98 protein-coding genes and 12 pseudogenes are annotated in these 114638 nt (G+C 59.5%); 38 read left to right on the top strand and 72 right to left on the bottom strand.

Annotated features, from left to right (window positions below):
• Together NKJ93_RS26985 and NKJ93_RS26980 are read left to right on the top strand one after the other, a co-directional pair.
• Positions 1-352 (top strand): hypothetical protein (locus tag NKJ93_RS26985; protein ID WP_352592195.1); only part of this gene is annotated, 352 nt, incomplete at its 5' end.
• Positions 349-702, top strand: coding sequence for a hypothetical protein (locus tag NKJ93_RS26980; RefSeq protein WP_352496204.1), 354 nt, complete (start codon positions 349-351; stop codon positions 700-702). The genes NKJ93_RS26985 and NKJ93_RS26980, both read left to right, overlap by 4 nt.
• Before the next feature lie 563 nt (positions 703-1265).
• On the opposite strand, the gene NKJ93_RS26975 is transcribed toward NKJ93_RS26980, so the two are convergent.
• Positions 1266-1484, bottom strand: a complete 219-nt coding sequence (locus tag NKJ93_RS26975; RefSeq protein ID WP_352496205.1) for a KTSC domain-containing protein — start codon at positions 1482-1484, stop codon at positions 1266-1268.
• A gap of 531 nt (positions 1485-2015) precedes the next feature.
• Between NKJ93_RS26975 and NKJ93_RS26970 the strand changes: the two genes are divergently transcribed.
• Complete coding sequence (locus NKJ93_RS26970) at positions 2016-2525, top strand: ferritin-like domain-containing protein (RefSeq protein WP_352592192.1); 510 nt, start codon at positions 2016-2018, stop codon at positions 2523-2525.
• Positions 2526-3969: 1444 nt separating this feature from the next.
• A complete protein-coding gene (locus NKJ93_RS26965) occupies positions 3970-4608 on the top strand; it encodes a hypothetical protein (RefSeq protein ID WP_352496206.1) in 639 nt (212 codons plus the stop codon).
• Between the two features lie 21 nt (positions 4609-4629).
• On the opposite strand, the gene NKJ93_RS26960 is transcribed toward NKJ93_RS26965, so the two are convergent.
• From NKJ93_RS26960 to NKJ93_RS26935, 6 genes and pseudogenes are all read right to left on the bottom strand, one after another.
• Positions 4630-6291, bottom strand: coding sequence for a DNA polymerase/3'-5' exonuclease PolX (locus NKJ93_RS26960; RefSeq protein ID WP_352592210.1), 1662 nt, complete (start codon positions 6289-6291; stop codon positions 4630-4632).
• Positions 6292-6394: 103 nt separating this feature from the next.
• Positions 6395-8293 carry a DNA ligase D gene (gene ligD / locus NKJ93_RS26955; RefSeq protein WP_352592189.1) on the bottom strand — a complete coding sequence of 633 codons (1899 nt, stop codon included), beginning with the start codon at positions 8291-8293 and terminating at the stop codon, positions 6395-6397.
• Positions 8294-8492: 199 nt separating this feature from the next.
• A complete protein-coding gene (locus NKJ93_RS26950; RefSeq protein ID WP_352516130.1) occupies positions 8493-8894 on the bottom strand; it encodes an RES domain-containing protein in 402 nt (133 codons plus the stop codon).
• The gene (locus NKJ93_RS26945) at positions 8839-9525 is read right to left on the bottom strand and encodes an XRE family transcriptional regulator (protein WP_352496210.1); all 687 of its coding nucleotides are present in this window, start codon (positions 9523-9525) and stop codon (positions 8839-8841) included. Before NKJ93_RS26945 ends, NKJ93_RS26950 begins: the two co-directional genes overlap by 56 nt.
• A 90-nt stretch (positions 9526-9615) precedes the next feature.
• Positions 9616-10749 carry an RHE_PE00001 family protein gene (locus NKJ93_RS26940; RefSeq protein ID WP_352592186.1) on the bottom strand — a complete coding sequence of 378 codons (1134 nt, stop codon included), beginning with the start codon at positions 10747-10749 and terminating at the stop codon, positions 9616-9618.
• 320 nt (positions 10750-11069) lie between these two features.
• A pseudogene (locus NKJ93_RS26935) lies at positions 11070-11211 on the bottom strand (nucleotidyltransferase); the annotation flags it as partial.
• Positions 11212-11680: 469 nt separating this feature from the next.
• Between NKJ93_RS26935 and NKJ93_RS26930 the strand changes: the two are divergent.
• Positions 11681-11930, top strand: a pseudogene (locus NKJ93_RS26930) (RES domain-containing protein); the annotation flags it as partial.
• Here NKJ93_RS26930 and istA read toward each other — a convergent pair.
• The 7 genes and pseudogenes from istA to NKJ93_RS26895 form a co-directional block, all read right to left on the bottom strand.
• Positions 11931-12485: pseudogene (istA, locus tag NKJ93_RS26925) on the bottom strand (IS21 family transposase); the annotation flags it as partial.
• Between the two features lie 137 nt (positions 12486-12622).
• Positions 12623-12835, bottom strand: a pseudogene (locus tag NKJ93_RS33685) (integrase); the annotation flags it as partial.
• Between the two features lie 621 nt (positions 12836-13456).
• Positions 13457-13702 (bottom strand): DUF982 domain-containing protein, encoded by a 246-nt coding sequence (locus NKJ93_RS26915; RefSeq protein WP_352496211.1) that lies wholly within the window; start codon positions 13700-13702, stop codon positions 13457-13459.
• Between the two features lie 8 nt (positions 13703-13710).
• Positions 13711-13956 carry a DUF982 domain-containing protein gene (locus tag NKJ93_RS26910; protein ID WP_352496234.1) on the bottom strand — a complete coding sequence of 82 codons (246 nt, stop codon included), beginning with the start codon at positions 13954-13956 and terminating at the stop codon, positions 13711-13713.
• A gap of 198 nt (positions 13957-14154) precedes the next feature.
• Positions 14155-14406 (bottom strand): DUF982 domain-containing protein, encoded by a 252-nt coding sequence (locus NKJ93_RS26905; protein ID WP_352592183.1) that lies wholly within the window; start codon positions 14404-14406, stop codon positions 14155-14157.
• 3 nt (positions 14407-14409) lie between these two features.
• Entirely contained in the window at positions 14410-14586 is a 177-nt protein-coding gene (locus tag NKJ93_RS26900) for a hypothetical protein (RefSeq protein ID WP_352592180.1), read from the bottom strand.
• 169 nt (positions 14587-14755) lie between these two features.
• Positions 14756-14962: pseudogene (locus tag NKJ93_RS26895) on the bottom strand (hypothetical protein); the annotation flags it as partial.
• A 66-nt stretch (positions 14963-15028) separates the two neighbouring features.
• On the opposite strand from NKJ93_RS26895, the pseudogene NKJ93_RS26890 reads away from it, so the two are divergent.
• Positions 15029-15818 (top strand): annotated as a pseudogene (locus NKJ93_RS26890) (class I SAM-dependent methyltransferase).
• Between the two features lie 352 nt (positions 15819-16170).
• On the opposite strand, the gene NKJ93_RS26885 reads toward NKJ93_RS26890, so the two are convergent.
• The 15 genes and pseudogenes from NKJ93_RS26885 to NKJ93_RS26815 all read right to left on the bottom strand — a co-directional run bounded on the left by NKJ93_RS26885 (position 16171) and on the right by NKJ93_RS26815 (position 24612).
• A complete protein-coding gene (locus NKJ93_RS26885; protein ID WP_352592177.1) occupies positions 16171-16674 on the bottom strand; it encodes a cupin domain-containing protein in 504 nt (167 codons plus the stop codon).
• Between the two features lie 126 nt (positions 16675-16800).
• Positions 16801-16977, bottom strand: coding sequence for a hypothetical protein (locus tag NKJ93_RS26880; RefSeq protein ID WP_023722174.1), 177 nt, complete (start codon positions 16975-16977; stop codon positions 16801-16803).
• A gap of 193 nt (positions 16978-17170) precedes the next feature.
• Positions 17171-17305 (bottom strand): YHYH domain-containing protein, encoded by a 135-nt coding sequence (locus NKJ93_RS26875; RefSeq protein WP_156948257.1) that lies wholly within the window; start codon positions 17303-17305, stop codon positions 17171-17173.
• 125 nt (positions 17306-17430) lie between these two features.
• Positions 17431-17658, bottom strand: coding sequence for a hypothetical protein (locus tag NKJ93_RS26870; RefSeq protein WP_023722175.1), 228 nt, complete (start codon positions 17656-17658; stop codon positions 17431-17433).
• Positions 17659-18101: 443 nt separating this feature from the next.
• A pseudogene (locus tag NKJ93_RS26865) lies at positions 18102-18366 on the bottom strand (hypothetical protein); the annotation flags it as partial.
• A gap of 4 nt (positions 18367-18370) precedes the next feature.
• Positions 18371-18652 (bottom strand): divalent-cation tolerance protein CutA, encoded by a 282-nt coding sequence (gene cutA, locus NKJ93_RS26860; protein WP_023722176.1) that lies wholly within the window; start codon positions 18650-18652, stop codon positions 18371-18373.
• A 75-nt stretch (positions 18653-18727) separates the two neighbouring features.
• Positions 18728-19677: pseudogene (locus tag NKJ93_RS26855) on the bottom strand (IS481 family transposase).
• A gap of 983 nt (positions 19678-20660) precedes the next feature.
• Positions 20661-20870, bottom strand: a complete 210-nt coding sequence (locus NKJ93_RS26850) for a hypothetical protein (RefSeq protein ID WP_084643038.1) — start codon at positions 20868-20870, stop codon at positions 20661-20663.
• 271 nt (positions 20871-21141) lie between these two features.
• The gene (gene nadE / locus NKJ93_RS26845; protein WP_352548619.1) at positions 21142-21990 is read right to left on the bottom strand and encodes an NAD(+) synthase; all 849 of its coding nucleotides are present in this window, start codon (positions 21988-21990) and stop codon (positions 21142-21144) included.
• 20 nt (positions 21991-22010) lie between these two features.
• Positions 22011-22634 carry a cysteine hydrolase family protein gene (locus NKJ93_RS26840; RefSeq protein WP_352592174.1) on the bottom strand — a complete coding sequence of 208 codons (624 nt, stop codon included), beginning with the start codon at positions 22632-22634 and terminating at the stop codon, positions 22011-22013.
• A complete protein-coding gene (locus NKJ93_RS26835) occupies positions 22631-22942 on the bottom strand; it encodes a hypothetical protein (RefSeq protein ID WP_352592171.1) in 312 nt (103 codons plus the stop codon). The genes NKJ93_RS26840 and NKJ93_RS26835 overlap by 4 nt, the downstream gene beginning before the upstream one ends.
• On the bottom strand, positions 22939-23169 hold the full coding sequence (locus tag NKJ93_RS26830; RefSeq protein WP_023722182.1) for a hypothetical protein: 231 nt from the start codon (positions 23167-23169) through the stop codon (positions 22939-22941). Before NKJ93_RS26830 ends, NKJ93_RS26835 begins: the two co-directional genes overlap by 4 nt.
• Positions 23170-23185: 16 nt before the next feature.
• A complete protein-coding gene (gene xth / locus NKJ93_RS26825) occupies positions 23186-23962 on the bottom strand; it encodes an exodeoxyribonuclease III (protein WP_352592167.1) in 777 nt (258 codons plus the stop codon).
• Positions 23963-24085: 123 nt separating this feature from the next.
• Complete coding sequence (locus NKJ93_RS26820; protein ID WP_031195005.1) at positions 24086-24268, bottom strand: DUF3606 domain-containing protein; 183 nt, start codon at positions 24266-24268, stop codon at positions 24086-24088.
• A 131-nt stretch (positions 24269-24399) separates the two neighbouring features.
• Positions 24400-24612 carry a hypothetical protein gene (locus NKJ93_RS26815; RefSeq protein ID WP_352592164.1) on the bottom strand — a complete coding sequence of 71 codons (213 nt, stop codon included), beginning with the start codon at positions 24610-24612 and terminating at the stop codon, positions 24400-24402.
• 22 nt (positions 24613-24634) lie between these two features.
• Between NKJ93_RS26815 and NKJ93_RS26810 the strand changes: the two genes are divergently transcribed.
• Entirely contained in the window at positions 24635-25150 is a 516-nt protein-coding gene (locus NKJ93_RS26810; RefSeq protein WP_352592161.1) for a hypothetical protein, read from the top strand.
• A 755-nt stretch (positions 25151-25905) separates the two neighbouring features.
• On the opposite strand, the gene NKJ93_RS26805 is transcribed toward NKJ93_RS26810, so the two are convergent.
• The gene (locus tag NKJ93_RS26805) at positions 25906-26790 is read right to left on the bottom strand and encodes a hypothetical protein (RefSeq protein WP_352548626.1); all 885 of its coding nucleotides are present in this window, start codon (positions 26788-26790) and stop codon (positions 25906-25908) included.
• A 300-nt stretch (positions 26791-27090) separates the two neighbouring features.
• Between NKJ93_RS26805 and NKJ93_RS26800 the strand changes: the two genes are divergently transcribed.
• Positions 27091-27324, top strand: a complete 234-nt coding sequence (locus NKJ93_RS26800) for an exonuclease/endonuclease/phosphatase family protein (protein WP_352592158.1) — start codon at positions 27091-27093, stop codon at positions 27322-27324.
• Between the two features lie 85 nt (positions 27325-27409).
• On the opposite strand, the gene ligD (NKJ93_RS26795) is transcribed toward NKJ93_RS26800, so the two are convergent.
• Positions 27410-29188 carry a DNA ligase D gene (ligD, locus tag NKJ93_RS26795; protein ID WP_352592155.1) on the bottom strand — a complete coding sequence of 593 codons (1779 nt, stop codon included), beginning with the start codon at positions 29186-29188 and terminating at the stop codon, positions 27410-27412.
• A 157-nt stretch (positions 29189-29345) separates the two neighbouring features.
• On the opposite strand from ligD (NKJ93_RS26795), the gene NKJ93_RS26790 reads away from it, so the two are divergent.
• The 7 genes from NKJ93_RS26790 (at position 29346) to NKJ93_RS26760 (ending at position 35623) form a co-directional block, all read left to right on the top strand.
• A complete protein-coding gene (locus NKJ93_RS26790) occupies positions 29346-29588 on the top strand; it encodes a DUF982 domain-containing protein (RefSeq protein ID WP_352484268.1) in 243 nt (80 codons plus the stop codon).
• Between the two features lie 359 nt (positions 29589-29947).
• Positions 29948-30190: a type II toxin-antitoxin system Phd/YefM family antitoxin gene (locus tag NKJ93_RS26785; protein ID WP_031195006.1), complete on the top strand. Its 243-nt coding sequence runs from the start codon at positions 29948-29950 to the stop codon at positions 30188-30190.
• Positions 30190-30606 carry a type II toxin-antitoxin system VapC family toxin gene (locus tag NKJ93_RS26780; RefSeq protein ID WP_352592153.1) on the top strand — a complete coding sequence of 139 codons (417 nt, stop codon included), beginning with the start codon at positions 30190-30192 and terminating at the stop codon, positions 30604-30606. The genes NKJ93_RS26785 and NKJ93_RS26780 overlap by 1 nt, the downstream gene beginning before the upstream one ends.
• Complete coding sequence (locus NKJ93_RS26775; RefSeq protein ID WP_352592150.1) at positions 30596-31768, top strand: site-specific integrase; 1173 nt, start codon at positions 30596-30598, stop codon at positions 31766-31768. The genes NKJ93_RS26780 and NKJ93_RS26775 overlap by 11 nt, the downstream gene beginning before the upstream one ends.
• Before the next feature lie 192 nt (positions 31769-31960).
• Entirely contained in the window at positions 31961-32635 is a 675-nt protein-coding gene (locus tag NKJ93_RS26770) for a protein-L-isoaspartate(D-aspartate) O-methyltransferase (protein WP_352592147.1), read from the top strand.
• Between the two features lie 588 nt (positions 32636-33223).
• A complete protein-coding gene (locus NKJ93_RS26765) occupies positions 33224-33928 on the top strand; it encodes a Crp/Fnr family transcriptional regulator (protein ID WP_352496223.1) in 705 nt (234 codons plus the stop codon).
• Between the two features lie 927 nt (positions 33929-34855).
• Positions 34856-35623, top strand: coding sequence for a LuxR C-terminal-related transcriptional regulator (locus tag NKJ93_RS26760; protein ID WP_352592144.1), 768 nt, complete (start codon positions 34856-34858; stop codon positions 35621-35623).
• A 651-nt stretch (positions 35624-36274) separates the two neighbouring features.
• Here the strand turns inward: NKJ93_RS26760 and NKJ93_RS26755 are convergent.
• From NKJ93_RS26755 to NKJ93_RS26745, 3 genes and pseudogenes are all read right to left on the bottom strand, one after another.
• Complete coding sequence (locus NKJ93_RS26755) at positions 36275-36568, bottom strand: hypothetical protein (RefSeq protein WP_352592141.1); 294 nt, start codon at positions 36566-36568, stop codon at positions 36275-36277.
• 217 nt (positions 36569-36785) lie between these two features.
• Positions 36786-37203 (bottom strand): annotated as a pseudogene (locus NKJ93_RS26750) (PIG-L deacetylase family protein); the annotation flags it as partial.
• 321 nt (positions 37204-37524) lie between these two features.
• Entirely contained in the window at positions 37525-38358 is an 834-nt protein-coding gene (locus NKJ93_RS26745; protein ID WP_352592138.1) for a LuxR C-terminal-related transcriptional regulator, read from the bottom strand.
• Positions 38359-39824: 1466 nt separating this feature from the next.
• On the opposite strand from NKJ93_RS26745, the gene NKJ93_RS26730 reads away from it, so the two are divergent.
• The 4 genes from NKJ93_RS26730 (at position 39825) to NKJ93_RS26715 (ending at position 45913) form a co-directional block, all read left to right on the top strand.
• Positions 39825-41579, top strand: a complete 1755-nt coding sequence (locus NKJ93_RS26730) for a polysaccharide biosynthesis/export family protein (protein WP_352592135.1) — start codon at positions 39825-39827, stop codon at positions 41577-41579.
• Positions 41580-41943: 364 nt separating this feature from the next.
• A complete protein-coding gene (locus tag NKJ93_RS26725) occupies positions 41944-43233 on the top strand; it encodes a GNAT family N-acetyltransferase (protein WP_352592133.1) in 1290 nt (429 codons plus the stop codon).
• A gap of 122 nt (positions 43234-43355) precedes the next feature.
• Positions 43356-44618 carry an NAD(P)-binding domain-containing protein gene (locus NKJ93_RS26720; protein WP_352592207.1) on the top strand — a complete coding sequence of 421 codons (1263 nt, stop codon included), beginning with the start codon at positions 43356-43358 and terminating at the stop codon, positions 44616-44618.
• 446 nt (positions 44619-45064) lie between these two features.
• Positions 45065-45913: a hypothetical protein gene (locus tag NKJ93_RS26715; protein ID WP_352592130.1), complete on the top strand. Its 849-nt coding sequence runs from the start codon at positions 45065-45067 to the stop codon at positions 45911-45913.
• Positions 45914-46217: 304 nt separating this feature from the next.
• On the opposite strand, the gene NKJ93_RS26710 is transcribed toward NKJ93_RS26715, so the two are convergent.
• From NKJ93_RS26710 to NKJ93_RS26680, 7 genes are all read right to left on the bottom strand, one after another.
• Positions 46218-47183, bottom strand: a complete 966-nt coding sequence (locus NKJ93_RS26710) for a methyltransferase domain-containing protein (RefSeq protein ID WP_352592127.1) — start codon at positions 47181-47183, stop codon at positions 46218-46220.
• A 301-nt stretch (positions 47184-47484) separates the two neighbouring features.
• Positions 47485-50091 (bottom strand): glycosyltransferase, encoded by a 2607-nt coding sequence (locus NKJ93_RS26705; RefSeq protein WP_352592125.1) that lies wholly within the window; start codon positions 50089-50091, stop codon positions 47485-47487.
• A gap of 15 nt (positions 50092-50106) precedes the next feature.
• Positions 50107-50808: a hypothetical protein gene (locus NKJ93_RS26700; RefSeq protein WP_352592122.1), complete on the bottom strand. Its 702-nt coding sequence runs from the start codon at positions 50806-50808 to the stop codon at positions 50107-50109.
• 43 nt (positions 50809-50851) lie between these two features.
• A complete protein-coding gene (locus NKJ93_RS26695) occupies positions 50852-52852 on the bottom strand; it encodes a putative glycosyltransferase family protein (RefSeq protein ID WP_352592119.1) in 2001 nt (666 codons plus the stop codon).
• Positions 52828-53973 (bottom strand): glycosyltransferase family 4 protein, encoded by a 1146-nt coding sequence (locus NKJ93_RS26690; protein WP_352592116.1) that lies wholly within the window; start codon positions 53971-53973, stop codon positions 52828-52830. Before NKJ93_RS26690 ends, NKJ93_RS26695 begins: the two co-directional genes overlap by 25 nt.
• 7 nt (positions 53974-53980) lie before the next feature.
• Positions 53981-54781, bottom strand: coding sequence for a glycosyltransferase family 2 protein (locus NKJ93_RS26685; RefSeq protein ID WP_352592113.1), 801 nt, complete (start codon positions 54779-54781; stop codon positions 53981-53983).
• An 872-nt stretch (positions 54782-55653) separates the two neighbouring features.
• On the bottom strand, positions 55654-57210 hold the full coding sequence (locus NKJ93_RS26680) for a glucosamine inositolphosphorylceramide transferase family protein (protein ID WP_352592111.1): 1557 nt from the start codon (positions 57208-57210) through the stop codon (positions 55654-55656).
• 346 nt (positions 57211-57556) lie between these two features.
• Here NKJ93_RS26680 and NKJ93_RS26675 point away from each other — a divergent pair, with 346 nt between their 5' ends.
• The 13 genes and pseudogenes from NKJ93_RS26675 (at position 57557) to NKJ93_RS26615 (ending at position 74527) form a co-directional block, all read left to right on the top strand.
• Positions 57557-57943 (top strand): hypothetical protein, encoded by a 387-nt coding sequence (locus NKJ93_RS26675; RefSeq protein ID WP_352592109.1) that lies wholly within the window; start codon positions 57557-57559, stop codon positions 57941-57943.
• The gene (locus NKJ93_RS26670; protein ID WP_352549092.1) at positions 57943-58170 is read left to right on the top strand and encodes a hypothetical protein; all 228 of its coding nucleotides are present in this window, start codon (positions 57943-57945) and stop codon (positions 58168-58170) included. The genes NKJ93_RS26675 and NKJ93_RS26670 overlap by 1 nt, the downstream gene beginning before the upstream one ends.
• The gene (locus NKJ93_RS26665) at positions 58158-59336 is read left to right on the top strand and encodes a glycosyltransferase family 2 protein (protein ID WP_352592106.1); all 1179 of its coding nucleotides are present in this window, start codon (positions 58158-58160) and stop codon (positions 59334-59336) included. The genes NKJ93_RS26670 and NKJ93_RS26665 overlap by 13 nt, the downstream gene beginning before the upstream one ends.
• Positions 59337-60953 carry a Rossmann-fold NAD(P)-binding domain-containing protein gene (locus NKJ93_RS26660; RefSeq protein WP_352592103.1) on the top strand — a complete coding sequence of 539 codons (1617 nt, stop codon included), beginning with the start codon at positions 59337-59339 and terminating at the stop codon, positions 60951-60953.
• Between the two features lie 7 nt (positions 60954-60960).
• Positions 60961-61842: an NAD-dependent epimerase/dehydratase family protein gene (locus tag NKJ93_RS26655; protein WP_352592101.1), complete on the top strand. Its 882-nt coding sequence runs from the start codon at positions 60961-60963 to the stop codon at positions 61840-61842.
• A 430-nt stretch (positions 61843-62272) separates the two neighbouring features.
• Positions 62273-63517, top strand: a complete 1245-nt coding sequence (locus NKJ93_RS26650; protein WP_352592098.1) for a glycoside hydrolase 5 family protein — start codon at positions 62273-62275, stop codon at positions 63515-63517.
• Positions 63518-64463: 946 nt separating this feature from the next.
• Complete coding sequence (locus NKJ93_RS26645; RefSeq protein WP_352592095.1) at positions 64464-66011, top strand: family 16 glycosylhydrolase; 1548 nt, start codon at positions 64464-64466, stop codon at positions 66009-66011.
• An 891-nt stretch (positions 66012-66902) separates the two neighbouring features.
• Positions 66903-67814 (top strand): metallophosphoesterase, encoded by a 912-nt coding sequence (locus tag NKJ93_RS26640; RefSeq protein WP_352592204.1) that lies wholly within the window; start codon positions 66903-66905, stop codon positions 67812-67814.
• 451 nt (positions 67815-68265) lie between these two features.
• Positions 68266-69785 (top strand): annotated as a pseudogene (locus NKJ93_RS26635) (phosphomannomutase/phosphoglucomutase).
• Between the two features lie 12 nt (positions 69786-69797).
• On the top strand, positions 69798-72104 hold the full coding sequence (locus tag NKJ93_RS26630; RefSeq protein WP_352592093.1) for an AGE family epimerase/isomerase: 2307 nt from the start codon (positions 69798-69800) through the stop codon (positions 72102-72104).
• Between the two features lie 75 nt (positions 72105-72179).
• On the top strand, positions 72180-72683 hold the full coding sequence (locus tag NKJ93_RS26625) for a GYD domain-containing protein (protein WP_352592091.1): 504 nt from the start codon (positions 72180-72182) through the stop codon (positions 72681-72683).
• A gap of 244 nt (positions 72684-72927) precedes the next feature.
• The gene (locus NKJ93_RS26620; RefSeq protein ID WP_352592088.1) at positions 72928-73866 is read left to right on the top strand and encodes a PA3715 family protein; all 939 of its coding nucleotides are present in this window, start codon (positions 72928-72930) and stop codon (positions 73864-73866) included.
• Positions 73867-73990: 124 nt separating this feature from the next.
• Complete coding sequence (locus tag NKJ93_RS26615; protein WP_352592087.1) at positions 73991-74527, top strand: class I SAM-dependent methyltransferase; 537 nt, start codon at positions 73991-73993, stop codon at positions 74525-74527.
• 334 nt (positions 74528-74861) lie between these two features.
• Here NKJ93_RS26615 and NKJ93_RS26610 read toward each other — a convergent pair whose 3' ends face one another.
• Together NKJ93_RS26610 and NKJ93_RS26605 are read right to left on the bottom strand one after the other, a co-directional pair.
• On the bottom strand, positions 74862-75095 hold the full coding sequence (locus NKJ93_RS26610) for a DUF6429 family protein (RefSeq protein WP_352496292.1): 234 nt from the start codon (positions 75093-75095) through the stop codon (positions 74862-74864).
• 164 nt (positions 75096-75259) lie between these two features.
• A pseudogene (locus NKJ93_RS26605) lies at positions 75260-75448 on the bottom strand (inositol monophosphatase family protein); the annotation flags it as partial.
• A gap of 323 nt (positions 75449-75771) precedes the next feature.
• On the opposite strand from NKJ93_RS26605, the gene NKJ93_RS26600 reads away from it, so the two are divergent.
• Positions 75772-77358 (top strand): adenylate/guanylate cyclase domain-containing protein, encoded by a 1587-nt coding sequence (locus NKJ93_RS26600; RefSeq protein ID WP_352592084.1) that lies wholly within the window; start codon positions 75772-75774, stop codon positions 77356-77358.
• Between the two features lie 147 nt (positions 77359-77505).
• Here NKJ93_RS26600 and NKJ93_RS26595 read toward each other — a convergent pair whose 3' ends face one another.
• From NKJ93_RS26595 to NKJ93_RS26545, 11 genes are all read right to left on the bottom strand, one after another.
• The gene (locus NKJ93_RS26595) at positions 77506-77751 is read right to left on the bottom strand and encodes a type II toxin-antitoxin system VapB family antitoxin (protein ID WP_254820584.1); all 246 of its coding nucleotides are present in this window, start codon (positions 77749-77751) and stop codon (positions 77506-77508) included.
• A gap of 234 nt (positions 77752-77985) precedes the next feature.
• Positions 77986-78774, bottom strand: a complete 789-nt coding sequence (gene cysQ / locus NKJ93_RS26590) for a 3'(2'),5'-bisphosphate nucleotidase CysQ (protein ID WP_352592201.1) — start codon at positions 78772-78774, stop codon at positions 77986-77988.
• Positions 78775-78784: 10 nt separating this feature from the next.
• A complete protein-coding gene (cysN, locus tag NKJ93_RS26585) occupies positions 78785-80722 on the bottom strand; it encodes a sulfate adenylyltransferase subunit CysN (protein ID WP_352592081.1) in 1938 nt (645 codons plus the stop codon).
• A 2-nt stretch (positions 80723-80724) separates the two neighbouring features.
• Positions 80725-81630 carry a sulfate adenylyltransferase subunit CysD gene (gene cysD / locus NKJ93_RS26580; RefSeq protein ID WP_352592078.1) on the bottom strand — a complete coding sequence of 302 codons (906 nt, stop codon included), beginning with the start codon at positions 81628-81630 and terminating at the stop codon, positions 80725-80727.
• A 389-nt stretch (positions 81631-82019) separates the two neighbouring features.
• Positions 82020-83336 (bottom strand): O-antigen ligase family protein, encoded by a 1317-nt coding sequence (locus NKJ93_RS26575; RefSeq protein ID WP_352592076.1) that lies wholly within the window; start codon positions 83334-83336, stop codon positions 82020-82022.
• A complete protein-coding gene (locus NKJ93_RS26570) occupies positions 83333-84514 on the bottom strand; it encodes a tetratricopeptide repeat protein (RefSeq protein WP_352592073.1) in 1182 nt (393 codons plus the stop codon). Before NKJ93_RS26570 ends, NKJ93_RS26575 begins: the two co-directional genes overlap by 4 nt.
• Positions 84480-86864, bottom strand: a complete 2385-nt coding sequence (locus NKJ93_RS26565) for a GumC family protein (RefSeq protein ID WP_352592070.1) — start codon at positions 86862-86864, stop codon at positions 84480-84482. Before NKJ93_RS26565 ends, NKJ93_RS26570 begins: the two co-directional genes overlap by 35 nt.
• Positions 86865-86910: 46 nt before the next feature.
• The gene (locus NKJ93_RS26560) at positions 86911-87702 is read right to left on the bottom strand and encodes a polysaccharide biosynthesis/export family protein (protein ID WP_352592067.1); all 792 of its coding nucleotides are present in this window, start codon (positions 87700-87702) and stop codon (positions 86911-86913) included.
• Positions 87702-88511 carry a tyrosine-protein phosphatase gene (locus NKJ93_RS26555; protein ID WP_352592064.1) on the bottom strand — a complete coding sequence of 270 codons (810 nt, stop codon included), beginning with the start codon at positions 88509-88511 and terminating at the stop codon, positions 87702-87704. Before NKJ93_RS26555 ends, NKJ93_RS26560 begins: the two co-directional genes overlap by 1 nt.
• Before the next feature lie 498 nt (positions 88512-89009).
• Positions 89010-89498: a hypothetical protein gene (locus NKJ93_RS26550; RefSeq protein WP_352592061.1), complete on the bottom strand. Its 489-nt coding sequence runs from the start codon at positions 89496-89498 to the stop codon at positions 89010-89012.
• A gap of 297 nt (positions 89499-89795) precedes the next feature.
• Positions 89796-90266, bottom strand: a complete 471-nt coding sequence (locus NKJ93_RS26545; RefSeq protein WP_352592058.1) for a hypothetical protein — start codon at positions 90264-90266, stop codon at positions 89796-89798.
• Between the two features lie 359 nt (positions 90267-90625).
• Here NKJ93_RS26545 and NKJ93_RS26540 point away from each other — a divergent pair, with 359 nt between their 5' ends.
• Complete coding sequence (locus NKJ93_RS26540) at positions 90626-92746, top strand: glycoside hydrolase family protein (protein ID WP_352592056.1); 2121 nt, start codon at positions 90626-90628, stop codon at positions 92744-92746.
• Positions 92747-92882: 136 nt separating this feature from the next.
• On the opposite strand, the gene NKJ93_RS26535 is transcribed toward NKJ93_RS26540, so the two are convergent.
• The 14 genes and pseudogenes from NKJ93_RS26535 to NKJ93_RS26470 all read right to left on the bottom strand — a co-directional run bounded on the left by NKJ93_RS26535 (position 92883) and on the right by NKJ93_RS26470 (position 107331).
• Positions 92883-93155, bottom strand: a complete 273-nt coding sequence (locus NKJ93_RS26535; protein WP_352592053.1) for a hypothetical protein — start codon at positions 93153-93155, stop codon at positions 92883-92885.
• 81 nt (positions 93156-93236) lie between these two features.
• A pseudogene (gene tnpC / locus NKJ93_RS26530) lies at positions 93237-93810 on the bottom strand (IS66 family transposase); the annotation flags it as partial.
• Positions 93811-93933: 123 nt separating this feature from the next.
• Positions 93934-94800: a glycosyltransferase family 2 protein gene (locus tag NKJ93_RS26525; protein ID WP_352592050.1), complete on the bottom strand. Its 867-nt coding sequence runs from the start codon at positions 94798-94800 to the stop codon at positions 93934-93936.
• A gap of 471 nt (positions 94801-95271) precedes the next feature.
• Entirely contained in the window at positions 95272-96438 is a 1167-nt protein-coding gene (locus NKJ93_RS26520) for a glycosyltransferase family 4 protein (RefSeq protein ID WP_352592047.1), read from the bottom strand.
• An 85-nt stretch (positions 96439-96523) separates the two neighbouring features.
• Positions 96524-97357 (bottom strand): O-methyltransferase, encoded by an 834-nt coding sequence (locus NKJ93_RS26515; protein ID WP_352592044.1) that lies wholly within the window; start codon positions 97355-97357, stop codon positions 96524-96526.
• Positions 97354-98565: a polysaccharide biosynthesis protein gene (locus NKJ93_RS26510; RefSeq protein ID WP_352592042.1), complete on the bottom strand. Its 1212-nt coding sequence runs from the start codon at positions 98563-98565 to the stop codon at positions 97354-97356. Before NKJ93_RS26510 ends, NKJ93_RS26515 begins: the two co-directional genes overlap by 4 nt.
• A 50-nt stretch (positions 98566-98615) precedes the next feature.
• Positions 98616-99743: a glycosyltransferase gene (locus tag NKJ93_RS26505; protein WP_352592198.1), complete on the bottom strand. Its 1128-nt coding sequence runs from the start codon at positions 99741-99743 to the stop codon at positions 98616-98618.
• A gap of 34 nt (positions 99744-99777) precedes the next feature.
• Positions 99778-100569: a class I SAM-dependent methyltransferase gene (locus tag NKJ93_RS26500; protein ID WP_352592039.1), complete on the bottom strand. Its 792-nt coding sequence runs from the start codon at positions 100567-100569 to the stop codon at positions 99778-99780.
• 46 nt (positions 100570-100615) lie between these two features.
• On the bottom strand, positions 100616-101638 hold the full coding sequence (locus NKJ93_RS26495) for an NAD-dependent epimerase (protein WP_352592036.1): 1023 nt from the start codon (positions 101636-101638) through the stop codon (positions 100616-100618).
• The gene (locus NKJ93_RS26490) at positions 101638-102912 is read right to left on the bottom strand and encodes a nucleotide sugar dehydrogenase (RefSeq protein ID WP_352592033.1); all 1275 of its coding nucleotides are present in this window, start codon (positions 102910-102912) and stop codon (positions 101638-101640) included. Before NKJ93_RS26490 ends, NKJ93_RS26495 begins: the two co-directional genes overlap by 1 nt.
• A 64-nt stretch (positions 102913-102976) precedes the next feature.
• A complete protein-coding gene (locus NKJ93_RS26485; protein ID WP_352592030.1) occupies positions 102977-104254 on the bottom strand; it encodes a sugar transferase in 1278 nt (425 codons plus the stop codon).
• 40 nt (positions 104255-104294) lie between these two features.
• Positions 104295-105614, bottom strand: coding sequence for a UDP-glucose dehydrogenase family protein (locus NKJ93_RS26480; RefSeq protein WP_352592027.1), 1320 nt, complete (start codon positions 105612-105614; stop codon positions 104295-104297).
• Positions 105615-105760: 146 nt separating this feature from the next.
• Positions 105761-106324: a transcription termination/antitermination protein NusG gene (gene nusG, locus NKJ93_RS26475; RefSeq protein ID WP_352592024.1), complete on the bottom strand. Its 564-nt coding sequence runs from the start codon at positions 106322-106324 to the stop codon at positions 105761-105763.
• A 416-nt stretch (positions 106325-106740) separates the two neighbouring features.
• On the bottom strand, positions 106741-107331 hold the full coding sequence (locus NKJ93_RS26470; protein ID WP_352592021.1) for a biotin transporter BioY: 591 nt from the start codon (positions 107329-107331) through the stop codon (positions 106741-106743).
• 113 nt (positions 107332-107444) lie between these two features.
• Between NKJ93_RS26470 and NKJ93_RS26465 the strand changes: the two genes are divergently transcribed.
• A complete protein-coding gene (locus tag NKJ93_RS26465) occupies positions 107445-108353 on the top strand; it encodes an MBL fold metallo-hydrolase (RefSeq protein ID WP_352592018.1) in 909 nt (302 codons plus the stop codon).
• Positions 108354-108365: 12 nt separating this feature from the next.
• On the opposite strand, the gene NKJ93_RS26460 is transcribed toward NKJ93_RS26465, so the two are convergent.
• Both NKJ93_RS26460 and NKJ93_RS26455 read right to left on the bottom strand, forming a co-directional pair.
• The gene (locus NKJ93_RS26460) at positions 108366-109151 is read right to left on the bottom strand and encodes a DUF1499 domain-containing protein (protein WP_352592015.1); all 786 of its coding nucleotides are present in this window, start codon (positions 109149-109151) and stop codon (positions 108366-108368) included.
• An 83-nt stretch (positions 109152-109234) separates the two neighbouring features.
• Positions 109235-110863: a fatty-acid--CoA ligase gene (locus NKJ93_RS26455; protein ID WP_352592012.1), complete on the bottom strand. Its 1629-nt coding sequence runs from the start codon at positions 110861-110863 to the stop codon at positions 109235-109237.
• Positions 110864-111041: 178 nt separating this feature from the next.
• Here NKJ93_RS26455 and NKJ93_RS26450 point away from each other — a divergent pair, with 178 nt between their 5' ends.
• The gene (locus NKJ93_RS26450; protein WP_352592009.1) at positions 111042-111428 is read left to right on the top strand and encodes a hypothetical protein; all 387 of its coding nucleotides are present in this window, start codon (positions 111042-111044) and stop codon (positions 111426-111428) included.
• A gap of 125 nt (positions 111429-111553) precedes the next feature.
• Positions 111554-111943 (top strand): DUF427 domain-containing protein, encoded by a 390-nt coding sequence (locus NKJ93_RS26445; RefSeq protein ID WP_352592007.1) that lies wholly within the window; start codon positions 111554-111556, stop codon positions 111941-111943.
• Here NKJ93_RS26445 and NKJ93_RS26440 read toward each other — a convergent pair whose 3' ends face one another.
• Both NKJ93_RS26440 and NKJ93_RS26435 read right to left on the bottom strand, forming a co-directional pair.
• On the bottom strand, positions 111944-112681 hold the full coding sequence (locus NKJ93_RS26440) for a polysaccharide deacetylase family protein (protein ID WP_352592005.1): 738 nt from the start codon (positions 112679-112681) through the stop codon (positions 111944-111946).
• Positions 112682-112821: 140 nt separating this feature from the next.
• Entirely contained in the window at positions 112822-113925 is a 1104-nt protein-coding gene (locus NKJ93_RS26435) for a glycosyltransferase family 9 protein (RefSeq protein ID WP_352592002.1), read from the bottom strand.
• Between the two features lie 472 nt (positions 113926-114397).
• Here NKJ93_RS26435 and NKJ93_RS26430 point away from each other — a divergent pair.
• The coding region (locus NKJ93_RS26430) for a transposase (RefSeq protein ID WP_352591999.1) at positions 114398-114638 on the top strand (241 nt) is incomplete at its 3' end.

The following is a 114638-nucleotide window of genomic DNA, read 5'->3' as shown; positions in this document are numbered from 1 at the left end:
TGACCTCGCCTTTCAGGTCGATTTGCTGGCCTCGGTTCACCTTGATGTGGTCGATGATGGAATGTGGGAAGTCGTAACCTGGGATCGAGACGCTTACGCGGTCCTCTGTTATCCGCCTTCGAACCGTGGCAGTAATCGACACCTGGTCACCAATGCCTATTCTCCGAGCCATGCCATGGATTCTGGTGCGGGCAGTGTCTTCTTCAAGAGACTTCTAGTATACGCCGGCCATCCTAAGGCTGACCTACGACCAGAGTTACAAAAGTTGAACTTCATCGGGGAACACTCCTTCTGTCTGCCTGTTCGATTTGCCAGGCGCATCCCGCGCATTCAGACAGGAGAAGGAAGATGAAACGCATCCTTTTGGCTTCGGCCGTCCTGGCGCTGTCGGCCGGGCTTTCCTTTGCCCAGACGACCAGCGGAACTTCGAGCGGAACCTCGACGAGCGGAACCTCGACCACGACAACCATGCCCAGTACGACGGGTCAGGGCACCGGCACGACGAGCAGCGGGACCAACATGTCCGGCGATCAGGGCACCGACACGACCACCACCAGCGGCACCACAAATCCGAACTCGGCCAGAGACTGCGCGCCCGGCCAGCAGACTGGCAGCGCTCAGCAGGCTGCGCCAGGTCAGCAGGACACGACCGCCAACACCGCCGCGCCAGGCCAGGTGAAAAAGACGGACGAAGGTTGCTGATTGGCACATCGGCACAGGTTGGAATCACCAGCGTGTGGCTGGCCAGTCTCCCCCGACCACCGCGTGAACCAACTCGGCTGGCGAGCAAGTTGCCGCCAGCCGAGCATCAGTCTATGAACCTTTGCGCTTGCTTGTGCTTTCAGTGGGGCACGCCTCGCTTCTGTTTGCTTTCGGTCAGATAGATACGCGATCGCCTCTACTCTAGCGCTGAACAGACCTGATGGCGCGCTGATCCACAGACATTCGCCAAAAGCCCGCGTCTCTGGATTGAGGAGACGCGGGCCGGATCGGAGTCAGCCGATCGTGCAGCAATATCGTATGGAGGATGTACTGCGTGCACCGAACCTTGCCCGCACCCCGGTGTTCCACCTGGAGCGCAAAAAATCCCGCCGCACACTGCCAGGGCGGCGGGACCGATCAAGCGCCTTTGCACCAGGCAGGGACTTCGGGGGTGGGCTTTGCGAGGTGCGCGCGGACCGAAAGCGAACTTAGGGCAACAGCGGCGACGCGTCCACCAACCGCCGGTTGGAGCGACAGGACGATTGAGACACCGGCAGGTCAGGTCATCCCGGGTCGCTATGGGTCGCAACCAGATGGTAGCGGAAATTGTTGCGGATATGGTCGTTGAAATAGCGGCCCTTGGCGAATGCCGCCCGGAAAGCGGCAAAAGTTTCCGGCGGTACCCCCTCAAACTCGCACCGCTTACCGCTGGCCACGAACCAGACCGAGAGGATTCTTCTGTCGGGATCGTATTCCGTTTTGCGTATCGATATGGAGGGCATGACGGCGGCTCGATTCGAAAAGCAATCAACGAGCGGAGAGGCCGTCGCGTTCCTTGCGAACGTGATGGTGCGGTGAGGCACGAGGCTCAATGCGGAGCGCCAGCGGCCGCGATCAGCGCCTCCTCAAGAAACCGCTTCAGCTTCGCCGAGCGCTGGGAGTTTCATCTGCTTGCCGTTCTTACTTGCCCGGGACGACAGACGGCGGTCGCGGTATGCCATGCGGGGCGCTTCAATACGTCGCCGCGTGGGATGGCGAGGAGGCGGGCCAGTGCCAGTTGGACCTTGTAATGGAACGCGCAGCGGCGAGCAGGTGTGGTTGATCGGCGCGTCTCGCGTTCCATGGCCCGTTTTCCTTGCGCCGATCTTCCGCCATCTTGGCCTTCACCCGCATTGCTGAGGATCTTCGTGAGGTGAATTGAGATCCGCTACGTCGCTGATCCTCTGGGACTGTCAAGGGCCGCTCGGCGGGCTTTGCTCCGGAACAATGTCTTCTTCCGAAAGTTTTTCCTTAAGTAGCAAAGGAGATTCGAAATGTCAGAAAGTCGGGAATGGTTTGTCCAATGGCTTAGAGACGCTCATGCCATGGAAGAGCAGGCAGAGACGATGTTGAACGGGCAGTTGAGTCGTATCGAGAATTATCCCGATCTGAGCGACCGAATCCGACAGCACCTCGACGAGACTAAGCAGCAGGCTGCCCGGCTGAAGACTTGTCTCGATCAGATGGACGAGGGTTCATCCACGATGAAGGATGCTGGCGGCAAGCTGACGGCGATGGCGCAATCGCTGAGCGGCGTCTTCGCTGGAGACGAGGTGATGAAAGGATCGCTGGCGAGCTACACGTTCGAGCACATGGAAATCGCCTCCTACACGATCCTGATTGCCGCTGCTCGATCGCTCGGCGAAACCGAGGTTCTTCGGGCTTGCGAAGAGAACCTGCGAGAGGAAGTCGCGATGGCGGATTGGCTGAAAACCCATCTTGCCTCAACGACCGAGCAGTTCCTTGCGCGGGCCGAAGCGGACAGCGACAGCGCCAAGCGGTGATCGGTGGGAACGTAGCGATCTTGAAGTGAGGGATCGGCGCGGAAGCTGGTTAACACCGGCTCCGATGTCGACGAGCGAGCTCCGCGGCTTGGAACTGAATAGGAGCGGCGGCGGACGGCAACGATCGAGGATGCCCATCGATCATTGCCGCCAAGGGAACATAGCGAAAATTGCTTGTAGGCGTTGCCGTAGCATCAAAGCGCGCTCGATACCTGCTTCCGGCGTCGGCATTCTTCGAATTTACCGGAACGACGTACCTGAAGGCGAAAGATCGATTTCAGCTCCACGCTCCTCGTTTGTGGCCATCGCCGGACCGAGAGGAAGTCCGCCGCTCCGCTAACACGTGGCTGGACGGGGCGCGCCAAGGTCATCGCTGACTGTCAAACCATTTCTGCAGAATTTGACGCACACAATACCGATCCGAGGCCAACTGGGAGTGCATACCAGCTTGGAACTGTGCGGAACCGTACGAAGTCGATTGCAAACAACCAACCTGGTTGGCCGGGCATTAATTTAGCAAAGCGTCAATTAGGGAAAGCATCGGGAGGAAGACCATGCTGCACGTTAACATGCCTCGCGAATTTGAGGTTGGCGATGAGGTTTCACTAGCAGGTACCGTCATCACGATTCTCCCCAGCGGGCGCGCCAGGGTGAGCATTCCCTCGTATGACCATCCTTATACGATTGATCCGCCACCCAAAAGTCCGGGCCGGAGACCGAGTGGTTCTTGTTGGGGACGTCACCCGCATCGATCGCGGAGCAAACAAACTCACTGTGCGGATTGACTGCGGCGGGGTGATCACGGTCGACAAGTCGGCGATCACTCGGCTGAGAAAGCACCGCCGGACTTCAGCGGGTTGACACTACGGCGATACAACGGCCACGCTTGTCGGCGTAGGGAAGATGCAAGCGCACTTTGAACAGCCCAAGGGCGCGGCGCTGTCCAGCCGGATAATGGGCGGACGAACGGATAAGCCGGAGTTCGACGGCTAGCAAGTCCGATATGCGCCTATCGCGACCCCGCTTCACCTGCCGTCCAGCCGTTCGCGCATTCGCGATCGTCGCTCTCAACAGGCGGCGCGCCCGGCCAGGACGTCTCGCATGGGCGCGCTGTCGAAGGAGGCGCCCAGCAACATTTCGGGTGAAGGCCGCGGGCATCCGATCGATCGTAACCTTTCTCTGCAATGATCGCCTTGTCGCCGGCGATGGGCCTCCGGCTCTTACGTATTATGGAGATCACATGTTGGTCCCGGCACCCACAAGGAAGCCCGGAACGGGTGAAGTACAATTGTCGGTAAGCGCAAGGCGACGACAATCAGCGGCCCCGCTAACAATCGTGGTTGCGCCTTTGGGCATCATGGTTCAGACCGCTGGCGGATTAGAACTCTGCTGGCTTTGCGATCGGCTCATCGCTGCCGACAATCGGTGAGCTATATAAAGGGGCATGTCCACACGCCGAAAAATCAATGCAACAGCGAAACTGATTGGAGAGTGGCCTTTAACCCCGGCTGCAACGCTTGGATCGTCCGTCAGAGCGAGGGGTATTTTCCTTGAAATACGCGCCCGCCTTCCAACGGAGTTCAGGAAACTGCTCCATATCGAGTCCCGCGTGCTTACCCTGCGCCTGTCTGAGGGCACCGAGAATGATGTGCAGGTGGTATTCGGGATCGTATCCAATGCACTGCAGAATATCGAAGACCTGCCCGTAATCCCCCGTGAAATCGAGGACATTCTGACGATCTCGACGGCCGAACGGCACCGCTGGCTGAAAGATGGTCGCTTGCAGAGCGCCGGGACGAAAACGGTGAAACTCCGCGGGCGGGCAAGGAACATCACCTTTCACGTGTTCGACCCGCAGCACGTGGAGGATGTGCTTGACCGCGACCTGGTTACGGTCTGGCGCGAACAGGACGCAGCGACAGCTGCAGAGAATAGGCGGCGAGCCGCGGGGAAGGCCGCTATGAAACGTGCTCAAAGAAGCGGCCGCGGAACTGCAGCTTCAGTTGGCTATGGCCCCGATGAGAACTCGCACTCCAGTTTGCGCGGCTGGGAAGATTTTGAGAATGACGGACTCCTGCGCTGATAGGCCGGGCGCACAAGCAGGTTAGGACGTTTGCCTGCGCCGTGCGAGATGCGCAAGGAGGGCCGTCAAACGCATCGCGTTCAGGACCCGCTTCGCAGGGACACCGCCCTTGCGCGCCATCTCGACCCCCCAATGCATGTGGTCGAGCTCGCGGATCGAGTGAGCGTCCGGATTGATGCTGAAGATGCAGCCCTGATCGAGTGCCTTTTGATGCCAGCGCCAGTCGAGGTCGAGTCGCCAAGGATGTGCGTTGATTTCGACAGCGACGCCGTGTTTTGCACACGCTTTGAGGACTTTGTCGACGTCGAGATCATAACCGGGCCGGCGCAACAGCTGGCGACCGGTCATGTGCCCGAGGATTGTCGTCCGAGGATTTCCGATCGCCTCAATGATACGCTCCGTCTGTTCCTTCTTGGGCAACTTGAAGCGGCTGTGCACGCTCGCGACGACGAAATCGAACTGCTCCAAGATATGATTCGGGTAATCGAGCGAGCCATCCGCCAGGATGTCCGCCTCGATGCCCTTCAGTATGCGAAATTTTCCATTGTATGCCTTGTTCAGCCGGTCAGCTTCGCGGTGCTGTTCAGCAATCTCCTGCAACGAAAGGCCGCCTGCGTAGTGAGCGGACTGCGAATGATCGGCGACACCATAGTATTCGAAACCGCGCTTGCGCGTGGCTTCAGCCATTGCCTCAAGCGTTTCGGTGCCATCGGATGCGGTCGTGTGAGAATGCAGGATGCCATGCAGATCTTCATCCCGAATGAGGGCGGGTAGCTTCTGCTTTGCCGCTCGCTCAATCTCGTCCCTGCCTTCGCGCAATTCAGGTTCGATAAACTGCAAGTCTAGAGCTTGGTAGATTTCTTCTTCTGTCGCTGACGCGATCAGCTTTCTCCCGCGATGAAGCCCGTCGGCATTTAGGGTGAACCCCTTGTCGGCCGCGAACGTCTTCAGTTGCTCGAGGTGGTCTGCCGAACCGGTTGCCTCGAGCATGCGCGCGCCAAAGTGCTTCCTGTCCGTGACAACAAGCCTCAGGGTCGTATCCTCGATTCCAGTCGATTTTCTGGCCTGCGCTACCAGGGCGAAATCGGAAACGAGCTCGCAACCGCGCCGGAAGTCGCCTGCAATTTCGACGCGCGAAAACTCTGGATGCTCTTGCTTCACTGATATGACCGCATGTTCGAGAAGAGCGGCGGCCTTGTGCAGGTGAAGTTGCGTTTCGCCGCTTCGCACGATGGCCAGGTTCTGCAGGAGCTTTGTCTGAAGCGCGGCGCCGAGGCCTTTGACTGGGCGTATGCGGTCTTCTCTTGCTGCGGCCTCGAGCTCCGCCAGCGAGTTCACGCCGAGCGCCTGATGAAGCTTCAGTATCTTATCGGGACGAAGCCCGGGTATGGCAAACAGCTCCATCACGCCCGCTGGAACATCCTCGCGCAGCTTCTCAAGGCTTGGGTGCGTGCCGGTTTGGTAAAGCTTGGTCACGATGTCTGCGATCGCTTCACCGATCCCCGGGATCTTGGTGAGGGCGCCGGCGGCGATGATCCGATCAAGCGGCTGCGACAGCGCCGTCAGACTGTCTGCCGCGCGCAAGTACGCCTTTATGCGATAGGGATTGTCGCCGCGCATAGACGCCCGTTGTGCGTATTCCCTCAAAAGACTGGCGACGGTCCTCGGATTGATTTTTGCCATGGCTTCAGCCAAACGGAGGCCGATCTCCGCAGGTTCCAATCAGGCAAGGCCATGAGCGCCGCGTTGCCCTTTAAATCCCGGCTTTACTGCCTCTTCACGTACGCTACAGATTGGGCAAGGATTGGTCAGCGCGACCCCATCCAGCCAGAGCTTTGGAGGCTGCGCGTTTCTTTAATTCAGGAGCATCGCCCACGTGGAAATGAGAGGGCGCATCTATTGTCTTCATCTCCGCCCACGTGATCGGTGCCGCGACAGGAGCGCCCGGACGTGATCTCGCGCTGTAGGGCATGATCGCGGTCGCCCCGCGCTGATTGCGTAGATAGTCCACAAAGATGCGACCCTTGCGGCGCGTCTTTGACAACACGGCCGTGAAATGGGCCGGATCGCTCCGGGCGACCGCCTGCGCCAGGCGAGACGCAAAGTCCTTCACCTCTGGCCACTCGGCGCCAGGGGTGAGCGGCGCGATGACGTGCACTCCTTTGCCTCCCGTCAACATCGGGAAAGTCGTAAGCCCCAGCGATTTAAGGATAGCGCGGAACTGAAAGGCAGCGGCGCGGACGGCCTCAAAATCGAGGCCTTCATCGGGGTCGAGGTCGAAAACGAGGCGGTCAGCCTTTTCGACATCCTCGATCCGAGCCCCCCATCCATGCAGCTCGATCGTTCCCATCTGGACGCAAGTCATCAGTCCGTCGGCATCGTCGACATAGAGATATGGTTCCTCGTGCCCGTCCTTCTCCGTGATGCCGACGTGGTGGACTTTGTCGCCAAAGCTGCCGGCGTCGTGTTTTTGGAAGAAGCACTTCTTCGCGCGGCCCTGTGGGCATCGAACCAGACTGATCGGCCGGCTGCCAACCCAAGGAAGCATGATCGCCGCGACCGCTGCGTAATGGTCGGCGAGCTGTCCCTTGGTGATGTTGGACTCCGGATAGATGACGCGGTCACGGTTACTTATCGCGATGGCGGTTGTCGCAGACGCGGCGAGATCGGCTGCATGACGTTCAGTCTCGAGCACGACCGCCTCCGGCTTCTTGTCTTCGCGGAGACCAAGATAGCTCGGATGTCGTAACGTCCCTTCATTTGTCATTTCGGTGAAGGCAATCTCAGCGACCAGTTTCGGACGGAGCCAGTGTGCGCCGCGCACTTCGGCGCGTGGTGCGTCGACGGTGGCGGCCTTCTGCTCAAGCGGCGCCATGATCTTCAAGAGACGAAGAAGTTCAGCGGTATCGAAGCCGGTGCCGACTTTCCCGGCGTAACGCAGCTTGCCGCGGTCATGAACGCCAAGGATCAAGGACCGAAACGCGCGGACCTTGTCGGACGGCGTCCAGCCGACAATCACAAATTCCTGCCGCCTGATGCATTTGATCTTCAGCCAGCTTGCGCCGCGGGCCGCCACATAACTCGAATCCGCGAGCTTTGAGATGACGCCCTCAAGGCCGGCTGCGCAGAAGCGATCGAGCAGCTCTTCTCCGCGGCCGAGGATATGGTCGGAGTAACGAAGGACGGGATCTTTCGCAGGCAAGATCGCCTCCAGCTTCGCCTTGCGCTCAACAAGAGGAAGCCTTGTCAGATCTTCGCCGTCGAGCTGCAGCAGATCGAACGCATAAAAGTCGATAGTCGCCGGGGCACCCTTCAATGCATTTTGAAGCGCTTGGAAGTTAGATCTTCCTTCCGCATCGACAACCGCGGCCTCGCCGTCAATCAGGGCGGAGCGCACCTTGAGCTTGCGAGCCTCGGAGAGGATCGAGGGAAAACGGCTAGACCAGTCCAGGCCAGATCGTGTGTAGGCTCGCGCCTCGCCACCGCCGACGGCAACGAGAATACGGTAGCCGTCGTATTTCATCTCATGGATCCAACGATCGCCGGCAGGGACCGTGTCCACGAGCGTTGCGAGCTGGACCGGCCGGAAAGCGGGCGGCGCTAAAGTGAGCTCGTCACGAGCGGGCGACTTCGCTTGACTAGCGCTCGACGCATTGATTGCCTTACGCGACGTTGGCTTGACCACTCTGACCTAAACCATACTCAGAGACGAAACAGCGTTATCCGCCGTCCAACGCGCGACTACTTCTTTAGTTTCGCTTCCGACCGTGTTGAGCTTTTCGCGATCATTGCCGACCCGCTTGATTAGCGCCTCGGACTGAGGCCGTGCTTCCTGCCTCCGGCCCTTCCATTCCCGATTTTCGCGCACAGCTCACAGGCGATAATCAAGAGCAGGAACGTGCCCTCAACGCCGCCACAGCGATATCCGCATAGCGCCGTCGGGTCAGCTCCACCTCCTCTATTGGAAGATCGTCAAGGATTCCTTCGCGGCGGTCGCGGAGCACGGTCTCTAGGAAGCACACCTTCAAGGAGTCACCGAGGTAAAGAACGCCAAAACCGGTTGGCGTAAAGACGGCGTCGAGGATCGCTGAACCGGCTCGGCGACTTCCCGTACCCCAATGGATCAGGATAGGTGCTCCAGTAGATCCGACCGAACGTCCGACCCCGCGGTATGGTCTCGATTTCGAGCTTTGCGGCTGCGAAATCGGGTGGAGGTGGAACGCCGGGCATTCAGTCGAAATCGCCCCTGGCCATGCCTTCCGCCGCGGCCAACACCGAGGCGTCATCACCTTGCTGAAGGGCTCGAAGGCCCGTCCGCCCATCGAGGGTGCCATGGCGCGACGCCAGAAACCGATAGACGGCCCAGGCACTGTTGCCCAACATGGCATGCAGCGCCGGCAATGCGCCGAAGGGACGACCGTCCTTGTCGAGTTGCCAGACAGGAAAGCGGAAACCGCGTTTGGCGCCATCGATCCCGAGCACCTGCCCGCTTTGCCGCTTGGCGTTGACCGTCACCCGCGATGTGCCGAGCAGCTTGGCAAAGGCATCCGCGCTCAGCATGCCCTCGCCGGCGACAATTTCGGCAACACGCTTGCGGCCACGCGCGCGCGCTCCGGCAAGAGCCGCCTCAAGTTCGGCATCGGGCATGCCCGTGTCCTCGACGGGAAAGGTGTCGTCTGAAGCGATCGGTTGCTCTTCGACTGGCGTGATCGTCTGCGCATCAGCCGCCGGATCGACCTCTACCCGGAACGATACGCGGTGGCCGATCTTCCGGCTGCGTGCGATCGCTTCCTGATAGCGTTCGAGCAATACCTTCTTGAAGTCTGCCTGTGCCGGAAGCTTTGTGGTGAAGCTCAGGGTGGCGACTCCCGCATGCGACGCGGACCCGCTATGATTGCTTGGTTTTGGAGCGGCCATGAAGAACCTCCTGCTGTCACCAATATGGTTACAGATCGCAAGTTCGTCAAGTTGGATAACTTCGTAAGGGAGAGAACCTTGCGTTGCGGACTACACAATTCCCCACGCTCGAAACCTTCCTCTGCCCGTCATCTCGCGCAGCCCGAGCTCGCCGACCAGATTGAGCGCCCCCTGTTTTGTCACTTTTAGCCGCTCCTGGATCATGCCTGCCGAGACGAGTGGCCGCGACAGCACGAGTTCGACCTCGGACAGTTTGGAGCTGGTGCGGCGGTCGCGGAGTTTTCGCTCCATCTGGCCTTTTGCCAGCACCAGCCGATCGTGTTCCTTCAGGCCGACCAGCGCGGCGTCGTGGATAGCATAAAGGCAGGCCAGCAACCGGTCCGACCGGTTGCGCGCCCGCCGCCGCTCGCGCGGGATGTTTTTGGCACCGAGATGCAAGCAGGCCAGATGGTTGGCGGCAAGGCCTTCCTGCCGCAGCAGCGCGGCAACAAGCAGCGGCCCGAGCCAAACTCCATGCTGAAGCACCTCGATGTCCGACCAGGCTTCGAGCAGGATCGCCGCGCGCAACACCGCCGGCAACTCCCGCGTTTCCGCGATAACGTCCTGCCATTCGGCCAGCCGTTCTTCTTCATTCCAGTCAAGATCGTAGATCAGGCCGTTTTGCGGCTCCGGCCGGTGACGAAGTGACATCTCCTCTCTTCGAGCAGGCACGTCGGCGCCGCTCAGAATCTTCGACGAGCGTGCCAGGACAGCATCGATCTCGGCAAACTCCTCAGCCAGAAGCTCGTCCTCAATATCGTCCCGAACATCGGCTTCAACGACGCTGTTTCCACCCCCCTGCCCTTCCCGGTTTTTTTGTTCCGCCTCCGACATGGCGCCACCCCGGCCGGTCAGGGCCAAAAAACCGTCACGGCTGAGCGCCCAGTCCGGCTTCTGCGAAAAAATTCGCCGGCGGGTTCGCAGCACAGCATGGGCCCGGGTGAGCTCATGGGTCGGCGTCCGAATGTCCATATGGGCGTCGTGCAGGACCAGGTCCTCAAGATGGGCGAGCTCGCCCTCGATCCACAGCGCGGCGGCTGCGTCGGCGAAGTGCTGGCGCTCGACAAAACCGTCGCGGACGGGGGAACGCGCCAGTCGCTCATCAAGCCGCGCCAAAGCCTCGGTCGCCTTCGCGACGGGCGCGATGAGGGTGTCGAGGGACAAAAGACCGATGTCGTAAGCCATTGTTTTCATGATGCCTGATTCGCGTTAGTCAAGCTATCCGGCTGTTAAGTTGACTTGCAGGGGATTTTCTCTGGCGGCTGTTTCACTATCGATAATGACCTCTTATCGATACTTAATCGTTACACTCAGGCAGCCCAGTTCCAAGTTCGTTTGCTTTCTCCCTCCGAGCCCACGATGCGGCGATCCCTTCGCAGGTCAGAAGCAGCAACTGGTATACTGCTCGTTGCGCAAGCTCCGGCAAACTCGCAACCCGGGCGCCCCGCGGCGTGGTCGTTGCGCAGTTAAGATCATAGACGACCGCGCGACTTCCCCCTCGCGTGCTAGGCACCTGCGGCTTCCTTCATGCGCGCCAGATGCTCCACGGCAGATCTGTTCAGCGCACTTGTGCAGTGCCGTCCGTTCTCCCAGCCAGACGAGCGCTTCCTCACTGATCCAGTAATGTTTGGAATAGCGGGCCTTAACACAGTGAAGACGGTTGACGAGGAAAGCGAAACCGACGGGTGCGCGTAGGCCGTCTTCCATGATCGCGGAATTACCTGAATCACCAAGTTCGGTACTATCCACCGCGGCGGACCCCAACCCGCCCGGCCGGCGCCTATTCAGGCAAACTACCCCAACGCCCCCCCCAGCGGCGCCGGCCACCTTCCCCGCTAGGCGAGCGCTTCAGTTCCTCGGCAGCTTGTGGATCTCCAACCTGACCGGGCCGCCTCTGTCACAGCTCGTACAGAACAGGGCCCTTTCGACCGTGCTGAACAGCGCATCTTTGCCATAGCGCCGGACCAGGCCAGCGGCCTTCACCTCGGCATGATGTGAGCAGTTTTTGCACCAGGCGCGCAGCGTGTGCCATTCGCGCAGATCGCCAAGCGATACGAAAGCGCCACTTCGACATTGCCCCTGATGGCATTGGAGGGGCACATCCGATGCGCCGCCGATACAAGCGATCTATGCGCGACATCCGCTGTCGGGCCGCGGCGCCGAGGACGATTCGATCCAAAGGGCGTACCAGCGCTCTATTCTTCGCTATCGGGGGTGACGGCGCTGAGGGAAGCCAATCAGGCGGCAGCCTTCAGCCGACCACCCTGCTTGCCTATGACGCCGAGATTGAGGGCATATTTGATAGCCGGGATGAGGACGCCCTGAAAGCTGAAGGGATGGATCCCGCCGCCCTTGCCCACATGACTTGCAAAGGCCCTGTCATGGGCGTCGAACACCATCTCCTGCGTCTCGCGCGGATAGGCCCTGACGAACATCATGCGGCTGTGGCAGAGCCGGACATGGGCGACCTTCACGGTCACCGTCACGCCGTTGATCAGGACGATCTCGTGGCTCCAGTCGAACTGGTAGGCCTCGCCCGGCGCGAAGAACAGCGGCACATAGGCGTCCGCCGTCGCCGACCCCTGCGCCTTCGCCCAGCTCTTCGCGTAGCGGCGGACGGCGTCATAGCCACCGTCGTAGCCGAGACTGCAAAGCTCTTCGTAAATCCGGATCAGTGTCAGTTGCTCGCGCGCCGCCTTGCCACGGTTGCCATTCAAAAACCCGTCGAGCTGATCCTGCCACGGACCGATCTTCGGCTTGGGCTGCCGGTCGCGTTCGTAGGAGAACGATGTCTCATTGGATCTGAGAATCTTGCGGACGGTGTTCCGCGACACAGGCAACTCGCGGCAAATCCGCTTGAGCGACCATCCCTTCACATGGAAGGCGCGCCGAACCCGGGCAATCGTATCCACCGACTTCATCCCCACACCATCCGCTCGCCACGACGAGCCGATGGTCGCAAATCAAAGCATCAGGGGGGGGGCAAAATTGGACGCCGATTCCCCGGCTTATGGGGTCAATTTTGCACGCCGATTCTCAGCTAAAGTCTTCGACTGTCCCCCCCATGCCGCTCAAGCCCTGCGAGCAGGCTCGCTCGGGCGTCAGCCATAAACTCAAATTGAACGGGACGACCTGTCTTCTGCTGAAACACTATCGCGCGAGTCCGAATTTCGGGACCTGCGACTAACGTGCCGATCCTAAGCTTCACAAGATCACAGCCACGCAGCTTGCTGTCGATGGCTAGATCAAAAAGTGCGCGATCACGCAGCCGAGGGGCACAGGGACACGGGAGACCCCTTCCTGATGCTTAGCCAGTATGACGGATAAAGTCGCGTTGCCGTGAGCGCATCTCAGCGAGCAAGGCCGCTTCGTCAGTCATTCCGTCTTGGAACAATTGCAATAGCGTAGACGCGATTATCTCAGCGTCGCCCGAGCTTGCATCGTGGTTGCCGTCTGCGCATATCTCGTCGAACACTCGTTGGAGTAGCGCAAGATCATTCGGATAAAATGCGCTTGTGCCGACGTAACGCTTAAACATCTCACCTCACGAGGCGAGAGTACGACACCCTCTCAATCGCCGGCTGCCTAACAGTTGGCTGGCGACTTCATGACTGTAGGCTAACGCACCGAAATAGCGAATCTATTCGCCAACGTTTCGCACGAACATCCCCTCCTCCTTAGCAGCAGCCCCGAAGGCCTTACGGGCCTCCTCCGGAGTCGCCCGATCCTCGACGGCGCGTCGATGTATAGTTGTGCAGCCTTCCGCCACTTAGGTCCCATCTTGGTCCACTTCAGGAGTTCCTCGGCGGCACCCTCGACATTGTTAGACCCGTAGGTCGGTCGGTCTTGACGTACACTGGAGGGGAGAACCAATGGGTTGCCACGACACCTCCTACTCAGGGGAGAGATACATCTTGGCCTCCTTTGCGGCAGCCTCAAAGGCCTTTCGCACCACCTGAGGGTCAATCGAATCGCCCTCCAGATCTGACAGGCACAGCGTCACCGCCTTATGCCAGCAGGGTCCTCTCCGGGTCCACGTTTTGAGCTGCTCAAGGGCTGCCCTCGCATTGTTGCAGCCATGCCTGACACCGGTTTCAGTCTTCACGAACACCGGAGGGACGAACCAATGGGTTGCCATGATACCTCCTACTCAGGGGAGAGATACACGTTGGCCTCCTTGGCAGCCGCCTCGAAGGCTTCACGGACCTCTTGGGGGGAGGATTTGCCCTCGAATGCATCGACGCAGGATTGGACAGCCTTGGTCCACCTCGGGCCCTTTGTGTCCCACGCCATGAGTTCCTCGGCGGCTCCCTCGACGTGGCTGACCCCATGGCGAATGCCTGGACGTTTCGTCTTCACGTAGACCGGTGGAGAGAACCAGAAGGGACCCATGAGGATGAACTTAGAGCGGCAAGAGGCTGCTGACCAACCCAGTTGCAGCCTCCGCTGATAAGGGAACAACGCAGGCCCTCGCGGGTTTAGAACTCGCAGCGGTCGATTCTTCGTGGATGCACCCGCTGTCGGGCCCGTCGCTTTTCTCACGGGCGGCGGGCCCTCGTGGCTAGAGACTGACTTTGCAATCGAATTTAGCTATTTGCCGTTGGGGGGAAGTAACGTCCCCTCCTCCTTAGCGGCAGCCAGGAATGCCTTACGGGCCTCCTCAGCTCCCATCTCGTCGAATATCACGGCCATGCAAACGCGCACCGCGAGGTCCCAGCAAGGGCCACGCTTGGTCCACTTCATCAGCTCCTCGCCGGCTGTCTCGGCGTTGTTGACGTTGCGAATGATCCCGGTACGCTGTGTCTTGACGGGGACCGGAGGGTTGAACCAGTGGGGGGCCATACGTCACTCTTTGTCGGCCCTATCAAGTTCCTCCAGCAAATACCTTTGCTCAGCCGGCAGCTCCCGTTCTACAGGCAGATTTAGCATGTTGCGAAGGTAATTGCGGATTACCTCTGAGGTGATCCACCGCCGCACAACTTCGGCAATAACCTTCTGTTTGGCTTTATCGATTTCAGCCATGTTCGGGCCTGCATGCTTAAAAGGACCGAACTGCACCTCGAGCGGATTTGTTCCTTAAGGGGGCCAGAATGTTTGAGACAAAAATCTGGGCGGGTGATCGGATAACTGGCTCGCGCGAGGCCCCCCGCGCGCCCTGCGTTTCCCACTGGCGAGGCCCTAACAATCCCCGTCAGAGAAGTTGGAACCGCCAAGCTGCTGCCGTTTCGTCCGCGACGCCATCCACCATTACATGACCGATGCCCCGCGAGCAGCGCTCGATCCGCGCCTCGACGCGGTACACATCACGCAAGAGCGCCGGCGTGACGACATCTTCCGGCGTGCCGCAGGCGAACATCCGGCCCTCGGCGATAACGATGCATTTGTCGGCGAACCGGAGGTGTAATCAAGAATTATCTTTCAGAGCAATTCCAACGTACCGCTTTGGGGGAGAGCATTTCGGGTGATGACGGCTCACGCAAACTATTCGCTGCGCGACGAAATTCGGGACCATTGGTCCGATCGCGCCGAGACCTTCGACCTGCAGGTCGGTCACGAGATTTTTTCCGAGCAGGAGCGCGCCGCATGGGATGCGCTCATAAGCAAACACCTCGGACCCTGCGTCGGACGGGTGGCGTTGGATCTCGCCTGTGGGACGGGCGTGATTTCGCATCTGATTCACGATCTGGGGTTTGTGGTGGCGGGCCTCGACCTGCTCAGAAGCCATGCTCGCCAAGGCACGCGCCAAGGCACAAAACCGCGGCGCCGGTATACGCTTCATCATAGGGGACGCCGAGCGGACGCTCGAGGACAAGGCGAGCTACGATGTCATCGCCACTCGTCACCTAGTCTGGACGCTGGTGGAGCCAAAGGCCGCGTTTGCCGAATGGTTCTCGCTGCTGAAGCCCGGCGGCAAGCTGCTGGTCATCGACGGCGATTTTGTCAGCCGCAACTGGGCGACGAGTTTGCGGGAACTTTGGGAGAAGCTCACAACCGGCAAGTCGCGGGTCGTGGACAATGACCTCGCCTCCATGGCCAGACGCCACCAGAGCATTCTTGCCGGTGTCTATTTCTCGGGCGGCGCACGGGCGGAAGAGATAGGGCGCCTGCTGGCCGAAGCCGGGTTCGATCAGCCCGTCGTCGTCTGAAAACTGGTTGCGATCCATCACGCCCAAGCTCAACAGATGAGTTGGCCCAAGGCGCTCGAACGCGCCACCCAGCACCGCTTCGCGATCTGCGCGACAAAGCCAAAGTAAACTCCTCGGCGCTGCCGGCGTCGGTCGCTCTAGTCAGGGTGGAACTTTAGGGATTTCTAATAATTGCCTGTGACCATTAGGCACGCTCCCTCCACTGCCCGCTGCAGATCGGGCCGCAACCCGATCGGGCCCGCGCTCTCCGCCAGAGGCGCGGGCTTCTTGGTTGCCTCGCGCTTTGCTAGCGTGTGGTGAAAGCAGGCTTCGCTACTGAAGCGTGAACTGCGGGACGCGAAGTTGGCCTCAAGCCGTTTCGTGAGCATTACGATGCCATCGGCCAACTGCATCTTGACGTAAAGCGGGCGCTGAACCTGCTCAACGAACGAACATTCGCGCCACCCCGCGAAATTTCGCCTCAGTCGAACTTGGCCGGCGACGAGAACGGCCGGTCGGCGTCTAGCACGAAGATGGCCAGCTCATCGAGATCGGTTGTGCCGGCGCTGAACACTTCTATCGGCGTGTCGGCCCCGTGTCCGGTCATGGTTGTGCCGGCTTCGGCATAGGTCACGCCGTAGGGCGTTCTCTGGCCGAGCTTGCCGGCCAGCACGTAGAAGGCCTCCGGTCCCGGATGTGTATGGATTTGCGACTTGGCGCCGGGCGCTCCACCGGCGCGGTTGACGCGCAGCAAATGCTCGCTCGCGCTGATCGGAGGAAGGGGCCCGATCTCGACGACCTTGGTTCCGTCGGGCGTGGAGCCATCCTTCGGTCCGAGCGTGAACAGCCAGACCTTGCCTGCGACCTCCGCCGCAAGCGAGGTCGGGCTTGCAGCGCCCTGGGCCTGCGCAAGCGTCGGGAAACTCTCCAGCCGCCAGTCATTGGCCGTGTGAAGCATCTGCGCGGCGAGGACGACTTGCGGCACGCGTCGTTGCAGGATTTCAGGGACGAAGGAACTACGGAATGAGCACCCGCGGTACGAACTTCTTGCACAAAAGGCTGAGCACGGCCTGCCTGAGAGCCATCTGCCTGCACAAAAGGTAGCATTGTCTTAGCTCCAGATGAACGTGAGGAAGAAACCGGCAATAGCAATTGCCGAGATGACATTGGGCCACCATACGGCATCGTGGGCCGGTTTGGCTGGCTTGTACCTGTGCCCCGTGCGGGGCAGCAGGTCCGGATCGTAGCGCACGTGGCGCTTGGGGTCGTATTTGATTGGCCGTTTCATCGCGGGCCTTGACCACCAGCAAGCTTAAGAGGAGGCGCTGTGCTGGCTGACCAAAAACTTGCGCTCAAGGCAACGGAATAGCATCATTCGAACGAACACTGTTCGTCACGACGAGGAGGGAAGTGAATGCTGTCGGCGGCGCTTTCAAAGCTCTTCCGCAACAGATAGGCGGGTCATTCAGAGGGCCGCATAGTCAGTGGCAGTGGTAGTCGCCTGTCTTGTGGTTCTTGTGACAACCATTGCTGTCGGTGCCGCCGCTGTGTGCATAGGCGCTGGTCGCAAAAGCCAAGGTCAAAGCCGCCAATACGGCCAGAATTGCACATTTCATTTTAGCCCTCCCTCAATTAATCTGCACCAAAGTATCTTTGCAGGAGAGGTCCAAGCAACTTGCCGGAGGCGCGCTAGATCGGGGGCCGGCGCCAAGATCGAAGAGATCACGCCGAAGGTGAAGAGCTAGCCGGTCAGCTTAGTGAAGTCGTGGCGGCGCGCGCGAACATGTGCCAGCAAATTCGTTTCATTGACGACCCCGGATTGAAAGAGAGTCAGCGTCGTCGAGGCCAGAATCTGACCGTCTATCGAGGTGCTGTACCATTTAGCGTCGGCGGTTATTTGGTCGACCACCCGCTGGCAGATCGCCCGATCTTCAGGTCTCAGGAACTGGCTTTGCGGTGCTCGTAGCATCTCGACGCCTTTAAAAAGGGGAGTTACTGTGCCTCCCACGCGACACCCATGCTGGTCGCAGACAATGGACCGTAAACGCATTCAGACGGAAAATTGCCATTCATTTGAGCGGTGCAAGCAAGGTCTTAGCGCTTCGCCCTAACGGGGACGGCCCAGCGGCTTGGTTGCGGGGGGACTGGCAGCTGGAGGCCGCTGGGCCTGACCAGCGAGCCTTCGGGGGTGCTCGCCTGGCTGGCGAATACATGCGCTCAAGCTAATGGAATCGAAACATGCGAACGAAGTACGTGGTGGAAATTCCGCTGTGTATAGCCATAAGGTGCCCCGGAATGGGTCAATGCGTCTGGCACCGCACTTGCAAGGTCAGTATGGGGGAATGGGGCGGAGGCCCGTCGCTTCGCAAATGTAGCGGCGGGTCTTCTGCATAGAGGTCCCGTACCAGCCTGCGCACTGCCGTCCGTCTCGCTTTCCTCATCGATCGCCCGGACCGGCAGATAGGCGTTGGTTTCCAGCACGATCTGAATGCGGTCGGATCTACTAATTTTCATTTCAGCCGCGATGGAGTTGAGAGCGTCCTCCGTTGCGGGCGCCGGAGACGTTTCTAAGCATTAATGCGGCGCGGCGCAGGATGACCTGCAGATCCGCGCGTGAGATGTCCGCGATGCGGTCGGCGGCGCTTTCAAGCTCTTCAGCGATAGATTGGCGGGGCATTCGACTAGCGCTGTTCAAGTTCGCTGACTCTAATCTCCAACGCTGCAATCTGCTGCGCCAACTCGCGGAGCAATTCCTGCTGACTATTATGGTTCTCGACCTCTCTGTCGTTAATGTAGTTGACACAGGCGGCCAAGCGCTCGCTGACGCCATTGAAATGGTCAGCTAAATCGCGCGCGATTCTGCTCGCACCTTGCATGCATGTGCTCTTGTCAAAGAGGCTGCTTCCTGCCGGAACTGCGGACAGAACCAGAATTGCCAAAGAGAATATCACCCGACTGCGCATCCCAAATCTCCCGCCTTCATTTCGCGCGAGACTTTCCCTTCCGAAAGAAAAACGCAAGCTCCGCCCGCCGGTGACCTAAGGGTTTAGTCCCGGCATTTGATGGAGAGGATCGAGCCTGAATCGTTTTGGCTCTTTTGTCCAGATTTTGCAGATGAATTCGTATGGTGTGAGTCCCTTCAGGGTCTTTAGCCTGCGTCCGAAGTTGTAGGCGCTGACGAAGTCTGCGAGATGGGCTTCGAGCTGCTGGTGACTGTCCTAGTGGAAGCGTCTGACGGTGGCTTCCTTGATGGTTCGGTTCATCCTTTCGACCTGTCCGTTGGTCCAGGGATGCTTCACCTTGGTCGTGCGATGCTCGATGCCGCTGTCCCGGCAGGTGCGCCCGAAGATGTGCTCCATGGCGGTGCGGTCCTGCTCGCGGTTTTTGAACTGGATACCGTTGTCGGTGAGGATCGTGTGGATTTTGTAGGGAACCGCCGGGGTGAGATGGCGCAGGAACTCGGCCGCGATCATTTTTGTGGCCCGCTTGTGCAGCTCGACATAGGCGAACTTGCTGGTCCGATCGATGGCCACGAAGAGGTACAGCTTGCCTTCGGCCGTCTGCACCTCGGCGATGTCGACGTGGAAATAGCCGATCGGATAGGTCTTGAACTTGATCTTGGCCGGCTTGTCGCCTTCGACTTCCGGCAGGCGACTGATCCCATGTCGCTGCAGGCAGCGATGCAGGGATGAACGCGTCAGGGTCGGAATCGTTGGCTGCAGTGCGTAGAGGCAATCATCGAGCGGCAGCAAGGTGTGCCGCCGGAAGGCGACGATCATTGCCTCTTCCTCGATCGTAAGCACCGTCGAGGAGGGGTTCCTCGGCCCCGTCGGCACATCGGCGACCGACGTCCGCCCCTTCCACTTGATGACCGTCTTCTGGTTGATCCCGTAGCGCTTCGCCAGCGCTCTCAGGCTCTCTTGACTATTTTGATTGCTCGACGGACTGCCTCTGTCGTCGTGGCGCTGCCGTGAAGAACCTGGCCCATAGTGCCTCCTTCGATTCGGAAGAAAAGAATGCACCATCAAAGCTCGGGATCAAACACTTAGGCCACCTTAAAGGCGACCACCCGCTGCCGGCCCTCTCCCGGGCTTTCAAGGGGGTGAGGCATGGTCAGCATCGTAGCTATACGCCCACTCGCATTTCCGGCAATTCCCGCTTCTTGAAATGGCAAAAGGACTTCGCTCCTTTCGACAAACCTGTGCTTCGCTACAAAGTATCGCGCATAGGCGAAGCGCGTCATGGATCGCGGTGTGCACGTTGCGGCTAGCAGCAGCGTCGCCGACCCCATCAGGGCCAGCAGCTTCAAATGGCTGCATGAACAGGCACCCAACCAATGCGCCAGAACAACGAATTGCCTCTTTCAACGGGAGCCATCCACAGAACACATCGCCAGTGAGCACGCTATAGGTCGCGGTCGCCAACGGCCTTATGGCTCGCATTGGTTGATTGGACCAGACGCCAACAGGTTGCCGGACCCTTCAAGCGCCATGCCTGATCTGACCGAACCCGCAAGTGTCAGGATGCTGTGAGCCAATCGCGGAGAGTGGTGGCACTTGCCGTAAGCTTCCTCTTCTGAATGAGAGTACACGCTGCTGACATGACCGGCGATGCAGTGTCAGAAACCCGCAAACTCGGCTGCCTTCCTTCTGAAGGCGGCCGGCGCCTCTGGGGGCGTGGGGTAAGAACGCTTGGCGGCGCCGGCCTGGCGGGTTGGGGTCCGCCACGTGAATAGTAGCGAGCTTGGCGTTTCAGGTAATTCCGCGATCGCGGAAGACGCGTCTACGCGTCCCCATCCGTTTTCGTCGATCTCCCGCCTTGGCAGCTAGGCGTTAGTTTCCAGCCACTCGCGCAGCACGATCGTAATGAGACCCGATCCGCCGATTTCCATTTCGGCCGCTATGCACTACAAAGCGCCGCCCCCCGCAGGGGCGCGCTTGACGATAGCAGGACGAAGTGACTGGCGTTGATTCAATAACCGCGCGGTTTGGCCTTCGGCTCTGGCGAGCTTTCCGACGGGTTTGCAGCCAATTTTGCAGATCGCCGATCTTTTACCCACAGCGACTTTCTTCTTGCCAGTAAATCGTGGCGATCGCCTTCAGCGGTCGCTCGGCTATGCGTCGCAGCAATGGCATAGTCGGCTCTGTTGGTTCGATAGTCCTCTTCTTTTTGCACAGTCATCGTTTGCTCCCAGTTCGTGGCCCCTCTTTTGCCCTACCGGGGAAATTAACTGCCGGTGCATTCCGCGAGTCAATCGATTAAATAATGCACTCTGCAGTCGCGCCTACATCTCATTGTTTTCGATGATGCCGGCTAGCCGTCGGGCAGTTTGGGCGCGGGCGAAGGGGGACGTCTTGAGCCTCGCGCAGGCCCTACCATTCTCGCGTGGAATGGCTCTGGCTCGGCTTCGCGGTGGCTGCGGCGAGCACGTCGGCCGTGTATCGTGAGGCAGTTATTGGCGATGCGGCAATGGCGAATTAGTCATGGCAATGGCTGTGACCGGAAGCGCTCGCTTATGCGCTGTGCTGGAATGCACATGAAGTATGCGCGTGCGCGCCGCTTCGTCGATCTCTCGGCCTTCGAGGAAGTCGTCGATCTGATCGTACGAGACACCATATGCATCTTCGTCCGGCCGAAGCGGAACGAGGTTCTCCAGATCGGCGGTCGGGATCTTGTCAACAAGTTCACACGGAGCGCCCAGATGCGCTGCCAAAGCGCGAACCCTGCGCTTGTTCAACCCGGAAAGCGGAAGAATGTCGGCGGCACCATCGCCGAACTTGGTGAAGAAGCCCATCAATGCCTCAGCCGCATGGTCGGTGCCGATGACCAGCCCTCGGGTGGCGCCGGCGAGCGCGAACTGGGCGATCATGCGCTGACGCGCCTTAATGTTGCCAAGCAAGAAATCCTCGCGGCCGGCATCGCCGAGCTCGACACTGGCCAGCTTGATCGAATCCAGCATCGCGTCGGCAGCCGGCTTGATGTCGACCCGGTGCACTTCATCCGCTCCTATGGTGTCCAAAGCTCGCTGGGCGTCCTTCTCGTCCGCCTGAGTGCCGTACGGGAGACGAACCGCCACGAATCTTGCCTCGTATCCCGCCTTTCGCAGTTCCTCGACGGCCCGTTGAGCCAGAAGGGCCGCGGCGAGTGAATCCACTCCGCCGCTGATCCCCAGCACATACGCACTGAGGCCCGATGCACGAAGATAGGTGACGAGAAAGTCCACGCGCCGGCGCGCTTCCAGCGCGACATCGAAACTCGGAGTGACGCCCAACCCGTCGATGATCATTTCCTGTTCCGTCATGCGCAGTGGTGCTCCTGATGTCACAACATTCCGTCCAGCCGCGCGGCCAGGAGGTCGGCGGTGGTCACCGTCTCGACCTGCATGCCGTAGCGGCTCTCATAGATCGCGAGCATGGCATCGTGGGTCGAGTCAGCTCCGGAACATACCGCATCAGCCACGATGACCACCCGGTAGCCGAGATCGATCGCCCCCATCACAGTGGCGAGCACGCAAACCTCCGTCTCCGCGCCTGACACGATGAGTGAATCAATGCCCGCAGACCGCAGGCGAGCATGCAGTGACCCGTGCCAAGCGGACATGACGGGTTTGTCCTCCAGCAAAGCGGGCGGCACGAACCGCGCCAGTTCCGGAACAAGATCAATCAGCTGAGGATCGAGCCGATCGCGGGTCATCGTCCCCCACTTGTGATAGTACCGCCGCCAGGCGCCGACTGCGTCGTCGGGAGATTGAGGGGGAATAAACCGGGTGAAGATCGTCCGCGCCGGATCAAGTTCGACGAGGGCGACGACATTGGGCAATACACGCTCCATCCACGGCGTGTGCCATTCAGTCGCCTCGGCAAACATCCGTTGCATGTCGACGCAGAGGTGAACCCAGCGCTCACGAAGCGGTCCAAACCGCAGGGCTCGGTCCAATTTCGTCAAGGCCCGACCGCCTCCCTGACAATGCTCTGCGCCTCGGACTTGTCCTGATGACCCACGATCTTCGCTTCCTTGCCTTCGGCGACTTGGCAGCCGACGAAGTAGTCCTCGATATTCTTGAGCTTGTTCAGTGGCATGTAGGCGAACTCATATGGTGGATGCTCCTGGTGCAGCAGGAGCGGTGCCGCCAGGCGGTTGTTGCGTTTGGCGGTTCCCCGCTCGACACATCCGCCGCGATTCCTCCGAGGACGCGGCACCGCAGCAGTGAGCCCATCGGAAGATTGGGATCCGTAAGCAGCGACATTTTTCATTGGATCACCTTCGTCAGCTTGCGTCGAACCGAGAAGCCGAACGAAAAAGGCAACGCGAAACCCAAAGTGAGCAGTTTCTTGGCTCGCAACATCCTGGTCTCAGCATCGTGGGCGTTCTGCGTCCGGCCTTCTTGGGGCGTCTCAACCGCAAAGCTGTAGCCGCCGGCCGCGTAGAGAGAGATATTGTCGATTGACTCGTTCATTTCGGGATAATCCGGTTCGACCATCCGTGTTCCTCGTGGTTCAATTGAGCTCGATCCAGGCCGGCGCATGGTCGCTTGGCTTCTCCCACCCGCGAAGCTCGACATCCACGCCGGCATTACGCAGCCGGTCGGAAAGAGAGGGGCTCACCAGGAGATGGTCCATGCGCAGGCCGGAACTCCGATCGAAGCCGCCCCGGTAGGAGAAATTCCAATAGGTGTAGATGCCCTTCTCCGGATGGATGCGCCGGACGGCATCGATCCAGCCACCTCTGAGCATTTTGGCATAGGCCTGCCGGCTCTCCGGGAAATAGACCGCATCGCCCAGCCATCGCCTCGGCACCACGGCGTCGATTGGGGTTGGAACGACATTATAGTCGCCGCAGAGAACGCTTGGTGCCCCGTCGTCGAGCAAATGCTGGCCGTAGCTGATGAGACGATCGAACCAGCGCAGCTTGTAGTCGAACTTTGGGCCAGGCGCTGGATTGCCATTGGGCAGGTAGAGGCAGCCTACGACTATCCCATCTACCTCGGCCTCGATATAGCGGCTGTGGGTATCGTCTGGATCGCCCGGTAGGCCGCGTCGACGTTCCACCGGCTCGATTCGGCGAGCGAGGATTGCCACACCGTTATAGGATTTCTGGCCGTGCCAGATGGCGCCGTAACCCGCCTCTCTGATCGCATCGACAGGGAACTTGTCGTCCGACGTCTTCAATTCCTGCAGGCAAATGATGTCGTAGTCGGTTTCGCCCAACCACTTCAGGAGCACAGGCAGCCGGCCGTTGACGCCGTTCACATTGAAGGTGGCGATGCGGGTCATGTGCATGCCCCCTCATGAGATACTGGCGGCGACCGGCGCGCAGGGGGGCGTGGCCTATCCCGTTGCGCTGAACCCCCAGCTCTTGGTATCGCCAACTTCGCCGGCATCCTGTGCGGCCGAGGTTCACTTCTTGCCCAGCTCGTCTTCGACCTTCTTGCGACTGTTGCCGAGCGACTTCACCGCCGATTTGACGTCAGCTTTGCTGGCGCCGGTTTTGCCCGCCTCGTACTTCATTTCATGATCCTGCCCACCAGCGACCCTGGCACGGTCCTGATTGCGTCCACGTGTTGTTCCAGTGCTTGCCATTTCTTCCTCCGAGGATTGCCGTTCCAGTCCCAACAACGCAGCCGGACTCTTCCGGTTCAATCCTTCGACGCGCGGGCCATGGAACCGAATCCAGGCCGGGTTTGTTGAATCAGCCCATGTATTCGAGGCCCTCAGTCGACCAGGCGCTCACCGACGACGCCCCCGAGCTCGCCGCCAGCCTGCACGACTTGGCCGACCAGCTGCACACCCCCTGCCCGCCAGCCTGAGCGACCGCGTCGTGCGGCGCAGGCCACCGACCTCGGCCGGGTCGCCAGGGATACCTGGCGCGGCGCCGCCACCGGCGACGCGACAATCCCCGCTGGCCTGGCTGGCGCCCTGGTCACCGATGCATCCGGCATCGGCGACGTGCGCGACCTGATCCACGAAGGCTGCGCCTATCTCGACGGCGCCGCCTATGACCCGGTCATCCTCGGCCTCGCCGCCGTCGGGCTCACCATCGCGGTCGTCACGGTGACCATCCTCGGCGCCACCACGCCGGCACGCGTCGGGGCCACGGTTCTCAAGGCCGCCAGCAAGGGCGGCCGGCTGTCGAAGCCGCTGCGCGGCGAATTGGTGCGGCTCGCCGGCGACGCCGTCGATGGCGAGGCGCTGCGCGCCACGGTGACTCTCGCCAGGGCCGGCGATCTCGCCGCCGCCTGCGCCACGCTTACGGGCGTGCTGCGCCCTGCCCCGTTGGCCACCCTGCGCACAGCCGCCGCCGACCTCCTCGGCATCGTCGCCAAGGCGCAAGGCTACCGCGCCACGGCGGATGTTCTGAAGCTGTGGACATCCGCGGCGGACATGGGCCGGTTCACGCGCCTGTCGGCGCGGTTCGGCAGGGGTTCCGGGGCCTCCTCGCCGTGCTCGGCGCCTCGGCGCTGACGCTCGCCGGCCTGACCGTCACGCTCACCAGTTAGCTGGCTGGCCTCGGCCGTGCTGTGGGCCCTGCTCTACTTCAGCTGGCGGCTCCTGCGCCGGCTGGGGCGGTGAGCTACCCCGTGGGGGCTGTCTGCCTGGCTGTCTGCCCCCACACCCCCGAGGATATTGTAGGACGGTTAGGATCCTGTTTTCGGAGGTGTCATGGCGCGGAGACGGGCTGGCAGGCGGGCGATCAGCTCGCCGATCGGCACGCCCGGCCGGGGGTCGCTAAGACTGGCACGCTGCATGGCCTCAAGGACGGGTGTGGGTCTCCGCATCGTCGACGCTCGAGCCGCCTTCAGCGGCCGGCACCTGACCACGCGCGCTGTCAGTCGGCTTCGCCGGCATGGAACAGGGCTGCACCAGGCGTACCCCAAGCCCCCGCCCAGCCTGGCGCGACGCGTGACCGCCCGCCGCGCCTCGCGCTCGGCGGGTTTGTCATTTCCGCCGCGGTGCCCTTTCCGCCTTGTAAGGGCGGTATCCAGCGACGAACATTTTCTCCACGCTGCTAAGGAGCGATATGACAATTCTTGCGGTAACTTCCAAGCGATACCCGACTCCCCTCTCTGATCGGGGAATCACTTTACCAAATCAATGCGTTTCCACACAGGCTGGACCCAAGGCGGTCGCCATCAGTCAGCAGTAGACCTGCCCAAGCTCCGCCCGACCGAAGAATCCGTGTGTTGCGGCCGCCTTAACGCCGGATGTGAGCGCCGCATCTACCGCTCGCGACTTCGCCTACTACGCTCACTGCCGCGGGCTTTTCGACGGGCAACTCTAAGTTCGGCGAGCGTTGGCCTCCACCAGCCTCTGAAGCGTTCGGTCGGCCCGGCGGATAGCCGAGCGGGCCATGTGCTCACAAGTTCGGCCAGCGTAGCCGAACGCCACCTGCCCCAAACGAAGTCGCCGTTCGCAGGCATTGCGCGGGGGTAGAAGGCGGCTACGTCGGATAGCTCAACCAGTTCACCGGAAATTTCAGTGAAGACGACAATCCCGTACTGCTCGGTTGCGACAGCGCGGCCCAGAGTAGGTAGATCTTGAGCTGGCAGCGGATAGCGATGGCGCCGGCGTTCAGCAGCCCGCTTTTGTGCGGCTTTATATGCTTCGGTGTTCCTGGCGGCTGCTCGTCGCCGTTTCCTCTCCTCCGGTTCGGCATGCTGCGCAGCTTTTTCGATGCTTGGCCATCGGCGCCGTAGCTCTTCATATGAGCGGAACGGAACTCTCCAAGCCCGCAACTCATCGTCCCAACTCGCCCACGGAACAGCGCGCAATTCTTCAAGCACGGTCCTCGAATAGGAGGTGCGAATGCGGAGGTCGTCCGCGATCTCCAGATACTGGCTCGATATTGGGTCGAAGGCGAAGGCATCGCGTCCCTTGCTATCGTCATGGGGCGCCCGTAGCGCTGCCTCTTGCGCCAGCCAGCGGTCGATCCGCCGGGCCGCCGTCTTGCCGGGTACGAACCAGCTGCTGCGCTCGTCGCTCCATCTGGCACGCGGAAAGGTTTGCTGAAACCGCTCGATCGCCATTCGATCGAACGAAAAGCGGGCCTCGGCACCACGTGCATCCTTTTTCTGCGGCGCGGGACGAGCGTTGGATTCCGTCATTGTGCATCAACCGAGTTCGCTGCACGGAACGCAGCGCCGGCCCTAAAAGTTCACCAGCCTGACGGACTCCGCGGAATATGGCGCCTGAAGTGATCCCCGATGCTCGAGACCGGCGAAGTGAATCTTTTCCCACGCTCGGCGGTTAGGGAGAGCCGAGAGGATGACCAATGTCTAAACCAGATGGGAGAGCGGCTTGCGGCCGTGCGGCCGATAAAAGCTCGTTCGTGGCAACCGTGGTGCCGAGACGTTGGCTAGGCGGACGCAGTCACCTTTCCGGAGAGCCGGCAAGCCTACGCCGAAATGCTGGGTAACGGCTGGATTGATGCCGTCCGCCGCATCCATCCACAGAAAGGCATCTACACGTATTGGAACTTCTCCTACCGGGGCGGTTATGATCGGATGGATCATCTCCTCGTGAGCCCATCACTTTCGAACAGGTTACGTGATGCCGGCGTGGACGCTGATTTGCGAGGTTGGGAAAAGCCGAGTGATCATGCGCTCGCCTGGATAGAGCTCGACCTCTGCGGCAAATAGTTGAGTGATCCATTGTTCGGCTAGGCGTCTTCGCCGACTGCTGACAAAAATCCCTGCCGGGAATTTCGTTTCCTGCCCTTGATCCTCACGCTGCCTTTCTGACGGCCGCCCTGAACGGACGGTCGATGGTGAAGGCATCTGGACGGATGGCTGCCTCAACCTGGCTCCAGGTCACGGGATGAGCGATTGGGAAGCCAGGTCGCGCTCGTGGGGAGAAGGCGCCGACCGCCGTGTTGCCGCGCCCATTGCGGAGGTAATCAATGAAGATGCGGCCCTTTCGGGCTGCCGGTGCGGCGGAGAGCAGATAGCGATCAGGATGAGCTTCAGCGAGGCGCTTGGCGAACGACCGGGCAAGGAGCCGGGCATTGTCGTGCGTGATCTTCGTCGCAAGTGGGGCCATCAGGTGAATTCCCTTGCCGCCCGTCACCTTCGGCCAGCTCTCCAGACCTTCTGGTTCCATGATGTCGCGGAGCGCTAGCGCGGTCCGGATGACCTCATCCCACTCGACCCCCTCACCCGGGTCGAGGTCCAGAACGATGCGGTCGGCATGCTCGATGTCATCAACGGTGGCATTCCAAGGATGCAGCTCTACAGCATCCATCTCGACCAGCCCTAGCAGGCCGGCAAGGTCGTCCACCCACACGCGCACACCTTCGCCACCCTCGCGCTTCTGAACGCGCAACTGATGCACTGCTGGCGGGATCTTCGGCAGCGCGCCCTTGTGGTAAAAGGTTGCGCCGAGAGCATGGCGGACCAGCTTCAGCGGTCGGTGGCCGAGATGGACGAGTGCGTGATCGGCAACCCTCTGCCAATAGCGCGCAAGCTCTTCTTTGGACGGCGAGACCGCCTCGGGCAGCAGTTGCAGGATGTTCTCGCTGGGAACGCCATATTCCCGGGCTGGCCCACGTCGCTTTGATGGCGCAGGAGGCTTGGCCGGGATCGCCACGAGGTCTTCTCGCAGACCCTTGAACACGGCTTCACGCAGCACGCCGCGATCTGTTACGCCACTGAATTGCACCTCGGCCAGCACGTCTGGTCTGACCCATGTCGCCTTCGGTTTCAAAATGGGCTCTGACAGAGGCGACTTGCTGATGATCAGCGGGTCAAGCCGCTCTCGAACCAGTCGCGCAGCGCTCAAGGTGTAGCCGCTGCGAGCCTTCCCGGCATAGAGCAGTCGGTCGCCCTCGCGACGGCCTATGTAGAGCGATGCGATCCGGCGCGGGTGAGCGCCGAGCTTTTCCACGAAAGCGACAATGGGGAAGGTGTCGCTCTTGATGCACTTCACTTTGAGCCAACTCGTCTGGATACCCGAGCGGTACGTGGCATCGGTGCGCTTGGAGACAATCCCCTCCAAGCCCATTCGGCAGGCATGTTCAAACACGTCCGTGCCGCTCACCTCCAGATGCTCGGCATAGGTCAGTGTCGGCGCTGAGTTCTTAAGCAGCTTCTCTAGGGCTGCCTTGCGCCTCACCAGCGGCTGCTGTCGTAGATCGCGCCCGTTGAGGTGCAGCAGGTCGAACGCGTAAAAGATGAGCCTCGCCGAGTCTGGATTGCCCAACTCCCGTTCCAAGGCTTGGTAATCCGGCAGGCCGCTGTCGCCGAGAACGACAGCCTCCCCGTCGATGATCGCCGCCTTCACCGGCAAGCCCGCCGCTGTTTGAACAATTCGTCGGTATCGATGCGACCAGTCGTAGCCACGACGCGTGAAGGCCCGCGCTTTACCGCCCTTAATGATCAGCTCGGTGCGGTAGCCGTCGTATTTGATCTCGTGAAGCCATTCGCCGCCCTCGGGCGCATTCTCGACCAGCGTGGGCGACTGGAACTCAATGAAAGCGAGCTGGCCATCCCCAGCTTTGGAACTCATGGCATACTCCTGACCTTCCACCCAAACCTTGCGGCCAGTGAATAGGTTCCGCAACAGGGCTGGCCGGAGGAGTAAGGCCCCGAGCCGGTTTACCCGATCCTTGCTCGAACCGGGCGTGGTTGAGGGAACTCTTAGTTAAGCCGTCGCTTATGTACGAATGTCGCTCCATTGGTTCTCTCCGCCGGTCTCCGTAAGGACCACCCGCCCTGGCATTGCTTATCAGTGCAACAACGTCGAGGGAGCCGCCGAGCAACTGTTGCAGTGGACCAAGCGTGGCCCCAAGTGGCACAGCGCAGTGCAGCTCTGCATGGATGCCATGATCGATCAGGTGAAACCCGAAGTGGTCCGCAGGGCGTTTCTCGAAGCGGCCAAGGAAGAGGGAAACCTAGTGCCTCCTTAGCATCTGCGACCGAAAGCCCTACTCTTGGTTGGGCACGAACCTAACAAAGAGCATCGTCGGCTCTGCAGCGAGGCGGGTCGTAGAACTGGCAAGCGAGGACCATTGACTTGCCGACTACCGCTGCGCCTTCAGCGATAGTCAAGCTATCCGGCATTTAAGCTGACTTGCAGGGGATTTTCTCGGGCCTTCTCACTATCGATAATTCTCTCTTATCGATAGCGATCAGACCAAGGCTTGACCAATCTGCGGAATCGGCGCTATCGTGGTGCAGAACCGTGTTTGTCGTGCATGGCTGGGCTCAGCGCGACGCGAGTCGCATAGCGCGCTACAGCACCGCAAGCTCCTACGAGGACAAAACAATGACCATCACGGTGAAAATTGGCGAGGCCAAAACCCACCTTTCGGAACTGCTCGCTAAGGTCGAGGCCGGTGAGGAGGTGATCATTTCGCGCGGCAACGATCCCATTGCCAAGCTGTCCCGCCTTCCCCAAAACCAGGATCTGGGCGCCTTGATCGAAGAGGTCCGCGCCGCGCGGGCCCACGCAAAACCTGTCACCACCGAGGAAATTCTGGCCTGGAAGCATGAAGGCCACCGTTACTGATGCGTCTCGTCCTGGACGCGTCCATAGCCGCGGCCTGGCTGCTGCCGGAGGAGCACAGCGCGGTCGCCGAGACCCTGGTTGCCGGCCTGACGGGGCGATCGCCGGTGCCGTCGCTGTTCTGGCACGAGGCGCGCAGTGTCGTGCTGATGGCCGAGCGGCGTAGCCGCATCGCCGCAGGCGAAGCGGCCACCGCCATGGCACGGCTGCGCCGATTGCCGCTGGAGGACGCCGGCGGCGGGTCGGACGGCACGGTGCTGGCGCTAGCGGCCGCGCACGGTCTCAGTGCCTATGACGCCGCCTACCTTGCGCTGGCCATCGAAACCGAGTTGCCGCTGGCGACCCTCGATCGCAAGCTCGCCGTTGCCGCGCGCGGCAAGGGAGTCCGCATTTTCGGACCGCTCGCCAATGGCAACTGACCTCGTCGCTCGGCCACCTGGCAATGGTGTTCGACGCGCCGAGGCGCTCGACGCATTGGATTCGGTGCTGCCCTTCGACCGGCGCGATCTTTTGGCCGAAATCCTGACCGACGACGATGTCGCAACGCTGCGCCACCTGGCCAAAGAAGGCATCGGCGCAAACTCTCTCCGCGCGCTGGCCTCCGACCTTGGCTATCTCGAGGCATGGTCTTTTGCCGGCACCGGTTCTCCGCTGCCCTGGCCGGCGCCGGAAACGCTTTTGATCAAATTCGTCGCCCACCACCTGTGGGATTCTTCCCGGCGCGAGAGTGATCCGACCCATGGCATGCCGGCTGACATAGCGGCGTCGCTGGTAGCCCAGGGCCTGTTACGGGTGACAAAAAGACCGCATGCGCCGTCCACCGTGCGCCGGCGCCTGTCGAGCTGGTCCACCTTGACCAGATGGCGCGGACTTGTCGGAAACTTCAACGCGCCGGGGCTGCAGAGCGCCATCAGACTGGCGGTGCGCGCCGGCGCCCGGCCGCGGAACCGCAAGAGCAAGAAAGCGGTGACCGCTGACATTTTGACCGCCCTCCTGAAGGCCTGCGCCGGCGACCGCCTCGTCGACATGCGCGATCGCGCGCTGCTCATCACCGCCTTCGCCTCGGGCGGTCGCCGCCGCAGCGAGGTTTCTGACCTCCGCGTCGAACAGCTCATCGAAGAAGAGCCGGTGCCCGCGGATCCCAAGGATTCAGAGGGGCAAAAAATTCCCTGCCTAAAAATCCGGCTCGGCCGGACCAAGACGACACAGGCCGATGGCGACGCTTTCGTGCTGCTCGTCGGCCGGCCGGTGACGGTGCTGCGAGCGTGGCTCGAGCGCGCCGGCGTCACTGAAGGCGCCGTGTTTCGCGGCATCGACCGCTGGGGCAATCTCGAAGCGCGCGCCCTGACGCCGCAGGCCGTCAATCTGATCCTGAAGCGCCGCATCGCCGAGGCCGGGTTCGATCCGCAAGCCTTCTCCGCCCACGGCCTGCGCTCCGGCTATCTCACCGAAACCGCACGCCGCGGCATTCCGTTGCCCGAAGCCATGCAGCAGTCGCAGCATCGCTCTGTGCAGCAGGCCTCGAACTACTACAATGACGCGGAACGCACGCTCGGGCGGGCGGCGCGGATAATCGTCTGAGTCGCAGATCGATCCGACCCTTGCGGCGCGCCCAGAATCTCAAGAGTCGCCGCCGGCGATAGCCTGCCAAGACTGTGACTGTCACCCACGCTTGCCCTGGGCACCCGTAATGGAAATGATCGCGGGCGCTACCGTGACGAACAGGATATAAGGCTCTCTGGCAGCAAGCTGGTTGAGGGAAGCCCCACCGTCATGAAGCCAATGAACGAAGAGCATCTCGCGGTTCTACGCAGGCACATGGTCGAGATGATTGCAATCCATACCGACCTTGCAAGCGAAGAACTCGGCAAGGCGGCGCTCGATGAGCAGGTGATGGCAGCGATGCGGCGAGTGCCGCGGCATCTCTTCGTGCCAGCCTCGGTTGCACCTTATGCCTACCAGGACATGCCGCTGCCGATCGGCTTCGATAAAACCGTCTCGCAGCCTTTCATCGTCGCTCTCATGACCGATCTCCTCGCGCTGCAACCGCACGAGGCGGTGCTCGAGATCGGCACCGGCCTGGGCTATCAAACCGCAATTCTCGCGGAGCTCGCCGGGCAAGTTTGGAGCGTCGAAATCATCGAGGAATTCGCAAGCCATGCCGAGGCTCTGCTGCAGGGCCTCGGCTTATCCAATGTCGGCATTCGTGTCGGAGACGGGTCGCGCGGCTGGCCTGAGCACGCCCTATACGACAAGATCCTGGTCACCGTGGCGGCTGGGCGGGCGCCGCCGGCCTTGCTTGAGCAGCTCAAGCCGGGGGGACGCCTGGTTCTGCCTGTGGGACCTGAAGATGTGCAGTTGCTGACGGTCATCGACAAGGATTCGGCAGGGCAACTGAAGACTCGCAAACTCATCCCGGTTCGGTTCAGCCGGCTCGAAACGGTCTAATGAGGTGCGACAACTGGCGCGACCGCGCGTTTCCGACCGTCAATCAGATGCCAGCCTTCCGCGTTTCTTCGCCCTTGGTGAACGCGAAGAAACGGTAGAGTCGAGGTGTGGCGCAATGGCGGTAGGTTGAACATATCTGTTTGCCGCCCCTTCGTCTGGCCCTGCCTTATTGATTCAACCTTGGCTCCGTTTCCACACCCCGCTCATCGAACCGGACCTGCAGATCTCCCGCATCCGGCTCTCGGACAAGTACTCACGCCTTCACCCACGACACGCCACGTCCAAGTCGGGTCAGACGTACGAGCCCGAAGTGCTCGTAAAGATGCGAGTCTGGATAGGCTCCGCCCTTGCTTCGTGCAGGCTAGCTGCTGCTGAGCAATGATCTCACCACACTTCTGCAGGGGCGTAGATCGTCTCGCCGAAGCCGGAAGACTTGACCGCCTGATGCTTGCAACCCCTTGATCTAAACGCAGTCTACCTCATTCGAACAGACGAGGACAGTAGGCCATGCTGCCTCTACCGTGGGTCGTCGTTCTGTCAAACTCGTGCGGGAGAAATTATTGTAGGTTGTGCGGAAATTGAAGCAACATGCAAACACTGTTGCAGTTCATACACTCGCATCCCGTAGGGGGGACATTCTCGAAGGACGATTGGGGTAACAACGATTTTCTCGGTGTTACCGCAAGAATTTACAAACCCCATTCGGTGATATCCCGCCAGGATGACAACAACGATGGGATATTCATCGTAAAATCGGGTTGGGCCCTCCTTTACCGCGGACTACTGGACGGAGAACGGCAGATCATCGACACTCCTCTGCGGGGGGACATTGTCGGTTTCCGTTCCGTGGACGGACCCCGTTTAGCGTCCCTGGCGTCCATAACCGAACTAGCTGTTTATGAAATTTCCAGCAAGAAACTGATAGAGGCCATCTTGTCGGAAGGCCGCCTTGGGAAGACCATCGCCTGCTCCCTAGCCCGCCTGAACGCCATCCTTGCCGAACATCTCATGAATGCCGGGCGGCGGAACGCGATGAGCCGCACCGCCCATTTCCTGCTCGAGTTGGAGGAGAGGCTCTCGATCGTTGGCCTGTCGGCCCATGGAAGATATGAGTGTCCCCTTACCCAGCACGAATTGGCCGACATCCTCGGAATGACCACCGTTCACCTCAATCGGACGTTGAGGGAACTCCGCAAGGCCGATCTCGTCGCTTTCAAGGCAGGCCATGTAGAGGTGATCAACCGCAAGAAGCTGGTCAAGACAGCCGGATTCGACAGCGAGTACCTCAGGTAAAGGTTATTCCCTCTAGCTCGGGTTCAACCGTCTCGCGAACTTTCGCGTCGCCGCCTGCGGCGCGGTGCTGGGCGCCAGCGCGTAGGCCATCAGCAAAATTTCTGCTGGAAGACGACAGTGCGCCGTCGCTTGAGCAGTTCCAGACGATGCTTAGTGCGCGGCTTACCTGGCGGGCCCGCAATCTATCTTGACGAGGGCAGCGGCAAAGGCCCGATTATCATGACCGACGGCACCATGGCCTATCGCATGAGGAGAACGTGCTGCCGAAATGCGTGTAAGCTGCCCATAAACTGCGGCAGATACAGCCAGGTGTTCTTGGACCTAAAGCGCTTGGCCACGGATGCCACGAACTGCGCCCTGGTCATGCCAATATCCACCTTCAGGATTTCTCGTCCACAATCGCGAAGAACTACCGATCCTCCCTCGAATGGCTGCTGGGCTTGGGGTTTGGCTGAGCGGTCCCATCCTGAGAATGGCATCATCGCCTACCCGGTTAGTCAACCTCGCAGAGCTATCCCACTCCTTGGCATTCCTTAAGCGGTCGGGAAGCATTCCAACGGTTGGCACATGGCCAAAGAGATTGAACCTGACCGGACCCGCGCGTCACGATCGAACTCGCGGGAGCTTCAAGGCGGGGTGACGCGGTCTCAACACATGCCTCAGGCGACCGTCGACGCGAAATTTTCTAAAAATTAACTTATGTTAGAGAACGCTTATAAATAGACGATAGGCTGCACAAGCTGTTCTCGGCTAGGGGCGAAGAACTGCTGAAGACTGCTGGGTGAGCCTCACGCTTTCACAAGGGCTGGGTGTTCGATCACAAGCGCATTCAAACACAGGGCAGCGTATTCAAGCTTTCAGATTGCGAAGAATGAGGGGTGTTTTGGCAGCCGCAACGCGGCTTGTGCGAAAAGATTGGGGATTGACATGGGTTCCACAGCAGGACGGCGTAAACACACGGCCAATCGGTCAGGAGTGCTGTCCAGCGGAACGGAAAGTGTCCACGGCCAAGGAGGCAGGGGATGCCTCCTCATCCTGGACGGAAGGGCTCTAGGCCGCGAGTGTCTCGCATCGGCTCTCGCGGACCACGAACTCGGCATGGAGATCGCCGCCATGGGTTCGATCGATGAATGGCGCGTGAAGAAGGGCTCGGCACCTCCCCTTGCAGCCATACTCTTCAACCTTGGCGGCCGGAAGGTCACCGATCATGGCATCGCAGACGAGATTAGGCATATTTCGTCCGAATTCAAATCAGTCCCTGTGGTTATCCTGGCCGACACCGAAGACCTTGCACACATACTGACCGCTCTCGAATGCGGCGCACGCGGCTACATTCCGACCTCGGTCGAAATCGATGTCTGTGTCGAGGCTATCAACCTTGCGGCAGCGGGAGGCATCTTCGTCCCGGCGAGCAGTGTCCTTTGCATGCGCCACCTGATAGGTTCGGGCAGCCGCGACACGCAGCCTTTGACAGGCATGTTCACGCTCAGGCAGGCCGAGGTCGCCCAAGCGCTCCGGCGCGGAAAGGCGAACAAGATCATCGCCTACGAACTGAACTTGCGCGAAAGCACCGTGAAGGTCCACATCCGAAATATCATGAAGAAGCTGAAGGCGACCAACCGCACGGAAGTCGCCTACAAAGTCAACGATCTCTTCGCGAAAGGAACTCCTGCTGAAGCGTATCCCAAGCAATAAGACGGCCAGCCCTCGGGTGAATCCCGGCGGGCCGTCTTAGTGAAAGTCGGGGGATCTCCGTTGCAGTGAATGGCATCCGGGAGCGGCCCGAGATACAGCGGCCCCCCGCCCCGGTGGGTTCGTTGCCCCGAGCTTTCTGATAATATGCTGTAGGGGATTTTGGCGGGGTGCTCCGAAGCGCCCGGCTTCGTCGCGATGATCTTGTTCTGCAGGCCTCTGGAAAGCTGTTCCAAGGGGGCGGTGTCAGAGGCAGTGGTCCGCATGCGGCCGCAGAAGCTCTCGGCGCTCGACCCGACGGCAAGCCGGCGTAGACATACCGTCCCGTGTTCCTGCAGGACATTCAGGCGTGGAGTGCTCATCCCGCTCTCGTCATCAGCTGCACCCGCGACGAGGCGGCTGTCATGAAGATGATAGCGGCCGCCGACGGTGACTGGCGGTGATGAGCACGACCTCACTTCGGTTGCGGACCAATAAGGTGACGGCCGTCTGACAAAGGGGTCTAGGTGTCGCCGAAGGGCTTCGCTGGGACCCGCACAGGGCGGCACGCAAAGCCAAGAAGATTCCAGCCAACAGGAAACTGGCCTGGAGGACGACCGCTTGAAAAGGGAAATGCGCGACTTCCGCCAGCTCGGAAGCTGACCGGGATTCGGGTTAACTTCCTGCTGAATCCGCCGATCCATCTGCAGTGTCAGGGAAAGTGTGTCTGGCCACCCATCTTATGGCTTCTTCGATCGTATCGAAATTCTTGTGCTGCCCGCTCAGCAGCCCGAAGCCTGTCTCAAGGAACCATTTGCCCTTCGTGGAGTAGGCTTCCTCGTCGATCTGAGTAAGGACCGCGACCAGTTGGTCCCATTTCCACACCAGAACCCCGGATTCTCCGCCCTCGACCGTTCCGATCCGGGCTTTCTTGAACGAAAATCCATGAGCAATTTTTGCTTCGCCCACTTTGATGAATCCCTCAACTTCAAAATGGATAGTAAGAACGGTCGGCCCGAATGGCCAGTTCTGTACTGTCTTTCCTTGTAGATGTCTTTTGGCCGGACCGCTGTAGACGAATAGTTAGCAGATCGCCCGATGAGTTCAAGGCCCACTCCATTTTTCGATGGTCGGCCCGCAAGTTTTTTGCGAGAGAATGTGTGCAAACTGCTAAAGACTTTTTTGGCCTTTCGGAGCGTGAAGCCTCGGCGAAATGCTGGGGTGCCCGGCATTCCATCCAGCGCAACCTAGCAAGCCCAGCGAGTGTCTGGCGGTCGAACCAGTCCTTGGAGCGCTGCGTTCCGAAGTGCTTGTCGAGGCGCTCGATCTTGCGTTCCAGCACGTCGGCCGTGAGCGGCACGTAGGCATTGGGCTGGCAAAGGTCGCCGTCCCATTTCGGGGCGGCATTCGAGCACCAGATGATCGCGGAAGACGTTCCAGGTCAGTTGGTTGACCTCCCGCTGGTCCTGATGGGCGTCGAACCTGGCCTGGGTTAACACCACGTCGCGATGAACCCGTGATCTTACATGCGTCAGCCACTGCTTTATCGATCGGCTGTGGGCGGGGAAGTAGCTGTCTTCGAAATCCGCGACGGCAATCATAAAAGGCCGGGTCGTGGTCCCGTTGGCGGGGTCCACCTCAGCGCCCCATTGCGATCAGTCTCTACTGCACCCTCCTTACGCTACCATCGCCGGGGGTGTTCTTGATCGCGGAACCTCGTATCAGGGCGTAGCTTTGGAAAGTGCATCGTAGAAAGGTGTGGTTGCGGGGACCTGAGACCATCTCCAAATTGCGGTTTTCAGCATCGGGATCTAATGTACTGGGTAGCTGGTCGCATGGTTCGACCGGGGTCTTCTTCGTGCGGCAGCATAATGCAGCGTACAGGTCACCAGCCCGAAGGACGATATGTCAAGACGCGGAGGCGGTCACATCGGATGAGTGTTCTTGAGAAGGTGGTACTCCTTTTGTGCTTCAAGTAGCTCTTGCGGATGGGGAGAAGGCTGAGTTGCCGTCTTTTCGGTCCCTGACGGGCGATTGCCAGGAGCGGAAGTGAGCATACCATGGTTCATCGCCCAAACTGCAGCCTGGGTACGGTTGCCGACCCGAATCTTTCGAAGGATAGCCTTCACGTGCACCTTCACCGTCGCTTCGGCGATGTTAATCTTGCGCGCGATTGTTTTGTTAGACTCCCCTCCGATCAAGCAACGTATAATACACTCTTCTCGAGTTGACAACATTGATGGTTCTCGATCAGCATTCTCCATTGTAACATCCACATTTGTAAACTCATGTACCGCATCATATTTCAGACCATGTCTTATGTCCTGAATAAACGTCGAAGTTTCTGCAGGTAGAACCGTCTGACCTAGCATAACCAATTCGAGAGCTTTGATGAAGGTGTCGTGAGCGGCTACTTTTGTCAAATACGCGTCAGCCCCCGCACGAAGGGCTGAAACTATATCGTTCGGTCGACAGTGATCGGCTAGCGCAACGACATGGCTGGTCGGATAGATCCCTTTAAAATCTGCAATTTGTGCGAATCCAGCATCCGCATCAGTACCGTCGACATCCATGATGAGCAAGATGGACCGGTGCTGGGGTAGCGGCTTCTGCAGAAGGTCGTGAACACAAGCCGCAGAGAAAAGAATGCGAAACTTTGCTGCATCCAGAATTAGAACAAGGCCCTCTCGGAGTAACTCTCTTGGGCTGACAAGCACTGTTATAAAAGACTTTGTGGTCATCAAGGATTTCGTTGTCATCGTAGCCTCCCCTGACGCGATTGAGGTACACACGTCTCGCAAGGCGCTCCTCGCATAGTTTCTTTTTTGAACGTGTTACCTTACGCTAGGAAAACCCTAGATAAGAACACCCTCTTTAGGCGTAGGGTAGCTTCGTCGAGGGCTACCCCGGATTCTCGAGCTTGAGGCTTTGGTGAGGGGTGCGAGCCCTGGCTTTCAGCCGCTCCGGGCTGCGGGCCAGCACCATCGTGGCGCCGGATGCGCGGGCCGCGAGAGTTGCCGGGCTTGTCTCCCGTGGGGCGCGGGTGGTGCCGCCGGTCTGGCGCGGGGCGGCGCGGCGTGTCAGGCGGGAGAACCGCGGGCCCAGGGGGCCGCGCCGCGACCAGCCGCCATTTTGGGATGAGGGCGCAGGCCGAGGAGAAGGTGATCTTGACGCGGCGCGCGCTGATCCTGACCAGCGCCCGAGCTTCACCAGCTTGAGGAGCAACGTGCCACAGCTGGCATGGCGACTGGGTGTGGGCCAGGGCGATGCGGCGCAGCGCGCACAACAGCACGGATACCTTCCGGGCATCGAAATGGGCGATGGTCTGCCGAGCCGCTCCTTGCGTTGCACCTGCGGTGAGCAATAGAGGAGTTGCCTGGCGCGGCCCCTGGGGCGGCCCATATCGGGGCAGCGCTGCCGGGGAAGTCCCGTGGCTGAGGCCGAAATTCGAGCCTGGTGAGATCCGGCGAGAGAAATGAGTCAGGCGGGCCAGTTCTGCTATTGCTATCTCGATAGATGCCAAGATTGACGGCTTCGTCGAGATCGCCTCTTCATTCATCAGGCGAGTCAAGCCGTCGATCAGGTCATCGACATAGCAGAATGACCGGGTTTGCGACTAGGAGCCGGAGATCGTGATCGGCTCGTTCTCCAGGGCCTGGACGACGAAGTTGGAGACGGCCCAGCCATTCTGCGAACGCATGTTGGGGCCGCAGGGGGTTCGAGACGCTGCGTCGGACCACTATTTCCGGCTCTTCGTTGCGTTCGATCGCCTTTGTCCCGTTTGCCATCAAAGAGGTTCTCCTTCACCGCAGCAATCTGCTCATTGGACGAGTTCGCCTAAGGGGGTGTTTATCCGGAAGGAGTGCCTACAAAGGGATAGTTGTGCCTCTGGCGGTGAAGGGTCACGATACGGCAGAGCCTTCCTCGTCGACCGATGCTCGCCAGTTCGGGACGGGCTGGCCACCACTGAAAGTGAAAGCCACGCGCCATGGCCATGGATGCAAAATACAATTCCGAGCCCGTCACTCCCTCGTCACAGGCGGCCCGCCGCAGAGGAATGAAGGCCGTCCTGCTTGTCTTGGGGGTCTCAGGGGTCACCGTCCTGGGGGCGGGAGCGGTCAGAAACTGGGAGCCCATCGAGGCTGCCTCCGGAGCCGTGGCGCAGAAGGTCGAGGCTGCCTCCGGAACCGTGAGACGGAAGGTCGAGGATACCTCCGGAGCCGTAATGGAGAAGGTCGAAGATGCCTCCGCAGCCATGGTGCAGAAGGTAGAAGATGCCTCCGCAGCCGCGGTGCAGAAGGTCGAGGCTGTCTCCGCAGCCGTGGCGCAGAAGGTCGAGGATGTCTCCGGAACCGTGGTGCAGAAGGTCGAGGATGTCTCCGGAACCGTGGTGCAGGGGGTCCAGGATGTCTCCGGAGCCGTGGTGCAGAAGGTGTCTGCTGCTATCGATAGCTGGCAAGAACAACCGGTTCAAGCCATGGCCGAACCCTCCCGTGCGATCGTGTCGGGACCGGATGCGTCGGCCGCGACGTTCGTCGAACGGAGCGCCGTCCCTGCGGTCCCCACTAGTGCCGAGCCCCCCAAAATCCTCAGCACGGGACCGGATGCATCGGCCGCGGCGTTGGTCGAGCGGACCGTCGTCCCTGCCGTCCCCACCAGTGCCGAGCGCCCCAAAACCCTCAGCAAAGCGCGAGGCATGCCAACCGGAGCCCTGTTCGGCGTCGGCGACCGCCTCAAGGTCGCATTCTACGAGCGCGTCGACGTCGAGGAAGACAAGTGGGGGGGCGCGTCCTCGGCCTTGCACGGCATCCTGCAGCGTCCGGAACTGAGCGGCGAATATATTGTCCAAGAGGACGGCACGATTTCCCTGCCCTTGCTTGGCTCCATTCCGGTCGCCAACCGGTCAACGCAACAGGTACAGGCCGACCTGGTGGAAACCTTCGATCAACTACTGGGCCGCAAGGGGCTGGTCAACATCCTGCCGCTGGAGCGCCCGCCCATTTACGTGCTGGGGCCGGTCAAGAATCCAGGCTCGTTCAAGTACGCGCCCGGCATGACGATCCTGCACGCGATCGCGCTGGCCGGCGGACTCGACCGGACGGAGAGCGAGCCGTGGCAGAAGATCGAAGCCGTGCGTGAGACCCAGAAGCGGAGCGGGGCGATCGATGCCATGTTGAAGTTGCTCGCGCGCGCGGCGGTGCTGAAGGCCGAGCGCGACGGTACGGCACCCACTATCCCGCGCCAGTTGCTGGAACTGGCCGGCGCGACCGAAGCGGCTAACCTGGTCAACGAGCAGAACGACCGGCGCAAGGCCGTCGCCACGGCCCGCAAGGATCGCGAGCGCGCGAACCTGCGTGCGCTGGAGGCGGCCAAGCAGGATATTGTCGCTTATGGGCGCATGGAGTCGCTCGACAAACTAGTCAAGCTGCGCCAGGAGCGCGTCAACAGCATGCGCACACTCGTGGACCGCAAAGTTCTCAGCATGACGGTGATGGATCAGATCCAGAGTGAGTTGTCCGACGCGGAACAGCGTCGGCAGGACGCCCTCAACCAATACGCGAGCGCCAAGCAGCGCCTCGCTTCGCTGGAGTCTGAGGTGTTGCGGACCCGGGCCGACCTCAGGAATGATCTGGAGGTCGAGATCGAGACCATCGAGAGCCAGATCGCGGCCAATATGCGCGAGTTGAACGCCAGCGAAGGCGTCCTGTACACGTTGCCGGTGACCCGCGTCCAGTTTGCTAAGGACGCGAACAGCGCAACTTATCAAATCGTGCGGCAATCGGCAGCCGGGCCGGTCAGCATTGAGTCCGTCGGCATGACCCTGTTGCAGCCAGGCGACCTCGTCAACATCATCGTGGGCGAAAACGAGCCAAGAGAGCCGGCCGGTTCGCCCGTCCCGACCTCGTCGCCGACCAGCGAGAGCTTGCCGGCCGCGTCCAACCGCAACGATGTCGAGCTTTCCCGCGTGGTGAGGGAGTAGAGGATCGGTTTGATGCCCGGCAAGGGGATTGGTCTGCATGGCCGGTCTCCATGGATGAACTCGTCGGGACGAAGTGGGAAGCGCGAAACGACCACTCGCCGACAGCTTGAACGCTTCAGGAACGAGCATGTCCGCCTCCGCTCAGGAGTTCGGATCATTGGCAAAGGTGCAGTGAGATGACATCGAACGGGACACAGGTGCCCATCAAGCGGGATTGGTCAAAGATTTCGGAATTTTGTCACGACGGCGCGCACGCTCGAGCGGATATTTGCGCTAGCGTCTACACTTCCGGCGCTTGCAAGTCTTCACTTTCAGCGCTCGCGACATGAAGTCTTCACCAAACAGGAAAAACTCCGAGTGCTCCATGGACGAACAGCAGCTCGCAGCGAGGATACTCCTGGCATTCCCGCCGCAATGCGCAAAGGATCAGGAAGATCTCTGTATGTCAGAACCTCTTGATGTCTCAGCCATCGGTGCGGAACGCTATCGTGTCCCTTCAATAGAACAAGCCATGCGCCAGGATACCGTCATCGACGTTACCGTGGAGGCCTTGCCGGACATCGCGAGACTCGAGCCCGTTTGGAAGGAGCTCGAAGCGCGAGCAACTCACTCATTCTACCTATCCTGGCTCTGGATCGGAACTTGGCTGCGGCATCTGCCGGGGGGCGCGCAACCACATGTTCTAGTCGCTCGGACGTCAAGCAGGGTCGTTGGGTTGGCGATTATTTGCCGGCGGAGGGCGTGGAGTTTCGGGCGGCATGCGCGGGCGCGTTGGTTGCTCAATGAAACCGGAGATGTTCGTTTCGATCGATTGTTCATCGAGTACAACGATATTCTTGCGGAGCGATCCCTGGCCGATGCCACTCGAGTGGCATGCGTCGAGGCCTTGGCGCATCACTTGCGCCACTCTGACCAACTGGTGCTCTCCGGAATTGAACCGGAGTTCGAGTTGGCCGCTTGTCGCACCGCGGGCCGGGCCGGGTTCCTTACCGAGGTGAAAGCAGAAGATACGGCACGGTGGATCGATTTCGCCAAAGTCCGCCAGAAAGGCGGAAATTACCGCGCCACATTGGGCCGCAATACTCGGCAGGCGGTAAGCCGTGCCATGCGGTTATATGCGGAACGCGGCCCCATTGCGTTCCGGACCATGGAAATGACATCGGAGGCACTCGCCGCGTTTGATTTGCTCGCCGAGCTTCATCAGGCGCGGTGGGGACGCAAGGGAGCCTTTGCAAATCCGAGCTTCCGTCGATTTCACGAGGAGCTCATTGCACGCGGAGCTCCCACCGGGACCGTCCGCATCTCACGGACGTTGGCTGGAGACCAGACAATTGGGATCCTGTACAATTTCGTGCATGACGGCCGTGTTTACAACTACCAAAGCGGCTTTCTGTATGAGCGCGACGGCCGGCTCAAGCCCGGGCTTATCAGCCATGTTCTGGCTATTGAGGACAGCATCGGACGCGGGGAATGCGGCTACGATTTTCTGGCAGGCTTCTCCGGGCACAAGTCCCACCTGGCCAATGCGGAGCATCCCATGAAGTGGATCGCAATAGGCAGAGACAATCCGGAGCGCCGCATCGAGGCAAAGCTGCGCGGTGCCAAGCGGGTGCTGGGGCGCATTGTTGCCCGGATGAAACAGGCCGCGGTTTGAGGCGTCGGCCAAAAAAGGACCCGCCACTCAATGTCAAGTATTGTAGCAGGTTCTTGGATATGTGGTCGGCGGGTGCGGACCTTCGGCAGGCGAGGATCAACAGGAGGTGCGCTTTGTATACGATGTGCGATGTGACCATTGTCGGTGCTGGCCCCTATGGACTGTCGGTAGCCGCACACTTGCGCGGACTGGGCATTGACTGCCGGATAATCGGCAGCCCCATGGAGAGCTGGAAAAGCAAGATGCCGAAAGGCATGCTGCTCAAGTCAGCTGGGTTCGCATCAAACCTTTCTGATCCCGAGCATGCTTTTACTCTTCGGCAATTCTGCATCGAGCACGGCAGTCCTTATGACCATTTGGATCTTCCAATTCCGCTGGAAACATTCTCCGCCTACGGGTTGGCGTTCCAAAAACGCTGCGTGCCGGACGTGGAAGACGAGGAACTCGTTTCCTTGGTTCCGGCTCCAGAAGGATTCGATCTTCGCATGAAGAGCGGACTATCCCTCAGGACGCGCAAGGTGGTGATCGCAACAGGCCTGACCTATTTCCGCCATATCCCCGAGCTGTTCTCCCGACTGCCCACCGATAAGCTTTCGCATGCCGCTGACGTTCACGACCTCCAAAGATTCGGGGGGCAGCGGGTCGCGGTACTCGGAAGCGGAGCATCCGCAATTGATATAGCGGTGCTCTTGAACGAAGCGCGGGTCGACGTTCAGCTTATCTCGCGCAAGCCGGCCATCATTTACAGTGGTCGGTGGGGAGGCTCAGGCTCGCACCCGGGGCTACGCCGCCTGGCACGTCCCGTTTCTGGAATCGGCCCGGGTTGGAGACATCGACTGTTCGCGGACTGGCCTTGGCTGTTTCGGTATTTTCCCGAGTACTATCGACTTGAAATGGCAGAAAAGTTTCCCTCGCCGTCCGGAGGGGAGCCAATGAAAGATCGGGCAGCAACCATTCCTTTGCTTGTGGGACGCTCGCCGCAGGAGGTGAGATTGTCAGAGCACGGAGTGCAATTAAAACTACTCTCCATGGACGGCAACACTCACATCGTAGAGGCAGATCATGTAATCGCGGCAACTGGATATAAGGCCGACGCGCGTCGTTTTCCTTTCTTAAGCTCTTCAATTGTCGAACAGCTGCGTCTTGTCGGAAAAACTCCGAGGCTGTCCGCGAACTTCGAGTCGTCCATCCCGGGCTTGTATTTCGTCGGGCATGTATCGACTACGACGTTTGGACCGGTCATGCGTTTCGTGTTTGGCACCGACTTCACCTCTCGCACGATATCAAGGCACCTGGCGAGTCTGCGGCCTAGGCCGTGGCGAGCGGGGCAGCATCGCCCCACCTGTGCCGGCATCTTCAGCCGGAAATGTGGACGCTCGCCTTGAACCAATCAAGGGAAGTCAGTCTTCTCGCTAGGATTGGGGCTATCATGCCTAGTCACGTGATAAATCCGCGGCAACACACTCTAGCAGCCGATGGCGCACCGACACCCCTCGTCTTGGGAGGAGGAATAAACGGCCTGTCCGCTGTACGCAGCTTGGCTCAAGCGGGACTGCGGCCGATTGTAGTAGTTGAGACAAGGTATGATGTGGCAGCTGTATCGCGATATGCCCAAAGAGTTATCGTTTCGACATTTAACGGCGAAGAATTTGTGGAGGAACTAGTTAGATTGCGAAAGGGAATGCCTCAGAGCGGTGTAATAATATTTGCCGATGACCGTCCACTTTTGACTGTGTCACGGTACCGTGACCGTGTAGCTCCCTGGTTCGACTTCCAACTCCCACTCCACGGACTGCTGGTCGACTTAACGCTGAAGGAGCCATTTTTTCGTTTGGCCGAGCGCGGTGGCTTTCCGGTGCCAAGAACCCTCTTGGCGCAGAACCATGGTGACTTGATTGGCCTGCGTGACCTTCGCCCTCCGTTGTGCGTGAAGCCAAACAGCCGTTCTCCGGCGTATGACGGCTCTTTCAAGAAGGCTTATCGCATCGAGACCCAAGCCGATGCTCGGCTGCTTTGCGAGCGAGTGCTGGACACGGTGGGCGAGGTGATTGTTCAGGAGTGGATTGAGGGGTCGAATGACTCCATCTACTTTTGCCTGTGCTACCTGCGCCCGGGTGCTTCGGTCGCCTTTACGGGCCGCAAAGGCCGTTCCTGGCCGCCTCAGATCGGCGTGACCGCTAGTTGCTGGGCGGCGCCGGAAGTCGCCGAGGAATTGGAGGAGCTGACAATCCGCTTCTTCCAATCAATCGGTTTGACGAACGGCTTCGCCAGCATGGAATTCAAGCGCGACCGGCGTGACGGTGTATTTCGATTTGTCGAGCCAACCGTTGGCCGGATCGATGGGCAGGTGGAGATCTCCGCCCTTTGTGGCGTCAATCTCTGTCATGTCGGCTATTGCGACGCCGCCGGGCAGCCACACCCACCATTAGAGCTTGATCCGACGCACGTCTGGCGCGATGAATTCAGGGATTTCATCTCGGCCCGGCTCCTTGGCGCCGGCTGTTTCTATCCGCCGAGTCATCGGATTCACAACGCCTACTGGCGCTGGGACGATCCAGGTCCGGCGCTACTGGAGTCAGCAAAAGCCGCGAAAGAAACGCTGCGCCGTGTGATCTGGCGCGCTATCAAAACTGAACCGATTTCAACATACCGAAAAGAACAATCAGAGTTTAGGTGCTGATTGGCTCAGCGTTATCCCGACTCGCCGGTCAACAAAGAGGCGATCCGCAAGAACGCTCAAACGTAGGCATCTGCTGAAGGCCGCGGGATAGTTCGTTCACGCGCGGCACGACGGCCGCCAAAGTGCTCGACGCCGACGAATCCGATCGCGATGGCCCGCAGGCTCGCCGCTGCCAACTGCAACTTCGGCCAGCTCCTGCGTTGGCTCGCAGAGCTTTTACGTGCTTTGATCCGGACGTTCGTCAAGACCGGCGCAGCTCGGCAACTCGCTTGAATCAGAGCTCAAGCGCTTTCTTCAGAGACGACTATCGCTGCGCGCCCTTGTAGTAGGCAATGATGTCCTTCGGTTTCATTGCACGCTCCGAACGCCGGCCAAGAAAATAGACTGCGCTCGCGCCGTCGGCTGCATATCCCGGCCGGGAGAGTCTTTCGAAATGACGAAGCCAGAACAGCCCCGTGGCCGCCATCGTGCCGATCTTATAACTCCCAAAAAGAGAGCCGACGAAGTAGCGGATGGACCAGAGCATCACAATCGCGGGGCCACGCGTAATGCCGCCGTCGATCTCGTCAAAATGGCGGAACAGCCAACGATGTCCGCTTGGGGTGAAACGGGTGAAATCGTAGGCCCCCTCGTGGACTTGCTGCATGAAGGGCGTCTCTGCATAGACCACCCCGTCCGGGACTAAAACACGATGAATCTCGGCGACGACCTGCTCGGGCGTTAGAACATGCTCCAGGACGGCTTGGACCCAGACGCCGTGGATCGCACCCGAGGCCAACGGAAGCTGATGCCCATCCGCGATGATCAAGGTGAGGTCGGATTTGTAAATATCCGTTCCGATTAAGCTAAGGTCGCGGTCTCGATAAAGCGCTTCCGCGTCGCTGCCGATTGTGCCGCCTCCGATGACCAGGATGGTGGGATGGGCATCAAGGTGCTTCGCCTCGGCGATGAAGCGGTCGGCATTCGCGGCGGTCGGGCCGGCGGATCGCCAGAAGAAGTCGTGGATCTTCTGGAGAAAGCCCGCGCTGCGTTCCTTGTAAGAGCTACCTCCGGTAAGTTGCACCTCCTCCCGGCACAGGACGGAGTTGTCGAAGTCAACCAGTACAGGAATGCCGTCGAGAGCCGGAAATCCAGCTTGCGACATTTCGCAATCGGCGGCCTGGCATACGAAGGCGCGTGCTGGCGCACCCGCCTGAACAACCGCAATGCCGGATTTACAGCGCGGGCAGCGCAATAGCCCATGGGGGAGTAACTTGGCTGTCGAGTCCACCTTGCCTCCAGTTGCTAGCGAGTGCTGGCGGTTGAATCTTCATCCTGGTTCGGCCCGGAAGCCTTCACTCAGACGCGCGCACAGGAGCCCCCCATTTGGGAGATGCGATCCTCTATTTTCTGCCGCAGGCGGCAACACCAATCGGACGTGTGCGCCGCAGCCGTTACCATGATCACCACGGCCGGGATTGCCTCTCTGCTGCGACTGGTTTCTTGTTCCTTCTGCAAATTGTCTGGACCTTCGGAGGCAGGCTGTTTTCCATCCAGTTGCCGTCGATAACACTGCACCATGAGCGGTTTCCTCAAGTCTGGAGCGGCGACGCGGTCGGGCTTTCGTGTACAGGCCCGGCGGCAGAATTCAGTTTCGTCGCAAAGGCCAAAACGAGAGCCGCACATGCACCCTCGACGCTGACGGCGAGCGTCCAGCCTAGGACCAGGCCTTGAAGTCCATCAAGCTTCGCCCCCGCGACCACGAAGCACAGCTCCAGCAATCCTCCAAGCGCGAACCAGCGAGATGCCTTGCGCATCCTGTCGCCCAGCCGCGCCAGCGTGCAGGCATGAAATTTGAGCGTTGATCCCAACAGGCTGAAGCCGAGGAAGCGCAGGCTCGAACCGGCGATCTCAGAATAGGCCGGATTGAAGACCGCAAGGATCTCTTGCGAATAGATGAAGACAAAGACGGCGCAAGCCAGCGAGAAGAGCAATGACGCCATGAGCGACACAAGGAAGTCGTGTCTGGATTGTTTCGGGCTCGCTCTGACCACGGGAAACAGGATCGTGGCCATGGCTGCTGGAATCAACGAGGCCATGGAGACCAGCATCCACAACGGCACGAAGGCGGCATTTGTGATCGGCGACAGGAGAACCAGCACAAGGTAGGGCATGATGACGATCGGGGCCTGCAAGGCCACATCGAGCGAGTAGTGGTCGAACACCTTGCGTCGAAGCGTATGGAGCAGCTGGAAATCGGGGGTCCCGACGAGGCGACGCGCACCGCCCCGGGTCAACAGATCGACGCCGATACAGGACGCCAGCAAGCCGGCCGCCCAGGTCAGAAGAAGCGCTGCATTGGAGGCGTAGCCGGCGGACGCGGCGGCGGCGATCAGCATCAGCTTGATCGTGGAGAACAGCACTTGCCTGATCATCTTGCTGCTGCTGCGCAGGTTGCCCATGAACGCCTGATCGGCCACAATGCCGAGAACGGTCAGGCCGCAGCCGAGAACGAACGCAATACCCTCGAGCCAGCCGCGGATCGGGCCGGTCGAGCTGTTGAGGTACGCCTCCCCGAAGACAAACAACAAGGCCAGGCCGACCGCCAGCGCCACCCCGACGGATGCTGCAGCGGCCACGAGGCCGCGCTCCTTGCCGGGATGCCGTACCATTTCACCCATCAGCAGGGTCCCGAGCCCGGCCTCCCCCAGCAGGCCGAAGAGCGCCATCACGGACAGGAGGGCGGAGGCGTTGCCGATCACCTCCGGCGCAAACAACCGGGCCGCGAGCCACCAATAAACAAACCCAAGACCGGCCGCTGCAATCGTTCCGATCGCCAGAGCGCCGGTATTCATGACTAGCGTTGCGCACATTCGAAGCTCCCGGCGCACGCGAATAATGGCCATCCCGGCGAGATCTACCGGCAGGCATGATGGCTCTCCCGAGCCTTGCTGCGCCGGCACCGGGGACCTGCTGGCGGCGGTGCGCAGGACGTCCTGATAGACCTGCTCGATCCGGGTCACGACCGCTCCGGCCTTGAGGCGTCCAACCCTGGCGAGGCTTGTCGCCTCCAGGCGGGCCAGCAAGGCGCGGTCCTCCAAAAGTGTCTGCATTGCGTGGGCCAGGGCATGCGCGTCACCGGGGGGCACGAGAAGCCCTGTTTCGCCATGATCGATGAGATCCGGCATGCCGCCGACATCGGTTGCGACGACAGCCTTGCCTGACGCCATTGCTTCCATGATGACCGTTGCGCAGGCTTCGGGCCCGACCGATGGCAGCACGCCGAACAGTGAGCGCCGCCATGCATGCATGATGGCGGAATGCGGCCACGTAGTGAAGACTCGGACATTCGGCGGAAATTCGGTTGGCGTGTCGGCGACATGGCGCCCGATCAGGACCAGCTGCGGCGCCCGCTCCAGGCCGGCATAGGCTTGCAGGAGAACGTCAATGCCCTTGAGCCGCATCATGTCGCCGACGAACAGGATGAATCCATCCGCGGGTAACTCCCGCAGGCAGGGATCTTCCGGGCCAAGCACCCCGACATCGTCGGGCACGAAGTTGGGGATGACCTCGTAAGGGGCGCGGCCTTGGGTGAGTCCGGTGTGACGCGACACCGCGTGGCTCACCGCGATGAAGCGGTCCACTACACGCCGAGCGGCGAAGCTCGACGCCCAGTTGCCCAAGGTGGTCGCGGCTGCCTTCACGGCGCCGTAATGCCCTGTGGCGCAGGGCAGGCACTTGGCCGGCGTTGGGCCACTGCAGAGATGGGCGCCCAAGTGCATGAAGTTTTTCTTGGCGCAGACAAGGCCGTAATCGTGGAGCGTGACCACGAGGCGTGCCCCGCTCAGACTTTTGAGCGGCAGGAAGGACGCATAGATCCAGTTATGGGCGTGGACGATGTCCGGCTCCTCCTGGGCGACCAGCCGCTTCAGGGCTAGGACCAGTTCGGGATCCGGGAAGGGCGGCGCATGGCGGCGCTCGGGATCGGCATGGAGGGCTGACAGACGCTGGAGCGTGCCACGCAGGCGATGCACGCGGACCGCGCCGTCCAGCTCGGTTTCGGGCGATCCGGGATGCATCAAGGTGCCGACGCTGACATGATGGCCCCGCTGCGCCAACGCCGCGCCGAGGTTGCGGACGTGCCGCTCCTCTCCCCCGATCACCGGAGGATAGAACTGCGACAGCAGCAGGATTCGCATGGTAGAGCCTCGTTTTCAGGTGCGCGGCACCAGCGTCGAAACGCGGCGATAGAGTCGGTTGTCTTCCGGCCGATAGAGCCGGGCCTCCGCCTTCTGCGGGGTAGCCAAAACGGACACCGGGATCTCCCGCGCCCAGGTCTCGCCCGGCGCGATGGTGAGCAATCGGAAGACGGCGAACGGTTGCCCGTCGAGGGTGATTTCCAGGTCGAATCGTTGAGCTTGGGTCTCAGCGCTCCTGATGCCGACGGTGATCCGGCCGGACTCGCCACTGGCCGATGGCAACAACCAGAGCTCGGTGTATTTGAATTCCCGGTAGGTCGCTTCGTCCCGGACGGCCAACGCATAGGCTCCGGTCGCCACAAGCACCGCTAGGATGAGCGCGGCGCCCTGCCAGAGCCGCACCCGCACCGGAGCCGGCCAGGCTGGCAGATCGGGAGTGTCGCGGCGGCCGGCGGCCACCAACGCCGCGGTGGCCGTCACGGCCCAGAACCACAGCGCCCAGCCGAGCGGCGTAAGGAAGCCTGCGGCGTTCAGGGCAAAGCCCCCGGCAATGCCGGCGGCGAGGCTTGCTCCGACAGCGTAGACGAGGTGTTGCAACGCGGAGGTGGTCCTGATGCCAATGGCCCGCAGCACCGTGTGGCCCGAGACGAGGAACACCATGGGCGCGCCCAGGGCAGTACGGAGGAGCACGCTGTCGCTGACCGCAACGGCCGCCACCGCAGCCCCCGCCCACAGACACGCGGCCAGAAGGTCCCGCTTGCTACAAATTCTCATGCAATTCCCTCACGTCATAGATGACAATCCAGCCGTTGTCGTAGATGCGGGCGACGCCCTTGACGTCATTGAACTTGAGCAGCGCTGCGCCCGAGAGCGGTGTTCCCTGCTGCCCTTGCCACGGCTGAAAGTAAAAGCCGAGCACCGGCGGAGCCGTGGTCAGGCGCAGGTCAATCAGCAGGAAATCGATGTCGCTTCCCGCCAGGGCCCAAAACTCGTCGGGCCCCAATGTCTCGGACTCGAATATGCGCGCGGGATCGATCCCTTCGACGATAGTGACCCTGACGTCCTGCCGGCCATAGCCCGCGAGCAAAAGGCGGTTGATGCGGTCGGTGGTGAAGCGGTTGCCCGCACCAAGCCATTCCTTGGCCCAGCGTGCCGTTTCGATCCCCATCGGCTCGATCGATTCCTGATCTGCGGAGACCCTGTAGCGCCCATGGATCGGACTAATTGAAGAGCTCGTGACGCCGCCCAGGACGATGACCGCCAGAGCAACGGCCGGTGCGATGCGGCGCCACCCGCGTGGCGTGCGGCCCTGCCAGAAGTGGACGATGCTCACCGCGACGACCAGCCCGACGGCGATGAACACGAACGTTCCCATGCGGTTGCCGATTTCCCATCCAGCGATGGTCAGTCGGAAGGCGACCGAGACTGGGAGCCCGAAGGCCAGCAAGCTGAGGAGCACGAGGCGGCTGTCGCGCCAGCGGCGTTTAAGAATGTCCTGGATCGGACGCCAACCGGAGCGCGGACCACTCGGCGCTGCCATGGCCAGCGACCGAAAGAATCCCGTTGCCAGTCCGAGTGCCACCAGCAGGAGCGCCAGCAAGGTGGTCAGCCGCATGTAGAGGGCCTTGTCCGGCGCTCCGAGGTGCTCCGACCGCGGGGTGGGCGCGCCCAGGATCTTCCCGAGCAATGTGTCGAAACCGGACTCGATCACCGGGCCGAGATAGCCTGTGAGAGGGATGCCACGGGCCTGCACCCACAGGGACGGCAGGGCTATGGCGAGGATCGCCGCGAGGCCGACGGCAATGCTGGTCTTGATCCGCAGGGGGTCGTGCCGGCGCAAGGCCTCGAGGGCCGCCAGCGCTCCGAAATAGATGGCGGCGAAGGCGGCCGAGAGGTGATGTGTGACCGCCAGGCTTGCCAACAGCAAGGCTATCAGCCCGAGCGACTTCAGCCTCGGTCGCCCGACGAGATCCTTGGACGCTGCTTCGACCGCGAAGGTCAGCACGCACAGCACGATGCCGAGGCTCTCGTAGGAGAACATCGAATCGAACAGGAAGAAGGTTGAGCAGCCCATATAGGCCAGACAGGCGATGGCCGAGATACGCGGCGATCCGGCGATGCTCTCGAGGAACAGAAACAGGGCACCGATGAACGTGCCCTTGAGGATGACCAACAAGAGCGTCCCCGACACAAACAAGGGAAGTCCCGTCAGATCGACGATCGCCGTTGTCAGGATTTCCAGGGCGGGATACGTTGGCCCGATCGGGAAAAGCGGGTTGGAAAGGAACAGCCGGCGGGCCGTGACGAGATCCTCGGCCGAGATCCAGTGCAAGACCTCGTCATAACCGCTGAAGCTCGTCGGGGAATAGACTATCTTGCAGTAGAACAGGGCTTCGGCAAGCAGGAAGAGCAGGAACAGGCGCTCACCACGGGCTGTCGTCGGCCAGGCGATGCGAAGGCAGGTCGGAGCGATCAGGAGGACGACACCGGACCAGAAGAGCGGCGGCGCCACGTCATAGCCCCGGCGCCCGGCCGCGTGCCCGGCCACGACCAGGAGCACAGCCGTGGCGACCGTCAGGCACAGAACCGCGATCCATCCGGAATTGGCGCCTTGCGGCGGGTCACCGGCGCTGCCGCCGCGAAGGTCGGGACCGATAACGGCCGAGACGAATCGTATCCCGGCCTGGAGCGGGTTGATCCTGGTTCCTGCGGTGAAATGAGCCGGCATCATCAGCGTCATGCCCTCCGCACAGGGGGCCACGACGTCGCGCCGCCGGGGGGCAAGCGGACCGTGGATCGGCTGCCCAGGACATCACAATAAACGTTGCTCAGCGCTTGCGCGCAGGCATCCCAGTCCGGCAGCGCCAAATCCGGGACCTGCCGATGGGCCTTCAGTTCTTCGGCCATGGCGGCGGCCAGCTCTCCAGGACCGGCGTTGCGCGGAATCGCCCGGCACAGGCCATTGGCGGCCAGCTCCCCCAGACCGGACGTGTTGCTGACGAGGACCGGACGGCGCAGCGACAGGGCTTCCATCACGGCGATCGGATGGGCTTCGTATTCGCTGAACAGCACGAATAGCGCGGCGCTCGCCAGGAGGTCAGCCATTTTCTGCCGGTCGGATCCGGGGATGCTCGCGATAGTGACCCGCTTCTCGAGGCCGAGTGTCGCCACGAGGCGCCGCAATTCTCCCTCATACGGGCCTGTTCCGACGACATGCAGTCGCGCGTCTGGCACCCGGCGGATCAGTTCGGGCAAGGCCGCAATCGCCCGGTGGTGGCCCTTGTAGCGCTCCAGCCTGCCGCCCGAGACGATCAGGTGCGGATCGATCTTAACGCTGGGGCTCGCAGCGGGCATTGCGGCACCGTTCGGGATGACGACAAACCGGTCCCGCGGCAGGCGCATCCTGGCGCTGAAGAAGTTGGCCTCGAATTCGGAGACGCCGATCAGCCGCGCGGCCCGGGCCACCAGCGGCCGAAGCAGCGCGTGCTGGGTGCCGCGCACGGCGTTGCGCAGCCGGGAGGAATGCCCGCCGCTGTGGAAGGTCAGAATGAACGGCACCTCCCCGCGGACCGCCGCGAGCAGCCCGATCGGCACCACGAAGGTGCTGTAACCTTGGAAATGGATCATATCCCAAGCCCCGCGCCGGATCGCGGTATAGATGCCAGGTGCCACATAGAGGTCCAGCTCCCTCGGCCAGGCCGGCACGCGCTGCAGGTGCATGCCGCTCACCTCCTCCTCCACCGGCAATTCCCCCGAGGGATCGGTGGTGAGCACATCGACCGTGTGGCCACGCGCCGCCAAGCGAGGACCGACCTCCTGGATGTGAGTTTCGATACCGCCCATGAACGGATAGCAGCGAGCGGCAACCATCAGGATTCGCATTCGGGGCTTATCCACCGGCATCATAGGCTTTCGCATTTCGCCTGTGCTGTTCGTGCAGCCTCTCGCGCAGGATGGTCTTGAGAACGCGCCAGCCGTCCGGGATGGCGCGCAGATGGCTCACACCGCTAATGCGCGAAGCCTCGAAACTCGCCACCTCGACGATGATAAGGTGGTTCTTCAAAGCCCGCACGTTGATGAGGGTCTCGATCTCGAACCCATCGCAGTCACAGTTCAGCGTGGCGACGTGCTTGGTCCAGAAGGCTATATATCCGTAGCATAGATCGGAGAACAAACCGCCATAGAGCAGCCGCACCATCAGGGTCAGCCCCCAGTTGCCGAGCATTCGGAACAGCGACATGTCGTTGGTGCCGGCGCCTTGGAGGAAGCGTGAGCCCTTGACCAGATCCGCACCGGCCATCAGCGCACTGACAAAAACGATCGCCTCCTCCGGGACCATGGAGCCGTCGGCGTCCAGCATGACGATGATGTCGCCTGTGGCGGCCAGGAATCCCGCTTGCAATGCGGCGCCCTTGCCCCGCCGGGGCTCCATGACAACCTTCACGTCCTCGCGCAGGCGGCGCGCGACCGCGACTGTGTCGTCCGTCGAACGACCGTCCACGATGATGATCTCGTGCGCCCAGTTGGGGATGCGCGGTAGAAGCCAAGGTAGGTTCTCGGCTTCGTTGAGCGTCGGGACGATAAAGCTGACTCGGGGCAGAGTCAGCGACCGCCGCAGCGCGACGCTGATTGGGTCAGGCGTCGACACGGCAGCGCCGCGGGCGACGATGCTGGAGACAGGGGCATTCATGGCAGCACGGTGCGGTCGAGCCGTCGGACCAGCGGCGAAGGTTGGAAGCGAGCCAGGACTGCCGACAAGTCTCGGGCGAGAGGACGGGGCCCGGACCGGAACCGGCACGTGGGACCGAAGCCATTCGCGGCGGAGGGACCGATGAAATCCAAAATCCGGTGCTCCACACTGCGCGCACGCAAATGCGCCGCCAGCGACAAGCCGTAGGTGCCAGCTTCGATGGCAGCGACATCCCCGGATTGCTTATTCTAAGCATATGCGGACTCCACGACATGATGAAACAAAGATGAGATGAAATAAAAATGAGCGATGGAAAGAGATTTCCCCTCTCTGGAAAGAGACTTCCCTCTCTTCGTCTGAGCAACGCGAACATTACTAAGAACATTACTAATGAGGCTCCGCAATGGAAAGCACAATAGATGGTTAGAAAGCACAATAGGTGATTAGCTCTTTGTGATTATCCCTTCAGGGTAGTTCCGGCCCAAACGCCAGCGCAGATGATACGGCAGCGGCACCGATCACCTTCAGCAGCTACGCTGGCAGGGCTGCCAAACCCGTAGGTCCGACCTCTGGAGCCGACAACATCGCAATGCCTTTAACGCCAGCGATGACAATCATCGACCCGCGGCCGGATCTCGAGCGACAGTCTCTACCAAGCGAGCGGTGCAGCATGCAGCGAAGGTCGCCGGCGCGATGAACCTCGCGCGCAACGCCGACATTGCCACTGGCCAGAAGCTGCGACGTGCAGGTGGGTTCGCTCCTTCACCCGGCCGTGATTTCCGAGCTACCACTTGTTCTGTGTCCGAGAAGGGTTGAGCGCGCCCGGCCCTTCGCAGGGGGTACCTTTCGCTAGGCCAGCTGGCTACGGGTAGCTAAACCGGACGCGAGACCGGCCAGGAGAGGTGCTGCCCGTGCGGTCCCGAGACCGGCGGATCGGATACAAGCAACCGATACGAGGTCGTGACCTCTCGTAGACCCCCGATATGACCGAACAAGTCGATCACCTCCAGGCCGGACCGCCGGTTGTAGGTGTGGCACCCGAACGCTCCGGACCGAATGCGACCGACCGGTGTCTGGGCAAATTCCGACTCGCCGAGCGCATCGATCCGGCAGAACGTCACCGCGCCGCCATAGCCGCGCGCGCAGTCTTGGACCGGGCGTAGCGTCCGTCCGCCGTGTCGGATGACGGCGCCTGCAGGGCGGCTGAGCGTGGCATCGAGCAGGACGGGGTTTGCGGCATGGGGCGTCCAGGACCCGGTCAGGCTCTCGGCACGGTAGAGGCTGAGGACATCCCAGGACGTGGACCTCCACAGCCTTGGGCTGACGAAAAACCAGAAGCCACCCTCGTGGCAGAGCGGCGTGGTGTCGTAGCCCTCGATGCCCTCGATGAGGCAGGCCTCCCGCGTCCACCGGTAAGGGAATTCCACGGCCCTGTAGAGGCTGATATTCTTGGCCGCCCCCGATTCGGGGATCATCCAGATCTGCCCATCCTGCTCGAACACGAACGGGTACGAGAGGTGATGCGGTTCCTCCAGGACGATCTGGGGTGCGCCGGCGGTCCCGTTCCGGTTCGCTGTCACGACTGCAATGCACCCCCGTTTCTTCGAGTAGAGGTACTGTTCGACAAAGATGAAATCCTGCCCCTGGTGCCGGAACGGGAACGGGTCGGCAAGGTAGCTGTCGGTGTCCCCGGTAAGCACCCGGAATGCTGCGTCGCCTTTGTCGAGCAGGCTCGCCGATTCGTCGAAGCGCCAGCCAATCCCCCACCTCCTGCCGCCTCTCGCCAGGATGTCCAAGAACCTGATTGCCTTCGATGTCACTGTGCGTGTCGCTCTTGCAAGGGCCGGAAGCGCGCCGAGCGAAGGCACGGCCGTGCGTGGGCCGGAGACACCGGACGCAGCTGAACCGGTTTCCTCGCGCAAGGCTTTTAGGATCAGCGCCACAGCGCAGGAGAGGACGCTATCGAGGCTGGCTGCGAACACTTCACTGTTTACACGGGCCGGGCGCGCCATCCACGGCTGCGACGGCCGCGCCGTGTCGTGCAGGTCGACGAGAGGGTCCTGATCATTCGCCAAGGCCGCCATGACTCCGATCTCGCCGGGTACGCCGTTGAAGAGCGGCGTCAGCACGCGCCGCCCCGACGGGAGGGGCTCCGCTCCGCTCAAATCGATCACCACGTCCACTTGGTCGGCCGAAGGCGGCGGCAGGGATCGCAGCGCCGCCTCGACGGGGTCGGTGGCGCCGTTGACACGTAAGCCATAGACTAGTCGTTCGAGTTCGAGCAGCAGGCGGAAGATCAACGGCAGCGGGCGGCAGCCGGTCGCGAAAGCGCAGGAGATATCGTTGCCGGGCACTTCAGCAAGCGCCTCTGCCAGCCACAGATGCCAGCGCAGCGGCCGCGACGGATCGAGACTCAAGCAAATGCGCATTGTGTTCTCACGGCGGCTTCAACAAGACGACAGCTTTGACGAGAACCACCTCGAGCGAGGCGCCTTGCCAGCTGTCCGCGGGCCCGCGAGCCAGGGAGGGAGATAAAAAGCCACAGCGCTCGCCACAGCGCGAGAATACTTCCCACCTGCTACTACCGCGGGGACTCGCCAATACGAGGAGCCGAACTCTTGGTTGGGAGCGATGTCTGACAGCACGGGTCCATACTCGAGCGACCGGAATCGGTTAAGCACCACTATGCCCGAACGACGACGGGCCGTGCGAGGTCAGAGGAGGTAATCCTTCGGGGCGGTTGCACTCGGCGCCCGGCGAGAGCCACATGCCGGGATGATTGTCGACTGGCAACGAGTGAAAAGTGAGCTGCGCAACGCCGGACTGCGCGTGCTGGTGTTCGCGTTGCTATCTGTTCCGGCAGCCGTGAGCGCCGCGGACAGCTTGTCGGCAACGTCCTTCATCAAGACCTCGGGCACGGAGTTTACCGTCGACGGCAGGCCGTTCTTCGTGACCGGCGTGAACAACCACGATTTGACCTACGGGTCGCAGGATGAGGTCACCCGCGTTCTCGAGGACGCGGTGGCGATGGGCGCCAATGTGGTTCGCATCTTCCTCCAGCCGGTGATCGGGTCGCCAGACGGAAGCATCGCGACGATCTGGAACTGGCGGCTCGAGGCCGATGCCAGCAATCTGGCGAGCGCTGGCTGGACGAGTTGCTGATGCCCTACGCCGATCCGCGCGTGCTTGGTGCCGGGCGGCCGCCTCGAGGCTCTGTGGCGCAAACCTCGGCCCTGGTGGTCTTAATGCTGAAAACAGGTTTCCGGGTGGGCCGAATCCAGCGCGTGGAAGCCTGGCTTGTCAAAACCAAGACCATCGCACCGTTTATCGAAGAGTTTGGGCCGACATTGGCAGCTCAAGTCGGGAGAATTCGTGGATGCGTATCTTGATGCGTGCGCAATCCTATCTGCCGATTGGCGGTGGCCAAGACGGCCACGTCCGGAAGCTAAGTATCGATGCACCCCGCCGCGATCATGACGTTGCCGTTGCCACAACCGATCAGCCTGGATCGAAAACCGGGCAGACCGAGGATCACGTCTGCAGCGAACACCGGCAGGTCCCGCCCTCCCCCACGATCTCAGTGATCGTTTGTGCCTACACCGTGGACAGATGGGAGCTGATGCTTCAGTCGGTGGCGTCGGTTCAGGAGCAGACCTTGCAACCCTGCGAGATCATCGTATGCATCGACCATAATGAGACCCTTTTCCACCAATGTGCCGCGTGCTGGGCTGACTTCGCCGCATCCACCCCTCCGATACGGGTGATCCAGAACAAGTACGACGGGCACCTGGGGTCGGCCCGAAACACGGCAGCCGAGACAGCTGCCGGAGACATCGTGGCGTTCTTGGATGACGATGCAGCGGCCGACAAGGACTGGCTCGCGATTCTCACCGCCCCGTACCAGGATGAGCGCATCGGCGCGGTCGGCGGGCGTCCGATGCCGGTTTTCACGGCTGGCCGCCCGGCCTGGTTCCCCGTGCAGTTCGACTGGGTGTTCGGATGCGCTTATGACGGCCTCCCGACCAGCCGAGGCCCTTTGGCTCATCTCATAGGAGCCAACATGTCGGTCCGGCGGACCCTCCTCGAGCAGGTGGGAGGGTTCCACTCCGACAATCACGACGACATGGACATGTGCCACCGCGTGGCGCACATCAAGGGCAGTGCGGCGGTCATTTACGAACCGGCGGCGACCGTCCGCCACTTCGTACCCGCCTCACGGGCGACTTGGAAGTACTTTTGGCGCCGCTGCTTCTTCGTCAACAAGGGGAAGGTCGAGGCCTTCGCCCAGATGGGCGACGCCGCCACACTGAGTGCAGAGGCCCGCTTCGTCTGGTACGCACTGACCAAGGGCGTACCGCGGGGGATTTCGCAAGCGGCCAAGGGTGATGCCCACGGGCTGGCCCGGTCCGCGGCGATAATCGCTGGCGTGGGGCTGGCCACGGCAGGCCACGTCGCCGGCCGGGTCGAACTGGCGCGGCGATTGCGCCGGCAGCGCCAACAGGCAACCAAGCAGTTGCTGGACACAGCCGCGCAAGCCGGTGGGCGAGGGAAATAAATGCCGTCTTCGATAATCATTGGTTCGGGTCCAGCTGCAGCCGCCGCCGTGTTGGCGCTGTCCGAGAAGCCGGATGAGAAGATAACCGTGTTCGATCCGGGCACAGTGCTGGACGCGGAGACGCAGGAGGTAATCTCCAGGCTGTCCAAGCTGCGTGTCGGCGACTGGGATGAGGAGGACGTCCGCCGGGTCAGCCTGCAACCCAAACAGGTCCGGTCCGATTCGCTGCCGGAAAAGAGAAGCTATGGATCCGATTTCCCGTTTGTCAACAAGGGCCAGCTCGACGGCGTCCACTGCGAGGGTAGAGTCAACTCAGCTGTCATCTCAAGCGCCTACGGGGGGTTCAGCAATGTCTGGGGGGCCCAGATTATGCCCTTCAGCGCCGCCACGTTCAAAAGATGGCCGTTCGGCTTCTCGGATATGCAAGAGCACTATCGGACCATCCTGGGTCACATTCCTTTCGCTGGAGAGTCCGACGATCTCGAGGAGTGGTTCCCGCTCATCGGATCCCCGGACCCCCTTCCGCCCCTGGCACCGCGGACGCAGATGGTCCTGGCCAACTACGACCGGCACCGCGATCGTGTGCGCTCCACAGGAATAGCGATAGGCCGCGCCCGGCTCGCCTTCTCAGCGCCCGAATGCCAGCCCTGCGGCCTGTGCATGACCGGGTGCCCGCGGTCGCTAGTCTTTTCGGCCTCGCACAGCTTCGACCGCTTTAGGCGCAGCGGGAGGATCGACTACCACAGCGGGCTGCTCGCGGTGCGAGTCGACCAGGAGGCCGACACAGCCATCGTGGAGGCCCGGGATCTGTCCAGCGGCCGGATCCAGCGATTCACAGCCGACCGGATCTTTGTGGGCTGCGGAGCAATTGGGACCACTCGGCTGATCTTGGGCTCGCTCGGATCGGACCAGCCGGTACATCTTTCGGAATCCGCTCAGTTCATTCTTCCAATGATATCCGTGAAGCCGACCCCCGACCCACGTATAAGGCCCGAGTTCACGCTCAACCAGTTCAACATGGTCATCGCCCGGGACGATGAGGGCTTCGATGTCTCACAGATTCACTTCTATCCGTTCAACCAGGCGTACTACGATGCGCTACCCGGCTTCCTCCAACACCGCGCCGCCGCCTTCGCGACGCATCGGCTCCTGAGCCGGTTGACGGTAGGCCTGGGCTACTTGCCGTCCTGGGCATCACCCAAGATCCGGGTCACCGCCCGGGTGCCCGCAGCTCCTGACGAGCTTCCCCAGATCACGCTCACTTCGGAGGGCTTCAGCGGGGCCAAGGCCAGGGGCAAAGACGTGCCTCTGATGCTCTCTGACGTAATAAAGCGGATTTGGAGGGCGGCACCTTACCTTGACTTGTGGCCAATCACGCGGAAGATGCTGTGGTCGGGCGGGGCCAAGAGCTACCACTTTGGCGGCAGCTTTCCCCACGCCAGTGAGCCGGATACTGGAAATGCTACGACAGACCGCCTCGGGCGGCTGGCGCGCTGGGACCGGATCCATCTTATCGACGGGTCCGTTTTCCCAAATGTTCCAGCTACTACCTTTACCCTGACGGTGATGGCCAATTCTCATCGCATCGCCTGCGAAGCGATGGAACTGAAGGGTTGAGCGTTCAATGCGGATCGGCATCACGGGAGCTAACGGGTATGTCGGGACCATCCTGCGTGCCGCCTTCGCTGAAGAAGGGCATGAGGTCATCGCGTTCGCCCGGCCGAACCGGGTGACCTCCGAATCTGCCGCCGCAATGGTCGGCGTCGGCGAGTGGCGCCCATACCAGATCGAGCGCCCGCCGTCGGCGGCCGCATTCAGCGACCTAGATGTGCTCATCCACGGTGCATGGGACCTGACTCTCGTCAGCGCCGGCGATGTGTGGGGTGTCAATGTGTCCGGGTCGCAGCACCTCCTCCGCAATGCCGCCGACGCAGGGGTTCGCCGGGTCATTTTTATCTCCTCGATGTCCGCTTATAAGGGAACTCGACAGTTGTACGGTCAGGCCAAGCTAGCTTGCGAGCGCACCGCTAGCAGTCTGGGAGGTGTCTCCGCCCGCCTCGGATTGGTGTACGGCCCCGGTTGGGGCGGGATGATAGGCGCGCTGCGCAAGCTCACCAACCTGCCGGTCACACCTCTCATCGGGGCACGCTCCCATCAGTTCACCGTGCATGAGGCGGACATGGCAGCCGCCATGGTGCGTATTGTCGAGTCGGACATGCCCCTGCCGGAACCGGTAGGGCTGGCCAACCCCGAACCGGTACCGTTCCGACGGCTCATGAAAGAAATCGCCGCGTCACAAGGCAGAACACTGCGCGCCGTCCCCGTGCCCTGGCAGCTTGTCAGTGGCGTCCTCAAGGCAGCTGAGGCCCTGCATCTCCCCCTACCCTTCCGATCCGATTCAATCCTTGGGCTCGTGCACCCGACGGCAGAGGTTCCCGGCGTAGAGCGGCTCAAGGAGCTCGGAATTGAGTTTCGGTGCTTCTCGCTGGACGGCGATCGACTTTAATCTCGGACATCGCCTTGATAATCTAGGACATTGCATCAACACTCCTGGTCGAAAACCGGCTCGATGCGCCAGAGATGTTACCCGCACAGCGAAATGTGCGGTCGGCGCGATCGCAAGAAGAAGGCGGTGGCGCATGCCGTTTGCTGTGATCGCGTCACGCACAGTCCCGGTCCAGCCCCCTTATGAAGGGCTTATGAAGGGGCGGCGAGATACCGCTCCTGATCGTAAAGAGGGAATGCCCCTTTTCCTTCGCGAGAGCAGCGCTCGCCACACAGGCCGCCGGGGCAACCCGTGCCATCCCGGCAAGGCTGCGGCGTGCTTCTGTCCCATAATGCTTCCCGCAGAGCATGAGCGCATCGCAACCCGGAGCCAGAGGAGGTAATCCTTCGGGGCGGTTGCACTCGGCGCCCGGCGAGAGCCACATGCCGGGATGATTGTCGACTGGCAACGAGTGAAAAGTGAGCTGCGCAACGCCGGACTGCGCGTGCTGGTGTTCGCGTTGCTATCTGTTCCGGCAGCCGTGAGCGCCGCGGACAGCTTGTCGGCAACGTCCTTCATCAAGACCTCGGGCACGGAGTTTACCGTCGACGGCAGGCCGTTCTTCGTGACCGGCGTGAACAACCACTATTTGACCTACGGGTCGCAGGATGAGGTCACCCGCGTTCTCGAGGACGCGGTGGCGATGGGCGCCAATGTGGTTCGCATCTTCCTCCAGCCGGTGATCGGGTCGCCAGACGGAAGCATCGCGACGATCTGGAACTGGCGGCTCGAGGCCGATGCCAGCAATCTCGCGGTGAGAGGCACGTACCTGCTCTCCTGGGACCCTCGCACGAACGGGATGGCGATCAATGACGGCGCCAAGGGCATGCAGAAGGTTGATTTTCTCATCGCCGAGGTCGGCAAGCGACGCCTGAGGCTCATCATCGGCTTCCTGGATTTCTGGAACTACACGGGTGGCGCCCAGCAGATGCGGGCTTGGTATGGGAGCCGGGACGAGTCCACGTTTTTCTTCGAAGATCCGCGCACGAAGCGCGACTACAAGAGCTGGGTCAGCCACGTCGTGCAGAGGGTCAACCCGCTCACCGGGCTCGCCTACCGGGATGATCCAACCATCATGGCCTGGGAGCTGATGAACGAAGGCAATGCGCAGCCAGAGGCCTTGCGATTGGCCTGGACAGCCGAAATGTCGGCCTACGTGAAGTCCCTCGATTCCAATCACCTTGTCAGCTCAGGGAACGCCAACATTCTCAAAAAGCTCTCCGATTTGACGATCCCGTCCCTCGATTTCGGGACCTGGCATGGCTACCCGCTTTACTACGACCTCACGGTCCAGCAATTCAACGACATGATTACCGAGTTCTGCCAGCTGGCGGCCCGCGCCAAGAAGCCGGTCCTTCTGGAGGAATTCGGCTATGCCCGCTCCAATCGGGACTTCGCCGAGGCTTACGCCATGTGGCTCGACACGCTGACGCGCAATCGCAACTGCGCCGGCTGGATCGTGTGGCGGCTGGTGTCGCGGCAGGACAGCGGACACTATCCCGTCGACGAATACGACCAGTTCGATGTCCACAATGACGGAAGCGCGCTCTGGAACATCCTCAAAGCCGCCACGGCTCGGGCGACGCAGACCCGCGAAACCAGCGGGGCCTTAGAACTCAGCCCGCAAGTCCCATGACTGAAGCCCTCCGTCGTCATTTGTGCGCACACGCTCGACCGCTGGCACGAGTTGAACTGCACGGTCGCGTCCGTCCGCACGCAACGGGCGCTCCGCGCGTGAAAGCGAGGCTGACTGTCAGAACGTTGTCGCCGGTCAGGACAAGCGATGCCGCATTCGTGTCTACGTTCTGGACGAACACGGCCAGCTTATGGGGGGTCAACCTTGCTTGCACAGACGACGATGCGGCGAAAGAGCACGCCAGGCGGTTAGCAGACGGCCACAAGGTGGAGCTTTGGCGACTGGTTGCGCGGTTCAAATTTGACAATCCGCGGGCCGTCCCGCGGCGACGAAGCGTCCGCGCGCCCTAGGGCCACGTTCCGCCATTTCGACAAGCCGCATCTCCTGTATTAGAAGTGTTGATAAGTTTTTACCTAGCCTCATTCTCGCCGCAAAAGGCAGTAAGGTCGCTGGGCTTGCGTACATCGTCCTCGAATGATCAATTCACGTAGGGACGGTGTGTGTGAACAACTCAGGACAGCGGAAATGCCTGCGTTTTACTTAGGGACGCGGGTGGAATGAAGAACAAAAAAAACGCGATTAACTAAGGATCTACAATGCTCATACTAAACAGCAAGCTTGGCGGTGCATCCGCCGGAAGAGCTGCGCTCGACTTCATTCTGGCCGCGGCTCGAACCGTTGAACACCTTGCGTGCGTCGGCAGCGACACCGTTCATGGTTTCACGGGGGAGCGCCTGATGAGCATTCCCGTCGACACAACTCACCTTCGATGGCGAGTTCAACGTTAAGCTCGCTCGACAAGAATGTCTGGGGCGAGGACTTCCAAATCTCCGCTGCTTTGAAATCCGTTCGCGGTGCCTAGCTGCGAGCATGCGGCATGTCGCGCGCCTTCGGGGTGCGCGGTCGTCGAAATTCCCTGTTTTCAACCCCAAATAAGGATCACGGAATGGCTCTTTCCGCACCCACAGGCTTTGCGTCTAGCGACTTGGTCTTCGAGGAAGACTTCTCCGGCACGTCGCTCGACAACGATTGGCATACCTATACCACCAGCAATGCCGCCAACGGCTGGCCATGGAACAGCAATGGATCAGGAGGCAGCGGCGTCGGCGCGACGTATTATGCCGACTACGACATGCCGAGCCAAGTGTCCGTGAGCAACGGGCAGTTGAATCTCACGGCGACCAAACAGCCCGTCAGCGGCATAAATAATGGGACGGCACAGACATTCCCGGTCACGTCCGGCGCAGTCAGCAGCTACGGCAACTTCGAATTCAACGGCGGCTACCTTCAGGTCAGCATGAAGGCGCCGAGCGGCGACGGCGCGTGGCCAGCCCTCTGGCTGTTGCCCGGCCAAGGCGCCGGCAGCAGCGGCGACAATTTCGAGATCGATATGCACGAAGGCGGGTTTACCGAAAGCTCCGGCCCGGTTGACAATAACTTCACTTGGCACCTTCACGGCCCATCTGGATGGGTCGGCGCGAGCATCGACAGCGGCGTCGACCTCACGGCCGGCTTCCACACCTACGGCATCAACTGGGATCCCGGTAAATCGATCACCTGGTATCTCGACGGGAAGCAGATGGCGCAGGTCACCAGCGCACAGGCGACGATCCCGAATGAGCCGATGGAATTGATCATGAACAATGGAGTCGCGAATTCGAACACGACCGGATGGCATACGGCTCTCGATAGTTCGACCCCTTCGTCGATGCAGATGCAGATCGATGAGGTTCAGCTCTATCAAAAGGTAGGCAGCGGTGACACCGTCACGGGCGCGAACGTCACTCCCCCAACCACTGGCTCGACCGGGACCGAGACTGGGTCTATCCCTACTTCCGGCAGCACCAGCGATGGCACCTTGTACGGCACCAGCGGCGCCGATGTATTGCATGGAACCAGCGGCCACACGATGATCGGCTATGGCGGCAACGACACTTACTATGTCGATAATGCCAACGAGAAGGTGGTTGAGGCAGTGGGCGGCGGCAACGACAGTGTGATCGCCTCGGTGAGCTATGCGCTTTCGGCCGGCTCGGAGATCGAGCATCTCGCCACCAACAACCCGTCCGGCACGAAGGCGATCAGCTTCACCGGCAACGAGTTCGCCCAGACCATCCAGGGCAATGCCGGCAACAATGTCATCAACGGCGGGCTCGGCGCCGACGTCTTGACCGGTTACGGAGGCCACGATGCCTTCTCGTTCAATACTGCTCTTGGAGCCGGCAATGTCGATAAGATCACCGACTTCAAGCGCTCCCAGGACACGTTCCATCTCAGCGATACCGTCTTTGCCGGGCTTCAGCCGGGAGGGCTTCCATCCAAAGCTTTCTTTGTTGGTGCAGCCGCGCATGACAGTTCCGATCATATCATCTACAACAGTGAAACTGGGGCGCTCTCTTTTGACAGTGACGGGGCCGGCGGCGCATCTCAAATACAGTTCGCCACCCTTTCCCCACATCTCTCGCTAGCCGCAGCCTCATTCTATGTGACCTGAAGGAACGCGGGGCTGCCGTGGCCAAGCAAGGACTGGATAAACAGCACCTCAAAGCCATGATCCCGAACCGAAGTCAGCGTAGCAAAGGCGGGAGCCCGCTTTTCGGAGAAGATCTGCTCAAGCAAAAGAGATGGGGTTCCATCCCGATGCCATTGGGATGGAACAGGCTCTAGTTGTGAGCTTCCTGTAGGTTGTCCATTCGGACCGAACCGAGGAGACTGGAGCTACCAAGCTTCAGCACTCACCGGAGGGTCCGAATGAACATCCACAAGAATGCCCGTCTGACGCCGTGGCGTCGAGAGGAACTGGTCTTTCGGTCATCGAGGGACGTCTCTCCCAAGCCCTTGCGGCGCAGGCCTATGGGGTGTGTCGGCCAAGATCGTGGCGCGTTGGGTGGAGCGGCTCGCGAGACAGGTCTCGCGCTCCACATTGCATTCCTATCCGCGGAGCACACGTGGAGCAACATCGAACAACCCTGGTCTGCCGCATCACGCAAACCTGGCGTGGACGGCCCCTTGTCGACCGATAGGCGTGGTCCGAGCTGATCGCAGTCACGGGCCTGAAGCTGGAAGCGCGGTCGATGCCGGGACCGACGAAGGTATCAAGTGAGCGATGCCGAGCTGGAGGCGTTCGACGATCTAAAGGGCGATCCATTCCATCCGGAATGGAACTACACCATCCCTCCGAGATCAGTCGCAAGTCGGAGCGGTTGACGGGTGTCCTAGCCCGAGCTCCCTCCCCTGCGCAATAACACCAATGCTTGCAGGTGACGCCAATTTGGGAAACTATTGAGCCCGCAAGGCCTCCCACCAGGTTGATTTGGTTCAGGCTGCCGCAGCTGAATTCGTGGCGACCTCTAAACCGACCTCGTTGTGCTGGGAAATACAAGTGCTGACGTCGCGGCGGTCATTCCTGGAACTCTTTGGCACCATGTCGCTCGCGGCATTCGCTCTGGCCAGTTATGCCGTCGCGATTGAACCTCGGTTTCGACTGCGTGTCACTCACTACAAGCTCCTACCGCCGCGCTGGCCGACGACTGCCAAGCCCCTGCGCGTCGTCGTGGTCGCTGACATCCATGCCTGCGAGCCCTGGATGCCGGTTTCCAGGATCGACCAGATCGTCGGTGTTTCGAATAGCCTGCAGCCCGATATCATCCTTCTCCTCGGCGACTATGTGATGGGCGTGCGGCCGCGCTATGCCACCGGGATTGTGCCCGACACTGTTTGGGGGAATTCACTTTCGAAACTTTCCGCGCCACTCGGCTGCCACGCCATTCTCGGCAACCACGACTGGTGGCACGGTGCCGATAGCGTCCGCGCAGCCCTCGTCGACAATGGAATTCCGGTCCTCGAGAACACCGCCACGCTTATCCGGCAGCAGGATGGCTCAGCGTTCTGGCTCGCGGGTCTTGGCGACCAGTGGGCCATGCAGTTTTCTCGCGGCGTGTACAAGGGGGTCGACGATCTGCCTGGAACAATGGCCGCAATACCCGACGACGGCAATCCGATTTTGCTCCTTGCGCATGAACCGGACATTTTCATTACTGTTCCTGACCGTGTCAGCCTGACGTTATGCGGCCATACACATGGCGGGCAGGTGCGCTTGCCATTCATCGGCTCGCCCATCATCAATTCAGCCTACGGACAGCGCTTCGCCTACGGGCATATCGTCGAGGGTGGGCGGCACATGATCGTATCCGGGGGTTTGGGGGTGTCGTGGCTGCCGGTGCGCTTCGGCGTGTCGCCGGAGATCATGGTCGTCGATATCGGCCCGAAAGTGAGCTCTCGTCCTGTCGACGAATGACATCTGCTATTCCAGCGAGACATGAACGCCAAGTTCCGCGTGAGAGTATCGATCTTCGCGGGGTTCTCGCCGTTTTCCATCGCTCCAAAGAGAACGCAGCGCAGTCCGTCATCATTTCCCCGGACAGACGGAGTTCCGCTGATCCCTCTCGATTTCCGCTTGAATGCCCTTGAGAAGGCGAGCCAGGCGTCCGAAACGCCTTTCGTCGACATTCTCGCGGAACGGGAACTTGAATGCGGTCAGCGGCATCTGGCAGCCCGCCCTTGTCGTCAGCGCCTGAGCAGGAAGCACCTCCAGAATACAAAACCCGAGAGGTCCTTTCGGCCATCGGCAGGCATGCTCCTATCGAATGAGGGGGGCGAACCAGGGCGTTGGGGCTACCCCCATTCCCGAAGGGGCCTGCGCCCGGCAGCGTGCTAGGATTGTTGCCCGCAATTGCGGAGCAGAAACCGTGACCCTGAACATAGTCGGCCAAGCCAGACCAAACACTTTTGAATTCGAAACCTCGGCGTTGATCAAGCCATCCGGGTTTCGCGAATATGATGCGCGCTGGTGGTTTGGCCATCCCGGTTCGAACGAGCCGCCGGAGCTCAATCTGATCGGCGTCCAGGCGCTCGGCATGGGGCTCGGCACGCTGATCCGCCGTCTGGGTGCCGGACCCGACATCGTCACCGGTCACGATTTCCGCTCCTATTCGCTTGCCATCAAGCTGGCGCTGGTTTCCGGGCTGATGGCCGCCGGCGCGCGGGTCAAGGATGTCGGGCTGGCCTTGTCGCCGATGGCCTATTTCGCCCAATTCGCGCTCGACACGCCGTCCGTCGCCATGGTCACTGCCTCGCACAACGAGAACGGCTGGACCGGCGTCAAGATGGGCGCGGCGCGTCCGCTGACCTTTGGTCCGGAGGAGATGAGCGCGCTGAAGGCGATCGTGCTCTCAGGCGATTTCGACCTTGTCGGTGGCGGCTCCTATGACTTCGTTGCGGATTTCCGCAAAACCTACCTCGACGATCTGACAGCGGGAAAGCGTATCTCGAGGAAGCTCAAGGTGGTGGCCGCCTGCGGCAACGGCACCGCCGGGGCTTTCGCTCCCGAGGCACTGGAAAGGATCGGCTGCGAGGTGATTCCGCTCGACGTCGCGCTCGATCATACGTTTCCGAATTACAATCCCAACCCCGAAGACATGAAGATGCTGCACGCCATTCGCGACAAGGTGCTGGAAACTGGCGCCGATGTCGGGCTCGGCTTCGACGGCGACGGCGACCGCTGCGGCGTGGTCGACAATGATGGCAACGAGATCTTCGCCGACAAGGTCGGCGTCATGCTCGCGCGCGACATCTCACACCTCTATCCCGGCTCGACTTTCGTCGTCGACGTCAAGTCGACCGGATTGTTCATGACCGACAAGGTGTTGCGGGAAAATGGCGCGGTCACCGACTATTGGAAGACCGGACACTCCTAATCAAGCGGCGGGTGGCCGAACTCGGCGCCGTTGCCGGTTTTGAGAAATCGGGCCACTTCTTCTTCAATCCTCCGATCGGCCGCGGCTATGACGATGGCCTGGTCACGGCTATCGCCATCTGCCAGATGCTGGATCGCAGCCCGCAAAGCAGCATGGCCGATCTCTACCGCGATCTGCCGCTGACCTTCGGCACGCCGACCATGTCGCCACATTGCGCCGACGAGCTCAAATACGAGGTGGTCGCGAAAGTTGTCGGGGAATTCACGAAAATGAAGGCGGACGGGATCGAGTTCGCTGGCCAGCCGCCGGCCAATCTCGTCACCGTGAATGGGGTGCGTGTCGTTGCCCAAGACGGCACCTGGGGTCTGGTCAGGGCCTCGTCGAACAAGCCGGAAACAGTTGTCGTCGTGGAAAGCCCTGTCTCGCCGGTACGACGTCGCGAGATGTTCGAGGCTGTCGATGCCATGCTGCGCCGCAATCCAGAGGTCGGAGCCTACAACCAGACATTTTGAGAGGACTGGATCATGCCGGAGCGGATCGTCAGTTTTGTGATGAGCGGGGGCGTCGGGTCACGGCTGTGGCCGCTGTCGCGCGAAGACAATCCCAAGCAATTCCACGACCTTTCGGGCGACGGCTCCATGCTTGCGAAGACTGTCCGACGCCTCAAGGCGCGCTCGGACGGCGAGACGCCGATCTATCTGATAGCCTCCGAACGGCATGCCGACCGCGTTATCTCGGACATCGGTCCGCTCGGTCTGAACGGCGGCAGACCGATTTTCGAGCCCGTCGGCCGCAATACCGCCGCTGCGGTGGCCATAGCCACCTTGCACACGATCTCCGAATATGGCGGCGCCGCGCTTGTGCTCGTGATCCCTTCCGACCATCAGATATCGACCGAAACGCAATTCTGGGAAACCGTCGAGGCGGGCATGCCTGCCGCCGATTCAGGAAGCATTGTCGTATTCGGCATCAAGCCGACGCATCCCGAAACCGGGTACGGCTACATCGAGGTTACGGCAAATGGTGACGGCCAGACCGCCGTTTCCGTTTCGCACTTTGTCGAAAAGCCCAATGCCGAGACGGCCCGCAAATATGTGGCTTCGGGAAGATTTTACTGGAACGCCGGCATCTTCCTGTTTCGTGCCGACACGATGCGGAAGGCATTTCTCGAGTTCCGGCCAGACATCTGGGACACCGCGGAACGGGCCTATAAGGCTGCACGGACCGACGTCTTGGGCATCTACCTGCCCCAGGGCTTCTATTCGGCTGTCCCGTCGACGTCGATCGACTACGCAGTCATGGAGCATGCACGCGGTATTGCGATGGTTATGGCTTCTTTCCGCTGGAACGACCTTGGATCGTGGCAATCGCTGCTCGAAGCCAGCCCGACGGACCGCGACGGCAATGTCGTAATGGGCGACGTTGTCGCCATGGATTGCGGCAACTCCTATCTCAGAAGCCAGGGCAGACTGCTGACAGTCATTGGAATGAAGCATGTGGCGGTGGTGACGACACCGGACGCGGTATTCGTCGCTCCTGTCAGCCACAGCCAGAACGTGAAGAAAGTCGTCGAACAACTGGAGAAGAGCGGACGCCTTGAAACGAAGTTCACGGGGTCGGACGACCGGGTCATCATCAGCGGGTCATGGCGCAAGCGGGTCGAGCACTGGCTCTTCAACGAAACCCTGCCGCTGTGGTCCACTGCAGGTGTCGACCATGCGTATGGCGGCTTCCACGAGGCGCTCGGTTTCGATGCAAGGCCGTTGGGCAAACCCAAGCGCATGCGGACGATGGCTCGCCAGATTTACGCCTTCGCGGTGGCCAAAGAACGCGGCTGGGCTGGACCGGCCGACAAGCTCATCGACCACGGCATCGAGTTCATCGCCAGACACGGCCGCACCGATCGCGGTGGCTGGGTGCGCACCCTCAATTGCGACGGCAGCGTGGCTGACCCGACGGAGGACGCCTACGACCATTCCTGCGTGCTCCTGGCGCTTGCCCATGCTCACCGATGCGGCCATCAGGATGCCATGCAGCTGGCACAAGAGACGTTCCATTTCATCGACACCCATCTCGAGGACGTCAGCTTGAACGGCTTCCTCGAGACCCCCGGCTGGAAGGGGGTGCGGTTCTCGAACCCGCACATGCACATGCTGGAATCCTTCCTTGCCTGGCATGGCGTCACCGGCGAGCGTGCATATCTCCGTCGGGCGGCACGCGTCGTCGATCTCTTCCGGTGCCATTTCTTCGACCAGGAGAGCTGGACGCTTGGGGAACATTTCGACGTAGACTGGCTACCGTTGCCGGGAGACGAGGGACAGTGGACCGAACCAGGGCACCATTTCGAATGGGCTTCGCTCCTCGTCGAGTTCGCGCGGGCAAGCGGGCAGAAAGACTTGGCAGCCTACGCCAGGAAGCTCTATTCGTCGGCGATCGCCAGCGGATTGAACCGGGCCACGGGCCTGGCTTATGCAGCCGTGTCGCGGCAGGGAATTCCCTTCGACCGGCTCTCCCGCAGTTGGCCGCAATGCGAAGCCGTCAAGGCCGCCGTCGCCCTGGACGGCATCGGCGGGCCTGATCTGAAACCTGAGATCGAAGCTCGTGTCGCCCGCCTCTTCAAATGGCATATCGATCCCGCACCGCTTGGGTTGTGGATCGACAGGATTGACGAGCGCGGAAGGTCACTGGCAACGGAGGTCCCCGCGAGCATTTTCTACCACCTCGTGACGGCCTTGATGCAGTATTTGGACAAGACCGCAGGGCAGGTCGAACCTTTCCCGCTGCCAGCTTTGGATACGAGCAAGAGCGTTGCGATGCAGGGTTACGGCTGACCCAACTGTCCGCGTAGCTCCGTGTTGGTCAAACGATTAATAACGAAACTAGTACAAGATAGGGAGGAATACCCCATGAAAGTGACAATCCTGGGAAACTATCCGCCCCATGCCTATAAGGGATTGATACAAGGCTCAGACCGAGAAGCTGCAATCAAGGCGATTTTGGAAAGCGTTGGTGGCAAGGTGTCCGGTATGATGTTTACTCGCGGCGCCTATGATATTGTCGTCAATGCTGAGGTTCCGGACCAGGCCGATGGGATGGACCTAGCACTGGCGGTGCGGGCAAGCGGCTGGGTAAACGACCTCGTTGTCCTCGAAGAACTCGACATGAAGGCGGTGCTCGCAGCTGCCAAAAGGCTGCCGGCGTTTACAAGCCCGCCGGCTGATTGGACAACTGGCTGTACATTGAAGGCAGCACGGTTCCGATTGAACGCGCCGTGCTGCCAAGTCTCAAGGAAAGACAAGGCGGGGTCTCGGAAAGCCGAAGCAGGCGCCGCATTGGTTCTGCTTCGATACCGCGCCGACAGCGAACGCGCCCGGCTCAGGGGGTCAGAATCGGAGGTCATGCCGAGTTAATTTTGGAATGTACACCCTAGAAGGTGCGCCCGACGGATCGGCGAGGTCCGGTTTTGTAGAGGTTTCTTGTCCAAGCGCTTCTTTATCTAATCGGAGCGCGACAAGGCAACCGAGATCACATTGTCAGTATCTGTTTCAGGTAGCTCGAACAGCATTGGCAAAAATTGGCCGCTCGGGCGGCGTTCTCATGATCACCGTGCCTAAGCGAGCTCGGACTTTACGACTTACCAGGATACCTATGGTCATGACGCAGCGGGTGGAGCTGGCCGTCACTTCCCTACATCCTGTGCGCCGCCACCAATCTCGCGTAGAAGGGCCCTGGCCGAACTCGGCCCTGCGACGCGAGAACTCCATGCGAATAGTGTTGCCTGTCCTGTTGCTCGGCGCCGCCCTCGCCAGCCTGTCGCCCGCCCGGGCAGCGGCCGGCGATTGCGGCGATGCCGCCGCCCTGGTGCAGCAGGCCTATCCCAAGGCCCGAAAGAGCGCCGACGGCGCCTCGTTCACGCTTGTACCCCATACGAGCATCGCCTCAACGCTCCCGGAGAGCGATGCGCCATTCGGCCTGGCCTGCAAGATCTGGCCGGCTCATGACGACCTGCTTTTGGTCGCGGTACCGCTGATCGACAGCGCTAACAGCGACCACCTGCATGTCGGCGACATCGAGCTACTGGTCGTCGATAGAAAGAGCCTGCGGGTGCGCCAGCGCCTGCTCCAGCCTGGACTGATGACCGATGATGCCATCGCGATCCGTAAGGTGGAATTCGACACCGGCCGCTATGCACTGGCCCCTGAGGTCACCGCCTTCGGCCTGCGCATCGAAATGGCAAACCATTCGCAGGCTACTCCCTTCATTGAAACCGACCTGCGGCTCTATGCCGTCGCCAGCGATGCGCTGCGCTTGGTGCTCGACGGCCTCGTGGTGACCGGCCATGGCGGCGAAGGCGATGCCAGTTGCGCCGGATCGTTTCATTCCAGCCAGGTCAGCTTGGCGATGAGCCCGGCGCGCCATCACGGCTATCATGACATCATTGCGGTCGAGCGGACGGAAACCGACAATCCCTCCCCCGACAAGGATGGCGAGTGCCAGTCCCATCCCGGCAAGCCTGTGAAGCGGACCTACCAACTGCGCTATGACGGCAACCGCTATCCGGTTCCGGCGGCACTCAGGGTGATGGGGTTGTGACGCCGCCGCACACGTCCCTGCCTTGGTTCGTCAATGTGATCAATTCCAGTTGAATGGGTATCGACCATTAATTCTCTCGTGGTAGGAGGCGCTCAAGGGGGCTCTTCCCAAAGGAGCTGATGATTTGTGGTGGTCAAGATTCAAAAGGGGTTTTGCCGGAACGTGGGACGACAGACTGGACGGGCTATTCTCCGCAAAGGTCGACTACGCCGGGAAATCCATTCTCGATGTTGGCTGCAATATGGGTGTTGTCGCCAAGCTGAAACCCAGCTCGATCCACGGGATCGACATTGCCAAGCCGCACATCCAGACTGCAAAAATGTTATTGAGCGGCTCCCCGGTGCATGCCCGGTTCGATCGCCTGAATCTTGGCAGCCGGCGCCTCGGCAATATCCTTCTACCGAAATACGATATGGTCCTGCTGCTGGCCGTCTATCAGCACATGCAGCGCAACATCGGCCCAGGCAAGGCGCGAAGGGTGCTTTCCAATATTGTGAGGCGCACCTCAAACGTTGTTGCCCGCGTTCCGCCTGGAACGGATGGCGAATTCATCGAAACGCTGTCCGAAGAGGGATTCCAAGTTAAGAGCACTCACACATCCCCTCTTGGTAGTCATGTGCTCGTTCTTGAGAAACCTGCCTTCGGAAATCCGCAGCCATGATGACACATTCCTTGTGGTAGTCTGCCCACCAACATCCATGTGCCAGCAGCGGGCGCAGACCAGCTGCCTGCCTGCAGCTCGGCCCGGGGAGCGCTGATTCGCCGGCAGAAAGCATCTTCCGGATGGACTTCGCGCCAATACCGATGACATTGAGGGTTGCGGCTACGGTGTTGTCTGCTAGTGCCTTGACGGCCAGGATGCGCCCGTTGGCATAAGCGGCGAAAGAAGAATTTGGCCGCCACGGCGAGAGCATTGGCCGTCCCGCCTGCGGTCAGCGCGCCGCCACTCAGCCAGGTGCGCCATCATCTCGCGGCGCCCTCCCAGCGCTCATGGCTCATGGCGCCGAACGGGTGAACAGGGTTCGGAATCGCTCCTGCGCACGCCGCAGTCCTTCATCTGTCAGAACCACTGACTTCGCCTTGTTTGCTGGATTCGCGATCAGCCCCTTCTGGTGCAAGCGATCCAGAGCGCTCCAATCGAATCCCTTCCAGACGCGCCTCTCTTCATGCAGCGTCAGCCAAAGCAGGCCCAGAACGGCTTCGTCGATCTTGTCGGTGTCGATCTCCATGCAAGCAGTCTAACGCGCGAAAGGGCCTCTGCCACGATCCACACCGGATAGTTACTCCCTGCCACGAGCGTTCGGCTGAAAATAAGTGCTTCAACTCAGGCGTCGCGTGCGCGACGGCGTCGCTCGCGCGGGCGACGAGCCGGGGAACGGGGTTCACCGTCGTGCTAAGCGGCCGTGGCAGCCTTGCCGCTGGCAATGAAATGCGGATTGGCGAAATCCTCGTCGTCGCTCTGGTTGCGCTTACCGCAGGCGAGCGGCGCGCTATCCAGCGTGCGCGTCATGCCGCCGGCAGCGCGCAGCACCGCGTCACCCGCCGCGGTGTCCCATTCCATAGTGCGGCCGAAACGCGGATACGTTTGGCGGGACACTTTCTTTTCCGACGCGCTCTCCGGCCGCAGAAGTCTCAACCTTGCCAGAGGTGAATTTTGACCCCTGAGCGGTTATCGCGGAGCGCATGCCGGGCCACAGCCGACTTTGCGACATCCCCTTCACTGATCCACTGCCGTCTAGCGCCAGAATGCGAAATCCGATGTGAGGGTCGTCGCTTATCAACAACCGCTCAAGGTCGGTCCGACGTTGCAGGGCTGACGTGTTTTCATCGAGCCAAGACTGACTCTGGTACCGTGCCGGGAATGAGCTATAGTTCAGATGCTAATGACGGGCGGGCGCTTGCACAATGGCTGGACTGGGCGAACAGATTGCGCGTCAGCAGCGCACCATGGGACCGCTCCTGGTGGCGGCAGTGGTCATCGGCCTTGTCGGTCTGCCCGTCGCAGCCTGGCTCGACCTCCGAGACCTATCGGAACGGATGCTGCGCAGGCAAGCCAGCGAAATCAGCCGGATCATCGACGAAATGCGCGGATTCTACGGCAGCGACGTCGTGGGACGCGTGCTGCAAGCTAACGGCGCCGTGACCGCGACGCACAACTATCGGGACGTGCCAGGTGCGATCCCTATTCCAGCAACCCTCTCGATCGAACTCGGCAAGCGCATCAGCGCTCATGACGGTTCGGTCAAATATCGGTTCGTCTCGGATCTGCCTTTCAAAGGTCGCGCGCCCCACCAGCTCGATGTTTTCGAGCGGAATGCAATCTTGGCTTTGCGCGCCAACCCGAAGGAGCCGATCATCGAAGTCTCGGGCTCACTGTTTGACCGGCAGGTCCGCGCCGCGGCCCCTGTCATAATGGGACAAGTGTGCGTGACCTGCCATAACTCACACCCGGACAGCCCCAAGACGGACTGGAAGGTAGGGGATGTCCGAGGGATCCAGGAGATATCAGTCAATCAGCCTATTGCTGCGAACGTGCTGACATTCAAGTATCTGCTCCTATATTTCGGTTTCGCGGCGGCGGCGGGCCTGACGTTCATTCTCCTGCAGCGTCGGCAGTCCGCGTTGATTCAGGGCATCAACAAGGAGCTTTCCGAGGCAAACGACTTTCTGGCCGCGATTTCATTGAAGATCGCCAAATACCTTTCGCCTCAAATCTACAAAAGCATCTTCAGCGGCCAGAAGGACGTCACCATCGCAACCGAGCGCAAGAAGCTCACGATCTTTTTCTCCGACGTCAAGGATTTCACCGCGATCGTGGAACGGCTCCAGCCCGAGGACCTGACGCTTCTCCTCAACGAGTACTTCACCGAGATGTCGACGATCGCGCTCAAACACGGCGGCACCGTCGACAAGTTCATCGGCGACGCGCTTCTTGTGTTCTTCGGAGACCCCGAGACGCAGGGCGTCGAGGAAGACGCGAGAGCCTGCTTGCGCATGGCTGTCGACATGCAGCGTCGGCTGGAGCAGTTGAACAGGGTGTGGCATGACCGCGGAGTTGAACGGCCCTTCCGAGCTCGCATGGGCATCAACACGGGCTATTGCAATGTTGGGAACTTCGGTTCCGATGATCGGATGGACTACACGATCATTGGAGCCGAGGCGAACTTGGCGGCCCGGCTGCAGTCGATTGCCGAGCCCGGCGGCATCTGCCTCAGCTATGAGACTTACGCGCTCGTGCGCGACCTTGTCCGGGCGCGTCCATTAGCACCGATTGCCATGAAGGGGATCAGCCGGGAGGTTGTCCCCTACGAAGTCGAGGGCCTCCTGGGTGAACTCGCCCAGCGCCCTCAGGTCATCAGCGAGCATACGACTGGTCTCGACTTGTTCCTCGATGTTGAGGCAATCGACGAGAACGGGGTGGAGCGGGCGAAGAAACGACTTTCGGAGGCGCTCCTGGCCTTAACCATCCGAAGCAAGCCCGCCGCATTTTAGGTTCTTGAACGTGATCCAATCTGGACCGTGGCCAGCCAAGTAAAGTCCGGTTCAACACCGTTCAGCCGCGCCGGGTCCCGGCCAGGAGTTCGCGCGCATCATCCTCGTTGGTCATCAGCGCCGTCAGGGCCGAGGCGTCGATGAATATCAGTCATTCTCGTACAGGCTGTCGCGAAACGCCTTGTCGGCGGGCCTGCCGTGATCAGGCTTGCCCCGGGCTCGCAGATCACGGCAGAACCTGACGCCGATCTCCACGAGGGACGGTCTAGCCTGTTCGCGCTCAAGCTCATGTTTGAGCGCGGCATGGACGGCCTCTGTCAGACCAGTCCTCTTAAGTGCGGCGACCCGGCGGGCCAGTGCGTCGGTCTCGGGATTTTTGATGTGGAACGCCATCACTCGCTCGTATAGCCGTTCAAGTGTATCGGTATACGGCAATTTGGATACACCGTGTGAAGGCCCCGCAGCATCGACCGGACACGAAGCGAATCGGCCACGCCGACCCAACTGTCGGCTGGATGGGGATCGTACCGCTGTGTTTACAAATCTCGAGCAGCATCTGAGGTCGCTTGCATAAGTCACTTGCAACACCCGCACTTTCGTACGGGTCTGGAACTGCGCAATCACCGTCTAGCCAAATCCAGCAGCCTTGCCGCTGGCGATAAAATGCGGGTTGGCGAAATCCTCGTCATCGCTCTGGTTGCGCTTGCCGTAGGCGAGCGGCGCACCATCCAGCGTTCGCGTCATGCCGCCGGCAGCGCGTAGCACCGCGTCACCCGCCGCGGTGTCCCATTCCATGGTGCGGCCGAAGCGCGGATAGACGTCCGCCTCGGCGCCGGCGACGAGACAGAATTTCAGCGATGACCCGACCGAGACGATCTCGGCAGCGCCCAGCGCGCGGATATAAGCGTCGGTTTCCGGCGTGTTGTGCGACCGGCTGGCAACGACGGTCAGCGGCACCACACCGGCCCTTGCCGAAATCGGCTGGCGATCGACGATCTCACAGTCGTCATTGATCTCGATCGTTTCCGCTTTGCCCGGCCGGCCGGAAAAGAAGCGGCCGGTGCAAGGCGCGAAGACGACCCCGATCTCCGGCACGCCATGGCGAACCAGCGCGATGTTGACAGTGAAATCGGTCCTGCGGTTGACGAACTCCTTGGTGCCGTCGAGAGGATCGATCAGGAAGAAGGCGTCGCCGAGATCCGGTGCCATGATGCCGGCCGAAGCTTCTTCCTCGGCCACGCACGGAATCTCGGGAAATGCGGCGCGCAGCCCGGCAAGAATAATCTTCTCGCTCTCGCGATCTGCCTCCGTCACCGGCGAACTATCCGACTTGCTGTCGACCGCACAGCCGGCACGAAAGACGCGCATCACCTCGCGCCCTGCCGCCAAGGCAAGGTGCTCGAAGACGGCAAGCATCGCTTCGTCGTCAGATACCGCCGCCGCTATCATATTGGTCTTCGGCAATGTCACGCTCGATCAGCCAGTGTTCCAGGGCCTCTACCATCTCCTCGGCCGATTTGCCGAGTGTCTTGAGATGGATTTCCGGTTTTTCCGGCGCCTCATACGGCGAATCGACGCCGGTGAAATTCTTGATTTCGCCATTCAAGGCCCGCGCATAAAGCCCCTTCGGATCGCGCCTGGCGCATTCCTCGAAGGGTGTGTCGACAAACACCTCGACGAATTCGCCGTCGGCCATCAATTCGCGCGCCATGCGCCGCTCGGCGCTGAACGGCGAAATGAACGACACGATGACGATCAGCCCGGCGTCGGCCATCAGGCGCGCCACTTCGGCGACGCGGCGAATGTTTTCGACACGATCAGCGTCGGTGAAGCCGAGATCGCGGTTGAGGCCGTGACGGACGTTGTCGCCATCCAGAATGTAGGTATGGCGCCCGGTGGCAAAGAGCTTCTTTTCAAACAGATTGGCGATGGTCGACTTGCCCGACCCCGAAAGCCCGGTGAACCAGAACACGGCCGGCCGCTGGTTTTTCATATCGGCGCGGGCGCGTTTGCCGACATCAAGCGACTGCCAGTGGATGTTTTCGGCGCGGCGCAGCGAATGCAGGATCATGCCGGCGCCGACCGTCGCATTGGTGATGCGGTCGATCAGGATGAAGGCGCCGGTGGTGCGGTTCTCGGCAAACGGATCGAAGGCGATCGGCGACCGCGTCGAGATGTTGCAGATACCGACTTCGTTCATTTCAAGCGACTTGGCCGCCTCATGGGCAAAGTCGTTGACGTTGACCCGGTATTTCAGGTCGGTGACGGTGGCGCTGGTCTGGTCGGTCTCGGTGCGCAGGATGTAGGAGCGGCCGGGCAGCAATGCATGTTCGTCGAACCACACGATGTTGGCGGCGAACTGGTCGGCGACCTGCGGCCGCGCTGCCGGCGACACCAGCATGTTGCCGCGCGAGACCTCGACCTCGTCGTCGAGGACGAGGGTGATGGCCTGGCCGGCGACAGCCTGCTGAAGGTCTCCGCCATGCGAAACGATGCGCCTGACACGGGAGGACTTGCCCGATTTCGCCACGACCACCTCATCGCCCGGCGCAACCGAGCCAGAGGCGATGGTGCCGGCGAAACCGCGAAAATCGAGATTGGGACGGTTCACATATTGGACCGGGAACCGGAACGGCAATTCGACCGCGGCCTCGTCAACCGAGATGGTTTCGAGATGTTCGATCAGCGTCGGGCCGAAATACCAGTCTGTCCTATCGGAACGGCCAGTAACGTTGTCGCCGTAGCGGGCCGACATCGGAATGGGCACGATCGTCTGGAAGCCGAGCTCGCGTGAGAACCGCCCGTAATCCGCGACGATCCGTTTAAAGACCGCCTCGTCGAAGCCGACAAGATCGATCTTGTTGACGGCGAGCACGATGTGGCGAATGCCCAGAAGCGAGGCAATGATCGAATGCCGCCTTGTCTGGCGCAGTACGCCCTGGCGGGCATCGATCAGCACGATGGCAAGATCGGCGGTCGATGCACCTGTCGCCATGTTGCGGGTATACTGTTCGTGGCCGGGCGTGTCGGCGACGATGAACTTGCGCTTTGGCGTGGCGAAGAAGCGATAGGCGACGTCGATAGTAATGCCTTGCTCGCGCTCGGCCTCGAGGCCGTCGACCAGCAGCGCGAAGTCGACGTCGTCACCGGTGGTGCCATGCTTGCGCGAATCGCGCTCGAGCGCGGCCAGCTGGTCCTCGAAAATCTGCTTGGTATCGGAAAGCAGGCGCCCGATCAGCGTCGACTTGCCGTCGTCGACCGAGCCGCAGGTCAGGAAGCGCAGCAGCGACTTTCGTTCCTGCGCCGCCAGATAGTCGCGGACGCCGTCGGTCGGGGCGAGGCTCTTGGCCATGATGTGGCGCATACTCAGAAATACCCCTCGCGCTTCTTCTTTTCCATCGAGCCGGCTTCGTCGCGGTCGATCAGGCGACCTTGCCGCTCGGAAGTGCGCGCCGTGAGCATTTCGCCGACTATCGCCTCCAGAGTGTCGGCTTCCGAGTCGATCGCGCCGGTCAGCGGATAGCAGCCGAGCGTGCGGAACCGCACCATCCGGTTCTCCACCGTCTCGCCGGGCCGCAGCTGCATGCGCTCGTCGTCCCTCAGGATGAGCATGCCGTCGCGCTCGACGACCGGCCGCTCCTTGGCCAGATACAGCGGCACGATCGGGATGTCCTCCTGGAGAATGTATTGCCAGATGTCGAGCTCGGTCCAGTTCGACAGTGGAAACACCCTGATCGATTCGCCGGCAGCGATACGGGTGTTGAAAATCTTCCACATCTCCGGCCGCTGGTTCTTCGGATCCCAGACGTGCTGAGCGTTGCGGAACGAGAAGATCCGCTCCTTGGCGCGCGACTTCTCCTCGTCGCGTCGGGCGCCACCGAAGGCGGCGTCAAACCCGTATTTGTCGAGCGCCTGCCGCAGGGCAACCGTCTTCATCACATGCGTGTGCGTGTTGGAGCCGTGGTCGAACGGATTGATGTTGTCGCGCACGCCGTCTTCATTGACGTGGACAAGGAGGTCGAAGCCGAGCTTTTGCTGCATATGGTCGCGAAAGGCGATCATCTCACGGAATTTCCAGGTCGTATCGACATGAAGAAAGGGAAAGGGCGGCTTGGCCGGATAAAACGCCTTCATCGCCAGGTGCATGAGCACGGATGAATCCTTGCCGACCGAATAGAGCATCACCGGCTTGGCAAAGGCCGCGGCCACCTCGCGAAAAATATGGATGGATTCGGCCTCGAGCCGCTGTAGGTGCGTAAGCGCGATGTTCATGGACTGTGAGCGTTCTTTCGTGCCATCCACAGAAGGGCCTGTATCATCAACGGACGCGATCTTCAGTCGCCCGGTTCAAGCTGCACTTCTGGACAAATCTATCTCTCGTGGTGGCGTTCTAGCAGATCGTTCCTGCTCAGAACAATGCAAGACAAGCCTGCGGCCGAATGGTTCGGGAATGAATTTTCCATGCAGCCGGCAAAATCGGGAAATTTCTGCTCAGCGACCGGTGCGCTTGCGAGGGGCAGGAAAATATTGCCTGCGTCGGGGAAGGCAATCGCCACGAGACGGCGGTCAGAGTGCTCTCAGCGAACACCGCCATGTGGCCAAGCGGCAACTGAGAGTCGTCCCGCCTCATTCTGGCGATGCCAGTCGTGGCAACGAGGTGGCTAGGACGAAGTTCCGATGGGGACAAGTAGCTTGTCGCCGTTGTGATCGATCTCGATCATCTCACTCTTGCGGGTCAAGCGTTCCGCAAACCCTTTATGGAAGATGATGGCGTTCATATAGGCAAAGGTTATCGCCAGTGCCGCGGTTCGCAGCGGATAATCGACCAGCGAATGAATAAGAAGAAAAGAAACCGAGAGGAACGCTGCTTTCTGGAGCGGGTCTCGGCGAATTCTAACCAATGCCGCGAAAAGCAATACGAAATAACCCGCCATCAGCACGATGGCGGGAACTCCGCCCTCGAAGGCTATTTCAAGGTAGTCATTGTGGGCATGGTTCACGTATTGTTTGAAAATCATGCTCTCCCGTTCGTATATCTGGTAGGCCTTTTGAAAATTTCCGAATCCGACACCCGTTGCCCAATTGTCCTTAATCCCCTCGATGGTGGTTCGGGTGAATTCTCCTCGCCCGAAGGCCGGATCGAGCACCTGTGTATCTATCTTAGTCCAGGCGCCCATCGTGTAAATCGAGAGTCCAACAAAAGCCAGGAGCACGCTAAATCCACTCGCCCTTGAGCGGGCTGAAAGGAAGATGACGGACAACACCGTGATGGCCAACCCAATCAGAGCACCGGCTCGGGAACCGGCTGCCAAAAGCAGCAGCAAAAGCGCGATCAAGCCGAGGGATCCGGACAAAAGATGCCCGCGGAACAAGCCGTAGTGGACGACGAAGGGAATCGAAACGAAAAGCAAAGCAGAAAAGTGATTCGCGTTGGCAAAAAGCCCCGCGTTAATCGTAAAAGGCAAGAGCCCGACAATGGCGATGTCGTTGGAAAGCGAATATTGAATCGTTCCGGCCAAGCCGTTGCAGATAACACCCATGAAGAAAAAGGGAAGAAGCGCGCTGACCTGTTCGGCACGCAAACGCAATCCGGCTAAAAAAAACGCGGCTGCGGCCAAAAGATAAAGCAAACATTCGACCGTGCGGCCCACCCCAACGCTGATGAACCGAAATCGGCTTTCTCCAACCCAGGGATCTCCGAGCAGCAGTTCCGGCCGCAACCCGTTGAACATGGCCGCCGGCAGTGGGACGATTTGCAAAACGATCAACGCCACCGCGAAGATCAGCAGCCACAAAGCAGACTGGGAGATTCTTTGCCCAGCGGTCTGGGTGAAAACGGCCGCTGCCGAGACGACCGCCGCGACCTCGATCAAGGTGTCCGTATAAAGGCCGCTTGCGGTGCCGCCACCGATCAGCAGCGATACAAACAGGACCGAGCCGAGAAGATATTTATCCCATTCCGACGGCCGGTCGTTCAAGATGGAAGTCTCTCAATGCTCAATTTGTGCATTACTAACGTACCCACATATCGAAACCGCCAGCTCTCGGCAATGGCGGCAGTCTGTAGCCTTAGCAACTGCAGAGGACATGCCGTCGGCCCAACTGAAAATTCCTGGCTAAGATTCTGACGATTATAGGTGCCTTCCGGGATATTGAATCGTGCTATTTCTTCCGCCGGATCAACACATCTGATCGACCAGAACAAATCCTTTGGAAGCTTCAAGTTTCGTGCAGAGGCAACCAGGGAAATCTTGTACGAGCCTGGAGGGAGCGCAACATATTGCTGAAGGGCAGTGTTCTTAACCGGTGTGTTCAAGAACCGGACAGTCGCTCCGCCCTCGCCCTCCACCGCATCCTGGGATGTTGCGAAAGTGACTTCCAAGCCTGATTGATCCTGTAGCTGCCAATCGAAGGGCTTGCCACCGGACGTAGGTTCGAAGGTGCTGTTGAAAATGTACCCACCTAACTTTCGTTCCTCGTCAGTAAGGCTGAAAAGAAACAGCCGGTATGCCGGCTCGTATTCTTTCTGACGGATATAGCCGGCCATCACAGCAGCCAGTTCGCTCGACGTCGGCGGTGCGCTTGATCCAGTCAAATCTAGAAGCAGCCGATTTGCTAAATCGAGCCCTTCGGGGGTTTTGTTAAGAGAGAGAAATAGGCTGCCTCTCCAAGGCGCCTTTGCTCCGATGGGCGCCAGCACGGCTTGGTAGCCCTCGGGATTTGAAAGGATCGCTGGTATGCCATCAGCAATCGCCGAAAATTGGTCCGGCCATCGCCGCAGCAATATGTCCATCTCAGCAACGGCCTTCGACAAATCACCAGTTTCTATCTTGCGGCCAATGGACCTCTGCAGCGCATGGATCTCTGTCTTGGACAATTTTCGGGCTTGGTCGAAAAGCTGGTAGGCCTCGTCTTTTTCGCCTTGCCGGTATTTGATCTCGCCGATCAGGCTGTAGAGACGTGCGTCAGCCAAATCGAAGGTTAGCGCGCGCTTGGCCTTGGCAAGCAAGGCATCAAGATCGGCAGCATTATTCGTGTCGTTCAGGTCACTGCTGATTTCGGCTATCAATGCGTCGATGTTGAGCGGATCCAAGGCAAGAGAAACAGCCGGTGTTTCTGCTTCAAGAAATCGACTTAGCCCGATCGAGGAAGCCACCAATACGAGAACGGATGCGACGAACCAAACGACTGAATGTCGGAGACTTCGCATAGGCGGGCTGGCTTGCTCCATCATCGACTTTGCCCTCAATCTTCGGAGTACTCGAGTCTGTTCCGTAGTTGTAATACTGATAGTTCATATATTTGTAGGCGTAATTATAGTCGAACTTGTTCACCGCAAACTTTGACATCGCGGCTCCGACCACGTTGGCGCCAGCGGCTCGCAGGCGCTTCAGCGCGGTCTTGGCCGACTTGCGTGTCACCTGATTTGTAGAGATGACCATCAATGTACCCTCAGCGAGCCGGCTGAGAATAGGAGCATCCGAAAGGCCCACGATCGGCGGCGCGTCGATAATAACAAGATCGAAGCGCTTGCCGAGATTGGTTATGATCAAAGCCATCTTCGGTGAAGAGAGCAGATCCGCAGGATTTGGAGGGATCGTTCCAGAAGTTAGAACGGTCACATTGGGGTATTTCGTCGCCCTGAAGATGCTGGCGAGATCCTCCTTGCGAACGGTGTTTGTCAGCAGATTGCTCAGCCCGATCGTATTGTCGAGACCAAGCAGTCGATGAAGGTTCGGTTTGCGGAGATCGCCGTCCACAATGAGAACCCTTGCGCCGAGTGCAGCAAAATCCTGGCCGAGTTTGAACGACGTGGTCGACTTGCCTTCCGAAGGCTCCGAACTCGTGACGACCAGCGATCGTGGCGCGCCTTCCGCCCCGGAAAACTGCAGCGATGTTCGAAGCGACCGATAGGCCTCCGACAGGCCGGACTTCTGATCGGCAATACTGGCTGCGAGTTCCCGGTCGTCCACGTACGGCAAGATACCGAGCATTGCCAACCCCAATTCTCTCTCAATCTGCTCGGGACTGGTGAAGGTGTTGTTCAACAACTCGATCACATAGATAACCGATGCACATAACACCATAAACAGAGCCAAGGCAATAGCAAGGTTTAGACTGAGACGTGGCGAATAAGGTAACTCAGGAAGAGCTGCGAAATCAACGATTGCAGCGCTCTGTGTCTTAAGCTCAGAACTCACTCCAACTTCGTTCAGCTTAGCGATAAGACTGTCGTATTGTGATCGGTTGGAATCGACTTCACGCTTTAGGATAGTATATTTTATATTCTTGTCGTTAAAGATAGCTTGCTGCTTCTCCATCTCCGCAAGCTTGCTCTTAAGGTCCGCCTCCTTGCTTTGTGCCTCTTGGTACTTTAGGCGCAGCGAATCGGTGATCGCGAGGACACCATTGTTGTAGAGCCTTTGCAATTCCTTGATCTGCGACTGAAGCTGCTGCATTTCGGGGAAACCAGGCTTCAGAATGCCCAACTTCTGCTGGTATTGGCTGGTCAGATCCGCCAACTTCTCGCTGAGCTTCTGCAGACCTTCGCTTTCTAGGACGGGGGCGAGGCTTGATCCCCGACCTTTATCGATCTGGTCCACGATTCGCCCGGCATCGAGACGGTCCTGAATCGCAGTTGCGAGAGCAGTGTTCAGGGCCTCGATGTTCGAGCCTATCAATGACTTGTCGTCGCCGGTTACCGTAATGCCAGCATCCTTAGCATAGGCGACCAGCTCCTCTTCCGATTTCTGGAGTTTTTGCTTCACTTGCAAGACCTGTTCCTGGATGAACTGCCGGGCCAGGTCGGATGTTTCGCCCGTCTGGTCGAGGCGTTGGTCAATAAAGCTTTGCGCAACCTGATTGGCTACATCGCTTGCGTACTTCGGTTTCTGATCGATGAAGGTAATGGACAATAGACTGGTGTTAGGAACCAGATTGACTGTAAGGCCATTAAGGACGCGATCAATCGCAATCGCCTCACGTTGCTCTGGTGTCTTCCCGTCCATGGAAGGCGCCTTGGAAATTCCGAAGGCGCGATAGAAGATGTTGATGGGCGAGAAATCGGGTATCGGAAACAAGAAGTCTGGTTTTTCACTAAGCCCCAATTGAAACACAACGCGCTGGGCCAGTGCACGGCTTCTCAGCTTTTCTCGGGCCGTGAGAAAGGCGCGCACGTCGCTGTTTTCGGAAACCACCTCGATGTCCTGGAACACCTTGGCCGAAGGAACCAGCACCTCCAACTGCGTTGTTGCCTGATACTTTGGAGTCTGCATCATGGTAATAATGACGCCGGCGACAAGCCCAGCGACGGCCATGATGACGATCAGCCAGCGATACTGGACAGCGTAAAAGAGCAGCTTTAGCGGACTGAAACGAAGATCGGACTCCAAGGTATCACGGCCGTACGGGCTATAGTTTTGCGCACCGTCATAATAAAGGTCCGCGGACAACGCCTGGCTATGCCCGGGTCCCGCAATTTGGTGCTGCCTGTTACGATCGAGCATAGCGCTAGATTATCCTAGGTTGCCTGTGTGGCTGAAGGGAAAGCATCTATGGAACCAGCACGCCAATTCGGGCTGCACTTGAGGCGACACCGAGGGCGTCCTTGAGATTGTTCATCGCAATTTTCGATTTTGAGGCGAAGACCACAATCTTGTCGCCACCATAGATGCGCGGGTTGCGGGTTTTGCCGCCACGGATTTCCTCGACGTTGTAGTTGGCAACCAACGTGTTCGGGCCGATATTACGATAGACAAATACCTTTTTTGCATCCCCAACGTTATTGAACCCTCCCGCTAGGGCAATCGCATCGATGAGAGAAGAATTGCTGGATACCGGATAAATACCAGCCTTATTGACTTCGCCATCGACGGTTATTCGCTGTCCGATGGATTCCTTGACGAAAATCGAAACATCAGGGGACTGCAGGTATTTGGCGCCGTAAGCGGTCTCTATCTCCTGCTCCAACTGACGGACGGTTTTCCCCGCAGCGGTAACAGTGCCGATAAGCGGAAGAGAAATCTGACCACTGGAGTCGACTTGAACCGTTCTGTTCAAATTGTCGACCTGAAACACATTCACCTCGAGCACATCGTTCGGTGACAAAGGTTGCTCACTGCCATTCTGGGTGTTTTGCGGCGCAGGGAGGTCCTTTACCACCTTTAGAGCCCCGCCGCTCGAAAGCGGGGTCGATGACGATGATGATGCCAATTGCAGCGCATCGACCGAGCTCGACGAAGACGTCGTCCCAGACGAGGTGCTCGTGCATGCCGACGCAGCGAGCGATATAAGCATCACGAATACCGCGCCTACGGGTTTTTTTCCTAAACGAAAAACGGCCATCACACTGTCCCGCCTCCGAACAAGCGGCCGAACCCTCCAAAGCGGCCAGCATTGCCGGTGCTTGGCTTTTTGGCGCTTACTTTTCCGACCGGCTCAAGGGGTCGGTTCGCCAATATTTCGCCTGGGCGTTTCAAAACCATATTGCGGGCCTCGTCTTCGCCACATCGCTTTGCGGCAGCAGCAACCGCCTGCGAAAGCCCAGGACGTCGGCGCGTAGCGCTATGAGTGTCCGATGCGATGATATCCACCCTGCCCTCGTCAATCAGCTTTTCCGAATAATAAAGCGCCGTGCGTCCAAAAGCACCAACAATCGAGTCTGCGGTAAGCTGGATAAGACAACCCACCGCATTCAACCTCTCGATAACGTCGTAATTCGTTTTGATCCAGGTCAAACGCTCGGGATGAGTAAGAATCGGGATAAAACCGGCGTTTATTAGGCGTAGAGCAAGATCCTCCATTCGTGGAGGTAGAACATGATGCGGCGGTTCGAACAGAAAATAGCGGGACCTGTTTAAGGTCGGCACACTGCCGGCCGCCAATTGGTCCGGAAGATCCGGCGCTATGTGAACATCGGCGCCGACGTAGAGAGCAAGCGGTATGGAGGCGCTGCGCAGCGCCTGGTGCAACTCTTGAACCGCCCGGACGATGTTGGATGTTTCGTTTTCGTATACGCCCGGCGTCACGTGCGGCGTGCACGCCATGTGGGTCGTTCCGTCGGCCACCGCCAGTCGAGCCATTTCCAGCGATTCGGCAAGACTGGGCGAGCCGTCGTCGAGGCCGGGCAAGATGTGGGAATGCAGATCGATCATGGGCGTTTCTGACTGCAACGACGAAACGTAGGGGCGTCATCCCCAAAAAATATAAATGCGTCACCCGCAGCACAGCGAATGACGCATTTGTCAAGTTCATGCGATACGATGGATGCCAGGCCCCGGCTACTGGTGGACAGAGTTGTCGTCATCATGCAGGTCGATCATCAGCACCGCATCGGCGGCAATAGCTGCGCCTGATGTATCGAGCGCTACATACATGCCGCCCTCCACAGAATTGAGTTTGAGGTATCCGAACTTGCACCAACGCGCAGCAGCGAAGCGAAAGATTGCGATTCGGCCGATAAACCGGCACTTCGCCCTTCATTCCGGCATGTTCGCTAGCCTCAGATATCCGCATGTCGCCTTGGCTTAGGCGATCCGACTAATATACCGGCTACGACACCAGCATATAGACTAAGGCCGCCCTGTCGCCAACAGACAGACAGCAGAAGCGCCACGCGCCCCTGCTGCCACTGTGCCTTATTTTCGGTCAACTTAGTCGCTAACGGCGTGGCCGTGATCTTTGTCCGCCGTCGCAGCCAGAATACCGGCCCCAAGTGCCATACCGCCAAAGATGAAGAGCGGCGTATTGTTATTGGAAGTACCCGTCGAATTGCCCGTTTGGGCGGTGTGCTCAGAACCGAGAACATTGAGGCAAATCTTGTTCTCAACACGGGAGATATCAAGTGTCGAATTGGCCGGCACGCTCAAATTGCAGCCACCGACACGAACCGAAGCCGATCCCTTGCCGCCAACTACGACGCGGCTGCCGAAATCCAGCGCGCCCCCCGCTTGTGCCGGACCATAGCCAGCCACCTGCGAGATCATCACATCGCCATTAACGTTCCCGATCGATCCAATCGGACTTACGCCGGTGTAGGCAGTTGCACAGGTGCACGACCCATCCTGCGCGAAAGACGATACCGGGGCGAAACTGGCCAACACAACAAATCCCGCCAACGCACTTTTCACAACTAGGTTCATCCGCATCAATCCTTCTGTCCCACGTTACCTGAGGCCCACCCGCCACTAGGTGTAGGTATTGAAACAAGCGCGTAACAGCTTTTTGCGCCAATTCCAACCCGTTTCGCAAATGCGAAATAATTTTTGGTTTCGGTGTGGTTGATTGAACACACCATAAGCAGGTTGGAATGTACCCTTTTCCGCACCGACTGCGACTGGCGATTTCGAAACAGCCGTCGACGCTCTCAAATGATCGACACAACAGCATAGGGGCAACTCTGGGCCATAGGTCATAACGACGCGACCTAACCTAAAGCACTACAATGCCGGAGAACAGGGTTTGTAGATTGAACCCGCTTGGGCCGGCTGCCCACACAGCACACCGCCCTCCACGAGTTTCGCGGCTAGGTCCGACCCATCTGGCGTAAAACATTGTACAACTGTGGCATCGCCAAGCCTTGGCGCGGTATTGCCATCGCAGGGGGTTCCTGTGCCGACAGGCTTACAGGTCAAGGCAAGCCCCTGATAGTCCCGGCGCGCTGCATCCGTTAGCATTGCCCGCATGAATTGGGGCCTGCTGAATGCAACGCCGCACAGCAATATCTTATGGCCGCCGACACGGAGGTCATCGATAGTCTGGATGGAAAACGTCCCTTCAAGCCGCTCAGGTGTTATTGACAGCTTAGGCGGCGCTCTCGAACTATCTCTCTGAACCGTCACGAGGCCGAGAAAGCCGGCAGCGAACACCAGCGTGATCACACCAAGCAGCCCTACCTTTTTGATCGACATAGCCTCCTCCGACCACTTTTTTGATTTTGCCCCACTCGATCCCGCGCTGTCGCTTTAGTGGGAACACCTAAGGGCGGCTGTCAACTTGCCGCTTGTGCATTATCAACACGAGCGCCGCTAACTTTGCGCCTCAGATCGATTACAGATTCGGCCGACAGCGTACACCCTGTGGGACAGTTCACCCGTTTACAGGACCGCTGCAATTTAGCTGGAAACCAGTGATTTTTCTCGCGACAGAATTAAGCTTGGAGCACGGTTGACGACGGCTGCATCGCTCTCTTGGCATCTCAGGCAGCCGTCCAACAAAAGTCGATTTTTGCTCTGATTGGACCGGTACGAAGCGGTCCCGGGAATTCAACATGGCAAATGACGCATCCGCGATTCAGCTAGAGCTCGACATGGCGCTTGGAGGTGTTTCCTTGCCAGCTGGGGTTTACCAAATGGTCCCCGGATCCGAATCGCCGTTTACGCTCAGCAATCTTCCAAACAAAGTCTACAGAGCGGTCGCGTTAACCCAGAGCAATTTTACGATTTCCGGCCACGGAGTCGTTTTCCACGGCGTCAACAGGCCCGGAGTAGCAGTCTCGGATGTTCAGCCAATTTTCGCTACGGACAAGAACTTGACAGTTGGAACAGTCAAGAATGTGACGTTCAAAGACATCGCGTTCGACCCCGCAAACGCCGCCTCCTTAGCTAATTCAAACCAACGCTTCCTATATGGCGTTGGCATCGACGGTTTGCGGTTTTTGGCAACGATCGGACATTCTAGCGGGACTCGAAACGGGTATTTCGCCCATATTCAGAACAGTCGGAACATCCAGGTAACTGGTCATCGCCATGATAGAGTGACGGGGGGGTTCAACCTTCGGTATTGCGAAAACATCGTAATCACAGACTTCGTATTTAGCGATTTCTCCGAAGCTATTGACTTGGATGGGACTTCAAAACGGGCGGTCATTCGCAATGGCGTCTTTCAAGGAACAAAGCGCAAGCAACAGTGTATAGACGTGAACGATCAGGTCGACGCATCGATTGGTGATTTTTCGGTCAACAACGTCGGCAACATCATTACCATAAACTATAAAACAACGACACCAGATACATACAGTGAATATCTCCTCAATTCGCCGGTACGGAATTTTCAGGTTGGAAAGCGTATAGTTGTAAGCAACGTCACGGGAAGCCAAATTGGCGATGGAGTGAACAATCCCGCTATATTCATCGGATGGGATTGGGCCGCCGGAAACCACGCGGGGTCTGGACCGGTCAGAGACATTACAATTGAGAATATATGCTTGGAAGATACTGGATTTGTCTTTGTTCGTGAAGGCTCAGGTCTCGTTTTCAAGAACATCACTTTACGATCAGTGATATCTGCGCCTGGATTTTCTGCCGTCGATATGCGCTCAGCCGGGGCCAATACAGATCAGGTTGGCTTTTCAGACCTCGATGTCCAAATCGACAAAATGAGGATCGAAAATGCCCAACGGGGAGCCTTGAGGCTATCTGCTCCGTCGCGTGCTGTTGTGAACGGCCTCATCACTCGTGGCAACAACACGTTGGGCGGGAAAGATCCCGATCTAGTTCTCACGTCGCTGCACACGCGTGCAGCCCGCTGCGTCATAGACAATTGCGACATCGAAGGGGACGTATTGATCGCGGGCGACAGTAGGGGCACTGCAACTTGGAAAGGGCAGACCTTCTACAAAAGGAACTCTCTTGTCATCAATAACGGCCGATTCTATCGTTCCGCCGTCGACGGTATGTCGGGACGGTCTGGCGGTCCGTCTGGGATCGGCACTGCCATTCCTGATGACGGCAGCGAATCGATCTCTGCTTGGACAGGCGGTAGCAAATACTTGGTCGACGACCTCTGCAGGAATCAAGACCGTTATTACGTCTGCATGACAGCTGGCGTTTCGGGATTTTCCACGGGCCCGACCGGAACTGACGAAAGAATTCTAGACGGGACCGTCGTCTGGCGACCGATTAACGGGCCTCTGCTCTGGCATCATCTCGACAGCCCCTACTCAGTCCTGTGGGGTAGAAAAAATCGCGTCGGAGGAACCATTATCCTGGAGGGGGACGCCCAAAAGTACATTCACGGGGAATGCGTAGACGCGAAGGTCGGCGATTTGGCAGCGAGAGGTGCCGTAAACAAGAGTGTCTTCGTGGCGCGACGCAGGACGTTGATAACCCGTGCGCGCTATTTGGTTGCAGAGGAGGCGGAAGCCGATGAGAGGAACTATCGTACTCTTTCACTAAATCGATACCGGAATGGACCATCAATCAACATCGTCACGATTGACACGGCATCAAAGGGCTTGGCGGCGTTCGTAAGTCGAGATGCCGGTATCAGGGCAAGCCAAGCGGGCAGCTATTTGGATCCAGGCGACATAGTCGCTATGAATTCAGACCACAAGGGCTCGGGCTTGATGCTGGAAGGGCTGACAGTGAGCCTGGATTACGTCGAGTTTTGAACTTTGATTAATGGCTAAGTTTCGGCGAGAAACGTCACGGTCCAGTGTTCGGCGAGCGCTTTCGTGCGCGCAAGCGACGGGTGGAGAGCTCGACCGTCGCCGTGCCAGTACATCCATACGGTGAGGGCCGCGGTGGCTACGGTCTCAGGAGATTTCCTGCGGGAGGTTTGGGCGGAGCGTCACCCTTAGCCCTGCGCTCGTCGGCGATTTGCCGAAGGTTGTCGATGCCGTCTTCGGTGAAGACGACGATAGTTTTGCTGAATTCGGTTGCGGGATAGCCGTCGTAGGCGCGTAGGCAACCGTCTTCCGAGAACATCTCAATCGAGCAATCGCGCAAAAAGCCTTCGTCCTCTTCGAGCATCTCGGCCACGTGTTTGAGAGTGTAAAGAGCGGAGTTGCGATATCCCATCTGGCGGCCTCAACGATCTGGTTTGCATGTGAGCCCAATGGGCCAGATCACCAGATCAGGCAGCTTTAGCCGCTGCGATTGTCAAAGGCTCCAATTCCAGGGAAGCAAGCCCTTGAGCCGTGTGATCGGCGTGTCGGCGACGCGGGCGAGGACATCGGCCAGCCAGGCCTGCGGATCGACGTCGTTGAGCTTGGTGGTGTTAATCTCGTCGCCATGAAGGCAGCCCTATCGGCACCGCGATCGGAGCCTGCGAACAGCCAAGCTTCCTGCCGAGGGCAAAGCTACGCAGCGCACGTTCGGCGGCGTTGTTGGTCAGACAAATCCGGCCGTCGCTGAGAAAGGGCGTGAACCCGTCCCGGCGCCTCAGCACATAGTCGATTGGCTCAGCAACCGGAGAGCTTCGGGACAATTTTGCCCGCTCGCTCCGCATCCATTCCTCAAGCGCCTCTGCGATCGGCCGGCTTTCCTGCTGGCGTCGTTGCAGGCGTTCGTCGGCGGCAAGACCGTTGATGTCGCGCTCGATATCAAACAGCAGGTCCATTCGTTTGACCGCCTCTAGTGCGATCGGCGAGATCGGTGCGGCATCCTTGCCGCGCTTGGCATTGGTGGCGATGTCGGCGAGCACGAAGAACTTGCGGCGCGCATGCGCCCAGCATCGAGGTCGGCCAGGGTCAGCCAGGTGGGCGCCTTTCCAATCGTCGCCTCGGCGAAGTCAAGCAACAATCGAAAGGTATCGCGGTAGCGGGATAACATTTGGGCGGCTGAGAGGTATCTCGGTCTACTTTCCGTTAGTCAAAACCTGCCGAAATGCAAAAGCGCAATAAAACACGCTAGACAGTAGAGACCTTCCCGCAGCCCTGAGCGACCTGTGCCGCCGAAAAAGAAAACCTGCGACGATCGTCATTTTGTGCCTTAACATCGGCCACGGACTGCCCTTTTTCACGCTGTCAATGGCCGACGTAAGCCCTCCCGGCAAGTAACACTTGACCCCAATTGCCTGATCGACACACATAACGTCATAATCAAGGGCCACTTTATACCAGAGGAGAGAAGTGGGTACCCGCCGAGCTCCCTTATAGTATTTCTCCACCACTGGTTTTAGAATTTCCGAACGCACAATTTCACGCTTGTCTCCTTTTACATGGTCGTCGAACCGCATCTGAAGAAAGTTTGTTCGTCTTCGTACGAACGGACTTCCGTGGAGGCGCCCGTCCGCCTCCACGTAGTGTACAACAATTCCGCATAGACTTTTATCCGTGCAGGCAATCAATTGGTCAATTATGCTTGGGATATTTTGGCCGATGATCTGATCGTCGTCATCGTAAATTGCAATAAATTTGCCCTTAGCTTTGGAAATGGCCACTCGCCTCGACCCCGCACTTCCGGAATTCGTTCCTGAAGTAACAGTCAAACGAGAGTCTTCAATCGAAAGCAGTTCTTCCAAAGTTCCGTCGGTTGAGCCATCCACATGGATGCAAACTTCGACAGGCTGGTCACTTGCCAAAATATCGCGCACCAACGCGCTTGCCATTTCGCGGCGATTAAACGTCGCAATGCAGAAACTTAGAATGGGGCTTGTATCTGGAAACATAGTAGGAAGCTGCTCCTGAACGCGGATCTCGTGAGATCGTATGCCATGGATCATGTGGGGCGTCGATCTAAAGTATGCAGCCATGATACGGCTAAGGCCCGACTGCCCGCGGCCAAGCAATCTACTCGGCCAGCAATTCTGTAAGGCCCATGTTGACCTCTTGACCTACAGAGTGTGGCACCGTTCTCTCTCTCCCAAAACTTTTTGCAGAACCTTCAGGACACTATCACACCGACAGCTTTCCGGGCCGGGGCCTGCGCCTGATGCGCGCATTCCGACCCGCGTCGTTGGTTTGAGCAGGCCTTGCCACGCTCCGCTCGAACCCAGTTCACGGTGCATGCGCCCCCAGCAGAAAAGTTGCGGCTCCAACTTCGTCCGGATCTCATCCGGCGCACCGGGTGTGGCAGTCCTCAGGACCTAAAGACTGCGGCGCCCCAGCCACCTGCAGCTAATCCAGCAGTTTCAAGAAACCAAGCAGACGAATCCTCATGTATAGAAGTTCAGCGGCCCATGCATTGCCATCTTTTATGGCTCTTGCGGCTCGCCATCGAAAGAGCCGCCAACAGCGTTATGGCACGTTCGAAGAATATCAATGTACCGCCGCACGACAATTTTCTCATCAAACTGCCGCTCTACTTTTGCACGACCTGCAACTCCCATAGTCATTCTCTGCGCGGGACTGAGAGCAATAAATTTCATTATTTGTTCAGCAAGATGGGTATGATCCTTTACTCTGCAGAGATAGCCATTGACGCCATCATCCACCACGTCCCGACATCCAACCCAATCCGTAGTGATTATGGGTCTGCTGAGGGCCGCAGCCTCAAGCAGGCTCCTGGGTGTTCCTTCTCTGTAGAATGACGGCAGTACAACGCAGTCAGCATTTTGAACAAACGGCCTGACGTCATCCGAGGATCCGAGATATTCAATGATTCCAGCTTCTTGCCAAGCTACCAGCTCCGCCTGTGTTACCGCCTTGCTCCCTTCTGCAACAAATCCTAGTATCTGAAACCGCGAAGTCGGCCGCAAACGCTTTACAAGCCGCGCAGCTTCGACAAATTCCACAACACCCTTCTCTCGGAGCAGCCTCCCTACGAAAATGAATGTCAATTCCTCAGCTGAATTGTCATTTGTCGATCTCCTCGAGTTTTGGAAATGCGAAAGATCGATGCCAGAGCCTGGGACGACCAGCGTCTTCTTTGGCTCGACTAACCGCCTGTCGGAAAAGAGCTCACGGTCCTGCTCGTTCTGGAATATGACCTTAACTGCTCTGCGGAAGGAAATTCGGTAGAGCCGCTCCACTACAAGCTTGACTAACCCGTTACCAGAGAAGGCAGAGCCCAGTCCTGGTACGTTGTTTATGACCGGGATAGACAACCAGTTAGCAGCCAAACTACCAAATATGTTCGGCTTTATGGTAAAGCTTAATATTGCATCCGGCCGCAAAACTTTGAATATCTTGTAGTACTGGAACATCAGCTTGATGTCTTCTAACGGCGATGTTCCATGTTCCGCCATTTTCACGGGTATAAAATCACAACCAAGTTCGACGACCCGATTCTCATAACCATCGGCAACAGCGACGACCGTGACCCTATATCCGGCCGCGATCAGCGCACGAACTAAGCCCGCACGGAAATTGACGATATTCCAAGCCAAATTCACAGTAATGATCAGGTTTTGGCCTTTCATTCGGCCCACCCGTTCTCAAATCTCAACGCTGACAGGTCTCTCTCAAACGCAAGGGGCGCAACGCAGCCCTTCAGAAGCACCGAGCTCAAATTCGTTGCGCCCATGCATAAGCACGGCTGTCAGAAATTACTAGGCGTTTGACATTGTACAGCCCAGAGTTCTCAATTCTATCAACTGCCTTAACGACGCCAGGAAATAGCTTGCTGGTCACATCGTCAAAAACGATCATGTCGCCTTTCTCCTGCCGCGCCGAAACCAGCTCAAATTCTTGCATAACGCTGCTTTCGATATGCTGGGCGTCAAGGAACGCAAAATTGATGCGATCCAGGCCCACTTTGGGCAAGAGGTCCAAGGTGTCCCCCTGTAAAAACAGAACGTTTCGAGCCAGGTCAGCCCACGGCTGCAGGATCTCGGCACGAGATTTCGGTCCGTCATGGTCGTCAATACAATTCCAGATCTGCCGTTTCAGGTGTGGCAAGACGTCCAGCGTAACGATCCGGCCAGCAACCCCGTGGTCAGCCATCGCCTTGCTCATGCAAAGTGCCGAAAATCCGCGAGCTGTACCTGTCTCGAGCACGGTTGTGAAATCTAGACCCGAATTGCTGAGCATATCGCGCATCAAAGCGTACAGCAGCCTCCCATGAGGGTAGGCTAGGTCGGACTTCTTTTTTACGATTTGCGTATGAAGCGCAAGCTCATCGAGCCATTGCCGATCAATCGCGTAACCCAAGTCCTTCTCGAGCCGATCAATCTCATGGAACTCGTGCTTTTGTGCTTGCTGGTACCAGCCAAGGTATTGCTCCCTAGTGGCATGTGGGGCGGTTCCGAAAGGGGCGTTGTTCCACCGTGCGTCAACCGCTCTGTTCACTCTAGCACGAATTCCGAGCACAGCCTCTTGTATGTACGGCGCGAGCTTCATCCACAGATCCTTCCTGTTGCCCAGCTCTGGTGTCTAACCAGAAGCAATGTCATGAGAGTTGATGCGCAGTATGCGAAAAAGTATGACAATTCAAAACCCAGCGAAATTCCAAAGCCTGTCAAGCCCGCGCAAGACACAATCATTATGGGGATCCCAAGCACATATCCGAGGGCTATAGAGAGGGGACGTCGGTTGTTTATGGCAATTGGGTCGACTGCCATTTTCTTGGTTCGGTTTAGCATGATTGCAATTGACACTATAACGAAGGAGAGCGGGCTAAAAAGATCACTAGAAAGGGCGGTAAAATATCCGGTCTCATAAAAAGCCATAATTCCAGCAAGAGCGACAAAAGAGCACAAGGCGGCTAGCGCTGCTCCTCCCATTAACGTTCGTCGAAACTCTGAAGTATCCCCTGTCGAAGCGTGCTTAAACGCGTTCGGGACCGTTATAAAGGATGACGCATTTATTATAAACCCGACGACCCTCTGTGCCAAATCAACCGAAAACGAAAATATTCCAAGGTGCTGCGCAGTACCAAACCACAATAGAAGATAGCGCATGCCCAGATATAGGCATTGCTCTGCTATAGTGCTCAACGTATAAGTTCCCCCAACTCTCAGCGTCTCCCTGACGACAGAGAATCTCGGCAGCAATGAGATCGCCGGCCGGGAGAGCAAAAGAGAAATGCCCGCTGCAACGGCGTAACTTGCTGAAAAGGCGATAAGAGCCATTGATGGCGTTGGATTTGGTCTGACGATCACCCAAGCCAACAGGATGTAAGCTATAGACTGGGCGAGAGATGCGGTACCGTAAAGCCAAAGAGAGAGGCGCGCGTGTAATATTTCCTGCACGGTTGTATAGAATCCAAACGCTACGAATGGCGCTATAAACGTCCACGGCACCAATCCAAAATATGCCGGCACAGATACAAGTACAGCTAGAACTAGAGATACAAGCGCACTTAGTGAAACAAGCGACGACTCGTATTCCTTGATCTTGCCTTCGGCGGTGATCTTGGCATGCTGAGAGACTATGGCGAACGCGAACGGACCGAACGCCACGCTGGATACCAGGCCCGACGTGGCGACTACGGTACTATAAGCTCCATAGTCCGTGGCCGGCATCCATTTACCTATCAGCAAGAGCGTGATCAGGTTAAGTAAGCCGGGACCTGATCTTATAACAATCGCCTCGACAAGTCGAAGCATCGTTTTCCACACATAGTTCTCCAATTCTATGAAGAAGTGAAATTTCTTACCTAGGCCATACCTGCTTGGTCAGGGTATTTAGCTTGGAATGGACTTTCCCCTTGGACTACATATGAGAGATACTGTTTCACGGAGCGCCTCGATATCGCCGCGTGATAGGCTTCCAATGTTTTCAGCGCGTCGTGGTCCTCAAGGAGAGCTTTTGCAAGAGATTCCTTGGAAGAGTCCGCGACCACTACTCCGGCCAATGTGTCAAGATCTCCAGAACAAGGGGTGGTTACAATTCGTTTCACCCCACATGCCATCATCTCGATCAAGACGTTGGGAAACCCCTCGTGCGAAGAGGTCAACAGGCCGTAACGGGCGCCCTTCATTATAGGAAACGGGTTCTGAAGCTGCCCAGCAAACACCACCTGATCCGAGACTTCTAGTGAGGCGGCGTACCCTTCAGCCTCGGCCTGGAGAGGACCAGATCCAATCATTACGAGCACTACCTTTTTTCCGGTCGTTCTCACGATCTCGTGCAGCGTATCTATTGCTAAGAGCGGCCTCTTTACCTCGATCATCCTTCCACACCATACTATGTAGGGCGTGTTGGTAGTTCTTTCTTCAAAATCCGTGGCGATCGACTGCTCGGCCATCGAAGTAACTTCTATAGCGTCAATCGGATTGCCAAGCACCGTAACACAATCAAATGCTCTGCGAGGCGCTACGTTCTCTAGTGCCGCCTTCATTTCTCCGGTCTGGGCAATGATTAAAGCTTGACTACCATAGACAGAGTAGAGAGCTCGATATGCCGCCAATCTAAGACCTCCATATCTCTTGGCGAAGATTGTGGATTCTCGCGTGACAAACCGTTTACAGCGAAGCCAACCAACTCGGTGGCAGGCCGCCAAAAACGCATTCATCCGTATGTGTGACGAAAACACCAAGTCGTAGCGGGATCTGCGAAGCCTCGCGAGCAGGCCCCACTCACTCCCAAGATGACCTCCCCCTACACCATAGCTCACCCGCGCTGTGCCAACGTGCCCTCTGAAGAATGACGGCGTTGGCCCGGCCAAAACCGCAATCTCGACGTCCCAATCATCCATTAAGGACAGTTCTTTTGCCAGGAGCGAAACAACCCTCTCGGCGCCGCCCGCTCGATCGATCGGGACAACGAACAAGGCCCTACGCATCACACAATTCTCTCTGGCACCAAATCCAAATATCCTAAATCGACTCTTGGCGCGCACCAGCCCCACCGCCCACATTTCGCCTTAGAACATAAGCAAACGTCTCACCGGCATCCTTGCCGAGCAGCGCAAATGCAACCAGCTGCCATGCCCTCCACAATATGTAAAATGGCACGAAGAAGGTGAAATACGAACTAATCCAAAAGACCTTACGCTTCTCGACACTCATACCATTCTGCAATGCTAATTTCTCTATAAGGCTCGGGACACATTTATCATAGTAGGCCCTGAACCCATCGTGCCCTTCGCCTTTTTTGGGGAAAATTGCAAAGAGTACCTTCTTCTTTATCGACTCCGGAAGAATCAAATTGATACGGGCAAAGAGCGCGTTCCGACACGGTGCAAAGATAAACACTCTGCCTCCTGGCCTGACGACACTTGCAATACCTCTAATGGCTTTCGCGGTGTCGTACACATGTTCGAGTGTGGCCTGACAAACAACAGAGTCGGCATCCCCTCTCCCAGAGTATTGGCATAAGTCGGCGGCTATCGTTTCATCGTATATTCCGCTTGGAGCCGCGGCTAGTTCCTCAACACTTATATCGATACCCACAACTTTCAAATTCATCCGCATCTTATCGTCCAAACTGACGCACGGTTCAGAGCCGCCTCCAAGATCATAGATAAGTGAACCGTCTGAAAATGCTCCCGGCAACATCTGGGAAAGGAAATACTCGTTTCCGTCGCGCCGCAACGCGATAGGCAAGACTCCGTCTATCCATCGGCAGACCTTGACGTTGAAGTTTATGAACCGCCTAGCAATTCCCATTCGTCTCACTCTTCTGGATCTATTACGTGTCAAAGAGACGCCTTTATTATATGGAGTAGTATTCTCTATACCACGCGACGAACCTTGCTACGCCATCCTTCACACTAGTCGTTGGTTTGTAGCCAAGCGCACTAGATATCTCTGAGACATCGGCGAACGTGTCCGGAACGTCACCAGGCTGCAACGGATGGAGTTCTGTAATCGCCTTAATTTTCAAGGCATCTTCCAACGCGCGAACATACTCATACAGCGGCACGGGTGTGCTGTTTCCGATATTAAGAATCCGCCAGGGTGCGCTGCTGGTTGCCGGGTCCGGATCAGCTGAGTTCCAGTCGGGATTCGGAGCTGCAGGCTGGTCGCTTGCACGAATAACGCCCTCAGCAATGTCCTCGACGTAAGTGAAGTCGCGTGTATGGTTGCCGTTGTTGAATAATTTGATCGGCTCCCCGGCAAGGATACTTTTAGTGAACAGGAAAAGCGCCATGTCCGGGCGGCCCCAAGGACCATAGACCGTGAAGAAGCGCAGCGCGGTGGTGGGCAAGCCGAACAGGTGGCTATAGCTGTGTGCCATCAGCTCGTTCGCACGCTTCGTCGCCGCATAGAACTGCAGCGGATGGTCGGCCGGGCGATGCTCGGAAAAAGGCATATTGGTATTTGCCCCATAGACACTTGAGGTACTTGCATATGTCAGATGGGCCACACGACTGGCGCGGCACGCCTCAAGTATGTTGGTGTACGCGATGATGTTGCTTTCCACGTAGGCATGTGGATTCTCGAGGCTGTAGCGAACCCCAGCCTGGGCGGCGAGATGGATCACGCGATCAAATGCATAATCAGCAAAGCAGGCGTCCACCACGCCCTTTTCAGCCAGATTGCCGCGGATGAAATGAAAGCCAGAATTAGTTCTGCGGTTCGCTTCGTCCAGCAACCGCAATCTCGCTTCCTTGATTTCGGGGTCATAGTAGCTGTTGACGCTGTCTATTCCAACCACCTCATCACCGCGTTCCAGCAAACGCTTCGATACGTGATAGCCGATAAACCCAGCGGTGCCGGTCACCAAAATTTTCATCAGAAGCGTCCATCCGTAATTTCCTTGGGAAACAGGCCCTTGATGTCGAAAATGACACCCGGGGTCTTGCGAAGGGTTTGTAGACCGACAGCGCCCAGCGCATGAAATTGCCTGTGCCCTACCGCAACAATTACGCCGTCATAGGCCCCCGCCGGGATATCCTTCACACTCAGTACACCGAGTTCTCGTTCACATTCTTGCGGATCGACCCAAGGGTCCCAGAGGTCAACCTGCGCGTTATATTCCTTCAACTGTGCGACGAGGTCGGCGACCTTGGAATTTCGCAAATCCGGGCAATTTTCCTTGAAGGCTGCGCCCATCACAAGAACTCGGCTGCCGACGACGGGTATTCCTTTGCGCATCATCAGGCGGGCTGTCTGATCCGCTGCGTGTTTTCCCATGCCGTCGTTGATTCGACGGCCTGCGAGTATGACTTCTGGATGGTAACCGAGTTCTTGCGCCTTGTGGGTAAGATAGTAGGGATCTACGCCGATGCAGTGACCGCCAACTAGGCCCGGGGTGAACCGTAAGAAATTCCACTTGGTGGCTGCGGCATCCAACACCTCCAATGTATCAATACCGAGCTTGCCGAAAATCAAAGAAAGCTCATTCATCAACGCAATGTTCAAGTCGCGCTGCGTGTTCTCGATCACTTTGGCAGCTTCAGCCACCGCAATGCTACTCGCAAGATGCGTTCCTGCTGGCACAATTGAGGCGTACAGCTCATCAATGGCCTTTGCTGCTTCAGGAGTGGACCCACTAGTCACCTTGACAATGGTTTGCAGCCGGTGCTCTCGGTCACCTGGATTAATTCGTTCAGGGCTGTATCCTATGAAGAAGTCTCGGTTGAATCGGAGACCTGATGCCTGTTCGATCAATGGGGCGCAAACCTCTTCGGTGCAGCCCGGATAGACCGTCGATTCAAAAATGACAACTGCTCCAGGCGAGAGCGCCTCTCCAACGGTCCTTGAAGCCAAAATCAGCGGCTTCAAGTCGGGCCTGTTGGCCCTATCAATCGGCGTAGGCACAGTGACAATGAATATGCCACAGGCCTTAAGATCGGCCACGGAAGTGGTGAAGGTCAAACCGGAGGCAAGTCTCATTTCCTCCTTATCTGTCTCCAATGTCACGTCCTCGCCTCTCTTCAACGAAACAACTCTAGCTTCGTTGATGTCAAAGCCGACCACCTCACGGGTCCTCCCGAATGCGACGGCAAGTGGCAACCCGACGTAGCCCAGTCCTATAATAGCTATTCTCTTCGAATTTAGATTCAACGGAAACACTCTTTCTTTGGGATATCTATTCCACACGGCGTTAAGAAGGTTAGAACATCCTCGCTCAACGCGCACCAAATCCCGTCAGCATGGTTCGGATGGTACGAAATACAATCAGCACGTCGAGCCACGGGGAGAAGTTTTTGATGTAGTAAAAGTCGTAGTGAAGCTTTTCTAGAACGTCGCTTACCGCCGCGACATGACCTTGATTGACTTGCGCCCATCCAGTGATGCCAGGCCGGACGATATGCCGGTATCGATAGAACGGAAGCTCCGCCTCATACCACTTTGAAAGTACGAGTGCTTCCGGGCGTGGCCCGATCCAGCTCATTTCGCCGCGCAAAATATTGATAGCCTGCGGCAACTCGTCGATCCTGGATTTTCTCAAAAATCGCCCGACACGAGTGATGCGCGCGTCCCCAGCCTTCGTAATAGCCTCTTCCTTCTCGTCATCGGAAGCGGTGCCAAGCTTCATCGTTCTGAATTTGTAGACCTCGTACGGATTCCCCCCGTAGCCCATTCGCTTCTGCCTAAATAGCGCAGGTCCAGGTGAATCGATCTTTACGGCAATCACCACGAAGAGCAGCAATGGTGAGAATACAACAAGCACAAACAACGCAGACGTCCAGTCTATCGCCTGTTTTATTTTTAAGTAAGCCTGATTTGGATTCAACGACCCTAACGTATTTTCAGACAAATGCTCGATTTCGACGCGGCCTGTGAGCGACTCTCTTATTTGTTTAACATGATATACTGGCGTTCCTGACAGTGCGCGGTCGGCGATGTATCGCTCCCACTCATCTGAAAGGTCGGCCCGCAGATCAGCAACCACGCCGCTGGCATACTCGATAATTGTGTTGGGCGAATTAACTCTGTGCCAGCTCACACCTGGGATGCTCTCCAACCTGTCGACATCCCCTCCAGGAATTATCGCCAGCCGGTATGAGTCGAGCCGCCGAGTGGCCAAGCTCAGGCCGAAATACCAAAGAGTCGATTGAATGAAGCTCGCCGCCGCCTGGAACCGGCTATAGTCGAATCTAAAGAAGAAGATGGTCACGAACACGAGGCCGTAAGTCAGGGCGAAGGTGGGCAAGATGTAGCCAGCCGCTGCGACGCCCGGGAAGTTGCCAATTCGCTTATAGAGCATGTAGCCGGACGTGTGAGCGACGAATGCCGCAAAAATGGTGACTTGCATGTTGGGTGACCAGATGACGCGGGGATCGACCGACATCCGGATCAGGGCGGGTAGCAGAATGGCGAATGTCAATCCGCCAAGCAGCTGGAAGCGCAACCGAAGCAAGAAATGCCTTGGATTGGACAAAGGGCTCGTGGTGGTATTCAAATTGAATCCCGCGAGACGGGCCCCATGAAAACCTGGACGTTCACTTGACAAGGTGCCGCTCTCGGCCGACGCTCGAATAGGCTATGCCTTCCTTCACCACATCCTCGCCGCGGTAGACGTTTCGAAGGTCAACCATCACGGGCGTCGCCATAAGTGAATGGAGCCGCTTCAGATCCAACGATCGAAACGCATTCCACTCGGTGACGATGACGATCGCATGCGAGCCGTCAGCTACGGCGTAGGCGCTTTCCCCGAATTCAATGCCCTCGATCATCTTGCGTGCCTGCTCCATACCGACCGGATCATAGGCCTTGATCGAAGCGCCCGCATCCCTGAGTGCCTGAATGATGGCCAATGAGGGGGCATCGCGCATATCGTCGGTGTTGGGCTTAAACGTAAGGCCGAGGATACCGATGGTCTTGCCGCGAACCGAGCCGCCGCAGGCCTCGACCACCTTGCGAGCCATCGCCCGTTTGCGCTGGTCATTTATCGAGACTGTCGTTTCAATAAGCCGCACGGGGCTTGCCGCGTCCTGCGCGGTCTTGACCAGTGCCAGCGTATCTTTCGGGAAACAGGAGCCACCGTAGCCCGGCCCGGCATGAAGAAACTTTGCGCCGATGCGATTGTCCATGCCGATGCCGCGCGCGACGTCCTGCACATCGGCCCCCAACCGCTCGCAGAGATCGGCAATTTCGTTGATGAAGGTGATCTTCATGGCCAGAAAAGCGTTGCCGGCATATTTGGTAAGCTCCGCCGAACGTCGGCTCGTATAGAATATCGGCGCGGCATTCAACGAGAGCGGGCGGTAGATCTCGCCCATGACTGTTTTGGCCTTTTCGGCATCGGTCCCGACAATAATGCGGTCGGGCCGCTTGAAGTCCTCGATCGCCGATCCTTCGCGAAGAAATTCCGGATTGGAGACCACCGCAAAATCGGCAGCGGGATTTTGCTCGCGGATGATTCGTTCCACCTCATCGCCGGTACCGACGGGGACGGTCGATTTCGTCACCACGACTGTAAACCCCCTGAGTGCGCGACCAACTTCAGCGGCCGCGTCGTAGACGAAGGACAGATCGGCATGCCCGTCGCCACGCCGTGACGGCGTCCCCACGGCGATGAAGACTACATCCGATCGAGAAACCGCATCCGCCAGATTGTCGTCGAAACGCAAGCGGCCCTGCGCGGTGTTGGTCGTGACGAGGTCGTCGAGCCCTGGTTCGTAGATCGGTATCTTGCCGAGTTTGAGCATGGCAAGCTTTTCCGCATCCCTGTCGACGCAGCAGACCTGATGGCCAAAGTCGGCGAAGCAGGCGCCCGAGACGAGCCCTACATAGCCGGCACCAATCATTGTTATTCGCATACCGCGTACTCCCAATCAGCGCCGATGAGTTGATCTTGCCAGACAGCGCCAATTCCCCACCGAACGACGGCTACCGCACTCCCGGGTGAAACCCGAGAGCGCATCCTACAACAATTTACATCACGACGCCGCCTTGATGTTTGCGGCTACGCGATTGCTACGAGATCCCTGGCATCCAAGTCGACAGGGATTTCGCCATTCATGATGGCCACCAGAACCCGGGCTCTTCCGGCTGGATCGAGCCGGTCAAGGCGACCGATCGTTTCCCCGAGAGGGCCCGAAAGGATTCGGACCGAGGCGCCCGCTGCGAGGCCTCCACTGAAATCAAGCAGCCCGTCCTTACCGGTCAATGCAATGAAACGCTCTACCAGACCCGAGGGGACCGGCAAAGGCCGGTCGCCTTGCGTGACGAGGGAACGCACACCGAATGTTCCATTGACCGAGCGCCAACGTTGCAGCGCAACGTCAAGGGCGATGAACATATAGCCCGGGAAATACGCCGCAGACCGGGTTTCGAGACGCCGGGCATGACGCACGGTTTTCTCGCAGCGAGGCACAAACGGCTGAAATCCCTGAATCCGAAGATGCCGTTCGGCGACATGCTCCTTTCCGGGAAAGACGCTGGCCGCGTACCAGCGGGTTGCCGGCGCGGCCGTCGGCTCTGACGACAGGGCGGTCGCCTTACTCGGTGTGTTTTCCGCGGTAATCACGTGTCTCCTCTCAGGGCGGGCATATCGGCGCCAAGGGTTACGACAGTGTGTCGATGCCAGCAAGCACCCATGCCGCGAGAATCAGGGTGGTTCATAGAAAAATTACCCGCAAATTGTCCATGAAATTAGCTATGCCTAAATATCATCGGGCCGCTTTCTTTTTCAGCTGCCCGATATGCGATATCGGGAAATTCGCTGTGACGCGTAGCTCTTTGGTTACATTGGCGCGGCGATCCCCGGTTGTTCTGGTGCTTAGTCCACCGACTTGAAGCTAATGTGACGGGTCGCAACAGATGCCTGCAGAGCCATTCCAGTTTGCAATAAAAAGATGTTTCGATAGGCCGTTACTGAGCCAAAATTGCCAGCAAGCCACGAAATCCCGATCATGGCACAGCGATGCAGGTTCTTGAACGGATTCACGAACGCTTCAGCAGCGACCAAGCAGCCGGCACCAGGCTCGCGGCCAGCGCAACCTTGATCAGATCGCCGACGATAAAGGGCACCACCCCGAACTGCCAGGACTTTTCCGGGCCGATCAACAGCGCCAGCCAGGCAAAGCCCATCGCCATCATGACGATCTCGGCCACCAGCATCGCATTGAAGAGCTTGATAGGATGGCGATCCCAGCCACGGTCGGCAGCCCAGCCGACGATCGCCGCCATGACGACGAAGCCGGCTAGATAACCGCCGGTCGAACCGAGCATGTAGGCGATGCCGATGCCCTTTTCCGGCGTGCTCTGGAAGACCGGAACGCCCCATGCGCCCTCGGCCATGTAGAGAAGCAGCGTGGCGACGCCGAGGCGCATTCCGAAGGCGGCGGCGATCAGAAAGACAGCGAGCGTCTGCATCGAGATATCGACCGGTCCGAGCATAACCTTCGTCTTGGCCGACAAGATCAGCAGCAGCGTTCCGGCGATCGCCAGCAAAAGCTGTCCCGCCAGCCGGGTCGCGCCCTTTTCAGGCAGAGCGAGAGAAATAAGCGGACGCATCGTCGTTGAAATAGCCATGGTCTTCCCCGTTCCGGATTGCCGCCGAACGCGGCCTTGCGTTTTCCTATATTGGCTTCCGTGCTATGCGGCAATCGGTTTTGCCCTCCCCCAAAAAAGGTCGCGACGTCGCTATGGCGCTGAAATTCGATACCAGCTTCGACCCGGCCTATGGTCGGGGCGTGACCGTTGCGCCAGACGTGCTTCGGATCACGGCCCCGAACCCAAGCCCGTTCACCTTTCACGGAACCAACAGTTATATCGTCGGACGCGAGACGCTGGCGGTGATCGATCCGGGTCCGGATGACGACGCACATCTTCGAACGCTGCTCGAAGCGATCGGGACCAGGCCGGTCAGCCATATCTTCGTCAGTCACACGCATCGCGACCATTCGCCACTCGCGGCGCGGCTGAAGCAGCACACCGGTGCGGCGGTTCTGGCGGAAGGCCGGCATCGCCCGGCGCGGCCGTTGCGCACCGGCGAGGTCAATCCGCTCGATGCAAGCGCCGACATCGAGTTCGTTCCAGACGTCGCGCTGCCGGATGATATGGTGATCGGAGGTGATGGCTGGGCGATCCGGACGGTGCTGACGCCCGGCCATACCGCCAATCACGCGGCCTTCGCGCTGGAAGGAACCGGCATCCTTTTCTCGGCTGATCACGTCATGGCGTGGTCGACTTCCATCGTCGCGCCGCCGGACGGCGCCATGGCCGACTACATGACATCGCTCGATCGGTTGATCGAACGCCACGACCGGCTGCTGCTGCCCGGCCATGGCGGGCCGGTGACCGAGCCGCGCAACTTAATGCGCGAGTTGAAAACGCATCGCAAAATGCGCGAACGGGCGATTCTGGAGCGGATCAATAGCGGTGACCGGACGATCAAGGACATGGTGGAGGCGATCTATCGCGACACCGACCCGCGTCTGCATGGCGCGGCCGGCCTGTCGGTGCTCGCCCACCTGGAAGATCTGGTGACGCGTGGCTTGGTCCGCACCAATGGCGCGCCGGCCATAGACGGCATGTTTGCGCCGGCAAAGTAATAGGATCAAATATCATTCCGCCGGCGCCACGCCAACCTGGCCCGCGACTTCCTGGTCGAGCTCGGCAAGGAAATCGGTGATGCGCGCTGCATTGTCGCCAAGGTCACAGCGGCCGAAACGCGAGGCCGAGCGCATATCGACGATGATCGCATCGCCATCATCGCTCACACGGATGGCGACATCGGCGGGAAGGCCAAGCAGGAAGCTCTTGGCGACCGCATCGATCGTCACGTCGCTTTGCCCTATTGCCTCGGGAAATGGCGCCGCGAGCTGCCAGCCCCGCCGATCAAGCACGGTTTTGACCGCCTCCAGAACGCGATCGAAAGGCAAGCTGTAGCTGCGTCCGGTGACAAGCGGATAAGCTTCGGTTTGCAGGCGCTGCTCGCCCGGGGTCGGCGGCAAAAGCTCGTTCATATCCTTTGTCCGGGTAGAAATATCGAGCGCCGGCGGGTCGTCGAAATCGGTCGAGATGTCGCGCAACGGCGGATAGATCGCCGCCCAATAGGCCGCGACGGCGTAAGGGATGAGCACCAGAAGCGCCAACAAGGCCCCGACGGTCAGATCGTGGCCGCCGCGATCACCGAAATTCCACAATCGCGCAAAGGCAAACCCGGCGAACAAAAGCGCAAAGGCGGCCAGCAAGGCGACAATGCCGAGCACCCCCAGGAAAGCCGGCGTCTCGACGAGATCATATCGGTGCCCGATGAGAACCGTCAGCAGCAGGACCGCCGAAAAAGCGCCGGTGCGCCGCGACCAACCGGCAGCCCTCGACGTTTGTCGCTCGGGAATTACCATCATTGTTTTCTGCGCTGCCCCAACCCGAACAAAGGCATAGTGGATTTCAGCAGCGGCTTGAAGGCGAAAAGACGCCGCATCTCCGGTCAATCCGTCGGCAGGCGATAGTCCCGGAACTGCTGGCGCAAGGTAATCTTCTGGATCTTGCCGGTGGCGGTGTGCGGTATTTCGCCGACAAAGGCGACGTCGTCCGGCATCCACCACTTCGCCACCTTGCCGTCCATGAAGGCGAGGATGTCCCTCTTGGTCGGCTCCCTGCCCGGCTTGCGGACGATCACGAGCAAAGGCCGCTCGCCCCATTTGGAATGCGGAATGCCGATGGCGGCGGCCTCCGCCACGTCGGGATGGCCGACAGCGAGGTTCTCGAGCTCGATGGTCGAGATCCATTCGCCGCCCGACTTGATCACGTCCTTGGCGCGATCGGTGATCTGCATGTAGCCGCCGGGGTCGATATGCGCGATATCACCGGTATCGAACCAGCCGTCTTCATCGAACTGTTCGGATCCGATGCCGCCATAATAGGCGCGCGCGACGGCCGGCCCGCGGACCTTGAGTCGGCCGAAGGTCTTGCCGTCCCATGGCAGTTCGTTATCGTCGTCGTCCGTTACCTTCATTTCGATGCCAAACGGCGTAAAGCCCTGCTTCTGCTGGACGTCGAGGCGGGCCTCGCCCTTCAGCCCGGCATAGTCCGGCTTCAGGGTGCACAGCGTGCCGATCGGCGACATCTCGGTCATGCCCCAGGCGTGGACGACCTGGACATCGTAATCGTCCTGGAACTTCGTCGTGAGCGCGCGTGGACAGGATGCGCCGCCGATGACGACTTTCTCCAGATAGGGAAGTTTCTTGCCGGTGTCTTCCAAATGCTGGAGGAGCATCATCCACACCGTCGGCACGGCGGCGCTGAAGGTCACCTTCTCGGTGTCGAGCAGCTCGTAGAGCGAAGCGCCATCCATCTTGCAGCCGGGCATGACCAGCTTGGCGCCAATCATCGGCGCGCTCTGGGCAAGGCCCCAGGCGTTGGCATGAAACATCGGCACGACCGGCAATATGGTATCGCGTGACGACAGGCCCATGGCGTCCGCCATCGCGGCGATCATGGCGTGCAGCACGTTCGAACGATGGCTGTAGAGGACGCCCTTCGGGTCGCCCATCGTGCCCGAGGTGTAGCACATGCCGGCGGCGGTGTTTTCATCGAATGTCTTCCAGGCGAAGTTGCCGTCGGCTTCAGCAAGCCATTCTTCATAGACAACGACATTGGGCAGCGCAGTCTTGGGCAAATGCGCCTTGTCGGTCAGCACGATAACCCGCTTCAGCGACTTGACCGCGCCGGCGATCTTTTCGAGCAGCGGCAGGAAGGTCAGGTCGACGAAGATCGCCTTATCCTCGGCATTGTTCATGATCCAGGTGATCTGCTCGGGAAAGAGCCGCGGGTTGAGCGTGTGATAGATCGCGCCGACACCCATGATGCCGTACCAGGCCTCGATGTGGCGCGCGGTGTTCCACGCCAGTGTGGCAATACGGTCGCCAAGCCCGAAACCGTCGCGCTCGAGCCGCTCGGCGACCTTCAGGGCACGATGATGGATTTCGGCATATGTGCTGCGCACGATCGGCCCTTCGATCGAGCGCGACACGATCTCGCGTCGGCCGTGCTGCCTCTCGGCGTTGTCGATCAGCTTGTGGCAAAGCAGCGGCCATTCCTGCATCAGCCCGCGCATTTTGTTCCCTCCTGTTATTTTTTGCGCCATTGTGGAACGAACCGGCGGATTGTCCAGCCGTGACCGGGCTGGACCGGTGCGCAGAGCGAAATGAGGCAGAATTCGCCACAATCCGGCCATGCTCGGCGTTAACGTTGATTAACGGGCGGGGCGCGATTGGCGAATGAAAGAGGTTCGCATGGACCCGCAGTTCGACGACGAAGCCCTGGAAAATACGCTTGCCGAAGGTCTGGCCGATCTGATGGCGGCCGATGTCGTGCAGGCCGATCTGATTCATGACGCGAAAACCATTTCCGAAGATGAATTCGTCGAGGTCGTCGGCGGCGCCCTCGAAGCGGTCGGCGGCACGCTCTTGTTCAAGATGTGCGTCGAGAACGAGGGCGAAAGCCAGCACGTCGCCGCCGCCTGCGTCGGCGATAGCGGCAATCGCCAGTTCCTGTTGCTCACCTTGCCGGCCAGCGGGGGTGCGCTGAAGGTCGAGACCACCTCGAAAAGCACCAATCCGGTCGCCGGTATTGCCGCCGCCTATGCCGGGCTGATGGACGCATTCCAGGCCGCCGCCTGAGTTTTCGGCGAAGCGAAAGAAAGAGGCGAGACTTCCCCCCGCGGGCGACGCCCGCCTGGTGGCAGGCAGGTCTTGCGCAAGGCTCTTGCTAGACACACCTTGGGGTTGAGGCAAGGAGATTCGACATGGACCAGATCGCAAACCCGGCACCCGGCTTTCAGCGCAATCCCGGCAAGATCATCACCATCGAGCCTTACAAGGGCACCGTGACGGTGCGCGCCGGCGATGTCATCATCGCCTCATCCGGCAAGGTCAAGGTGCTGACCGAATCGCCCTATTCCCCTGTTTTCTACGTTCCGTTCGACCACATCGACTTCAAACAGCTTGGCAAGACCGAGCTCTCGACCCATTGCCCCTACAAGGGCGATGCCAGCTATTGGAGCGTGCTGCCCGCCGGCGATGCAGGCAAGGATGCGATGTGGGCCTATGAGCAGCCCTTCGACGAGATGGCGGAGATCCGCGATCACGGCGCGTTCTATCCAAACAAGGTGATCATTGAGGCCACGCCCGACTGATCAGTCGGTGGTGCCTTCATCGCCGACACCGTCGGCATCGTCGAGCCGCACGAAGGTAAGGCCTTTCTCCTTCAGCGCCAGAAGCCCCTGCACCACGCCTTCGCCGGCCGCATGGGTCGGCTGGTTGATGTGAGCGATGATGACGTCGCCGTCCTTTGCCGCGGCAATGCGCCGGGCGGTCTCTTTTGCACCGAGCAATGAGCCGCCGTCGCCGTTGATCGAGAATCCGGCGACCTTGAAGCCAAGCTTGCGTATCATTGCGATTGCCGACGGGCTGTATTCGGCGGTTGCGCCGCGAAACCATTTCGGCGCCGGTTCGCCGGTCACGGCGAGAGCGGCGGCACCGGATTCGACCTCGGCCAGCACGGCCTCCGGGCTGCCGGCACTGCGAATGCCGTAGACCCTTTGCGGCGTGTCGACGGCCGGGACGTGACGGCCGCCATGGTTTTCCAATTCAAACAGTTCGGGATGCGCCCGCATGATCTCGACGGCGGCGGCGTTGCGCTTCAGCCAGATGCCGGTGACGAAAATGGTGGCGGGAATCTTGTTTTCCACCAGCGCCGAGAGAATCCTTGTGTCGGTCTGCCCGCCGCAGGCATCGAGCGTCAGCGCGACGCGGCCGTTGCCCACCTCGGCCTTGATGTGCAGCGCCGGTTCGACAAGCAACTGGGCATTGCCGGGAGAGACAGCCCAAAGCGATATCGCAACTGCGCAAAAATGCTTTTGGAACAGGGGCATTGATTGTTTCCAGGTCGGCCAGATCAAAGTTGAAGCGGCGACCCCAAGACCGGCATCAAGGCGGAAATCGGGACGATGCCCCTGCAAAAGCGTCGGCAGCGGCAATTTGACCGTGGGCCTGACCTTTGGCAAGCGCGAGGTCACAATGCGTGCTCCACGTCCTTAACCGTACGTGAAAGGATCGCGCGCACCGCGTCGACAACCGCTTTGACCTCTAGCCGCCAGACGCAGCAAGCCTTGCTCGGATCGGGCCGGCGGCACAGGTCCCTGGCTATGCCCGCGCAAGGCATGGAGGGCCGCAGCGTAACATTGGCCACGCCGACATGACCCCACACCGCCGGGTCGGTCAGGCCGAAGAGGCCGACAACCGGCGTTCCCACGGCGGCGGCCATGTGCATCGGGCCACTCTCGTTCCCGAGAAACAGGCGTGCCTGTCCGAGGACCGCCAGCAGCGTTGCAAGCGACAGCGCCCCGACGACGTTGACGACTGGCGAAGCGGCCTTGGCGATGATGCGCTCGGCAGATGCCCGGTCATCGGGGCCACCGACAAGCAGGAAGTCCAACCCGGTCTGCCGCGAAATTTCGTCGATCGCCAGCGCAAAACGTTCCGGCTGCCATTGCCGCCCCCGGAAGCTCGCTCCCGCATGAACGGCTATGAAGGCGTTAGGCCGAAGATGATGTCGGTCAAGGAGCGCCAACGCCCGGGCGGTCTCCAACGGCAGCGGTTGAATCGTTGGGACCTGCGCACGCAACTCCACGCCAAGCGCCTCAAGCGGCGAAAGATAGCGATAGAGATAATGCTGGCCACCAAAGCCAAACGGTTTGGCTGCGACGTTGGCGGGTTGGCTTTCCAACCAGCGCAACGGTTTTCCGGGGGGATCGTATCCGACGCGGGTCTTGGCATTGACGAGCCTGACGTTGATGCGTGATGTTTTGGAATCGGCCAGATCGATGGTCAGGTCAAACCGGAACCGGCGCAGAGCGCGCACCATCGCATAAAGCTCGCTGCCACGCTCCAGAGGGGTGCCACGTATCCGTACGCGCCGGAACGCCACCACGTCCGAGGCGATGCCATGAGCCATCAGGAAACTGGCAAAGCTCGCCTCGCAAAGGAACACGATCCTGGCCTTTGGATACTCGAGGCGCAGGTTACTGGCGAGCGCGGAGGCGAGGACAAGATCGCCGATGAATTTCGTCTGGAGGATGAGAATCGAGCGGACGTTTGTGGGCGGGTTCAGCAACATCTGTTTTCTGGCACCGGGGCGGGTTCGGGAGCCGGAAACTGGGCAGAAACGATGTCGGGATTTGGAGCCGTCACGCGCACGTTCGTGTGAATTTGGTTACAAATCGGTAAGGTCAGATGCTGGTGGACTCCAACTCTTATCCGCGGCCGTTCTTTGCGGCCTGCACCGCCGCTTGCGCGGCGCATCTATCAGTCCCAGATCAGATCAAAGTCGAAGCGGCGATCCCAAAACCGGCTTCAACGCGCCAGGTCACAGTGCGTGCTCCACGGCCTTAGCCGTGCGTGAAAAAGGCTCGCGCAATGCGCCAACAACCGGAGATAGTGTGCTGAAGGTTCTGCAAAAAGTTTTGGAGAGAGAACGGCACTTGCTCTGAGGCGCGAGCGGCCATGGCACGGTGGTGACGTTGCGATCACCGATTCCCGTGGAAGGGAAGTGCCATACCAATCGAGAAGTTAGACTGAGCAGAGGCGAGTTGAAAGCGTTGCTGTTGTCGGATGAGGACGGCTTTCGCCAAGCATTGCAGACTGTCGTGCAGGAGGTTCTTGAAGCCGAGATGACGGAGGCGATCGGGGCCGAGAAAGGGGAGCGGACGGCGGAGCGGACGAGTTACCGGTCCGGCTATTACGAGCGCAAGCTGGTGACGCGGGTCGGGGTGCTGGAGCTTCGCGTTCCGCAGGATCGGGCTGGCCGGTTCTCGACGGAGTTGTTTGAGC

The organism is Mesorhizobium sp. M0028, assembly GCF_040323855.1.
Lineage (GTDB): Bacteria > Pseudomonadota > Alphaproteobacteria > Rhizobiales > Rhizobiaceae > Mesorhizobium.
This window is presented reverse-complemented; position numbering and strand designations above follow the sequence as displayed.

What these genes read in the sequence shown, in the direction of transcription:
- NKJ93_RS26980 (WP_352496204.1), top strand. Translation starts at nt 349, where the DNA reads ATGAAACGCATCCTTTTGGCTTCGGCCGTCCTGGCGCTGTCGGCCGGG.
- NKJ93_RS26975 (WP_352496205.1), bottom strand. Translation starts at nt 1,484, where the DNA reads ATGCCCTCCATATCGATACGCAAAACGGAATACGATCCCGACAGAAGA.
- NKJ93_RS26970 (WP_352592192.1), top strand. Translation starts at nt 2,016, where the DNA reads ATGTCAGAAAGTCGGGAATGGTTTGTCCAATGGCTTAGAGACGCTCAT.
- NKJ93_RS26965 (WP_352496206.1), top strand. Translation starts at nt 3,970, where the DNA reads ATGTCCACACGCCGAAAAATCAATGCAACAGCGAAACTGATTGGAGAG.
- NKJ93_RS26960 (WP_352592210.1), bottom strand. Translation starts at nt 6,291, where the DNA reads ATGGCAAAAATCAATCCGAGGACCGTCGCCAGTCTTTTGAGGGAATAC.
- NKJ93_RS26950 (WP_352516130.1), bottom strand. Translation starts at nt 8,894, where the DNA reads ATGACGCCTCGGTGTTGGCCGCGGCGGAAGGCATGGCCAGGGGCGATT.
- NKJ93_RS26945 (WP_352496210.1), bottom strand. Translation starts at nt 9,525, where the DNA reads ATGGCCGCTCCAAAACCAAGCAATCATAGCGGGTCCGCGTCGCATGCG.
- NKJ93_RS26940 (WP_352592186.1), bottom strand. Translation starts at nt 10,749, where the DNA reads ATGGCTTACGACATCGGTCTTTTGTCCCTCGACACCCTCATCGCGCCC.
- NKJ93_RS26915 (WP_352496211.1), bottom strand. Translation starts at nt 13,702, where the DNA reads ATGGCAACCCATTGGTTCGTCCCTCCGGTGTTCGTGAAGACTGAAACC.
- NKJ93_RS26910 (WP_352496234.1), bottom strand. Translation starts at nt 13,956, where the DNA reads ATGGGTCCCTTCTGGTTCTCTCCACCGGTCTACGTGAAGACGAAACGT.
- NKJ93_RS26905 (WP_352592183.1), bottom strand. Translation starts at nt 14,406, where the DNA reads ATGGCCCCCCACTGGTTCAACCCTCCGGTCCCCGTCAAGACACAGCGT.
- NKJ93_RS26900 (WP_352592180.1), bottom strand. Translation starts at nt 14,586, where the DNA reads ATGGCTGAAATCGATAAAGCCAAACAGAAGGTTATTGCCGAAGTTGTG.
- NKJ93_RS26880 (WP_023722174.1), bottom strand. Translation starts at nt 16,977, where the DNA reads ATGAAACGGCCAATCAAATACGACCCCAAGCGCCACGTGCGCTACGAT.
- NKJ93_RS26875 (WP_156948257.1), bottom strand. Translation starts at nt 17,305, where the DNA reads ATGAAATGTGCAATTCTGGCCGTATTGGCGGCTTTGACCTTGGCTTTT.
- NKJ93_RS26870 (WP_023722175.1), bottom strand. Translation starts at nt 17,658, where the DNA reads ATGCTACGAGCACCGCAAAGCCAGTTCCTGAGACCTGAAGATCGGGCG.
- cutA (WP_023722176.1), bottom strand. Translation starts at nt 18,652, where the DNA reads ATGCGCAGTCGGGTGATATTCTCTTTGGCAATTCTGGTTCTGTCCGCA.
- NKJ93_RS26850 (WP_084643038.1), bottom strand. Translation starts at nt 20,870, where the DNA reads ATGACTGTGCAAAAAGAAGAGGACTATCGAACCAACAGAGCCGACTAT.
- nadE (WP_352548619.1), bottom strand. Translation starts at nt 21,990, where the DNA reads ATGACGGAACAGGAAATGATCATCGACGGGTTGGGCGTCACTCCGAGT.
- NKJ93_RS26835 (WP_352592171.1), bottom strand. Translation starts at nt 22,942, where the DNA reads ATGAAAAATGTCGCTGCTTACGGATCCCAATCTTCCGATGGGCTCACT.
- NKJ93_RS26830 (WP_023722182.1), bottom strand. Translation starts at nt 23,169, where the DNA reads ATGGTCGAACCGGATTATCCCGAAATGAACGAGTCAATCGACAATATC.
- xth (WP_352592167.1), bottom strand. Translation starts at nt 23,962, where the DNA reads ATGACCCGCATCGCCACCTTCAATGTGAACGGCGTCAACGGCCGGCTG.
- NKJ93_RS26820 (WP_031195005.1), bottom strand. Translation starts at nt 24,268, where the DNA reads ATGGCAAGCACTGGAACAACACGTGGACGCAATCAGGACCGTGCCAGG.
- NKJ93_RS26805 (WP_352548626.1), bottom strand. Translation starts at nt 26,790, where the DNA reads ATGACGGAATCCAACGCTCGTCCCGCGCCGCAGAAAAAGGATGCACGT.
- NKJ93_RS26800 (WP_352592158.1), top strand. Translation starts at nt 27,091, where the DNA reads ATGCTGGGTAACGGCTGGATTGATGCCGTCCGCCGCATCCATCCACAG.
- ligD (WP_352592155.1), bottom strand. Translation starts at nt 29,188, where the DNA reads ATGAGTTCCAAAGCTGGGGATGGCCAGCTCGCTTTCATTGAGTTCCAG.
- NKJ93_RS26790 (WP_352484268.1), top strand. Translation starts at nt 29,346, where the DNA reads ATGTCGCTCCATTGGTTCTCTCCGCCGGTCTCCGTAAGGACCACCCGC.
- NKJ93_RS26785 (WP_031195006.1), top strand. Translation starts at nt 29,948, where the DNA reads ATGACCATCACGGTGAAAATTGGCGAGGCCAAAACCCACCTTTCGGAA.
- NKJ93_RS26780 (WP_352592153.1), top strand. Translation starts at nt 30,190, where the DNA reads ATGCGTCTCGTCCTGGACGCGTCCATAGCCGCGGCCTGGCTGCTGCCG.
- NKJ93_RS26775 (WP_352592150.1), top strand. Translation starts at nt 30,596, where the DNA reads ATGGCAACTGACCTCGTCGCTCGGCCACCTGGCAATGGTGTTCGACGC.
- NKJ93_RS26770 (WP_352592147.1), top strand. Translation starts at nt 31,961, where the DNA reads ATGAAGCCAATGAACGAAGAGCATCTCGCGGTTCTACGCAGGCACATG.
- NKJ93_RS26765 (WP_352496223.1), top strand. Translation starts at nt 33,224, where the DNA reads ATGCAAACACTGTTGCAGTTCATACACTCGCATCCCGTAGGGGGGACA.
- NKJ93_RS26760 (WP_352592144.1), top strand. Translation starts at nt 34,856, where the DNA reads ATGGGTTCCACAGCAGGACGGCGTAAACACACGGCCAATCGGTCAGGA.
- NKJ93_RS26745 (WP_352592138.1), bottom strand. Translation starts at nt 38,358, where the DNA reads ATGACAACGAAATCCTTGATGACCACAAAGTCTTTTATAACAGTGCTT.
- NKJ93_RS26730 (WP_352592135.1), top strand. Translation starts at nt 39,825, where the DNA reads ATGGAGAAGGTCGAAGATGCCTCCGCAGCCATGGTGCAGAAGGTAGAA.
- NKJ93_RS26725 (WP_352592133.1), top strand. Translation starts at nt 41,944, where the DNA reads ATGGACGAACAGCAGCTCGCAGCGAGGATACTCCTGGCATTCCCGCCG.
- NKJ93_RS26720 (WP_352592207.1), top strand. Translation starts at nt 43,356, where the DNA reads ATGTGCGATGTGACCATTGTCGGTGCTGGCCCCTATGGACTGTCGGTA.
- NKJ93_RS26705 (WP_352592125.1), bottom strand. Translation starts at nt 50,091, where the DNA reads ATGCGAATCCTGCTGCTGTCGCAGTTCTATCCTCCGGTGATCGGGGGA.
- NKJ93_RS26690 (WP_352592116.1), bottom strand. Translation starts at nt 53,973, where the DNA reads ATGCGAATCCTGATGGTTGCCGCTCGCTGCTATCCGTTCATGGGCGGT.
- NKJ93_RS26685 (WP_352592113.1), bottom strand. Translation starts at nt 54,781, where the DNA reads ATGAATGCCCCTGTCTCCAGCATCGTCGCCCGCGGCGCTGCCGTGTCG.
- NKJ93_RS26680 (WP_352592111.1), bottom strand. Translation starts at nt 57,210, where the DNA reads ATGCGCATTTGCTTGAGTCTCGATCCGTCGCGGCCGCTGCGCTGGCAT.
- NKJ93_RS26675 (WP_352592109.1), top strand. Translation starts at nt 57,557, where the DNA reads ATGATTGTCGACTGGCAACGAGTGAAAAGTGAGCTGCGCAACGCCGGA.
- NKJ93_RS26670 (WP_352549092.1), top strand. Translation starts at nt 57,943, where the DNA reads ATGCCCTACGCCGATCCGCGCGTGCTTGGTGCCGGGCGGCCGCCTCGA.
- NKJ93_RS26665 (WP_352592106.1), top strand. Translation starts at nt 58,158, where the DNA reads ATGCGTATCTTGATGCGTGCGCAATCCTATCTGCCGATTGGCGGTGGC.
- NKJ93_RS26660 (WP_352592103.1), top strand. Translation starts at nt 59,337, where the DNA reads ATGCCGTCTTCGATAATCATTGGTTCGGGTCCAGCTGCAGCCGCCGCC.
- NKJ93_RS26655 (WP_352592101.1), top strand. Translation starts at nt 60,961, where the DNA reads ATGCGGATCGGCATCACGGGAGCTAACGGGTATGTCGGGACCATCCTG.
- NKJ93_RS26650 (WP_352592098.1), top strand. Translation starts at nt 62,273, where the DNA reads ATGATTGTCGACTGGCAACGAGTGAAAAGTGAGCTGCGCAACGCCGGA.
- NKJ93_RS26645 (WP_352592095.1), top strand. Translation starts at nt 64,464, where the DNA reads ATGGCTCTTTCCGCACCCACAGGCTTTGCGTCTAGCGACTTGGTCTTC.
- NKJ93_RS26630 (WP_352592093.1), top strand. Translation starts at nt 69,798, where the DNA reads ATGCCGGAGCGGATCGTCAGTTTTGTGATGAGCGGGGGCGTCGGGTCA.
- NKJ93_RS26625 (WP_352592091.1), top strand. Translation starts at nt 72,180, where the DNA reads ATGAAAGTGACAATCCTGGGAAACTATCCGCCCCATGCCTATAAGGGA.
- NKJ93_RS26620 (WP_352592088.1), top strand. Translation starts at nt 72,928, where the DNA reads ATGACGCAGCGGGTGGAGCTGGCCGTCACTTCCCTACATCCTGTGCGC.
- NKJ93_RS26610 (WP_352496292.1), bottom strand. Translation starts at nt 75,095, where the DNA reads ATGGAGATCGACACCGACAAGATCGACGAAGCCGTTCTGGGCCTGCTT.
- NKJ93_RS26600 (WP_352592084.1), top strand. Translation starts at nt 75,772, where the DNA reads ATGGCTGGACTGGGCGAACAGATTGCGCGTCAGCAGCGCACCATGGGA.
- NKJ93_RS26595 (WP_254820584.1), bottom strand. Translation starts at nt 77,751, where the DNA reads ATGGCGTTCCACATCAAAAATCCCGAGACCGACGCACTGGCCCGCCGG.
- cysQ (WP_352592201.1), bottom strand. Translation starts at nt 78,774, where the DNA reads ATGCTTGCCGTCTTCGAGCACCTTGCCTTGGCGGCAGGGCGCGAGGTG.
- cysN (WP_352592081.1), bottom strand. Translation starts at nt 80,722, where the DNA reads ATGCGCCACATCATGGCCAAGAGCCTCGCCCCGACCGACGGCGTCCGC.
- cysD (WP_352592078.1), bottom strand. Translation starts at nt 81,630, where the DNA reads ATGAACATCGCGCTTACGCACCTACAGCGGCTCGAGGCCGAATCCATC.
- NKJ93_RS26565 (WP_352592070.1), bottom strand. Translation starts at nt 86,864, where the DNA reads ATGCTCGATCGTAACAGGCAGCACCAAATTGCGGGACCCGGGCATAGC.
- NKJ93_RS26560 (WP_352592067.1), bottom strand. Translation starts at nt 87,702, where the DNA reads ATGGCCGTTTTTCGTTTAGGAAAAAAACCCGTAGGCGCGGTATTCGTG.
- NKJ93_RS26555 (WP_352592064.1), bottom strand. Translation starts at nt 88,511, where the DNA reads ATGATCGATCTGCATTCCCACATCTTGCCCGGCCTCGACGACGGCTCG.
- NKJ93_RS26550 (WP_352592061.1), bottom strand. Translation starts at nt 89,498, where the DNA reads ATGAACCTAGTTGTGAAAAGTGCGTTGGCGGGATTTGTTGTGTTGGCC.
- NKJ93_RS26545 (WP_352592058.1), bottom strand. Translation starts at nt 90,266, where the DNA reads ATGTCGATCAAAAAGGTAGGGCTGCTTGGTGTGATCACGCTGGTGTTC.
- NKJ93_RS26540 (WP_352592056.1), top strand. Translation starts at nt 90,626, where the DNA reads ATGGCAAATGACGCATCCGCGATTCAGCTAGAGCTCGACATGGCGCTT.
- NKJ93_RS26535 (WP_352592053.1), bottom strand. Translation starts at nt 93,155, where the DNA reads ATGGGATATCGCAACTCCGCTCTTTACACTCTCAAACACGTGGCCGAG.
- NKJ93_RS26525 (WP_352592050.1), bottom strand. Translation starts at nt 94,800, where the DNA reads ATGATCCATGGCATACGATCTCACGAGATCCGCGTTCAGGAGCAGCTT.
- NKJ93_RS26520 (WP_352592047.1), bottom strand. Translation starts at nt 96,438, where the DNA reads ATGAAAGGCCAAAACCTGATCATTACTGTGAATTTGGCTTGGAATATC.
- NKJ93_RS26515 (WP_352592044.1), bottom strand. Translation starts at nt 97,357, where the DNA reads ATGAAGCTCGCGCCGTACATACAAGAGGCTGTGCTCGGAATTCGTGCT.
- NKJ93_RS26510 (WP_352592042.1), bottom strand. Translation starts at nt 98,565, where the DNA reads ATGCTTCGACTTGTCGAGGCGATTGTTATAAGATCAGGTCCCGGCTTA.
- NKJ93_RS26505 (WP_352592198.1), bottom strand. Translation starts at nt 99,743, where the DNA reads ATGCGTAGGGCCTTGTTCGTTGTCCCGATCGATCGAGCGGGCGGCGCC.
- NKJ93_RS26500 (WP_352592039.1), bottom strand. Translation starts at nt 100,569, where the DNA reads ATGGGAATTGCTAGGCGGTTCATAAACTTCAACGTCAAGGTCTGCCGA.
- NKJ93_RS26495 (WP_352592036.1), bottom strand. Translation starts at nt 101,638, where the DNA reads ATGAAAATTTTGGTGACCGGCACCGCTGGGTTTATCGGCTATCACGTA.
- NKJ93_RS26480 (WP_352592027.1), bottom strand. Translation starts at nt 105,614, where the DNA reads ATGCGAATAACAATGATTGGTGCCGGCTATGTAGGGCTCGTCTCGGGC.
- NKJ93_RS26470 (WP_352592021.1), bottom strand. Translation starts at nt 107,331, where the DNA reads ATGGCTATTTCAACGACGATGCGTCCGCTTATTTCTCTCGCTCTGCCT.
- NKJ93_RS26465 (WP_352592018.1), top strand. Translation starts at nt 107,445, where the DNA reads ATGGCGCTGAAATTCGATACCAGCTTCGACCCGGCCTATGGTCGGGGC.
- NKJ93_RS26460 (WP_352592015.1), bottom strand. Translation starts at nt 109,151, where the DNA reads ATGATGGTAATTCCCGAGCGACAAACGTCGAGGGCTGCCGGTTGGTCG.
- NKJ93_RS26455 (WP_352592012.1), bottom strand. Translation starts at nt 110,863, where the DNA reads ATGCGCGGGCTGATGCAGGAATGGCCGCTGCTTTGCCACAAGCTGATC.
- NKJ93_RS26450 (WP_352592009.1), top strand. Translation starts at nt 111,042, where the DNA reads ATGGACCCGCAGTTCGACGACGAAGCCCTGGAAAATACGCTTGCCGAA.
- NKJ93_RS26445 (WP_352592007.1), top strand. Translation starts at nt 111,554, where the DNA reads ATGGACCAGATCGCAAACCCGGCACCCGGCTTTCAGCGCAATCCCGGC.
- NKJ93_RS26440 (WP_352592005.1), bottom strand. Translation starts at nt 112,681, where the DNA reads ATGCCCCTGTTCCAAAAGCATTTTTGCGCAGTTGCGATATCGCTTTGG.
- NKJ93_RS26435 (WP_352592002.1), bottom strand. Translation starts at nt 113,925, where the DNA reads ATGTTGCTGAACCCGCCCACAAACGTCCGCTCGATTCTCATCCTCCAG.